The following is a 115,343-nucleotide window of genomic DNA, read 5'->3' as shown; positions in this document are numbered from 1 at the left end:
CGCCTGCCACAACCGCACGGTCGTGATCGACGCCCACCTCGGCGAGCGCGAGAACAAGCAGGTCGACGTGGTGCAGGCGCACGGCCTGCGCAACGTCCACCTCTACGAGGGGGAGGAGTGGATCCCGATCGGGGACGCGGTCGGGGATCTCCGGAAGAAGTTCCTCTGTCTGAACGAGGTGTACCCGAAGGGGTTCTCGATCCCGAAGCGCTTCATCGGGGAGAACATCATCCACCTGCCCACGGTGAAGACGCACATCTTCACGACGACCACGGGCGCGATGAAGAACGCGTTCGGCGGCCTGCTGAACGAGCACCGGCACTGGACGCACCCGGTGATCCACGAGACGCTCGTGGACCTCTTGATGATCCAGAAGAAGATCCACCGCGGGGTCTTCGCGGTGATGGATGGCACCTTCGCGGGCGACGGCCCCGGGCCGCGCTGTATGGTGCCGCACGTGAAGAACGTGCTGCTCGCGTCGGCGGACCAGGTGGCGATCGACGCGGTGGCGGCGAAGCTGATGGGGTTCGACCCGATGCGCGACTGCAAGTTCGTGCGGCTCGCGCACGATCTCGGCCTCGGGACGGGCGACGTGCGCGACATCGAGCTCGTGGGCGACCTGGACGCGGCGAACGAGAACTGGAACTTCGACGGGCCGTTCAAGGAGATGACGTTCGCCTCGCGCAACCAGCACCGCATCTACTGGGGACCGCTGAAGAAGCCGGTGGAGTGGTCGCTCAAGACCTGGCTCGCGCCGTGGGCCTACGTGGCGTCGGTCACGTACCACGACATGTTCTGGTACCCGCGGTACGCGAAGGAGAAGATGGCGCCCGTGCTGGAGAGCCCGTGGGGGCGGCTCTTCGCGAACTGGGGCAAGGTGCAGCCCGACGCGGAGGGGCGCGGCTACCCCGACGTCGGGTCGGCGAGCCCGGATCTGGTCCGCACCGGGGTGCGGCACTTCCTCGAGGGCATGCGCCTCGTGGGGATGGCGGTGGCGGAGTCGCCGGAGATCCAGGTCCGCAAGCGGGCGCGCGCGCAGGCGGCCGGCGGGGGCGGGACGGCGGCGGTGTAGGGGGGCGGGGAGAGCCCACCTCCACGCACCGGAGTGCAGCGGGCGCTGACGGGCGCCCGCTCGCCAGCCACCAGGCGGGCTCTTTGCGCACCACTGGACCGGCCTGTACGTACCGGCGTCGCGCTACGCTGGGGTACCGGCGTCGCGCTACGCTGGGCCTCGGTGGGCTTGAGCAGGAGGTCGACGATGACCGACGTGGAGCGAATTTTCCAGGAAATCCAGGGCCTTCCGGTCCAGGAGCGGCTCCGGCTCATCGAACGCGTGGTCCATGAACTCGCGGATGGATCCGCTGGCGAGGAGCTATCACGCGAGGCAGAGGCAGCACCGTCCCTGATCGGGCTCTTCGCCGACGACCCCGAAGCGGTCGACGCCATGATGGAGGTCGTCCGGGAGAATCGTCGCTCCTCCAGGTTGCGCGACGTGGAGGAAGCGGGTGAGAAAAGCGCTCCTTGACACGGACATCCTGTCCGAGATCACCAAGGCCAAGAGCCCGGCTGTCGTGGCGCACGCGCGCTCGTACATCGGCTTTCATGGCCGTTTCACGTTCTCCGTGATCTCTGTCATGGAGGTCGTCGCCGGCTACGCGCTGCGGCAGGCAGAGGAGAAGACGAGGCGGTTCCTGGAGATGGCGCATCGGAGCGAGGTGTTGCTCCTGGACGCGACTGCGGCCGAGCTCGCTGGCCGCGTCCTGGCCGATTTGCAGAGGACCGGCACGCCGATCGGCGTACCAGATACGATGATCGCCGCGACGGCGATTCATCACGGGCTGCCGCTCGTGACAGGCAACACGTCGGATTACCGCCGTGTTCAATCCGCCGGTTACCCCCTGGTTCTGGAGAACTGGCGGGAGCCGACGTGAGCCCATCTCAGGCTCGGGCGCGGGTGACGGCGACCGTCCTCGAGCCGGAGCGCCACCCGCGAGAGCCCTGACCCGCGCTGCTCCGTACGCCCGGCTTGACGCACCTGCCACCCTGCGCTTTGATAGAGGCACGTCGAAAAAGGCGGACCGGTTCGGTGAGCCCGGTCGCTTCCCGCAAGGGAGCTCTGTCCGACGCACAAGCGCCAGGACCCACGACGAGCAGGACGCAGTCTGCGCTGCGCCTGGTCGGGGCATCCATGGGCGAGCACTTCCATCACCAGCATCCTGCGGGAACGCGCGCCGGCACACGCCGGCGCCGGACGGGTCGCGCATGGTGGGTCCCGACCTTTCAACCCCCTGAAAGGACCCGACATGCATCTCAACCACCTTGATCTGTGCGTACCCGACGTCCGGGAGACCAGCGAGTTCTTCGAGCGGTTCTTCGGCTTCCGATGCCAGCGGGAGAAGGGGCGCGACGCCCTCGCCATCCTGCAGGACGAGGCCGGCTTCACGCTCGTGATCAGCCGGCTGCGCGCCGGGGACCCGACCAGCTATCCGGCCCAGTTCCACGTGGGCTTCCTGCTGGAGAGCGAGGCGGCGGTCCAGGAGGCGTATGACCGGATGAGGGAGGCGAACGCGGAGAACGTGTCCCCGCTGCGGGACGTCCGCGGCGGGCCGGTGTTCTACACGCGCGCTCCCGGCGGCGTGCTCGTCGAGGTCAGCCACCGCGGCTGACCGCCCGACCGGCGCTCAGCGCGCCGCGCTCGCCGCGTGCGACGGGCGCCGCCCCGACGTCACGGCCGGCGCGGCGCCCGCGACGAACCTGACGCGCACCGGCTTCGGCCGGAGCGGCGGCAGCGAGCGCGCGAGCCGCTCGTAGGCGTCGCGCCCCACGCGCCGCTCCTCGTGCACGAGCGTCGCCCAGATCTCCGCCTCGCGCGCCTCCGCCTGCTCGGCCGCGCGCGGATCGAAGCGCAGCCCGCGCTCGATGGCCGTCGCGCCGGGCACGCCGCCCTCGGCGCGCCGCGCCGCCCGCTCCCGGAAGACGCCCGGCCCGAAGCGGTCGTACTGGAGGATCGTGTGCGCCGTCGACACCGCGCCGGCCCACGGATAGCTGCGCAGCGTCCAGCCGCGCGACAGGTCGGCGAGCCGCTCGTCGACGTCGGCGCGCTCCGCGTCGGTCTTCCACGGCTCCCGCGGGACGAAGAACAGGCCGAGCCCGAGCTCGTCGCCCTCCTGCTCGAACACCTCGTCGATGCCGAAGCGCTCCGGCGCCTGCGCGACCAGCGAGCCGTGCGTCAGCCCGAACTCGCCGACGATGTAGACCGCGAGCGCCTCTCGCCGCTCGCGCAGGAAATCGAGCGTCGCCACGGCCTCGGCGTGCGTCTCGGTGGGGAAGTCCGTGAAGCACATCGCCTCGGCGGCCACGCCCGCGGACGCGAGGTGATCGATGACGTCGGAGACGACCTCGACCGGCGCGCCCTTGTCGATGAGGCCGAGGACCCGCGGCGACGCCGACTCGACGCCGAGCGCGCACGCGACGGCGCCCGCGCGGCGCAGCACGTCCGCGCGCTCCCGCGTGAGGTACTTCTCCGGCTTGAGGTCGGTCGCCCACCGCACGTCGAGGCCGGCGTCGAGGATCGCCTGCGCCATCTTCACGAGCGTCTTCGGCGCGACCGAGTCCTGCGACAGGTAGAAGTGGCGGGTGCCGTGCCGCGCGGCGAGCGCCCCGAGGTGCGCCACGATCGTCTCGACGGCGCGCTCGCGGTACGCCGCGGTGCCGACCTCCGCGAGCCCGTAATGGCAGAACGTGCACTTGCCCCAGTAGCAGCCCCGCGTCGGGTCGTACGGGAGCACCAGCGCCGGCGCGAGGTACGCCCCGAGCGGGAGCCCATCGAAGTCGGGCGCCGGGAGCGCCTTCAGGTCCTCCATTCCGTGGCCGGGCGTCCAGCGCGCGCCCATGAGCCGGTCGCGCGCCACGACGTTCGGCACGTCCCGCAGCGGCCGGCCCTCGTCGAGCGCGCGCGCGAGCGCGAGCAGGGTGTGCTCGCCCTCGAAGAGGCACGCCGAGTCGAACGGGCCGAGGGCGCGCGCGAGCCGCTCGCCCGAGAGCCGGAGGAGCAGCTGCGTGACGCCGGGGCCGCCGCACGTGACGTGCGCGCCGGGCAGCGCCTCCTTGATCTTGCGCGCGAACGCGTAGGCGGGCTGGAGCTGGCCCGGGAAGCACACGGAGAGGCCGACGACGTCGGCGCGCGCGTCGCGGAGCCGGGGCACCAGCGCCTGCTGCACCCAGGCGTCGAACGGATCGTGCTCCGGGCGGCTCGACCGGGCGATCTCGTCCATCGACATCAGGCCGAACGGCGTCCGGTACGCCGTGAAGTCGAGCTTGAGGGGGTGGTGCGTGGCGGACACGACGCCGAGCGCCGCCTCGATCGTCGCGACCGCGCGGGCGTAGGCGTCCGGGTCGTAGAAGCCGCCTTCGGCGCGGAGCGTGGCCTTGGCGGCGTCGACCGCGCCCGGGACGGCGTGCGCGTCGCCGCGCGCGCGGGCGAGGGCCAGGTACTCGAGCTGCTCGGCGTGCGGGAGCGCGGCGCGCCGGTCGAGCTCGCCGAGGCGCGCCTCGAGCCGGTCGAGGAGCCCCGCCATGCGGTCCTGGGTGAGGAGCGCGTCGAACGCCTCGACGTTCGCGTCGACGGGCAGCACCTCGACGCCGTTCGCGCGGAGGAAGCCGGTCAGCATCGGCACCGCGAGGTACGGCGCCGTGGGGTCGCAGGTCGGCGGATAGACGAGCGCGATGCGCATGGGGGGCGGCGGTCTAGCACAGGCCCGGAGGAGCGTCCGGGCCGGTCGACCTCGTCACCCGTTCAATCGGCTCAAAGGCAGACCTCGCGCCGATCGGCTCACGGCTGCTCCGTGTAGGCATAAAGGCCGATGTAGGTCCCGACGAAGCCGCCGGCCTGCTGCGTGCTCAGGATCTTCCCGTCGACCTCTTCCAGGAGGCTGACCCACGCCCCGGGCTCACGCGCGTAGGAGAAGCTGTAGGCGGGGCCCTGCGCCTCGATCTTGAGGTGGATGGGCGCGCCTGCGGAGAGATCGAGCGGAGCCGAGGCGATCACCTGGGGTTCGCCGTTCGCGCTGCTCCCGGCCTTCTTCTGCAGCTGGATGACCGGCTTGCCGTCCGCCAGCGTGACGCCCAGGAAGTAATAGAAGTCGTCGTTCTGGAAAGCGACCAGCCCCGCCGCGTCCCCGGGCGCTGATGGCAGGTACTTCATGGCCGTGGAGGCGGAGGCCCAGCCGTGCTGCTGCCGCCGGCCGACGAACGACGGTTGCTCGCGCCGCCCGAGGTGGGCAGGGCGCGCCTTCAAGGTCAGCCACCCGGGCGACACGGTGAGATCGTGCCATTGCTCGACGGGCGTACGGATGAAGTTCCAGGCCGGGGCGAGCTCGTCGCCGTCGAAGTCGTCCCGGTACGTGAAGTTGCCGCTCGTCGGGGTGGCCGGCGCCGGCTGCGGCGGCAGGGCTGGGGCGTCGTGCACGTAGGGCACCGTCTCGGTGCCTGCCGTGATGACCGGCCAGCCGTCGACCCACCGGACGGGCATCAGGAACGTCTCGCGGCCCGTGTTGTAGAGATCGCCCTCGTAGGGCCGGGTGCCCAGAAAGACGGACCACCAGTCGCCGTTCGGCAGCTGAACGAAGTCGGCGTGGCCGGTGGAGGTCACCGGGAAAGGCCGGTTGCGATCGAGGTGGCGTTGCGTGAGGATCGGATTGCCCGCGTAGGGCTCATACGGGCCGGTCACCGAGGCGCTGCGGAACACCACCTCGGAGTGCTGATCGCCTGTGCCGCCCTCGGCGGCGATCAGGTAGTAGGTTCCATCCACCTTGAAGACGTGGGGGCCCTCGATCCAGATCGGCTTCTTCGAGATGTCGACGCCGCCGTCGACGATCACCGAGCGCGGGCCGACCATCTTCTGCGTCGCCACGTCGAACTCCTGGATCCAGAGCGCTCGGTGGCCGTCGTAGAGCGACGCGCCAGCCGGCGGGCCGTTGTTGACGACGTAGGCCTTGCCGTCGTCGTCGAAGAAGAAGGAGGGGTCGATCCCGTCGACGCTGTTGAGCCAGATGGGGTCCGACCATGGCCCCGCCGGGTCGGTGGCGGTCACGAAGAAGTTGCCGCCACCGCCGACGAGCGTGGTGACCATGTAGAACACGCCGTCGTGGTACCTGATCGACGGCGCGAAGATGCCCTCGGAGATCGCCTGGCTGTCGAGGTCGAGCTGCGAGGGGCGGTCGAGCACGTGCCCGAGCTGCGTCCAGTGGACGAGATCGCGGCTGTGGAAGATCGGGACGCCGGGGAAGTAGGAGAACGACGAGTTGACGAGGTAGTAGTCCTCCCCGACCCGGCAGAGGCTGGGATCAGGGTAGAACCCTGCGAGGATCGGGTTCGAGTACTCGCCTTCCCCCGCCGTGAACTCCTGATAGACCGGGTCCTTGCCCTCGTACTCGAACCAGCGGAACTGCGGGTTCTTGTTGGGGGCCACCGAGCTATCCGGGTCGGTGCCGCCGGCGCCGCCGTCGCCGCCGGCGCCGCCGGTGCCGCCGTCACCGCCGGTGCCGCCGTCGCCGCCGGTGCCGCCGTCGCCGCCGGTGCCGCCGTCGCCGCCGGTGCCGCCGTCGCCGCCGGTGCCGCCGTCGCCGCCGGTGCCCGAGCCGGGGCCTTGATCGCCGCTCGTACCAGGGGGTGCGTCCTCGCTGGTGCACCCGCTCGCGAGGAGCGCCAGCAGAACGGAGGCGACGCGCGCAACGCGCCGATGGGAGCGCCCCGCCAGCCGTCGGCCTCCATCGACGGACACGAGCTTGGCAGAAACCCCGGACGACCGGGCCTGACTCGGCTCGCTCTCACGACCAATCAGCGCGTCCCCGCGCCTCCATTCACTTCCAGGAGGGGCACCGATCGCGGACAAGCTCTTCATGAAGAACACCTCGCTGGTCAGGCTGGACCCGACCACGTCAAGAACATCGGCGAGCCTCGGGACTCGCCGACAACGACCAAAGGTCGCCCGGAGAGTACTGAAACCTCCGCATGAGTAAACCCTATGAATCAGCTCGAGCCAGGGTCGGATCACCCGGCGGCCCGAGCAGCCGGCAGATCGCCTCGTGAACGACCCGGGCGGGGGCGCGACTCGTCGCTGGATGCCCGGGGGGGTCGTGAGGCATGCTGCGTCGAGCTTCGATGAGCCCATCCACGCAGCACGTCGCGATCGCCCCCCTCGGTCCTGCCGAGGCTGCGACGGTCACCTGGCTCCTGCGCGGCCAGCTCCATGTCACCATCGTCGTGAAGGCGACGTTCGCGCTCGTCCCCGAGGGGCGCATGTCCCTCGTGAAGCCGGAGCCCGTCGCGCCGGACGAGCAGCCGGATCCGTCGGGTCGGTGGCTTCGCACCGCGGGCGACCTCGCGCCGTACCGCGCGCAGTGTGACGTCGTGGTGACCGGCCACGCGGAGCTGCCGCCGGGCTTCTCGTCGCCGGAGGTCATGGTCCGGCTCACGGTGGTGCAGGGCGGCCAGGTCCGCATCGACAAGCAAGCGCAGCTCGACGGCTCCGCGCGCGTCGGCGCGGGTCGCTCCCATGTTCGCATCGACGGCATGGGGCCGCTCTCCCGCGCGTCGCCGCCGCGCAGTCGGCTGCTCGGCGGCGTCGACGCGCGCCGCCTCGCGGGCCTCTGGCTCGACATCCCCGAGGGGCTCGACGGGAGCTACTTCCAGGCGGCGCCGGCCGATCAGCGCCTCGGCGCGCTGCGCGGCGACGAGTGGATCGTGCTCGGCGGCATGTTCGCGCAGCGGCCGAAGCTCCGGACGCAGCTGCCGGAGGCCCGCGGCGCAGCGCGGCTCTACCGGAGGCAGGGCGCGGCGCCGCGGGCTGGAGAGCCGATCGCGCTCCGCGCCGATACCGTGCACGTCGACGTGGATCGGCGCTGCTGCTCCGTGGTGTGGCGTGGCCATCGGCCCGTGGAGGCCGCGGAGCTCGCGTCGCTGCGCGTGCTCGCGGGCGTGGAGCTCCCGGGGCAGCCGGCGGCGTGGGCCGATCCGTTCGGCGCCGGCGGCGCGTCCGCCGCGGGCGCCGCGCCGCCCGAGGCGGCGTCGCGGCGAGGCGACAGGGGCGGCGCGCTGCAGGGCACGAGCCACCTGAGCCTCGAGGAGGCGGCCAGGGTGGTCGCGGCGCCGGTGACGCCGTTCGATCCGTGGCGCGCTCCGGCCCGCGCGGCGCGCTCGAGCGCCGCGCCGCCGGCTGCGCCCGCTGCCGCTGCCGCGCATCGCTCCGAGGGGCCCGCGCCGCGCGCCCGCGAGAGCGATGCGCCGGCGGAGGCGGCCCCGGTCGCGGGGGCTGCTCCGCGCGGGGAGAGCGCGCCGCGTGGTGAGGCTACGCCTCGTGGCGAGACCGCGCCGCCCGGCGAGACCGCCGTGCTCGGGGAGACCAGCCAGCTCAGCCTCGAGGAGGCGGCCAGGGTGGCCGCCTCCTCCTCGACGCCGTTCGGCGCGCGCCGCGCGCCTGCCGCGCCTGCCGCGCCTACGCGCGCGGCTGCGCCTCGCCCCGCTGCGCCGGCGGCGTCGCACCCGGCCGCCGCCCCGCGCGCAGCGGCGTCCTCGCCCGCGCGGCACGGCGCCCGCGAGCTACTCGGAGAGACGAGCGCGCTCAGCGCCGAGGAGGCAGCGAAGGCCATCGCCTTCGCGGCGACGCCGTTCGACGCCCGGCGAGCGCCGGCCGCCGCCGCTGCCGAGCCCGCGCGCCGCCCCGCCTCATCGAGCGCGCCTCCGGCCCCGCCCGCGCCTCTCGCGCCGGCGCCTCCCGCCGTGGCGCAGGCCCAGGCGGCGCCGCCCCTCGTGCAGCCGCCCGGCGTCGGCGATGCGCGCGGTCTGCCGAAGGGGCTCGGCGCACAGTTCCTCGCCGCGATGGCCGACGTCGATCTGGCTTCCATCTAGCGGGACCGGAAATGGCGGCGCGGCGCCGTCCCGGCGCGCGGCTCGACCGGCGCGCCCTCGGTCATCGCGGCGTCTCGCCGGCGTCGAGGGCCGTCGTCCATTGCGGTCGAGCGGGCGTCGCACGTAGGATGGCATCCGGCTGAATGCTGCCCGCGGTCCGCCCGCGCATCCGCTCGGCTCGAGTCTGCTCAAGGGAGAGTCCATGCACTTGTTTCAGGTCGACGGACTGGAGCACGAGCTCCGTGTGACGCGGTTCGAGGGGCGCGAGGGCATCTCCGAGCTCTTCCACTTCGATGTGCTCGTCGCCTCGCCGGAGAAGGACATCGCGTTCACGGACGTCGTGGGCAAGCCGGCGCTGCTCACCTTTCAGATCGGCGAGCAGCCCCGGTTCGTCCACGGCGTGGTCGCGAGCTTCGAGCAGGGCGAGGAGGGGAAGCGGCTCACGGCCTATCACGCCACGATCGTGCCCGACGTCGCGCGCCTCAAGCACCGCCGGAACAGCCGGATCTTCCAGGCGCTCACCGCCCCGGAGATCATCGAGAAGGTGCTGCGCGCGGCCGGGATCCCGGGCGAGGGCTACCGCTTCTTGCTGAGCGGGGTTTACCGCGCGCGGGAGTACTGCGTGCAGTACCGGGAGAGCGACTTCGCCTTCGTCTCGCGGCTGCTCGAGGAGGAGGGCATCTGTTACTACTTCGAGCACGGCGAGGGCGGCCACGTGCTCGTGTTCGCCGACAGCCCCTCTGCGCACGGGCCGATCGCGGGGGAGGGCACCGTCGTGTTCCGGCCGCAGCTCGGCGCGCTGTTCCAGGGCGAGCACGTCTCCCGTTTCCGGTACGTCGAGCGGGTGCGGTCGGGGAAGGTGACGCTGCGCGACTACAACTTCAAGAAGCCCGGCCTGTCGCTCGAGAGCAACGCCCAGGCGGACGCGGACGACGACCTCGAGGTCTACGATTATCCAGGCGACTACGACGCGCCCGGCGCGGGCTCGAGCCTCGCCAAGATCCGGCTCGAGCAGCTCCAGACCTCGCGCAGGACGGGCAGCGGCGAGAGCGTCTGTCCGCGCTTCGTCCCGGGCCAGACCTTCACGCTCGCGGAGCACGGCCGCGACGCCTTCAACCGCGAGTATCTGCTCGTCTCCGTGCATCATCACGGCCACGAGCCGGTGGTGGACGCCGTCACCGACAGCGACGTCCCGGCGTACGGGAACCGGTTTCAGGTCATCCCTTCCGACGTCCCTTACCGTCCGCCGTCGGTGACGCCATGGCCGACGATCAAGGGGATCCAGACGGCGATCGTGGTCGGTCCTCCTGGCGAGGAGGTCTATACGGACGAGCACGGCCGCATCAAGGTCCAGTTCCACTGGGACCGGGAGGGCAAGAAGGACGGCCAGAGCTCGTGCTGGATCCGCGTGAGCCAGATCTGGGCCGGCGCCGCGTGGGGCGCGGTGTTTCTGCCGCGGATCGGCCACGAGGTGGTGGTCGATTTCCTGGAGGGCGATCCGGACCGGCCGCTCGTGGTGGGGAGCGTCTATCACGGCACCAACGTGCCGCCCTACGCGCTCCCTGCGGAGAAGACGAAGAGCACCCTCAAGTCGAACAGCTCGACGGGGGGCGGCGGGTTCAACGAGCTCCGGTTCGAGGACAAGAAGGGCTCGGAGGAGATCTTCCTGCACGGCCAGAAGGACTGGAACATCGCGATCGAGCACGACAAGAAGCAGTGGATCGGGAACGACGAGATGCTCGATGTCGCCCGCGACCGGAGCAAGGTGGTGGGGAACGATCAGAGCGAGGAGATCGGCGGCCACAAGAGCATCGACGTCGCGAAGACCCACACCGAGACGATCGGCGAGGACGAGACCCTCTCGGTCGGGGGCGACAGGGCCGTGAGCGTGGGCGGGGATCACACGGAGTCGGTCTCGGGGAGCCAGTCGATCGACGTGGGCAAGGGCCAGAGCGCGTCGATCGGCGAGGACAAGAGCGAGTCCGTGGGGGGCTCGAGCTCGGAGAGCGTCGCCAAGGGCAAGTCGACGAGCGTGGACGAGGGCTACACCCTGACGGTGGGCAAGGACATGACGGTGACCATCGGGAAGAGCGCGAAGGAGGACGTGAAGGAGAAGAAGACGATGATCATCGGCGAGAAGCTCGCGATCCAGTGCGGGGACGCCACGATCACGATCGAGAAGAACGGCAACGTCACCGTGCAGGGGAAGAAGATCACGGTGAAGGGCGAGGGCCCGGTCCGGGTCGAGGGGAAGAAGCTCGACGTGAAGAGCGAGGGGGCGGTGAACGTCGAGGCCTCGGGGAACGTGAAGATCAAGGGGAGCAACGTCGGGGTGAACTGAGGCGGGCAGGGGATCGCGGGCGCTTCGAGGCGAGCGGGAGCAGAGGAGCAGGGCGATGAGGGACGATGGGCGGGCGCCGGCGGCGGAGCAGGGCGGCGAGGTGATCCTGATCGAGGAGGAGGGCGGCGAGGCGGCGGCCTCCGGCGAGGCGGGGGCGGACGGGGCGGCGGGTGAGGCGGACGCGCTCGAGGGCGCGGAGGGGCTGCTCGAGCTCGTCGTCGCGGCGCACGAGGAGCGCGCCGCAGCGGAGGCCGCGAAGGCCGGGCCGATCGACGGGGTCGTGGTGGGACGGATCGTGGGGTTCGGGCAGAACGGCGATCCGCTCGTCGAGGCGGCCGTCCTGGGAGGCGGCGCGGGCGTCCCTGCGCGCTCGATGACGGCGCTCGGGCCGGAGGACGAGGGGCGGGAGGTCGCGCTGCTGTTCGAGGGCGGTCGGCGCGACAGGCCGGTGGTGATGGGGCGGATGCACGCGGCGGGGGACGGCGCGAGCGCGGCGAGGCGCGACGGCGCGACGGCGACGGCGGACGGCGAGCGGCTGGTGCTCACCGCGGAGAAGGAGATCGTGCTCCAGTGCGGGAAGGCCAGCATCACGCTGACGCGGGCCGGCAAGATCCTGATTCGCGGCGCTTATTTGCTCACGCGGTCCTCCGGGGTGAACCGGATCCAGGGCGGCTCGGTGCAGATCAATTGATCTCGACGAGCGACGCCGACGTTGTCGAGCAGCACGCCTCCGAGGCGGCGTTCCTGTGGTCGTACCGGGACGCGGCGGTGCTGGACCCGCTGTATGATCTCGAGAGCCTCGGTGAGCTCGACGAGCGCCTGGAGGCGCACGTCGATGGCCTCCGGCTCGCGGGCGACGCGGGGTGGGAGATCTGCAGGGCGGCCATCGATGAAGAGGAGCCGGGGAGCCTGTTCGCGCCCATGGTGCTCGCGGTCGAGCGGCGGGATCTGAAGGGCATCGCCGAGGTGCTCGACGTGGGCGGGGCCGCTCCGGCGCTCGCGCGGGCGCTTGTGTCGGCGCTCGGCTGGGTGTCGTTCTCGAAGGCGCGGTCGATCCTTCCGGGGCTTTTGTCTCACCGGGTCGGGCCGGAGCTGTACGCGATCGGGATCGCGGCGTGCGCGGTGCAGCGGCAGGATCCCGGGGCGGCGCTGGGATACGCGGTGACGTCGAGCGATCTGCGCCTCAGGGCCAGGGCGCTGCGCGCCGTGGGCGAGCTCGGGCGGGCGGATCTCCTGGACGAGGTGCGGGGCGCGCTGGGCAGCGAGGACGAGGCGTGCCGCTTCGCGGCGGCGTGGTCGGCGGCGGTGCTCGGCGACGCGGCGGCGCTGCGGGTGCTCGGGGCCATCGTGGATCGCGGCGGGCCGCTCGCGGAGCGGGCGTGCGCGATGACGATGCGGCGGATGGATCCGGCGGTGGCGTCGACGTGGCTGCGCGCGCTCGCCGGGGCGCCGCGGGGGGCGCGCGCGGCGCTCGCGGGGGCGGCGGCGCTCGGGGATCCCGCGCTGATGCCGTGGGTCCTCGATTGCATGGGGACGCCGGAGCTCGCGCGGATGGCGGGCGGGGCGTTCACGATGATCACCGGGGTGGGGCTCGAGGAGGCGAAGCTGCGGGGGGCGCCGCCGGCGGGGTTCCGGAGCGGGCCGAGCGACGATCCGGACGACGAGGACGTCGCGATGGATCCGGACGAGAGCTTGCCGTGGCCGGATCGGGAGAAGATCGCGGCGTGGTGGGGGGGCCGGGGGAGGGAGATGAAGCGGGGGACGCGGTACCTCCTGGGGAGGCCGATGGAGGTGGCGTGGCTCGAGGAGGTGCTGAAGCGGGGGAGCCAGCCGGCGAGGGCGGCGGCGGCGGTGGAGCTCGGCCTGCGCGGCGCGCGGCGAGGCGTGCAGGAGGTGAGGGCGCCCGCGTGGCACGAGCTCCATCGTCGATAGGGACGCTGGAGCGATCTCGGCGCGTTCTCTTCAGCTCCGCGCGATGCGCGGGATGAAGCGGTACTCTCGCCGCGTCTCGAGGCCGACCGCCTCCGCCAGGACCAAGAGCGCCGCCCCTTCCAGGAAGATGTGCCGCTCGGTCGCGTAGCCCATCGCATCGCGCACGAGCGTCCCCCGCTTGCGTTCGAAGGTTTCTCCGCGCTCTTCGATCATCTGCTCGATCCCTGCATCGAAGCATCCCTGGTCCCGGCCCGAGAGCCCTCTGAGCGCCAGCAGGCGCGGTGCGCGCAGCCCCTCCAGCGCTCCCTCGAACCGCTCGATCGCGGCGGGGAGCTCGCTCGCCGCCCCGCGCACCAGGCCGTGCAGGGCGTGGGCGTACCAGAAATCGTCCTCGTACTCTTCGCCTTCGATCGGCTGCTGCGGTGCGAGCTCCGCGATGCGTCGCGCCACGTCCGTGGCGCCGACGGCGACGCAGCCGAAGAGCGGATCCAGCAGGCTGGCGCAGCGGAGGCGATGCCGGCGGAGCGCCTGCTGTCGAGCCAACGCAAGCAGCTGCGCGCGCGCCTCGCCAGCCTGGAGCAGCCGATCCCGGAACTCGCGCGTGTCCGCCTCCGACAGCAGGCTGCTCAACGCGGCGAGGACGTGGAGCCGCGAGGCCTCATGGAGCAGCTCCAGCGTGACCGCCGGCGGGTTTTCGAGCGCCAGCCGCTCCGAAGCCTCATCGAGCAGGAACAGCGCGTTTTCTCTGACCAGGCGTACCCGCATGTGTCTGGTTCCGATCTCGGCGCCAGGAGGACCGATCCGCTCACGGCCCGCCTGGAGCGGCAGGTCCCCCTGTCTCGGAGGAAGCTAGAGGTCCCTGTACTCGCTCCCGTAGTCCTCGACGCGCTGGAACGTCATGCCGGTGCACATCGCGGCCTGGATCTCGGCCGCCAGGTCTTCGCGGATGAGGACGAGATCCGGCATGTCGGCCAGGCGGAACAGCCTTGCGTGAGGGCCGATCCGGGCCTCGTCCAGCACCAGCGTCCTGAAGCGTGCCACTTGGTCCTTCACGATATGGCTCGCGTCGAAATCGGAGCGAGACCTGTCCAGGCACGCGACGCTCCCGAGCAGGTTCATGACCTGGTACGTCCGCTTGTCGGGCCGCCGCTTCTTGTCGAGGATCCTCACGGGCAGGAACTCGATCGACGCCCCGGAGCGCTCATCCAGGGTCTTGCGGAGCTTGTCGGAGACCACATGGATCAGGGCGGTGTTCGGGATGGCGTCCGGCAGCTTGATGCCGTACTCGTCGGAGATCCCGAGCGCCGCGTCCGCGGGGAACCAGCCAGCGCACGGCGCCCCCTCGTTCAGCAGGTAGCCTTTCTCGGCGATGCCGTCGGGGAGCTCGTCGATCCACGCGAGCGAAGGGTCGGCTTCCGAATAGGTCCAGACGTAGAAGCGCATCTCCGGCGCTCAGCTCCCCGCGCTCGGAGCGAGCTTTCCTTTCTCGAGCTCGTTGATGTTCGAGAGGCCGACCCCGACCATCCGCACCGTGAGGTTCCAGAGCGACTTTTGCAGGCTCTTGAGCTCAGCGGGGATGTCTTCGGGCGGGTTCCACTCCGTGTGGTCCTTGTCCTTGTCGATCGCCTTTTGCAGCCGCTGCCGGAGCCTCGCCGCCTCGGTCTTGACGACCCGGTTGTAGACGGGGTGCGACCCGCAGTGGTTGGGCAGCCGGTGGATGACGACCTTGCTCGCGTGCTCAGGCAAGAAGATGATGTTCTCGCCGTTGTTGATGTCGTAGTCGACCTTCTGCATGACGGCGAGCTCGTCCGCGCCGATGCTCTTGACGCTGAAGAACTCGACCGGAATCATGTGCTGCGCCTGGTTCCTGTAGGGCGTATTGGCGCCAGCGGCCTTGAAATGCTTGAAGGTGTACCCCTCCGCGTGCTGGTCGCTCCACGGCTGCACGCTCTTGTCCTTGGGCACGATCGGCCTCGGTTTGTGCATCCTCAGCCCGCGCCGGATCGTCATCAGATCGTCGTAGACCGCGCGCTTGCCGCCGTTGCCGCTGATGTGGCTGTGGCCGTTCTCCCGGTGCTTGTTCCCCTGGCGACCGAGGACGGCCTTGTTCTTGGCGAGTTTGTCCGCGTGTGCGTCTTGGCTCATGTCAGCGCGTCTCCGGAACCAACATCCGTACTGCAGCGCAGCCCTCGCGGTCCGAGAGGACGACGAGCGCCTGCCGCCCTGCGTAGCCGCGGGAGAGCCCGCGGCCAGCCACGCACGTCGCGAGCGCCCCTGCCGCCGCGCCCGTCTCCCCGAACGACGCCGCCGGGAAGACGTGCCGCCATGCGTGCAGCGCCGAGCGCCCGTGGAGGCGCGCCAGCGCGTGGCCCCACTCCGCGGCGCGGGCCTCCTCACCGTTGAGATCGACGTAGGCGGTCCCAGTTCGGGCCTCCTCGCCTCCCTCGTCTCCCAGGGCAGCGGTCAGCGCCCGCGCGAGCGCGACCCCGACCGCGGCGTCCGCCCTCTCGGCGAACGAGGGGGGGAGCAGCAGCGACTCAGGCGGCCGCCCGCGCGGGCTCGCCGTGGCGCGCTCGATGAGCAGAAAGACGGCCGCCTCGCCGGGCGCGTAGCCGGCCGGGTTGTCGGCCGTCTTGATCCGGCCTGAGCTCAGGCCTGCATCGATGCGGTCCGGATCGAGCTCGCTGTCGCACGCCCCCACCAGGCAATGATCCAGCCGCTGTCCGCGGAGCGCGTCGATGGCCGCGGCGAGGGCGCGGGCGAAGCCGTACCGCCCGGCGAAGTAGCTCCGCTGCTCGGGGGCCGCCGGGATGCCGCTCTGCTCGCAGCAACGCTGCGCGAAGCGCTCCGCCCATGACGCGAAGGCGGATGTGGGCTCCTCTCCATCGTCGTCCAGCCCGCGCTCCGCGGCCGCGTCGCGGGGGGCGAGCGCGACGAAGAGGCCGGAGCGGCGCGAGGAGAGGCCTCGCTCCTCGAGGAGCGGGCGAAGGTCCATGAGCGCGGCGGCGCCCAGGCGGACGAGCCGGCCGAGCCCCTCGAATCCGTCGGTGACCCCGGAGGCGGGATGGCCGACGAGGAGAGCTTCCGTGTTGGTCGCGGCGTCGTTGTAGGGCCAGTCCGGCATCTCGTGGCCGCGGTTGATCGCGGCCCGCATCGCTGCGGCCGCGCGCTCCGCGCCGCCCAGCGAGGTGCACGCTCCGGAACCCATGATCGCCGCCGCGGCGTGGTACCCCATCGGTCGCCGATCCCCGTCTCAGTATTCCTTCTCGCACACGGCGCACTCCCGCTTCGGCGACTGCCCCGCCGGCAGGACCACCACCACCGGCCCCTGCACCACCGGGAACGGCGGCGTGTTCTTGTCGTTGTGCAGCATCAGGTCGAGCGCCCGCGCCACGTTCTTCCCCTCGAACTTCACGTCGAACGAGAAGTTCACGAACTCCGCCTTCCCCTTGGTCTTGCCCGACACGATCCCGCCGAGCGAGCCGGCCTCGTCGCCGGTGCTCGTGCTGAAGTTCGAGTCCTTGACGCAGACCGACTCCCCGTCGCACTTCACCTTCTTCGTGCCCTTGGACGTGTCGCCGCTCTTGGCGACGTTCGGGTAAGGGATCGGCACGGGCGGCGCTGGCGGCGCCGGGGTCTTGCACACGTCCGGGAACGCCATCGTGATCCCGCTGCTCTTCGCGTGGACCACCGACATCATGTTCACGCCGACCGTCACGCCCATCGCCATCTCCTCACGACGAAAGCCTCACTGAGGCCGCGCCCGCTCTCTGGACCACCCCGAGGGGACCTGTCGCCGGACGATGCCCAGATCTTCCTCGATCGCGATCGCGCGCACGTCGTGCGGCCCGTCCTGCAGCGCGACGTGCCCTCGGTACTGCAGCAGCACGCGATCGACGTCCGTGTCCACGATCACCGTGTCCAGCCGGAGCTCCACCTGCGCATCGTCCCGCCGCGCGAGCCCCACCCGGCACCCGGGCGCGACGAGCCCTGGCAGCCGGAACGAGAGCCTCCCGAGCGGCGACGCGTTCTCCACCAGCACCGGCTCGTCGCCCCTCAGGTACCCCGGCGCGACGAGCCCCTTCGATGCCGCGTTGAAGAACCGACGATCGAAGTCCCTGGGCAGGAGCGGCATCCGCTCCTTCGACCACGCCTCGTCGTAGGTGCCGGCCAGCGCGGCCCGGGGCTGCCAGTCCGGCGAGACGAACCCCACGCCCGCCGGCGCGACCGCCTGACCGTAGCGCTGCAGGGGCTCGTCCGGATCCTCGATGTTCGGCAGGCGGAGCCCCTCCTCGACGGCCGCGTCCGGCGCGCGGAAGCCCATCCCGACGGGGTTCCGCGGCTCGAACGCGCGCCTCTCCGCATCGGGGTGGCCAACGTCCCAGCCGCCGAAGGCGTGCTCGTAGCTGAGCGGGATCCGGTCGAACGGCCGCGGTCGCGACGCGACCAGCGCTCCACCGCTCCGCACCCACGCCCGATCCCCGAAGACCCGCACCGCCTTCCCGACCGGGCCGACGCGGAACACCACCTGGAGCTCTGGGACGGCATGGCGCGGCGCCTGCGCGTGGCCGACCAGGACCACATCCGTGGCGGGCTTGAAGAAGGCGAACGCCGGTTCGATCCGGTAGCTCGACGTTGCGGCGTCTGCGCCCCAGAGCTCCCCGGCGAGGCTCGGCGGCGGCTGCTGCTCGGCGCGCTCGAGGCCGCGCACGGCGTGCAGCGTGAACGTCGCCTGGACCAGCACGACGAGCAGCGGGCGGCCCTCCTCGTCGGCGAGGAAGAGGGGCTCCATGGCCCACGGCGTCTGGTTGTCGACCGCGGGATGCCCCATCAGACGGCAGGATCTCCGATCGGCCGGAACGGCGCAATAGCCTCAGCGCGCGCCTGCCGCCGCTCGCCTCGACGCGCGCTCGCCCCCGCTGTTCTCATCGCACCACCCGCAGCGCGCCGCCACGGCTGCCGACGACGATCGGTATCTGCAACGTGCTCTCGTCCGCGTCCGGCGGCGTCTCCAGCAGCGGCTCTCCCCCGGGCCGCCGCAGCTCGCAGAGCCTCCCCCCCGCGCAGGGCGCGAGCTCCACGTCCTCGCGCTCGAAGTCCGTCACGAACCCCCGCGGCGCGTACTCGGCATGCAGGACGCCGCGCAGGCTCGCCCGGATGGCGCCCGCGTCGTCGTCGTAAGCCGCCGCGTACGCCTGCACCTTCGGCTCCATCTCGGCCACGAGCCCGTCCACGTCGCCCGCGCGCGCGAGGTCGCGCAGCCGGATCGCGTAGTCGCGCAGCGCCTCCTCGTCCGGCACGGGCTCGCCGCCGGTCAGCTCGGCCGTGAAGTCCGGCCCCGCGCCGTCGAACGCGAAGCGAAACGCCTGCGGGATCGGAAGCTCCTCGCCGCGCTCGTCCGCGGCCTGCATCCGCCGGGCGAGCTCGCGCATCACGGCGATCTCGAGCACCACCGGCCCCTCGCCCGGCGCCACCGCGTCGCCCTTGCCGTAGACGCGCACCGCGCCCTCGAGCTCCACGCCCCGGAGGTCGCCGGGGGAGCCGTCGTCGCGCGGCAGCGGAGAGACCTCCACGTCGAGCCGGTTCGCGCCCGCGACGAGGTACAGGTTGATCGGCGGCGCGAACCACTCGGGCTGCTCGCCCTCGGCCGAGAGCTCCACGACGGGCACGTCGTTCAGCCGCACGCGCACCCGGCACCGCTCCGCCTTCGTCTCGAGGTGGTAGATGGGAAAGCTCATCGTTAGTTAGGTTAACTTATCGTTCGAACGGGCCTCTACCGCGCCGCGCCCCTGTCGCCCCGCGCCTCGGCGGGCTCAGCCGGCGAGCTTCCGGAGCGGGCTCGCGCCGTCGTCCAGGTGCTTCTGGAGGCTGCGGCCGTCGATCGCGCCGTCGAGGTACGCCTTGAACCGATCGGCCTCGATCCAGTCGCGCCCCCAGCGGTCGCCGAGCGCGTCGAGATCCTGGCGGACGGCGTTCGCGAGCGCGTCGACCATCTCGGGCGTGCGGTGGAACGCGCGGTCGCGCTCGATGCGCGCCGCGAGCGCGCCGGCGATCTCGTCGACGGTCCACGCCTTGTCCGCGACGAACGCGCTCCCGGACGGCGTGAAGACCCGGATATCCCAGCTGTTCGAGAGCACCTTGGCCAGCACCGCCTTGATCGCGTCGCGGCTCATGAACGGCGGCTTGTACTCCTTCGGGCTGGGCCACTCGACGTGGAGCCGCTCGCTTTTCGGGACCAGCGTGCCCTTCCACTTCTTTGTGCCGCCGATGCCCCACATCCCGATCGAGCCCGTCGCGGTGCACTCGATGCCCGTCCACACGAACCCGCCGTCGATGCTGACGATCTGCGAGCGGTTCGGCTGGTTGATGCCGAGCGTCAGATCGACCTCGAGCGCGGTCTCCATCTTCGCGTTGAACTTGAAGAAATAGCCCGCCTCCGCCCGCGCGCCGAGGGCGCCGCCGATGCTGCCCTTGCCCTGCAGCGCGGCCCCCGGCGCGCCGTCGGGCTTGTACCGGGTGCCGCTCACCTCGACCCCGAGCGAGCCCGAGACCTGGCCGAAGACCTGGAGCTTGAAGCTGTAGGCGCTGACGCCCACGCCGATCTCGAACGTGATGCTGAAGATGTCGAGCGCGGCCTTGACGTCGATGTAGCGGAAGACGCGGTGATCCTGCCACTCCTGCCAATACCACTCCGCCGCGAGCCCGCCCTGCATCACCTGGATCTCGAGATCGACATACCAGCCGACCTGCGGCGCGTAGCTCTTGATCGTCTTGATGATGCCGAGCCCCTCCTTGATGAACTCGAGGAGGCTCCCCACGACCTTCGCGGCGTCGATCGACAGCGCCCCGCCGTCGCGGCTCAGCACGATCGCGTCGGCGAGCTTCGTGCTCGTCTCGGACTCGGGCTCGTGCTTCCGAGTCGTCTTCCCGCCGGTCGTGGTCGTGGTGTGCGTCGACGAGCTCGAGGCGATCTTCAAGGTCGACGGCTTCCAGCCCTCCGCGCTGACCTCGAGCTTCTCCTTGACCGTCTTCTTCTTGGTCATCGAGAGCTTCGACAGCGAATCTCCCTCGATCGACTGCGACGACGCGGTGTACTTGTAGCCGGCCTTGAAGCTCTCCAGCGGAGGGAACTTGAGCTCCAGCTTGAACTGCCGCGGATTGTAGACCTCGACGCTGACCGGCCGCGGCCCCGCCCCGAACGTGTACGACGTCTTCTCGTTCAGCGCCCGCCAGAAGGGGGGGAAGGGGAAGCGCAGCTCGTTCAGCTCGCCGAGGTACGCGACCTCGCCCTTGTACGCCGTGTACCCCGCGCTCGCGCCGGACTGGCTCGCCTTGGCCTCCGGGTGCCCGGACGTGGTGAGCGGGAGCGAGGGGGGCATGCTGCCGAGGTAGTCGTCGCGCCAGTGGACCGTGACCGACTCCTTGGTCTTGCCCTTGTCGGGGACGACCTGGATCAGCGCGCCGCGCTCGAAGAAGGGGCGAGAGCCGGCCGCGTGGTGCTTGCACTCGATCTTCCAGTCGCGGACCTTGGCCTCGGCCTCCTTCGGCTTCGCCTCGGGCGGCTTCTCCTCCGTGGCCGCCTGGCGCTCGCCGTTCTGGGCCGGGGGCGAGTCGAGGCGCGCGATCTCGCGCGAGAGCTCGCGCCGGCGGACCAGGACCAGCGTGCCCATCGACAGGCGCCGCGTCACCAGCAGGCAGAGCTGGTGATCGTCGGGCGGGAAGGCGAGCTCCAGCGCGTCGTCCTCGAGCGCGCGCAGCAGCCTGTAGCGGTTGGAGGGGTCCTCGAGGAGCAGCCGCACGTGCCGTTCGATCGCGTCGGGATCGGTCACGGCGAGGCCGTCGCCGAGGTCCGTCGCGCCGAGCGCCGAGCGCAGCTCGAGCGGCTCGTGGAAGGAAGCGAGGAACATGCGGCTCAAGGGTTCACCTGGGGGTGCGCGCGACGTGGCCATCGGCCAGGAGAGCCAGGCGACCTCGGCCTGTCAAGCAGAACCCGCGAGGCCAGGGGCGGGCCGCTCTCGTGCGAGCGTCGAGCGCGTCTCGAGCCGTGCGGCGCGCGTCGCGAGCGCGTCCGCTGCGCCTTTCCTTCTCGAACCCGATCGGTGTACTACCGCGGCCGCCGTCTCCGTCGCCGTCCCTTTCGCCGTCGCGATCCGTGGTGAGACCACGGCAGCCCAGCAGGTGCCCATGCGCAAGATCGTCGTCCACGAGCCCGGCAGCCACGACAAGCTCCGCGTCGAGGAGCACCCCGACCCGGTCCCCGGGCGCGGCGAGGTGCTGGTCGACGTGCAGGCGGCGGGCGTCAACTACGCGGATTGCGTCGTCCGTATGGGCCTCTACGAGTCGGCGAAGAAGTACGTCGGCTGGCCCATCACGCCCGGCTTCGAGGTCGCGGGCACGGTCGCCGCGCTCGGCGAGGGCGTCGCGGATCTCGCGCCGGGGGCGCCCGTCATCGGCGTGGTCCGCTTCGGCGGCTACGCCTCGCGCGTCGTGGTTCCGCGCCACCAGGTCTTCCCGCTGCCGTCGCGGCTCACGCCGGAGCAGGCGGCGGGGTTCCCGGCGGTGTTCATGACGGCGTATTACGCGCTGTTCGAGCTCGTGCGGCTGCGGCCGGGCATGGTCTTGCTGGTGCACTCGGCCGCCGGCGGCGTGGGCAGCGCGCTGGTGCAGCTCGGCAAGATCGCCGGCTGCCGCGTGGTCGGCGTGGTGGGCGCGGCGCACAAGGTCGAGCCGGCGAGGCGCCTCGGCGCCGACGCGGTGATCGACAAGAGCAGCGAGCCGCTCTGGGCGGCGGCGGAGCGGCACGCGCCCGAGGGCTACGACGTGGTCCTCGACGCGAACGGGGTCGAGACGCTGCGGCAGAGCTACCGGCACCTGGCATCGGCGGGGAAGCTCGTCGTGTACGGCTTCCACACGATGCTGCCGCGGCAGGGCGGCCGCCCGAATTACCCGAAGCTCGCGGTCGACTTCCTCCGGATGCCGCGCTTCAACCCGCTCGATCTCTGCAACGACAACAAGAGCGTGCTGGCGTTCAACTTGTCGTACCTGTTCCACAAGGCGGAGATCCTGCGCGAGGCGATGGACCGGCTCGCGGGCTGGCTGGAAGAGGGTCGCCTGTCGGCGCCGCTGGTGACGGCGTTCCCGCTGGATCGGGCCGCGGACGCGCACCGGGCGATCGAGTCGGGCAAGACGGTGGGCAAGCTGGTGCTGACGATGTAGCCGGCGGCTGTCGAGAGGCTCCGGGGAGAATTGATTTTCAGCCCGGAGGGTGTCGAGAGGCTCCGGGGAGAATTGATTTTCAGCCCGGAGGGTGTCGAGAGGCTCCGGGGAGAATTGAAATTCAACCTGGAGGCTGTCGAGAGGCTCCGGGAGGATTGAAATCCAACCCGGAGGCTGTCGAGAGGCTCCGGGGAGAATTGATTTTTCAGCCCGGGGGGTGCCGGCAGCCGCGAGCTGAATCGAACCTCGGCTGGACCGCCGCGGCGGACAACATCGCCGGCTTTTTCTCGCGCCGGCGGATCTCTCGAAGCTGCCGGCTCCGAGCAGGACAAGAACAAGAAAACGACGGCGTCCGTGGTCGATTTCCGTGACCCGATCGGGGTCGCGCTCCCGATTGATCTCGTCGACGGGACAGAAGCACGCCGCGCGACGGATCGCCGTTCTCGCGACGCGCTCCGTCCCGTTGGCCCTGGTCCATCGTCCGCTCGCGCCGCGCGCGCGGCGAGGCGGCGGCTCGGGTCGAGCTCAACCGACAGCCTCCCTGTTCGAGGAGATTCCAGGAGGAGATATGCCTGCTGCGATGAAGACGAAGAAGCGCTCCCTGACCGCCGTGGCCTCCGGGGAGCCGCCGTACGCGCCACCCATCTACACGCCGCTGGCCGGGAAGAAGGCGCTCGAGGCGCTCGCCCCGGCGCTCGACGGCCTCGCCGAGGCCGAGCTCGTCACGGTGAGGATGGATGTCGAGGCCGCCACGTATGCGGCCCTCGGCGTCGTCGGCTTCGTGTCCTCGCCCGACGTGCGGGCGCGCTTCGCCCGGCTGCCCCGGGAGGAGTTCGACATCTCCCTCCTCGACGAGCTCGAGCTCGCGTGCTTCGCCGCGCTCCACGCGCTCGCCGAGGCGCGGGCCGCCGGCGCGCTCGCGACGGACGCGCGGCTGCCGGTCGCGCTCGTCACCGAGGCGATGGAGGTCGAGGCGCGCATGCAGGCCTTGTGCGAGTACCAGCTCGGCGACGATCCCGCGATCAAGCCGGAGCTCGACCGCCTCCGGCCGGGCACGGGGCACCGCGATCTCGCGAACGATCTGCTCGGCTACGCGCGGATCTACGAGCTCTGCGCCGACGTGGTGAAGGCGGACAGCAAGCTCTACCGGGCCGGCGACGCGGCGCGCGCGCGGGAGCTGGCCGGCGCGATGATCCAGAAGCTGTCGACGGCGCTGACGCCGAAGGCCCGCGATGCCTACGACCGGTACGTGCGGGTCTGGACGCTGCTTTTCCAGCGCTACGACGAGGTGCGGGCGGCGGGGCTGTGGCTGTGGCGGAAGAGCGCGCGCGCGCAGGAGCGGTTCCCGTCGCTGTTCGCGGCGGGCCGGCCGAACGTGGGCCGGTCGCGGAAGGAGGCGCCGAGGGGCGGTGAAGGGGACGAGGGCGGGGAGAGCGGCGGGAGCGGCGGCGGGGAGGAGCCGGAGGGGACGGAGGGGACGGCGGGCCCGGAGGAGGTGAGCGAGCGCCCCGCCTGAGCCGCCTCAGTTGCGGATCACTCGTACAATAGATCGCGACAGTCCGGGCTCAGCGGGGGGAGCATCGGGGTGGGCAAGGGCATGCATCTCCTGGCTCAGCGCCCACGCGGCGAGGACGCGATCGGCCGGCGACATCCGCGCCCAGAAGCGGGCGTCTGCGTCGGCTTCGCCTTCCGGATCGTTCGTCTGCTCCAGGGAGCGGCTGGCAAAGAGCAGGCAGGCCTGAATGTCTTCGCGGGTCAGGCCCTCGTACTCCTCGAGGATCTCGTCCACGGTGGCACCGTGGACGAGCAAACCCAAGAGGAACGGTACTGTGAGGCGAGTGCCGCGCACCACTGACTTTCCGTCCACGATCTCGGCCTGGGCGGTGATGCGCTCGAGCAGGCTCTGGTCCGTCATGGTCTCCTCGACGGCTTCAGCATAGCAGGAGCGGCGGGCCACCGAGCCGCCGCGGGCGCTCCGGAGCTCATCCCGACGTCGCGCCGGCGATCCTCTCCCGCTCCGTCGCGCTCGCGCCGCCCTGCGCGCCCTCCCGCTCCGCCCGCAGCGCCTCGGCGAACCGCTTCCGCGCCTCCGCCCCGCGCCGCTTCGCGGTCCGCTCCGAGCAGCCGAGCGCTGCGCCGATCGCCGGCCAGGTGCGCTGCTCGACGTGGTGGAGCACGAGGACCCGCCGCTCCTCGTCTTTGAGCCCCGACAGCGCGGCCTCCGCCGCGCGGATCGCGCGGCCGTACGTCGCGCGGAGCCGCTCGCCCTCCTCGCCCGGCGCCCTGAGCGCGCGGCCCGCCAGGCCGAGCACCGCGGCGGCGGCGACCTCGTCGGCCATCCCGTCGACCTGCGCCGTGGTCTCGGCGTCGCCGTCGGCGAGGACGTCGCTCGCGTCGTGCACCGCCTCGGCGGCGTCGTACGCGTCGTCGCGGGCGGCGCGCCAGTGCTTCGACTCCTGTCGCAGCGCATCCGAGAGCGCGCCGTCGATGCGCCGCCATGCGTAGGCCGGGAAGGGGACGCCGCGGGCGGGGTCGTAGCCGAGCGCGGCCTCGTGCAGCGCCTGGAACGCGGCCGAGCGGAGATCGTCGGCCATGTAGCGGGCCCCCGTGCGCCGGAGGAAGTGGTCGCAGAGCTGCTCGGCGAGCGGCACGGCCTGCGCGACGAGCGCCTGCTGGTCGGGGCTCAGCGGCCTCGCCGCCCGGTCGTCGTGGCTCATCGGGGGCGCCCTCGCCCGCCCCCTCGGGCGGCGCTCGCCTTCTCCGCGAGCCGCAGCGCCGCCTCGGCCAGCGCCGTGGGGTCGCGCCTGTCGACCTCGCCGCTCGACGCGGGCGGCGTGCGCGGGCGGAGCCGGTCGACGAGCGGGGCGGCGACCGGGTGCGTCGCGAGGAACCGCGCGGTCAGCGCGCGCAGCGCTTCGAGATCCTCCGCGGGCAGGAGATCGGCGTAGGGCGCGACGGCGCGCGCGACGCGGGCCTCGAGGATCGGATCGCCGTCGTCGTCGGGTTCGGGGCGCGGGCTCGACATGAGACAGGTGCCTCGCGCCGCTCGCCGGCGCTGCGTGCGCCGGCCGGAGGCGCGATTTCTTCCCTCGAAGCTACCTTTCCCGGCGGAGGTCAACAAGGATAGAGAAGCGAGATGGCCGGGGCGTTGCGGCGTGGCGCGCTGCGAGGTGGGGTGTCGCGGGGTGGCGAGCGCCGATGATCTGCCCGCCGCCGGGGCGCTCTTCCAGGGGCGCTTCCTGATCGAGCGCCTCCTCGGGCGCGGCGGGATGGGCGAGGTCTGGGCCGCGCTCGACACGGCGCTGGAGCGGCCGGTCGCGATCAAGATCATCCACCGCGGGCTCGCGGGGGAGGCGCGCTACGCGGAGCGCTTCCTGCGGGAGACGAGGCTCGCCGCGCGGGTCGCGCACCCGAACCTCGTGCGGCTGTACGACGCCGGCAGGGCGGCGGATGGGCGGCTCTTCATGGTGATGGAGCGCGTCTCCGGCGTCCCGCTGCGGCAGATGCTCGCCGGCGGCGCGCGGCTCGAGCCGGTGCGCGCGCTCCACTACGCCATCCAGATCGCCGACGCGCTCTCGACGGCGCACGAGGCCGAGCTCGTGCACCGCGACGTGAAGCCCGAGAACATCGTCGTGAGCGACGGCGTGCGCGCGCGGCTGCTCGACTTCGGCGTGGCGAAGGACGCGCGCGTCCCCGGGCTGACGCGGCAGGGGAGCGTGGTCGGGACGTCACGTTACATGGCGCCCGAGCAGATCGCCGGGCGCGCCGTGGACGGGCGCGCGGACCTGTATGCGCTCGGCGTGGTGATCTACGAGATGCTGGCGGGGGCGCACCCGTATGCGGTGCTCGACGAGGCGTCGGGGATCGGGGAGACCGAGATCCTGGCGGCGCACGTGCACCTCTCGGCGACGCCCTTGCCGGAGGTGCTGCCGTCGTGCCCGGAGGCGCTGTGGCGGGCGGTGGCCGCGTGCCTCGCGAAGCGGCCGGAGGAGCGGTTCGCGCGGGCGGCGGAGCTCGCGGCGGCGCTGCGCGAGGTGGCGCGGGCGGTGGTGCCGGCGGAGCGGGCGCTGGAGGACGCGAGCGCGCGGCAGCTGCTGAGCGAGGCGGGGGACGCGGCGCGGGAGCGGGCGATCCGCGAGCGCGGGTGGACGGGTCGGGGGGAGGAAGGGGCGAAGGCGGAGCAGCGGGTGGCGGCGCTGCCGGTGGGGGGAGCAGCGGCGGGAGGCGCGGCGGCGGGCGCGGATGCGCGGAGCAGGCTGGCGATGGCGCAGCGGTTCAGGGTGGAGCCGGCGTGGGGGCTGGGCGGGGCGCGCGCGGGGAAGGGGACCGGAACCGGAGGCGATGCGGCCGGGGAGCGGCCGCGTTCGCCGGCGCTGCCGGCGGAGGGCGGGGCAGCGGGCGTCGAGACGGCGGGGCAGGGGGCCGGGGCGGCGGCGGCGGCGGGCGAGGCGGGGAAGAGCCCGCTGGCGAGCACGGAGCGGTGGGAAGGGGCCGCCGCGGCAGGGCCAGGGGAGGGCCCGCTGGCGAGCACGGAGCGGTGGGGAGGGGCCGCCGCGGCTGGGCCAGGGGAGGGCACGCTGGCGAGCACGGAGAAGTGGCACGGGGCGGCCGCGGTCATGGCGGGCACGGCAGCAGGCGAGCGATTGGCGAGGACGGAGCCCTGGAAAGAGGCGAGGGGTGGCGCTGGCGCGATGACAGCGCGCGCGATGCCTTCGCGGAAGCGCTGGGGGATCGTCGTGGTCGGGGTGCTGGTGCTTTGTCTGGCGGCGCTTCTTGCCGTCGCGGTGGTTGGGACCGTGAGGGGGTAAGGCGCCGTCGGGATCAGCCTACAGCTTCGCCGGCCAGCCGCAGCACGCTGACGCGCTGGTAACTCCAGGTGAATGACGCGTGGGGATGGCCTCGCCGGCCAGCGCGCGAGGCGGGCAGGGCCGCGCGGGGTCGCGCGGCCCTGCGGGGCGGTGCTGTCAGAAGGCGAAGCGCAGGTCGTCGAGCACGTAGGTGCCTGCGTTGGTGGGGGCGTTGAGCACGAGCCGGAGCTGGCACTCGTTGTCCTGGGCGAGGAGCGCGAGACCCGCCGGAGGCACGACGAAGTTGACGACGTGGGAGCCCGAGCCCTGCGGGAGCGGGACGGTGTTCGTCGCGACCTCCTGGTGCGACATGTTCGCGCCCATGCACGCCAGGAACAGCGTGGAATCGCCCGACCAGCCGGGGTTGACCGGCGGCGGCGACACCACGTCGAGCTTCAGCGTCGGCCCGAACGTGAAGAGCTCGCTCGTCGGGAACGACGTGCTCTCGATGACGGTGTAGTTCGACACCGGGAGCGAAAGCGCGTTCGTTTCCGGATTCGTCGGCGACTCGACGAGGCTCACCGTGGTCCCCTGCACGACGTGCCAGGCGTCCTCGGTCTCGAAGCCGAGCACGCGCTCGGCGGTGGTGACCGGCACGAACGGCCCGTCGTCCACGCCGGGGCTCGCCGCCCCGTTCCACTGGAGCTCCCCCATGAACCGCACGTTGTCGAACTGGAAGCAGTCGCCGTTCGCCGCGTCGGCCATGAGCGAGATCTGCAGGGTGGAGCCGCGGTCGGTCTCCCGAAGGGCCTCGAAGATCGGCTCGGGCAGCGTGAAGTGCGCCGTGACCCACTCGCCCGCCGGGTAGCCGGTCAGATCGAACTGCCCGGCGAACTGGGCAACGGTGTCCTCGGGGCGATCATGGTAGTAGAGCTGCACGGAGCCCTGCCACGCCGGGTTCGGCAGCCCGGTGGGGATCCGGACGTCGAGCGCGAGGTGGCGAGAGATCCAGGTGAAGCTCTTCGGCACGAAGGAATCGCTCTCGAGCGACCGGGAGTCCGAGGAGCACACCCGCTGCGACGTCTTTCCCACGGTCGCGACAGGGCTCTTCGAGGTGCTGGCCGTGGTCGCCCAGAGCCCGTCCCAGGTGCCGACCCTGGCCTGGCCGCGCGGCGTGGTGCGGTAGGTGGTGGCCCGCAGCGACTTGATGTCCACGGTGGCGCCGGCGGCGCCCGCGACGTCGATGGCGAGGGTGACGGGCTCCTGCGTCTGCTGGAGCGCCGCCAGGGCGTCGGCGGGGACGTTGAAGAGCACGTCCGTCTCGCCCGCCGTCAGGACATCGGCGAGCACCACGGTCGAGCCGAGCTGGACGGTGCCCGTCGAGGCGGCGTTCAGCGTGACCTTCAGTCGGGCGCTCCGGGTCGGGTTGCCGGTGACCTTGACCGAGAACGACACCGATCCCGGCGTCCAGCTCGTGTCTGTGCGCTGGTACTCGCGGTCGATACGGGCGTTGCCAGCGCCGTTCGGGGTGATGGTGAAGCCGCTGCCGTCGGCGTTCTGCGCGGCGGAGCCGGGCTGCGCGGGCAGCCAGCTCTCGTCGAACCGGATCTGGCTGGGGGGGTCCACGGCTGCGTCCCCTACAGCGGTGCGGATCGGGTTGTGGTGGTCCCGCGAGTCGAGGATCAACGTCGAGTTCAGGTGCGGGTTGCGGATCGTGACGAGCCCGTCGCCCATGGCGCGCACGTACTCGACCCCCGTGAACTGGTAGTCCGCGTCGACCTGCTGGACCAAGAGCAGCGGGAAATCGATGATTTCCTGCGGCTCCCGCGGGTCGAACGCGCCCGCGGGGTCGCCGCCGATCTCGTCGATCCACATCAGGGCCTCCTCCTCCGAGAAGCCGATGTCGAGCCGCTCGTCGCTCACCACCGTCTGGTAGGGGAGCATGTTGCCCTGCGCCGTCAGGCCGGCGTTCCTGGACACGACCGCGCTCAGGACCTCCGCGGCCGGAACGCCCGCCTCCGCGGTGCCTGAGCCCCAGTGACCAGGGACGACCTCCCACAGACCGCCGTGCAGGACGGGGAAGGAGACCACGACGAGGTGCAGGTCGCCGCCCGGCTTGGTGATCACCTTGGCCTTCGACCCGTTGTCCAGCATGACGACGTCGCTCGGGGCCCAGCCATCCGGAGTCCACGTCGGCCAATCTTCATGGGGATCGAAGCCCAGCGTGACGTTCTTGTACACGGGCCCGTTGTTCGAGCCGTAGCCGTTCCCTCTCATCATCGGCGTGACGCGCTGAGCCTCGGTTACGCCCCAGTTGCCCTGATCACCGGGGAGCAACAGCACGCTCGGCTTCGCGAGGAAGTCGTGCGCGTGCTTCTTGTCCGGCATCCCATCCTCGATTTCCGATTCGAGGGGCCCCAGTCCCGCGTTCTTGAAGTACCGGTACCTGCCGCCCGAGCTGTTCAGGAAGTCGCTCGTGGAGAAGTAGTGCTCGGCCGCGGGCTCGTATCGGTAAGGGGGGACGATGGCTCCCGCGTGCTCGCTCGGTATGCTCAACGGGGTCCAGTCGAGGTCACGCGCGATGGCGTCGAGGTCCGGGTCGCCCATCACGTTGGGCGCCGGATAGCGCGCCGGCTCGTGGATCTCGTACATCATCGTGGAGTAGCGCGCCGCGGCGCGCGTGTACGCGCCGAACCCGGGCTGCTCGTTGTCGGGCTTCAGCATGAAGTGGTGGATCAGCTCCGGCACCTGGTAGCCGCTGAGCACGGCGTCGAGGGCGAACCCTCTGTACTGGTCTCCGCCGCTCCACCACATGCAGTTGCGAGCGGTTGGTGGACAATTCGGATCATCATTGAACGAGTACGCGCCCGTCAGGATGCCGAACATGATGGGCGGGTAATCGGAGGTGTACAGCTCCAGGACGTTGTTGTACTCCCAGCGACGCCGCATCGGCGCGTAGCGCTTGCCGTGGTAGGACTGGAAGGCGACCATGGCGGCGGTGTAATCGACGGCGTTGCGCGCGGCGGTCCGCACCTTCTCGCCTTCGGCATGGCTCGCGAGCTGCATCAAGGCGCGCAGCGTGAAGCCCTGGTAGGGCCGCGCGTTGGTCTCGAAGTAGCCGTTCTTCGTGACCCGGCCGATGATGGCGAGCAGCGCTTGCTCGAGCTCCGTGCCGTCGTTGACGTACTTCTCGGGGCTCAGGTCGTGAATGGCCTGGAGCTCCGGGTCGTTTCGTGGGTTGTTGCGGATCCACTGGTTCGCCAGGTAGATCCAGGCGTTGATCATCAGGACGTGGTTCTCGGTCTCCGGGACGTTCACCCAGAAAGTTTCGTATATCAGTTTACGCACCTTGTCTCCGGCGTAAGGGACGAAGGGGGTGCAGCGAATCTTATAGAGGACGTCCTCGGGGGGCAGGCCCATGTCGGCGCACTCTGCCCGAGTCCTCTTTGCGTACAGGAGGAGCGCGTTGACGGCCTTATCCGTGAGCAGCGGCTGCGAGCCCGCGGGCGTGTTCCCGAACGCGTTCAGCAGCGTCATCGCGTTCATGAGATGGAAATCGAAGTCCGCCTCCGAGCCGACGTCAGCGCTATAATGCGCGTTGTTGACGAGCCAGTCCTCGACGATCTGCGGGAAGTCCTCCGGCGGCCTGAGCTCGTCCCTTTCGTCCAGGTGGACGAGCGCCGCGAGCCCCGCGGAGATGCGGCGGAAGCTCGCGGTCCCCGCGTTTTCCCAGGTCCCGATGTCGGTGAAGTCGCCCTTGAATGTGTGCATCCACACCTTCAAGAGGCGCTCCACGCGGTCGGCGTACTCGGCGTTGGCGTCCGCGACCGAGTCGGGGATGGGGTGCGGATCGCCGTGGATGACGCACATCTTGTCGCCGACGGCGATGTCGGTGACGTAGTAGCCCTCGTCCCAGTCGGTGGTCCCCCCTTTCCGGTAGGCGACGCCTGTGAGCAGGTCGTCGTAGACGCCCCACCTCGGGTTCGGGCTCTCGGTGCGGCCGAACAGGAGCTCGCCCCGGCCATCCAGATCCGTGTCGGCGATAGCGACCGCGCTCGCGCCGACGTCTTCGCCCCAGTCCTGGCCACGGGTGGTCTCGGAGATGCTCCCGTCGGCGTTCTCGCTGTAGATCACGAGCTTCGAGCGCTGGTCACCCCCGCTCCGCCCGACCACCAGCTCTTCCCTTCCATCCCCGTTCATGTCTCCGGAGCTGATGGAGATGGCCTGGAGGTCGCCGTCCCAGTTGTCGCTGCCGGGGTCGAAAGGAGCCCCGAAGGCGATCTCCCTGGTGAAGAAATCGTGCGTGCCGGGGAAGACGAACACGCGCGGGTCGCCGTGATCTCCTTCGGCGATCGCCGCGAGATCCCCATTGCCATCGCCGTCGAAATCGAGGAGCTTGACCCCGAACACGACGGGATCGTCGCCGAACACGCCATCGCCCGCGCTGAAGATGGTGGTTAGATCGCCGCTGCCATCCAGGCTCGCGACCTCGACGCGGCGCCCGATGCCGCTGCACCCGAGGCCGCACTGCCTGTCCCTGGAGATGGCGACCTCGTCGCGACCGTCTCCGTTGATGTCGCGCACGTCGAGCCCTGTCACGTAGTAGTCCGGTCCCCATTCCGGGTTCGAGCGCTGCTCGAGGATCGTCTGGAAACGGGTGTTCTCGCCGTCATGGATGAAGTCATCCAGGATCAGCACCCTGGCCGCCAGCGCATCGGTGCTTTCGTTCATTCCGACGACGACCTCGTCGACGCCATCGCCGTCCAGATCGCCCGCCGCCAGGGCTTCGACGCCCTTGCTCGTGCCCCAGTTCCCCAGGGTCGCGATCTGCTTGAAATTGGTGGTTTTGTCGTCGTAGATGACCAGGCGCGGCACGACGTTGCAGTTCACGCAGTTGCGCCAGTTGCGCCCCGCGATGAGCTCGAGGTGCTCATCGGCGTCGATGTTGGCGAACGTGATGGCCGTGGCGTAATGGGGCTCGCCGTAATTGTCGCCGCGCACGGTGAAGGTGTGGTCGCCGTCGTACACGTAGATCGACGGTTGGTCCTCGGTGTCGCGGTACCGCGAGACGGCAAAGATCTGAGCTTCGCCTCTGCATTGATCGCTCTGCGCATCGGCGGTGATTGGGACGCCGATCAGGACGATGGATCCAAGCAATGTTAACCAGTGACGCATGGGTCTCCTTCTCTGGGTCTGCAGGCTGGCTGCGGGGTGAGAGCGGCCCTTCGCAGCAGCGCACCGCGAAAGCAGCGGCCGTGCCACAGAGAGCGCGCCCTCAGCAGCGCGCGTGAGATGGCCGGCGAGCCGAACCTGCCCGCGCGCTCGCAACCCGGTGCGCAGAGCGGCTCGTGGCACGTGCCACGTGGCACAAGGCACGTGGTCGACGGCCGCGTGCCGCCTGTGGGTCGAGATGGGGCCCGGCGGCGTCGGGCCCCGCCCGCGGGACCTTCCCCGGGTCGGCAGAGCGCGCTCAGGCGCTTGCGGCGCTGGGGGAGCTCCGGCTAGATTCGCGCGCGCCAGAGCGCTCTCCGCCGCTGGCGCTCATCGCGCGCGAGGCGCGCTCACCGCGGACGCGCTCAATCACCCGCTTTTCTGGACGGGCATCACAGGTCAGGGGAGAACATCTTGTTTTCGTTCATCGCCGCCTTCAACCTGCCGGACGCGAGCGACCGCGATCCCGCCGCGTTTCTCCGACGCACGGCGCTCCTCATCGGCGAGCGGATGCCCTCCGTGGGCCCGGAGCCCCGGATCGCGCTGGAGGTCTTGCCGGAGGTGGGCGGCGGGTGGGCGCTCCTCGCGCCGGAGCCGCGGCCGCGGCTCGACCTGCTCGATCAGGTGGTCACCGACACGCACGCTGTGCTGTTGTTCGGCGAGCTGCAAGGCGAGTCCAGGGAGTCGCCCGCGAGCGCCGTCCTCCGCGCCTATAGGTCGGGCGGCGGGGCCTCGGTGGCCGCGCTCGACGGCAACTTCTCCGCCATCGTCGTCGACCGCGCGGAGCGCACGGTCGCGGTGATCTCGGACCTGCTCGGCCGCCGGGCGCTGCGCACCCTGCGCGCGGGCGGGGCCCTCTACGTCTCTCCGCACGACGTCGCGCTCGTGGCGACCGGGGCGTGCCCCGTCGAGATCGATCACGCCTCGGCGTGCTCGATCGTCGCCGCCGACTGGTCCATCGGCGGGCGGCCGCTGCTCGCGCGCGTCGAGCCGTGCGAGCCTTCGCACTGGCTGCGTTTGCGGGGCGGCCGCCTGGAGCGGCTCGCCGCGCCGCTCGGGCTGTTCGAGGGCCGCGTCGATGCCCGGGACGCGGCCGCGGTCAGCGAGCGAATCGACCAGATCGTCGACAGGATGCGCGACAACACGCGCTTCGCCGCGGCGGGCTTCGACACGGTCCGGGCCGACCTGACCGCGGGCATCGACAGCCGCGCCGTCTTCGCGCTGGTCGCGTCGGTCGTGCCGGCGGAGCGCATCGTCGCCAAGACCTCTGGCGCGCCCGACAGCCTCGACGTGCGCGTGGCCAGGCGCATCGCCGCCCTCTCGGGCGTGCGGCACGAGCACCGCGAGCTGGATCTGCCCATCCATGATGACTTCAGCCGTCACGCGGATCTCATCGCGTTCCACATGAACGGCGACTCCAGCGCCAAGCGCGCCATCGACAGGTATCCGAGCTGGGACGACGAGCGCCCCCTGGGCTTCGACGGGGGAGGGGGCGAGATCTTCCGTGGCTATTACTATGCTCGCCCCGGCCAGTACCGGCGGGTGGCCGGCGCCGGCGCCGGCGACGTCGCGGCCTTCCTCGCCCGGAAGTGGCGCCGCCTGGCCGCGCCGGGCTTCCGCTCGCCCGAGCATCCGGCCGCCGTCCGCGAGCGCGCTCAGGCCGTGATCGAGGCAATGTTCCGGCGCTCGCCCTACCTGCACGACGTGCTCGATCAGTTTTACCTCTTCGAGCGGTACGGCCGCTGGGGCGCGCTCACGTCGCGCTTCTCCTGGTGGAGGAGCTTCAGCCCGTACGCGAGCCCGTCCGTCGTGCGGCTGGCGTTCAGCCTGCCCTCCCCGATAGGCATGCACGCGGGCCTGCACGACGCTATCGTGCGCCGCTTCTTGCCGCCCGCGCGCGGCATCCTCGTGAACGACAACGCCCTGCTCCGGCTCCAGGGGCCCGGGCTCGGGCGCATGCTCGCGCGCGATCTGCTCTATGTCACGAGCGAGCTCTGGCGCGCGGCGACCGCGTGGCGGGGCCGCTCGGCCCAGCAGCGCCGCTCGGTGGACGCCATGCGCGCCGACATGGTCGCGGGGCCGCTCCACGACTACGCGCGCGACGTCCTCCTCTCGCGAGACAGCATCGCCATGGATCTGCTCGGGCACGAGCTCGCCGCGCGCCTGCTGGACGAGAACAGGGCGCGCCGGCAGCACCTGGAGATCCTGTGCAACCTCCTCGGCATCGAGCATTTCCGGCGGCTCGCCACGTCCACCGCCGCGGCCGCAGCCGGGCGTTGACCCGGGTCGAGCGGCGCCGTCGCCGGCTGCGCGGGACGAAGCCGCTCGGGGTTCCTCGACGGCGAGCCCACCGACCCGGAATCTCGCTCCGGCTGGTGGGCTCCTTCGAACGCGTCAGCAGCGCTGCGCCAGCGAGCGCTCACTCGCAGACCCAGTAATCGGGGAACGAGCTCGAGTACGGCGTGCACGCCGGAAGCCCGTCGAAGCTGCGGAAGTTGTTGATCTGGGTCATCCGGGTGCTGGAGATCCGCATGCCCCGCGCCTTGCCGCCGACCTCGGCGCACTTATCGTCCCCCGGCTTCTCCGAGTTGGAATGGATGCCGAAGATCCAGGTGGTGTTTCTGAGGAAATACGGGCCGCCCGAGTCGCCTTCGCAGACTCGGATGTCGTCCGCGTCCGTGACGAAGTGCTCGGCACCCACCCATTTCAAGGAATCATTCATGAAGCGCATGACCCCCGAGCCGGTGCCATTGTAGTGGTAGTATCCCCGCCCGTAGAATGTATAGGGTTCCGTGGAGCCGAGGTACCCTGCGTAGATTCCATCGGCGGCGTCGCCGGCCGTCACGTTACTGAACGTGCCGCCCGCGTTCGCGGTGAAGACGACGGCCATGTCGGCTTGCGCATCCACACGCTGCAGGCGCCGCACCCAGACGTCGCGGTTCGTCGTGCATTTGCCGCTCGAGGGGGTACCTGTCATGCAGCTCCAGGTGGTCCCGGTGCGCGCGTAGGATACCTTGGTGCTCACAGTCCCCGTCAGCGCCGTGCCGAGCGCGTCGTCAAAGCAGTGAGCCGCGGTGAGGATCATGTGTCGGCCGATCAGCGTTCCCGTGCAGAATCCGATATCCCCGCCTCCGATCTCCACGGTGCCGACTCCGCCGCCTTCCGGGCCGGCGCGGATTTCTTCCGTGTGAGTCCCGAGCGGCTCGTCGGAGAGGTCGTCGCTCGGGTCTGCGCCGACGCACGCCGAGGCAGCCAGCGCGAGCAGCGCGCCGGCTGCGCCCGGTCGGAGGGAGCCTCCGCCTGCAGCATCGGGATCATCGCGGGATACGCTTTACCCAAGGCCGCCCGTGCTCCGCTGGATCACCGTCCAGCCATGCAGCGGGTCAGATAAAGAGCACCGCTCAGGGGGCAGTGCAACGAGCGCGCCAGCTCAAAGGCACTACGGATCCGGGAGCGCTGGCAGGTTTTGACGGTGATTCCGCCCTGCGCGCCGTGACATGTCACGGTGGACGGGCCGCGCGTCACGGCGGGAGGCTCATTGTCCGGCGCGTGGACGCGACGCCCCTCCCTGAAGGGGGACGTGGGCCGAGGCCTCCCGGATCTCCGCCGACGCCGCCGGAGCGTCTCCGACGCGCGTCGCGGCGGATGAGCGGGATCGCGCCCGGCGCGGTAGCGAGCACCGCTCGGTGGACGCCGTGGGCGACGACATGGTCGCTGCGCCGCTCCACACCCGCGACGTGCTGCTTTCGCGAGACGGCATCGCCGTGGATTTGCGCGGGTACGAGCTCGTCGCGCAGCCGTTACAAGGCCATCGGGGGGCTCGCGGACTACGACGACCTCAACGACCCTTGAGGGTGAGCTCCGTCACGCTACGCGACGCGCTCTCTCGAGATGTTACCCAGAGCGCCCTGCGCCGGCGATATCCGGCTGGTCAACGAGCCACATCCGCAGGGAAGCGGGGATGCTCGCCGTTCTTTTCTGGAGCCACCTTCGGGACTTGAACCCGAGACCTACGGTTTACGAAACCGTTGCTCTACCACTGAGCTAAGGTGGCACGCCTCTCGTTGAGGAGGCGCGCAGATTACCCACTCGCCCCGCCGAGTCAAGCTCTTTTATTCACCCCCCGACCGGCCTCTCCGTCTCCGCGGCCGGCTCCGCGGCCGGCGCGGCCTCCGCGGCCTACCTCGCTTCCCCGCTCGTCGGGCTCGCCGCGTCGCCGGCGCTCCCTCTCGCGAAGAACTCGCCCAGCCGCTCGGCCAGCTCCGCCGCCGCCGACCAGTGCATCATGTGCCCGGCGTCCGGCAGCTCGACGTGCTCCGCGCGCGCGAGCTTCGCCGCCCGCGCCGCCTCGTCCGGCGGGCGCCACCCGGTCGGCCCGCCGCTCACGACCAGCGTCGGGCACGCGATGCGCTCCAGGAACGCCGCGAACGCCTCCACCTGGAACCAGAGCGGCGACGTCGTCCGGTGCATCGGATCGTACGCCCACGCGAGCCCGCCGCCGGGCTCCTCGCGCGTGAGCAGCGGCGCGCGCGTCGCCAGCACGTCGCGCGGCACGCGCGGGTGATGCGCGGCGAGCCGCGCGATCGCGTCCTGCATCGACGCGAGCCGCCGTGGCGCCCGATCGAGCCCCTTCATCTCGCGCAGCCACGTCTCCATGCGCGCGACGGCGACCTCGGGCCCGCGCGCCGGCGGCCCCAGGCCCTCGAGCAGCGCCAGGCGCTCGACGCGGCCTGGGCTCGCGCCCGCGTAGTACACCGCGACCGCGCCGCCCATCGAGTGGCCCACCACGCCGAGCCGCGCCGGCGCGAGCGCGTCGACGAGCGCCGCGACGTCGGCGATGTAGTCGGGGAAGTAGTAGTAGCCGCCCGCGGCGACGCGGCCGCTCCGGCCGAAGCCGCGGAGGTCGGGCGCGATCACGTCGTGCCCCGCCCTCGCGAGCGGCTCGGCCACGAGATCCCACGTGCTCCCCGCGTCGAGGAAGCCGTGGAGCAAGAGCAGCGTGAGGCCGGACGGCCGCGCGCCGTCGTCGCGAAAGCGATGGACGCACAGCTCCAGACCGTTGGCCTTCCAAGTTTCCGACGTCTTACGCACCACGCGCGTGCTCTCGCGTGCAGGCGTTCACGTGGGCCCCCCGCGCGCGCCGCGCGCCCGACGCCGTCACCGCTTCGCCGGAGGCGCCGCGGGAGCCGCCGGGGGGAGCATCGATCCGGTGGCCACCGGCACGGCCGATCCCGTCGGCGCCGCCCCCGCAGGCGGCGCGCCCGCACCGCCCGGCGCCGCGGCGTCGGGCCCCGCCGGCGCGGCGCTCCCCGACGCCGCAGGCGCCGCCGGGAGCGCCGCGCCCGTGAGCTGCGCGGCGTCCTTCAGCACCTCGTCGGCGTGCACGCCGGGATCCACGTCCGGGTAGACCTTCGCCACCTTGCCGTCGGGATCGATCAGGAACGTCACGCGCGCCATCGACCCGAGCCGCGTCGGCACGCCGAACGCGTTGGCCCACGTCTGGTCGGTGTCGACGAGGATGGGGAACGGCAGCCGGTGCTCGGTCGCGAACGCCTCGTGCGACTCGCGCGTGTCGGGGGAGACGCCGAAGATCTGCACGTTGGCCTGCTTGAAGCGATCCCACGCGTCGCGGAACGCGCACGCCTCCTCCGTGCAGCCCGGCGTCCCGTCCTTCGGATAGAAGTACACGACCACGGCGCGACCCCGCTGGTCGGACAGCCGCTGGATCGCGCCGTTCTGATCGGCGGCGAACACGTCGGGCGCCGTCGCGCCGACCGGGAGGAGCCCCTGTCCACCGTCGGGTCGCTCGGCCGCGCCACACGCGAGCAGCGAGACAAAGGCAAAGACGACAGCAACTACGACAAAAACGAGGGCAGTCGGGAAGCGTCTCTTCATCAGAGCGCCACGTTAGCACGCACTCGGTAGGATCGATCCGACGCTTCTGGTACGTTGCGCCGGCAGGAGACCAGGCCGATGGCGATCTACGGAAACGGCAGCGGCGCCGCCCCCGGCGCGGTGCGCCAGGGCAGGGGAATCACCTACCCCGATTTCTCTTCGCCTACCGTGGATAAGGTCATGGTGGAAGAGCGGGCAGCCGGGCTCGGCAAACGGAGCATCAAGGGCCCGGCCAAGGTCGCCGGCCTCAAGCTCGCCATCTCCATGATGGACCTCACCACCCTCGAGGGAAAAGACTCGCCCGGAAAAGTCGAGCAGCTCTGCCAGAAGGCGCTTCGCCCTCACGAGCGCGCGGACATCCCTCCGTGTGCGGCGGTGTGCGTCTATCCGAAGCTCGTGCCCGTCGCCAGGCGAGCGGTCGCGGGCTCGACGGTCAAGGTCGCGAGTGTGGCGACCGCCTTCCCGAGCGGGCTGTCCACGCTCGAGGTCAAGCTCGCCGACGTGCGCCAGGCGGTCGAGCTCGGCGCCGACGAGATCGACATGGTGATCGACCGCGGCGCGATGCTCGCCGGCGAGGTCAACGCCGTGTACGACGAGATCGCCGCGACAAAGGAGGCGTGCGGGCGCGCGCACCTCAAGGTGATCCTGGAGACCGGCGAGCTCGGGAGCTACGACCGCGTCCGCAAGGCGAGCCGCGTCGCGATGCTCGCCGGCGCCGACTTCATCAAGACGTCGACCGGGAAGGTCACCCCGGCGGCCACGCCCGCGGTGACGCTGGTGATGCTCGAGGCGATCCGCGATCACGCGCACGCGACCGGCCAGCGCATCGGGATGAAGCCGGCCGGCGGCATCCGGACGGCGAAGCAGGCGCTCCACTACCTCGTGCTGGTCAAGGAGACCCTCGGCGACGCCTGGCTCACGAGCGACCTGTTCCGCTTCGGCGCGTCCACGCTCCTCAACGACGTGCTCATGCAGCTCGAGAAGGAGCGGACCGGCGCCTACCAGGGCGGCGACTATTTCAGCAAGGACTGACCGCGCGCGGTCGGCGCACGCGCGCGTCGCGCGGCGTGGCCGGGTCCGATGTTCAACGCGCGGCCGCCGGCGTAGAGTGCGCGGCATGAGCGACAGGAGCACCGCCGCGGCAGGCGGCGACGGGGGCTCGCCCCGGGAATCTGGCGCCGCGAGCGCCGCGCGCGAGGCGGCCGTCGTGTTCGGCGACGCGTGGCGCTACGCGCCGGCGCCCGAGGGGCGCGACCACGTGAAGATCGCGCCGCGGTACGACCTCTTCATCGGCGGCGCGTGGCGCGCCCCGGAGTCGGGCCGCTACCTCGACAGCATCAGCCCGTCGACCGAGGAGAAGCTCTGCGAGTTCGCCGAGGCGTCGGAGCGCGACGTCGATCTCGCCGTGCAGGCGGCCCGGGCCGCGTACGAGAAGCGCTGGTCGCGCCTGCGCCCGCTCGATCGCGGCAAGTACATCTACCGCATCGCCCGCGCCCTCCAGGAGAAGTCGCGCGAGCTCGCGATCGTCGAGTCGCTCGACGGCGGCAAGCCCATCAAGGAGTCCCGCGACGTCGACCTCCCGCTCGCGGCCGCGCACTTCTTCTACTACGCGGGCTGGGCCGACAAGCTCGAGCACGCCTTCCCCGGGCGCGATCCGCGGCCGCTCGGCGTCGCGGGGCAGGTGATCCCGTGGAACTTCCCGCTCCTCATGGCAGCGTGGAAGCTCGCGCCCGCGCTCGCGGCGGGCAACACGTGCGTCCTCAAGCCCGCCGAGACGACGCCGCTCACGTCGCTGCTCCTCGCGAAGATCATCGAGGAGGCGGACCTGCCGCCCGGCGTCGTCAACGTGGTCACGGGCGCGGGCGCGACGGGCGCCGCGGTCGTCGGCCACCCCGGCGTCGACAAGGTCGCGTTCACCGGCTCGACCGAGGTCGGCAAGCGCATCCAGCGCGCGCTCGCCGGCACCGGCAAGCGGCTCACGCTGGAGCTCGGCGGCAAGGCCGCGAACATCGTCTTCGAGGACGCGCCGCTCGATCAGGCGGTCGAGGGCATCATCGGCGGCATCTTCTTCAACCAGGGCCACGTCTGCTGCGCGGGCTCGCGCCTGCTCGTCGAGGAGAGCGTCCACGACGCCCTGCTCATCAAGCTGCGCGAGCGCATGGCGACCCTGCGCGTCGGCGATCCGCTCGACAAGAACACGGACGTGGGCGCCATCAACTCGCGGGCGCAGCTCGAGAAGATCCGGGAGCTCGTGGCCGCGGGCGAGCGCGAGGGGGCCGCGCGCTTCTCGGTGAGCTGCGCGCTCCCGGATCGCGGCTACTGGTTCGCGCCGACGCTGTTCACGGGCGTCGCGCAGTCGCACCGGATCGCGCGCGAGGAGATCTTCGGCCCGGTGCTCTCGGTCCTGACCTTCCGCACGCCGGAGGAGGCGATCGAGAAGGCGAACAACACGATGTACGGGCTGTCGGCCGGCGTCTGGACCAGCAAGGGCTCGAAGAGCTTCTGGGTCGCACAGCGGCTCCGCGCCGGCGTCGTCTGGGCGAACACCTTCAACAAGTTCGACCCCAGCTCCCCGTTCGGCGGCTACAAGGAGAGCGGCTTCGGCCGCGAGGGCGGGCGCCAGGGGCTGCTCGCCTACCTCGAGGTGGACTGATGGCGCTCGGCAACCAGGACAGCGGCGGCGACGAGGGTCGCGCGCAAGCCGGCGCAGGCGCGGCCGCGCCGGGCGCGCGCGTCGGCGTGCGCAAGGCGTACAAGATGTTCGTGGGCGGCGCGTTCGTGCGCTCGGAGTCGGGGAGGTACACGCAGGTGCGCGATCACGGCGGCGCGGGCGCGGTCGAGAACATCCCGCGCGCCTCGCGCAAGGACGGGCGCGACGCGGTGCTCGCGGCGGCCGGCGCGCTCGGCGGCTGGTCGTCGCGCTCGGCCTACAACCGCGGGCAGATCCTCTACCGCCTCGCCGAGATGCTCGAGGCGCGGCGCGCGGAGCTCGCGGCCTCGCTCGAGCGCGGCGGCCAGGGCGCCGGCGCCGCCGAGCGCGAGGTCCTCGCGTCGATCGATCGCGCCGTCGCCTACGCGGGCTGGGCCGACAAGTACCAGAGCCTCTTCGCGAGCCTGAACCCCGTGTCCGGCCCGCACTTCACCTTCACGGTGCCCGAGCCGATGGGGGTCGTCGTCATCGCGGCGCCGCCGCGCCCCGCGCTCCTCGGCCTCGCGGGCGCGCTCCTGCCGGTGATCGCCGCCGGCAACACCTGCGTCGTGCTCGCCAGCGAGGCGGATCCGCGCACCGCCCTCGTCTTCGGCGAGGCGCTCGCCACGAGCGACCTCCCGGGCGGCGTCGTCAACCTCCTCACCGGCCAGCCCGCGGAGGTGCTGCCGCACCTCGCCGCGCACATGGAGGTCGCCGCGCTCGATCTGCACGGCGTGGACGCGGCCCTGGCGAAGCGCCTCGAGGAGGCGGCCGCCGCCAGCGTCAAGCGGGTGCGGTCCCGCGCGCTCGGCGAGGCGGAGTGGTTCGACGAGCGGGCGGCGACGTCCCCGCGCTGGATCGAGCGGTTCGTCGAGCTGAAGACGATCTGGCACCCGGCCGGGCCGTAGCGCGGGCGAGGTGCGCTGCGCGCCGCGCGCCGCTCAGCGGCCGAGCACCATCCCCGTCTGCAGCGTCCGCCCGGCGACGAGATCCGCGGCCGCGAGCGGTTTCCGCCCTTCGGCCTGCGCCCGCAGGAGCTGGATCGCGCCCTCGCCGCAGGCGACGATCACGACGTTGCGGCTGGCCATCACCACGGTCCCCGGCGGCGCCCCGCCGGGCTCGGCCTCGCGCTCGACGCGCGCGGCGAGCACCTTGAGCGCCTTGCCCTCGATCGTCGTGAAGGCGCCAGGCCACGAGGTCATCCCCCGGATGTGGTCGTGGATCTGCCGGGCGCTCCGGTCCCAGCGGATGCGCCCGTCCTCCTTCTTGAGGAGCGCCGCGTGCGTCGCCGCCTCGTGGTCCTGCGGCGTCGCCTGGAGCTCGCCGTCCACGGCGCGGCGGAGGTCCTCGCGCACGACGCGCGCCGCGAGCGCCCCGAGATCGACCGCGAGCTCGTCGGCGGTCGTGTCGGGGCCGATCGGGATGCGATGGATCGCGTAGACCGGCCCGGTGTCCATGCCCTCGTCCATCTGCATCAGCGAGACGCCCGTCTCGGCCTCGCCCCCGGCGATCGCCCACGTGATCGGCGCGGCGCCGCGGTAGCGCGGCAGGATCGACGCGTGCAGGTTCATGCAGCCGCGCCGCGGCGCATCGAGCACCGCCTTCGGCAGGATGCGCCCGTAGGCGATCACGAGCGCGACGTCGGCCGCGGCGTCCTTCACCCACGCGGCGAACTCGGGCGTGCGGATCTTCTCGGGCTGCACCACCGGCAGGCCGAGCTCGCCGGCCTTCACCTTGACCGGCGGCGCCTTGAGCTCGAGCCCGCGACCGGCCGGCCGGTCGGGCTGGCAGACGACGCCGACGACGTCCGCGATCGACGCGAGCGCCTCGAGCGAGGGCACGGCGATGGCGGGGGTACCGAAGAAGAGCGCGCGCACGCCCTAGCTTCTAGCAGGAGCGGCGCCCGGCACGGCGCCTTCTTCCATCGCGGCAGGCACTGCCGCGACCTTCCATTCCATCGCGGCGGGCTCCGCCGCGGCGGCCCCGGCGCAGGGCAGCGCCGCCTCAGGGCAGCGCCGCCGGCCGCCCGCCCTGCTCGCCGTCGTCCTTCCCGCCCGCTGCTGCGCCGCGCGGATCGGCGCAGCAGCGGAAGCCGGTCTCGTAGAACACGAACTTCGGGTCGTGCGCGTCGTTCGTCCCGCGGCAGCCCGTCCACGGCTTGGCCCAGAAGCCTCCCATGAGCGCGCCCGGCCACCGCCGGCCGCGGCGCGACGCGACCCACTCCTCGACGTTGCCCATCATGTCGAAGATGCCGAACGACGAGGCGCACCCGGGGTACGAGCCGCTCGGGGCGCCTTGCCAGAGCCGCTCCACCTCGCGCTGCGCGACCTCGCCGGAGGCGCCGAGCTTCCGCTCGTCGACCGGCCGCCACGCCCTGCCGCTGTTGCAGACGGTCCTGTCCACGCGCCAGCCGTAGGCGAGGGGGCGCCGCTCGGCGCCCTCGCACGCGAGCTCCCACTCCTGCTCGGCGCACACCCGCTTGCCGCGCGCCGCGCACCACGCGGTCGCCATCTCGAACGACTGCATGACGAGCGGCTTCGCCCCCCGCTGGTTCGGCGCCTCGAACTGATCCATGCACACCGCGATCTCGGTCGCCGGCCCCTCCTCCGCGGTGATGCCCTCCCAGTAGGCGAAGCAGTGGGTCGCCTTGCCGCTCTTCACCGGCTCGGCGCAGACGTGCTGCACCTCGTCATGGTGCGTGCCGGTGACGAGCCGCATGTCCGGCGGGCACGCCGGGCTGGGCCCTGGATCGAGGGAGGGCGCCGCTGGCAGGCTGAGCATCGCGAGCGCGAGCGCGCCGAGGCCGAGCAGGGGATCGATCATCGTTCAGCGAGGGCTCCGGTGTCGCTCCGCGCCGGGCGTCGCCGCGGCTGGCGGCGGCAGGCGGAAGATGCGCCTCTCGTCCGCCGCGGTGGCGCCGCGGTGGACCCTGCGCCGCGTCGCCGCGCCGCCCGACAAGCGAGCGCTGCAGGTCGGAGCTGACCCGCAGAATATCCCCATTCAAAAAAATGGCCAGGGCTGTGGCACGCGGCATGCGCCGTGTCTATGGTGAGTTCCCGTAGCCTCGCGGGCTGTCTTCCACCAGAGCTGCCAGCAGGGCTCCGCGTCGCACCATTCGCATCCGTCTGGATGCAAGCCAGGATGACCGGGGCGCGCGCCCGCCGCGCGACCCGGCCTCAGGTTGATGAAGGGGTTTACCTCCCCCGGTCGGGTGCCTAGAGGAGATCGCCATGTCCGAGAAAAAGAACCCGCCGATGCCGCCGCGCTCCGAGGAAGAGGTCGTCTTCGGCGACGAGCTGCCGGTTCTGCCGATCCGCAATGCGGTCCTGTTCCCGGGCGCCGTTGCGCCCTTCGATGTCGGCCGCGAGAAGTCGGTCGCGCTGGTCGAGGATGTCGACAACCTTCCCGGCCCGGTCATCGCGATCTTCGCCCAGCGCGATCCGTCGACCGACGATCCCGGCGCCGAGGATCTGTACCCCATGGGCTGCGCGGCGCGCGTGCTGAAGGCGCTCAAGCACAGCTCGGGCAACTACTCGCTGATCCTGCAGGGCCTCACGCGGATCCGGCTCGACAGCGTCACGGCCCACACGCCGTACCTGCGCGCCAAGATCCGCCGCATGGACGAGCCGGCGACGGAGGACGTCGAGGCGGAGGCGCTCGCGATGAGCCTGCGCGACATCGCGAAGCAGGTCATCCAGCTGATGCCCGAGCTCCCGCGCGAGGCGGGCTCGCTGATCGACTCGATCCAGGCGCCGGGCGCGCTCGCCGACCTCGTCGCGGCGAACCTCGACGCGCCGGTCGAGGAGAAGGCGCAGCTCATCGAGACGATCGACGTGAAGGAGCGCATCCGCAAGGTGCTCCGGCTGCTCACGCGGCAGCTGGAGATCCTGAAGATGCGCGAGCGCATCAACTCCCAGATCAAGGAGGAGATGGGCAAGAACCAGCGCGAGTACGTGCTCCGCCAGCAGCTCAAGGCCATCAAGGAGGAGCTCGGCGAGGACGACGGCGACCAGGGCGATCTCGACGGGCTCGAGGATCGCATCGCGAAGGCGAACCTGCCGACCGAGGCGGAGACGGTCGCGAAGAAGCAGCTGAAGCGGCTGCGGACGATGCAGGTCGGGTCGGCCGAGTACACCGTGGTGCGGACGTACCTCGACTGGATCCTGGACGTGCCCTGGACGCAGTCGACGCAGGACAACCTGGACATCGGGAGCGTCCGCAAGGTGCTCGACGAGGACCACTACGGCCTGGAGAAGGTCAAGAAGCGCATCCTCGAGTACCTCGCGGTCCGCAAGCTGAAGCAGGACAAGAAGGGCCCGATCCTCTGCCTGCTCGGGCCGCCCGGCGTCGGCAAGACGTCGCTCGGCCGGAGCATCGCGCGCGCCCTCGGCCGCAAGTTCCACCGCGTCTCGCTCGGCGGCGTGCACGACGAGGCGGCGATCCGGGGCCACCGGCGCACCTACGTCGGCGCGCTGCCCGGCCAGATCATCCAGGGCATGAAGAAGTCGGGGACGATCAACCCGGTCTTCATGATGGACGAGGTCGACAAGATCGGGCACGACTTCCGGGGCGACCCCTCGGCGGCGCTGCTCGAGGTGCTCGACCCGGAGCAGAACAACACGTTCGCGGATCACTACCTGGAGATCCCGTACGACCTGTCGCACGTGATGTTCGTCGCGACCGCGAACGTGGCCGATCCGATCCCGCCGCCCCTCCGCGACCGCATGGAGATCCTCGAGATCCCGGGCTACACGCGGAAGGAGAAGCTCGCGATCGCGCGGCAGCACCTGCTCCCGAAGCAGCTGTCCGAGCACGGGCTGACGACCGAGCAGCTCGAGGTCACCGACAAGGCGCTGGAGGAGATCATCGATCACTACACGCGCGAGGCCGGCGTCCGCTCGCTCGAGCGGCAGATCGCGGGCGTCATCCGCGGCGTGGCGGTGAAGGTCGCGGAGGGCGACACGCAGAAGCGGCGCGTCGACAACGAGGACGACCTGCACGAGTTCCTCGGCCCGGCGAAGTACACGAGCGAGGTCGCCGAGCGCACCGCCGAGAGCGGCGTCGCGACGGGCCTCGCGTGGACGAGCGTCGGCGGCGAGATCCTCTTCATCGAGGCGACGCGGATGTACGGCACGGGCAAGCTCCAGCTGACCGGCCAGCTCGGCGACGTGATGAAGGAGTCCGCGCAGGCGGCGCTGTCCTTCGTGCGCAGCAACGCGGCGAGGTACGGCATCGCGAAGGACTTCCTGGAGAAGAGCGACCTGCACATCCACATCCCCGCCGGCGCGATGCCCAAGGACGGGCCGAGCGCGGGCGTGACGATGTTCACGGCGCTCGTCTCGCTCCTCACCGGGATCAAGGTCCGCCACGACGTCGCGATGACGGGCGAGATCACGCTCCGCGGTCGGGTGCTCCCGATCGGCGGCCTGAAGGAGAAGGTGCTGGCGGCGCACCGCGCCGGCATCAAGCGCATCATCGTCCCCGAGCGCAACCGGGCGGATCTCGAGGAGGTCCCGAAGGAGGTCGTGGACGAGCTGCAGTTCTTCTTCGTCAGCCGGATGGAGCAGGTCCTGGAGGCCGCGCTCGAGCGGATGCCCGAGCCCGCGCCCGCGACCGAGGAGTCGAAGGACGGCGAGAAGAAGGAGCTGGAGAAGTCGGAGAAGAGCTCGATCGCGAGCAACTGATCCACGAGCGATCGCTCTGCGATCGGTCTGCGAGGCGCCGCGCGCCTTGGACGCGCGGCGCCTTTTTCGTCAACTCTTTCGTCAAGAGGAGCGAGCGGCTCGTCGCTCGCCGTGCCGGGAGCCGCGGGCGTGCGCGCGCTTGCCGCCGGCTTTCGTCTCGACGGATGTCAAGCGAATCGGTAGCCTCGTGGTCGCATGAGGCCGTGCCCGAACTGCGCGTGGATGCTCAAGGAAACCGACGCTGCCTGCACGATGTGCGGCGCGAGCGTGGCGGGGGCTGCGCCTTCGGCCTCCGGTCCGGTCGCGCCTCCGCCGCCGGTGCAGGGCGGCGCGGGCGCCTACGCTCCGCCTGGCCCACCGGGCTATCCGGGGCAATCGGTCGCCTCCGGCTACGGCGGCGCGGTGCCGCAGGGGTACGGCGCGGTGGGCGGCGCGCAAGGGGCCTACCCGCCTCCTCCTCAGGTCGGGGTGGGGGGTGGTCTCGCGGCGTCGTCGGGAGGCGTCCCTTTCTCGAGCGGCGCGGACTCTCCGTTCCCGGTCTCTCCGTGGGCGCGTGCGGCTCCTTCGGCGGGGCTCACGTCGCAGCCGTCGTCGCCTCCGATGAACCAGCCGGGCGTCACGCCCGCCCAGCCGCCGCTGGCGTCGCCGATCCCGGGCATCGTGCCCGGCGCGCCGATGGGCGGCGCGATGGGGCAGCCGGCCGGGTCGCCGGCGCCGATCTTCGGCACGCCCCCGCAGATGGTCGCGCAGCCGCCGATGGTCGTGCCGACGGCGGCGCCGGGGATGGTGGCGCCGCCGCCGCTGGTGCAGGGCGGGGCGGTGGCGCCGCCGCCGCTGGTGCAGGGCGGGGGGATGGCGCCGCCGCCGATGGTGCAGGGCGGGGGGATGGCGCCGCCGCCGCTGGTACAGGGAGGAGCGGTGGCGCCGCCGCCGCTGGTGCAGGGCGGGGGGATGGCGCCGCCGCCGATGGTGCAGGGCGCGGTGCCTGCGGCGGCGCAGGGCAGGGCGCCGGCGATCGTCGCGCCGCCGATGGTGCAGGGCGCGGTGCAGCCGGCGGCGGTGCAGCCGGTCCCGGGGCAGCCGTCACGCGTGCTCGTCGGCTTCCTCGTGACGTTCCAGAACGACCCGGGGGGCAGCTTCTGGCCGATCTACAGCGGGCGCACCCAGGTGGGGCGCGCCGGGGCGGATCCGACGACGGAGATCGGGCTGCCCGACGCGAGCGCCTCGTCGCGGCACGCGTCGCTCCACGCCGACCCGACGACGGGCCAGGTGTTCATCGAGGACGACGGCTCGCGCAACGGCACCTTCGTCAACGAGCAGCGCCTCGGGCAGGGCGAGCGCCGTCAGCTGCGCGACAACGACCGGCTGCGGCTCGGGAGCACGACGTTCGTGGTGAAGGTGCTGGTGGCGTGAGCGGAGAGCGGCTGGGCGCTGCGTCGCAGGCCCAGCCCTCCACGGAGCTCACTGTCCGCCCGTGCCGCCGGTGCCGCCTGCCCCGCCGGTGCCGCCTGCCCCGCCGGTGCCGCCTGCGCCGCCTTCACCCTCGCCCTCGGCAGCCTGGCATGTCTTGAAGCCGGTCGAGGGGTCGACTTCACATCTCCGGGAGGTGCAGTCGTTAGGGGTGACGCAGGCCTGCCCATCCCCGCAGTCCCTATCGCAAAGCGTGCCGCCGCAGTCGATGTCGGTTTCCAGGCCATCCTTCTCGCCGTTGAAGCAGAGCGGCGCAGCCGGTGGAATCAGGCAATTGAAGTACTCGACCACCGCGGCGGGCGTCTCCTTCACGATACCCTCATTGTCGGTCTGCGGATCGAACGGCGGGTAGTGGACGCGGAAGCTGATGAATCCGGCGTACTTCTCCACCTCCTCAGCGTCCGTCAGGTCAGCCTTCGGCGGAGGCTGAAGGCCAGCGCTCGACTCGAGCACCGCCCTCGGCAGCAGCTGGTCGAAGCCGCCACACTCCCGTTCGGCGGCGTCGATCCGGTTGAAATGGTGCGAAGTCCCGTCGGCGCAGCTCACATCGAGGATGTCCCGGCCCTCCGGTGTCGTGATGGAGACAGTCCCGCCGTGCACGCTGAGGACCTCGGCGCTGCTGCCGCCGCCGCTTCCGCCAGTGCCGCTGCCGCCGTTCCCGGCGTTGCCGCCGCCACCGTCGCTGCCGCCACCCTCATTGCCGCTGCCATCGTCGCACTGCGGGAGCATGGCGCTGCCGCCGGCGCCTCCCGCACCACCGGCGTTCTCGGGCTCACCGCAAGGATTGATCGTCACGGAGTAGGTGAACTCCCCCGCGTACGTGAACGATCCGCACTCCTGCGCCTGGGCGTCGATGCGCTTGAACGAGACGCTCGTCGGGGGGAACGCCGCGATGTCGAGCGGCGGATCGAAGATGACCTGCCCGCCACCCTCGAGGAAGCACACGTCGAGCTTCTCACGGGTCGCGAAGCTGCCTTTCGGCCCATTCCCTGCGCCCGGAGCGCCGCACCTGTCGTTGATGTCGTCGTGAAAGGTCGCGTAGCAGCTGTTCGGATCCCTGAGGAACGCGCAGATGTTCTCGAACTCCTCGCCGCAGCCGGGCACGGTGACGGCGGCGGCCACGAGGATCGGAGCGACGGCGGCGGCGAACATGACGTAACGGCGCATGGGCGCAGTCTACGCGGACTCCCCGCAGGTGGGCCAGACCCGCCGAGGCCGCCAAGGCGCGCGGCGCCGGGGGGCGCCTCGGCCTCACGCGTGGGCGGCTCGCCTCAAAGCTCCGCGTAGGGCCCGGGGACGACGTACGCGTCGTCGTTGCCCGCGTACGTGAACACCCCCCAGCAGACGAGCTTGTACTTGATCGCGAACGCCATCGCCTCCCGCAGGCTCGCCTTCGGCGCCAGCACCGCGAGGTTCGAGCGGCGGACGCCCCACCAGCCCGGCCCGTGCTGCAGCACCGCATCGTGGAGATCCTTCGTCGCGTGCTCCGAATCCTCGAGCACCGCGAGGCGCAGCCGGACGAACGACTTGTCGCTCGCAGGGAAGTCGAACCAGTACAGGTTCGACCTCGCCTGCTTCGGGGCGATGCTCCCGGCGCCCTGCGCCGACAGGAAGCGCGCGAGGTCGTCGGGCGCGAGCTTCTGCGTCACCGGGTGCGTGTCGACGCCCTGGCACGCCTCGGGGCCCACCTTGAACTCCCCGAACGCGAGCGACGACTCGCGGCCGTTCTCCGGCGTCAAGAGGAACCTGTCGATCTCGGGCAGATCGTTCGGGTACTCCACGCCGGCGTCGATGCCGCTGCACGCCGGGACCGCCAGCGAGAGCGCGAACGCCGCCGCGAGCGCGGGGCGCCCTGGCGCGCGGCTCGGCGCCGGACGCCCGCGGGCGGGGCTCATGCTGCAGGGGGGGCTCGACGCGCTCGCCGCCGGTGCTCCGGCGGGCGCGCCCTTGCGGCTCGGTTTGCTTTCGTTCGACATGGCTCTCTCGCGGCACCTGGGGCGTCGCCTCGATCGGCGGGCGCAGCGCTGCCCGGGCCGGGCAATCATTCAATGCCGGACGCCCCGAGGGCAAACTCCTCTGCGAACATTTGGCTGGCGCGCCCCCGCTGGCCTAAAGTTCGGCCGATGAGGCACCTCGGAATGCCGATGCTCGCGCACGTCCCCGCCCTCCGCGCAGGGCTCGCGGCCGCCGCGGGGCGCGCCGGCGCGGCCTGCGCCGCCGCGGCCGCGATCGCGCTGCTCGCCGGCTGCGGCGGGTCGCCCACCGCCCCCAAGCAGGACGAAGTCTTCTATCTCCACGGCGCCAGCGGGCTGCTGAGCAAGGACCAGAGCTTCGAGGTGTACTTCCCGCCGCTCGACGCCCCGGCCACCGACCGGGTGCCGCGCCGGATCGGCGTGGGCCTCATGAACGGCGACGTCCGCATGAGCCGCCCGATGGACTGGAACGTCGGCGGCGCCGACTACACGCCCGAGCGCCGCTTCATCACGTACCAGTCCCCGCGCCAGTTCCTGTTCTCGATCTACGAGCGCATCGACAGCCCCGAGGACCCGTGGCCCGACGTGCTCAAGCGCTACGAGGCCGACCTGGAGGAGCAGGGCGCGCAGATCCTCTCCGGCCGCGCCCCGGTGGCCACCGCGAACACGCAGGGGCGCAGCTACCTCGTCAAGGCGAAGATCCCCTCGAAGCCGGTGTCCGAGGCGTTCGCCCACGAGATCCTCGTCCGGAGCCCCCGCCGCGTCCTGCTCGTGCAGATCGTGCACCACGAGAACATCGACGCGAACGCCGACGAGATCACGGCCGCGCTGCAGAGCCTCACCGTGTACTGACCGCGCGGCGCGCGCCTCCCGTCACGTCGGCGGGGGCTCGCCCCGATCCTCCTCGTCCTCCTCGTCGCCGCCCGCGAGGTGCTTGTCGTCGAGGGGGATCGTGATCACGAGCCGCTCCGCCGCGGAGCCGCCGATCCACGCGGTGCGCTTGAGCGTCGAGGCGCGCGGCGAGCCGAGCTGGAACCGCGGCGCCTCCTCCGTGTCCACGTGGATCTCGAGCATCACGTCGTGGATGCCCGGCGTGAACGTCTCGATGATGCCGCGGACGAGCTCCTGACGCTGGCCGCCGGGCAGGAACGAGAGGTACTCGTCGTAGCCGACCGGGCCGAGCACGACCTTGTAGCGCCCCGACCCGTCGAACACGTAGCGCCCCAGCGTCAGGCTCTCGCCGAGCTGGTGGTTCATCACGCCGAGCTTGTTCCTGAACGGCTTCTCGATCTTCGTCCAGTGGCCGACGAACTGCTCGATCTTCACGCCGATGCGCCCGAGCATCTCGGAGAGCACCGTCTCGAGGTTCCGCGCCGAGCGCGACTTCGAGGCGAGGATCGGCGCGTAGCGGAGGAAGAAGAAGCGATCGAGCGGCGTCTCGTAGTCGCGGAACCCGTCGAGCCCGACCGCGCAGAGCATCCGGCGCGAGAACGGATCGGCGCCCTGTTTGCGGTACGTGACGGGCAGCCGGTACTTGGTCCACGCGCGGTAGAGCAGCGACAGGAGCCGGTGGTGGAAGACGTCGAGCAGCTCGCGGACCGGCTGCGGCCCGCCCTGGTAGTCGGCCAGCGCGATCTGCTCGATGAAGTACGCCGGCAGCGGCGACACCGAGCCGTACAGGCCGAGGAACGTGGTCGAGACGCGCGCCCGCTCGACGCCGTCCGGGCCCTTGACCGGCGCGAGCTCGCTCACGTCGCTCGACGCGAAGATGAGCGACGGATCGCCGCGCAGCCGGATGCGCTCGTCCTGCACGGGCCCGAGCTGGCCGACCGGCGGCGCGGCGGGGGAGAGCCGCTCGAGCAGGTAGACGAGGCGGTAGTACGAGAAGCGCGGCGCCGTCTCCGCGAAGCGCCGGAGCGCCTCCAGCGCCGCGGGGTCCGCGGCCGCGGCGCCCTTCGGCGCGGCCGGCCTCAGATCAGCGTCAGGCTGCCGCTCTTCGGGTCCCATTTGTGCACCACGCGTGTGTTCGTGCCGGTGACCGTCAGCTGCGTGAACGAGTTCAGCGAGACGTAGGACCCGAGCATCTCGTTGAGGATGCTCGCGAACAGGTACATCTCGCCCTCGCCGACGAACCCGCCCTCGTCGAGCTCGATGTCGACCGCGACGCCGCGCACCGGCGCGCCCCGGTACAGCCGGTCGGTCGGCCGCACCCGGATCGACTTGATCGCGGCCAGGCGGAGCTGGTTCGCGCGCGCCGCCTGGCGATCGACGATCGCCTGGAAGTTGTAGAGATCGACGGTCGCCCGGAGCACCTCGAGCTCGGTGATCGAGCGGTAGCTCATCGCCATGTGGGCCAGCACGCGCCACTGCAGCTCGCGCCCGATCGGCGGCGGGAGCGGCGCGGTGACGCCCGTGAGGTTGGTGAAGCTCGCCACCGCGGGGGAGGTCGCCGTCGGCACCCGCAGATCGCCGAGCTTCAGCTGCGCCGGCAGGCGGCGGTTCGTGCTCGTCGCCTCGATGCTGATCACGTCGAACTCGGGGAGCGCCCCCGCGTCCTGCGGCGAGCCGAACGACAGGTACATGTCGATGCCGTCGCCGATCGCGGCCGGGCGGAGGTGCGTCTGGTAGAAGATCGTCCGCGCGGCGGCCTCGGGATCGAGCTCGTGCTGGAAGCTGAAGAACGAGGGGATCTCGACGCGCTGGCTCGTGCGGCGGGCGATGCCGACGACCTTGTCGATGCTGTGGATCTCGAAGGCCGCGGGCGTCGCGCCCGCCGGGCGGCACAGGTACTCGTGCTTGGTGGCCTCGGGCTTGATCGGATCGCTCGTGTGCTCGAACAGGTTCACGACCGGCGAGCAGAACAGCCGGAGGTTCTCCCGGCTGACCCGGGTCCCCGGCGGGAGCCCGTCCCTGAACTGCAGCAGGATCGCGAACCGGTCGGAGATCCGCTCCGCCGAGAGCGCCTGGAGGCCGGTCACCTCGAAGAACGCGAACTTCTGCGGGAGCGTGAAAAACTCCTGCAGGAGCCGGAAGCCCGGGTAGACCGTCTTCGGATACGGGATCAGCGCCTCTTCGTCGGTGAAGCCGGTGAGCCGCACGGCGCGCGCCGGGAGCGACGCGATCGTCGTGTCGCGCCCGGACGCGTCCACGGCGGCGAGCGCGACGGTGTCGACGTGCGCGCCGACCCAGAGGCGGAGGTCGTCCTGGAGCCGGCGCTCGCCGTGGATGTAGAAGCGCAGCGACGAGAGCGACAGGCCCGCGAGCGCGGCGCCCCCGGTCAGGCGGAGCTCGATGCGGAGCGTCTGCGCGAGCTGCGCGCCCGTGTCGACGCGCACGTCCTCCACCGCGAGCGGGACGAGCTCGACGTCCTGCGTCGTGCGGAACCGGCACGAGACGCCGTCGACCGGCACCGACCCGACCTCCGCGTGCCGGGCCACGACGAGCTTCTCGCGCACGACGTTCGGGAGCGGCGTGAACTCGATGATCGACGTCGCCGGGATCTGGCGGAGGTAGTGCGGAAAGAGCAGCGACGCGACCGAGTGGATCACCTCGGGGAGCTCGTCGTCGAGCTTCTGCCGGATCTTGCCGGTCAGGAAGGCGACGCCCTCGAGCAGGCGCTCGACGTCGGGGTCGCCGCCGCGCTCCGCGAGCATGGGCGCGATCCCGGGGTAGGCCGCGGCGAACTCCCGCCCCAGGTCCCTCAGGTAGGTGAGCTCGTCCTGGTAGTACTTGTTGAACATCCTCTCGCCACCGCCAGTCGACCGCCAGGGCCGGAGCGTGTCAACCGCCGTGAGCTCGGCCGCCGCGCGGACGCTACGTCATCCGGACGTTGCCGCTCTGGTCCACCGCGGCGCCGAGCCGGAGCGCCTGGCGCCGGCCGTCGGGGAACTGGATCTGCGCGGTGATCTCGAACTCGAGGACCATCGACTGCAGCACCGAGTCGCTGCGCACGTGCCGGACCTGCACGTTCTTCAGCCGCGGCTCGTAGGTCTGGATGCAGTTCTTGAGCGAGCGCTGAACCAGGCCGATCGCCTCCGGGAACTCGTGCAGCACCTCGGAGACCTCCATGAGGCCGTAGTCAGGGCAGGTCAGCGAGCTGCCCTGGCGGGTGTTCAGCATGTGCCCGAGGTGCATCAGGATGGCCGACTCGAGGTCGTGATCCCGGTAGCTGTGCCGCTCCGTCGAGTGCGGGTCGGCCGCGTGCTGGATGCGGGTGAGGAGCGATGCGCCGGCCACGGCGCGGATCGTAGATCAGCTCGCGCCTCGAGCGGAAGCCCGGCGTTCAGCGCGGGGTGAGCCAGTCGTCCTCGGCCGAGATGCCCCCGTCGTTCCAGGTCCAGAGCACCTTCTGGTACGTGAACGCGACCTCTTCCTGCTCGGGCACGCGCGCCAGCGACGGGTGCCGCACGTTGAGCATGTGGAACTGGATGCTCGAGATGTTCGCGTTCGTGAGCTGGACGGTGAAGACCGGCTTCTCGACGCCGATCGCGACCGACCGATAGAACTGGAGCTCCCAGCGGGGGATGCTCTCGTTGTGGCTGAGCATGCTCAGGAGGAGCGGGGTGGACCGGTCGAGGTCCTTCGTGACGATGAAGGGCTTGTGCATCCGCTTGCCCGTCGGGCGACCGGTCACCGGATCGCGCGGCCCCACCAGCGAGTGGAACACCTCGGTGACCAGGATGCTACCTTCTCGCCCCTTCTGGGTGACGGAGCCCCTGACTTCCCCTTGTTTTGCGCCGACGAGTCTGAGGTAGGCGTTGAGGGGCATGCCGACATTCTGATCCTAGGACGCGGTATCGCCACGCCTGAATTCGAGCGACCTCCCGGCCGGCTCGGATCCATGACGACAAACGCGACCGGGCGACCCGAAGGCCGCCCGGCGCGACGAGACCCGAAGCTAGGGGCTAGGGGCTACTGGTTCGGCGCCTCCCAGTCGTCGTCCGCCTGGCGGGCGCCGTCGCCGTCGTCATAGGACCACTCGATCTTCTGGTACGTGAAGGCGATCTTCTCGTACTCCGGGATGTCCCGCTGATCCGGGCGGCGGGTATTCTCCATGTGGAAGTCGATGCTGGCGACCGTCGCGTTCGTGAGCTTGACGGTGTAGTGGTTCTGCTCCTTGCCGACGTTCTTCGACGCCGCGGTGCCCGGCGTGAAGAACTTGAGCGTCCACTCCGAGATGCTCTCGTTGTTGACCAGGGCGTTGTAGAGAAGGGGGGTCGCCTTGTCGAGCTCCTTCGTGATCACGAAGGGCTTGTGCTGGCGCTTCCCGCTGGGCATCCCGGTCGCCGGGTCACGCGGGCTCACGATCTGATGCTGCACCGAGATGACAGCGATGGACTTCTCGCGACCCTTCTGGGTGACCGAGCCGTCGATGGGGCCCTGGGTAACACCCTTCAACGTGAGATGAGCTTGCAACGCCATGATCAATTGCCTCTTCCTTCGAAGTCTCGCCGCCTGGGCTCAGTCTACGCCCCATTGCGCGCTGGCAGACGGCTCGTCCCCTCGGGAGTAGGAGTCTGGATACCCAGAGATACGACTCTCATCGTATCTCTATCCCTGAACAGCGCAGGGAGCCCAGAAGGTAACTCCCTATATGGGAGCGTCAAGACTTTTGTGTCCGAGGGCAGCCGGCGCCTGTAGCTCCCTCTGTCTCCGATGGCCGCAATATTCCGTCCGCTGGCCCACCGCTGCGGTCCTGCGGCGCTCGTGTGTCGAGCGCGTTGCAGACGCTGTAGGCGACGCGACGATGCGCGGCGCGACGGCGCGATCCGAGGGTGGGCACGACCGCCGACATGGAGAACAAGGTGGCCTGGCCGGCCAAGGGGGCTGGCCGGCCAAGGCGGCTGGCCGGCCAACGGGGCTGGCCGGCCAGCGTGGCCGGCCAGGGGCTTCGGTCGCGAACTCGCCTCGGCGACGCCTTGCATGATACGAAGGACGCGTGAGCATCGTTCGTTTCGGCTTCGTCGTCGGCCTGGGGCTCGCCGCCGCCCTCGCGGGCTGCGGAGCGTACCCCGAGCAGCCGCACGGCGAGCTGCAGACACGCAAGCAGAACCCGATTCCGGTCTGCACGACCCAGCTCCCGCCCGCGCGGCGCGCGGCGGGCACCAAGGCGGCCGTCCGCACCCTCGATCCCGACCAGTGGCTGGGGGTCGTCGTCCCCAGCTACAGCGAGGAGCGCGGGCTCGGGCCGACCGACGTCGACTGCACCGGGCACTACGTGTTCGCCAACGAGACGCTGCGCGGCGGCGTCTCCAAGTCCGGCTGGCCGCGCAAGATCGATCCGGACGAGGTCGAGATCCGCTCCGGGCCGGAGGGGCTGCGCGCCATCTGGGTGCGCGCCCTCAAGTTCGAGAACGGCGACGAGGGCGGCCTCGTGGCGCTCGTGCGCGCGGCGGGCGACCGGGCCGACGTCTACGGGATCGGCAGCTTCCGCGCGCCGGCCAAGGGGACCAAGCTGTCCCCGGTGCGCCTCGGCAACGACAACCTCGTCGTCGCCGAGACGAAGAGCTGCCCGGATCCCGACGACTGCCGGCAACGGGCCCACTTCTACCTGGCGCGACGAGGACGCCTGATCGAGGCGGCCTCCGTCGACCTGGAACGGACCGCGGTGGTGCCCTCCGTCACCGAACGCGGGCTCTACGCGCGCTACGTGCTGCGCACCGACGTGTCCTACAAACCGAACGGCATCCAGCTGCTCGAGCAGGTGCGCGTGAAGATCGTGAAGTACGACGACGGCAACCGCGACAGCGACCGCGAGCTCCGCCGCGTCGAGTTCCAGCGGTTCCTCCGGGTGGAGCGGGATACGCTCTTCTCGTCGAATGATCCGCTCTGGGAGCGCGTCGTCGGACAGGACTAGAACTGCAGCGGCGGCGCTGGCCCCAGCGCCGCCTCAGCGGACGACGAAGGAGAGGGGGCACGTCGAGGACGCGACGGTGAACCGCCCGGCGCTGGAGGAGGGGGGGCGCCGGAGAGGAAGGCCGCCGCCGCGAGAGCGAGAGGATGGTCGGAGAGGAAAGTTGCCGTCACGACGGCGAGGAAGGCTCGCCGGCGAGGGGGACACGCCGGCGAGCTGCGGCGGCTACCAGCAGAACAGCGCGTTGCCGTAACCGCAGTTCGGACGCTGGAACATCGCGTAGGCGGTGCCGACGGCGAGGCCGCTCAGGAAGCCGGTGACGCCGCCGATCGCGATCTGACCGGCGTTCTCGTGCGGCCGCGTGCCTTCCGGGGCGACGCCGCGGGCGATCGTGGTCACGACCGAGGCGGTGAGGGGGAAGGCGACATTGCCGATGAAACCGCCGGCGTTGAAGCGACCCGACGAGTACCGGAACGTGTCGACCAGGAAGATGCCCGTGCCCGCGCCCGTCGCACCCCACGAGGCGAACGCGTGCGTCGAAGGGCCGCCGAAGGACTCGCAGCCCGAGTCCGGCAGCGCCGTCTTCGTCTCCTCGATCCCGCATCCGGGGCGCGTCGACTCGATCGCGTCCTTGATCGGCAGATCCACGAGCAGCGTCAGCGCGGTCATCGTCATCGCGGGCGCCAGGACCGAGAAATGCCAGCGCCCCTTCCAGCCGACCGTGGCCTCGGGATCGCTGTAGTAAACGCGCGGCATCAGGAAGACGACCGAGGAGCCCAGCACGAGGCTCACGTCCGAGACCGTGGCCCAGCCCTTATCGCGCTCCGCCTCCGCGGCCGCCTCGCGCGGGGCGAGGAGGCACGCGGCGACCGAAAGACAACCTGCTGCTACGACTTTCTCCCTGATTCGCATGAACGGCGCCTCGCGTTCGGCCGCGCCACCGGAGAAGGGCGGCGAGCTCGAGGCGCGGCGCGCCGCGCGAAGCCCCGCCGTTTTGGGGCGCTACCGTTTGTTCGAATTCCCAGAGACGGGGAAGCGGACGATGCTCCTGCCTCCCGACTCGCCGGATGACCCGTAGTCCTCTCCGGCGGTCGCAGCGTACGCCCGAGAGAACTGCTCGCCAAATATTTCCCTAAACGTCTCCTTGTCCTCCCCCGAGTAGTCGCCGTGGCGGCGCTCGTAGAGCTTCCAGAGCTCCTCGTACTTGCTGGAGAACAGCCCGCCTTTCTTGCCCTCGCGCTCGAGCTTCTCTTCGAGCGTCTTCGGCGCGAGCTTCACGAGCAGCGACCTCACGCCCCCCATCACGCCGTTCAGGAGCGCGATCTGGTGGCTCATGACATCGACGAAGATCTCGTGGAGGTGCCGCGCGGCCTCCGGCCCGCCGACCGGCGTGAGCAGGACCGTGCCGAGCTCCTTCGCGTCCTTCGCGTTCGCGACCTTGTCCGTCTCCGCAGAGCGATCGCGGGCCAGCACCTCGGCCTCGAACTCCTGGTAGCCGTCGCGCAAGCTCACGAAGCACTTCAGGAAGACCTCCATCGTGTCGCGGAGCCGCCGCGCGAAGTTGACGATGCCCGCCACGTCGTCCGGGGGCTTCGCGCCGGGCGCGAGGGCGCCCGCCAGCTCGGACAGCGCGGCGAACGCGGCGTTCGCCGGCGCCAGCTCGCCGAGCGTGCGGTAGTCCACGCCGTAGTACTGGGAGATCTTCTGGAAATCCCGCTCCGCGAGCACGCTCGGGTGCTCCTCGCCCAGCCGGCGCAGGTAGCTCTGGCGCGCGTCGGGCGGGAGGCGCGCGAGGTGATCCCAGATCATCCGGTACACCGCGGCCCACGCGGTCCGGTACGCCTCCAGGTACGGCACCACCTGGCGCAGGTACGGGTCCTCGCCGCCGGGCGCGGCGCGCTTCTGCGGGTGGAGCAGCGCGGAGAGGTTCTCGCCGCCCGTGCCGAGCAGCGTGCCGTCGCTCGGGCTCTCCGACTTCAGCGGCGCCTCGACGATCGCGAGCCGGATCTGGATCGGGCCGATCGTGATCTCCGGCTGGCTGCTCACGTCCACCGAGGTGTCGCGCGCCAGCCGGTGCCCGGCGAACATCGTCCCGTTGGTCGAGCCGAGGTCGCGGACGAGGATCCGGCGATCGCGCACGTCCACCGCCGCATGGAACTGGGAGATGTACGGCCGGTCGATGTGAAGGTCGTTCAGCTGGTTCCTGCCGATCCGGACAGGGAAGCGCTCGAACGAAGCTTCGAAGCTTTGGTTGGCCTGGGTGTCGGACACGCGGGCCGAGAGCGCCGCCGGCATGGGTGCAGACTAGCAGACCCGCTCCGCCGCACGGGAGTGCCTGACGCCCGTCCGCTCCGGCAATGCCGCCGACGCGCGGTCCGCCCACCGGCCGCAGCGCGCGGCGAACGCGAGCCGATCGCTTTCTTGACCAGTTTGCCTACATGGTGCGACCTTAAACCACACATGAGCCTCGTCCATAAGATCCCTCCCATGGTCTCGGCCCTGGCGTTTGGCTACGGGGTCGGGATGGCGGCGCCCCAGTCGGCGATCTCGTCGGTCCAGTCGGCGGTGTCGACCTACCAGCTGGGCGGAGCGCGGGCCGGGGCGCCGGTCGCGGCGCTCGCCGCCGCGCCGGTGATCGCCGCGCCGGCGCCGTTCGCGCCGCCGGCGCGCGGGGTCGGCGCGCCGGCGCTGCCGGCGGGGAGCGAGTCGCGGGAGCTGCTCCGGCTGCGCGACGCCGCGGGGCGCGATGCGCGGGAGGGCGCGTCCTGCGAGGTGGATCGACCGAGCTTCTCGCGGCCGCCGCGCGCGTTCTCCGCCGAGGGCAGCTACGCCGACGACGTGGACGACCTCGACGCGGCCGGCGCCGAGGCGCTCTCGAAGCTCCAGCTGCCGGACCTCCGGCTCTCCGTGTCGCGCCGCACCCTGAAGTACGTCCGCTTCTTCACGCGGACCGACCGCGGCCGGGCGATGTTCGAGACGTGGCTGAAGCGGAGCGGGCGCTACCAGGAGATGGTCCAGGCCGAGCTCCGGGACCGGCGGCTGCCGGAAGATCTCATCTGGGTCGCCATGATCGAGAGCGGCTTCGACCCGCGGGCGAAGTCGCCGGCGGGCGCCGTCGGGCTCTGGCAGTTCATGCCCGCCACGGGGGCGGTGTACGGGCTGCAGCAGACGCGGCACCTCGACCAGCGCAAGAACCCGCGCCTCGCCACGCAGGCCGCGGCCCACCACCTGCGCGATCTCTACATGCGCTTCGGCAGCTGGGATCTCGCGCTCGCGGCTTACAACATGGGTTACGAGCAGCTGCTCGACCGCATCGATCGGTACGGCACGTCCGACTTCAACGAGCTGGCGCGCCAGGAGGCGATCCCCTCGGAGACGGCCGCCTACGTGCCGAAGATCGGGGCGGCGGCGATCGTGGCGAACAACCTGGAGCGGTTCGGGTTCGACCAGGTCGCGGTGAGCCGGCCGCTCGACGCCGCCGAGATCGCGGCGCCCCCGGGGACGCCGCTGAAGACCCTGGCGAAGGCCGCGGGCGTGGCGACGTCGACGCTGCGGACGCTGAACCCCGACATCCTCGGGGACCGCGTGCCGCCCGGCCGGGGGGACTTCATCGTGATGCTCCCGTCGGACACGCTGGCGCGGGCGCAGGCGGCCCTGCCCGCGATGCTCTCCGCGGAGCAGCTCGCCACGGACGACGCGTCGATCCTCGATCCGGTCGACCTGCTCGGCGGGCGCGACTTCGCGCCGCGGCGGAGGAGCCTCGACGACGACAGCCTGCTCTCGCTGCTCCCGAAGCCCGCGCGGCGGCGGGCGGCGGACCCGGCGGACGACGACGACCGGCCCGCGAGCGGCAAGCGGCGCGCGATGCGCGACCCCGTGGCCTCGCTCGACGACGGCGCGGAGCGCCCGTCCGACGACGACGCGGCGTACGCCCCGACGCGATCGCGGGCCCCGCGCGCGGCGCGATCCGGGCGCGAGGTGATGCTCTACCGCGTCGGGCCCGGCGATACGCTGATCGGCGTGGCGCGGCAGTTCGTCATCGACGTCGAGGACGTCGCGCGCGATAACGGGATTGACCCGGGCCAGAAGCTCCGCGTCGGCGCCCTGCTGAAGCTGCGGATACGGCCCGACATGGTGGACCGCGTCGCCTCGAGCGAGGCGGCCGTCGCGCAGGCGAAGGACGAGAGGGCCGAAGACGGCGCGGCGCCGGCGTCGCGCGGCGCCGCGCCACGCGTCGAGGCGGCCCGCGGCGGGGCGAGGCCGCCCGCGCGGGACCGCGGAGAGGCCGGCGGGGGCGCGGGCCGCGCCCCGGAGGCCGCGGAGAAGAAGCCCAAGGGGCGCGGCTGACGACGGCGCTTTCGGACGAGGGCGCGCCTCGGTTAGCATACCGCGCATGCAGCTCGTCGACACCAAGGCCATCGTCAAGCGACTCACCAAGAACTGCACCTCTGCCCTCGAGGCGGCGATTGGCCAGTGTGTCAACGCGCGCCACTACGAGGTCACGCTCGAGCACCTGCTCCTCGCGCTGCTCGACGACGCGAACTCCGACATCGCGTTTCTCGTATCCCACTATGATCTCGACCCGTCGCACCTCCGCGCCGCGCTCCAGCGCAGCCTGGAGGAGCTGAGGAAGGGCAACGCCGGGCGGCCGGTGCTCTCTCCGACGATGCTCGAGTGGATGCAGGACGCCTATCTCGTCGGATCCATGGAATACGGCTACCAGCGGGTGCGCAGCGGCGTGCTCTTCCAGCGCCTCGTCCAGCAGCCGACCCGGTACTCGGTGAGCGGCATCGGCGCTTACCTCGAGGGCATCTCGAAAGACGATCTCAAGTCGAACCTCTCCAAGATCGTCTCCGGCTCGAAGGAAGAGGCCGAGGCCGCCGCGGCGTCGGCGGGCGCGGGCGCGCCCGGGGCGGGGAAGCTGCCGGCCGGGATGGCGAGCGCCGGGCCCGACTCGGCCCTGGCGAAGTTCTGCGTCGACTACACCGGCAAGGCGCGCGCGGGGCAGATCGATCCGATCTTCGGCCGCGAGCGGGAGATCCGGCAGGTCATCGACATCCTCGCGCGGCGCCGCAAGAATAACCCGATCATCGTCGGCGACGCGGGCGTCGGCAAGACGGCGCTCGTCGAGGGGCTCGCGCTGCTCATCGTCGAGAGCACGCCGGAGAACCCGAAGGTGCCGCCGCTCCTGCAAGGGGTCGAGATCCTCGGGCTCGACATGGGCCTGCTCCAGGCGGGCGCCGGCGTGAAGGGCGAGTTCGAGAACCGCATGAAGCAGGTGATCGCCGAGGTGAAGGGGTCGCCGAAGCCGATCATCCTGTTCATCGACGAGGCGCACACGCTGATCGGCGCGGGCGGCCAGCAGGGCGGCGGCGACGCGGCCAACCTGCTCAAGCCGGCGCTCGCCCGCGGCGAGCTCCGCACGATCGCGGCCACGACGTGGAGCGAGTACAAGAAGTACTTCGAGAAGGACGCGGCGCTGGAGCGGCGCTTCCAGCCCGTCAAGGTCGACGAGCCGAGCGAGCCGGCCGCCGTCGTGATGCTCCGCGGGCTCCGGCCGAAGTTCGAGCAGGCCCACAACGTCATCATCCAGGACGAGGCGGTGACCGCCGCGGTGCGGCTCTCGGCGCGCTACCTGACCGGCAGGCAGCTGCCGGACAAGGCGGTCGACCTGCTCGACACGTGCGCGGCGCGGGTGAAGGTCGCGCTGCAGCAGCGCCCCGCCGCGGTCGAGGACGCCGAGATCCTCATCGTGAACACCGAGACCGAGCTCAAGGCGCTCGAGCGCGATCGGGACAAGGGCGTGCACATCGACGCCGAGCGGGTAGCCGAGCTCAAGGACCGGCTCTCCAAGGCGAAGGCCGAGCTCGAAGCGGTGCGCGCCGCCTACGCGAAGGAGACGGCCGGCACGCAGAAGGTCATCGACGCCCGCAAGAAGATGGACGAGGCGAAGTCGAACGAGGAGCGCGACGCCGCCCGCCGCGAGGTCGTGAAGGCCCTCGACGAGCTCAAGCAGAGCCAGGGCGAGGTGCCGCTGATCCGGCCGGACGTCGACGAGGCCATGGTGGCGAGCGTCGTGGCGGCGTGGACGGGCATCCCCGTCGGCAAGATGGTCCAGGACGACGTGAAGGCGCTCCTCGAGATGGAGGACCGGCTGACCCGGCGGATCAAGGGGCAGACGCACGGCATCGTGACCATCTCGAAGGAGCTCCGGAGCGCGCGCGCGGGCCTGAAGCCGCTGAGCACGCCGCAGGGCGTGTTCCTGCTCGTCGGGCCGAGCGGCGTCGGCAAGACGGAGACCGCGCTCGGGATCGCCGACCTCATGTTCGGCGGCGAGCGGATGATGACCGTCATCAACATGTCCGAGTTCCAGGAGAAGCACACGGTCTCCCGGCTCATCGGCTCGCCGCCCGGCTACGTCGGCTACGGCGAGGGCGGCATGCTCACCGAGGCCGTGCGCCAGCGGCCCTACACGGTCGTGCTCCTCGACGAGGTCGAGAAGGCCGATCCCGACGTGATGAACCTGTTCTACCAGGTGTTCGACAAGGGCATGCTGAGCGACGGCGAGGGGCGGCTCGTCGACTTCAAGAACACGGTCATCATCCTGACGAGCAACCTCGCGACCGACAAGATCACGAACATGACGATCGCCGCGCGGGAAGAGGACCCGACGCGGCGGCTCGACGCCGACGGCGAGTTCATCAAGGAGGTGGTCGAGGCGATCAAGCCGACGCTCTCGGCGCACTTCAAGCCGGCGCTGCTCGCCCGCATGACGACGGTGCCGTACCTGCCGATCTCGCCCGACGCGCTCGGCGAGATCACGCGGCTCAAGCTGGACGCGCTCGTCGATCGCCTGCGCAAGAGCCAGCGGATCGAGGCGTCGTACTCGGACGCGCTCGTCGACACGATCGCGGCGCGCTGCACCGAGGTCGACACGGGCGCGCGCAACATCGATCACATCCTCCGGGCGTCGCTCCTGCCGCAGCTCTCGGTCGCCGTCCTCGAGAAGATGGCGGAGGGGCCGCTCCCGAAGCGGCTCCAGATCGGGGTCGACGCCGAGAAGAACTTCACCGTCTCGTTCTCGGATTGAGGTTCGCGCCGCGGAGCGCTGCCGGCTCGGGAGGCGTCTCGATGGATGATGAGCTCGAGGAGGAGGTCGGTCTCGAGGCTGAGGACGACGAGGCGCTGCTCGACGATCCGGTCGTGGTGCGGCACATCGAGCGCGCGATGTCGCCGTACCGCGGCCTGCTCCCGGCGGAGGCGATCGCCGCCATGGACGACCTCTTGTTCGTGGTGCTCACCACGCACCCCGAGGTCCGGCCGATGGTCGACAGGCTGCGCCGGGCTGCGCGGGTCGAGCGGAGCGGCGCGCGTCCATCGCCCGCCGGCCGCGGCTCGGCGGGCGGCGCGGCGCTGTCCGGCGAGGAGGGCGGGTGCGCCGAGCCTGCGGGGGGGAGGGGGGCGCGCTCGGGTAGGGGAGCTGCATGAGTAGGCAAGCTGCATGAGGGACGGGCTCGGGCAGCCGAGCGCGGCGTGTCCCGCCTGGGCGGCGCACACGGAGGGGGCGGCGAGCGCTGAGGGCGCCGGGGCCTCGTCTCCTCCGCTGACGCCGCGCCAGCGCAGGCTCGTCGAGGGCGCGATCCCGATGGTGAACCGCCTCGCCTGGGCGCTCGCGCTCCGGCGGTTTCCGGGGATGCGCGATGAGCTTCGCTCTGCCGGTTACGAGGCGCTCGTGCTGGCTGTCCGGTCGTACGACGCTCGTCTGGGAGGGCGGTTCACGACCTATGCCTGGCGGCGCGTCTTCGGGGCGATGATCGACTGCGCGCAAGAGGTGCGTCCCTCGGCGCGCTCGCTCGTCGAGGCGATGCGCAGGGCCGGCTTCGAACTGGCGGCGACGTTGCGTGATGAGACCGACGTGTTCGCTGACGCTGACGGCGACGTCGACCGGCGTCTGGGAGACACGTGCGACGACGTGGCGATCGGCATGGCCGCCGCGCTGTGGAACGGCGGTGGAGCGCCTTCGAGGGAGGAGGCGCTCATCGAGAGGGAGCATTACGCGCGCGCCATTCATGCGCTTGAGGAGGCGCGCGCGGCGCTCTCTCCGGAGGGGCGGCTGCTGCTCGAGCTACGTTACGAGCAGGGGCTGACGATCGCTGAGACCGCGGCGCGCGTGGCGTCGAGCGAGGCGACGGTGAAGCGCCGGTGCAGGGAAACGCTCGCTCGGCTGCAGAAGATGCTCGCGGCGAGGGGGATCTCGTCTCCGCCGGCGGCGGAGCTGCCTTTGCCGCTTGACGAGCAATAGCCGTGGCGGCGAGGGCACGCCGGCGTGCCTCTGCCTCCACCGCTTCCGTCCACCAGCCTGATGCGAGGGTCGCGGGGGCAGTCGCTGCTGGATCCGAAGCTTGGCGATGTGCTGGGGAAGAAGCAGAGAATGGCGATGGTGCCCACCCCCCGTCGGTGCTCGGCGCTTCGCGCCTGCGCGCCGCCGGCCCCTCCCAAAGCGCGCGCTGCGCGCGCGCAGGGAGGGGGTCGCCGTCGTGTCGGGGCGACAATGGCTTCTTTGCTCACGAAAATCTCCCAAGCCGGTGTGGCGCGAGGCAGCAGGGGGTGCTCGTTGGCTCCTAAAGAGAAATCGGAGCGGGCGAGCCGATCGGCTCAGGAAAGTGCGAGGGGTCGTGTCGATTTCTTCGACAGCATCGACGCGCCTGCGCGATCCGGGGGCTCTCGCGCCGTGCGCGCGGAAGCAGGCTGGAGCCAGCCCCGGGGTGGAAGCGTCTGCCGGAAGCGACGACAGCGGGGCTGAGCCGGTCTCGGGCCACTTGCGTGAGTGGAGACTTGTGCCGGCTGCCCATCGGCCCCCAGCCGGCGTGGAATCGGAGCCGGCTGACCCGCCGAGTCGCGCTCGCGTGGAGGGCGACCTGCTGCACGCAGGGTGCCGTCGAGCTCATACCGATCGGGACGAGGGCGGTGAAGATCGGTACGGCGGTCGTGGAGCAAAATGCCCGCTCCGCACGCCATTCCGGATCGATGCCGTCCGTTTCCTGGTCTTCGTCAGGCGAGCGCGATTTTCTCCGTCGGGTGCGTCCCCGGCGTGGCGCTACCGTGGAAACTCCAGCGTGTCCGCCTTGACGCCCGCGGTGCCGCTGTCGCCGTTGCCGGTGCCGCCGGGGCCGGCCTCGCCGGTGGCGATGGTGAGACCGCCGGCGGGTGGGGGCGCGCCGCGGAAGGCGATGCCGAGGGAGTGGCCGCCGAGGCCGCCGCCACCGTTGCCGCCGTTGCCGCCCCTGCCGCCCGGCCCGCCGGGGCAGCCGGCGTTGAGGCTCTCGACGCCGTCCGGCACGGTGCCGCCCGGGCCGCCGAGGCCGCCGGGACCGCCGTCTTGACCGGGCCCGCCGTGGCCGCCGCGGCCGCCGCGGCCGGTCTTGAGGGAGACGTCCGTGAAGGTGAGCTCGGCGTCGAGGCTGATGAGGGCGATGCTGGCGCCGCCGGCCCCACCCGGGTTGCCGCCCTTGCCGCCGCAGCCGCCGGGGCCGCCGGAGCCGCCGCTGGCGCCACCAGCGGACTCGGGGGTGCACTGGTTGGCGGCGGAGCCGCCCTTGGCGCCGCCGCCGCCGCCGCCGCCCTGGGCGGTGGTGCCCGGCGTACCAGCCCTGCCGGAGACGCCGGCGTAGCCGGAGGAGGAGAGCGTGCCGAGGCCGGTGGCGCTGGGGCCAGGGTCGCCGGCAGCGCCCTCGGCGCCGGCGGTGCCGAGGGTGCATTCCTGCGCTCTCTCTCCCAGGCCACCCAGGCCACCAGCGCCGTCCGGTCCACCAGGCGAGCCAGCTCCGCCTTCGGTCAGCTGTCCGATGCCGCCCGTGCCGCCCGTCGAATCGTCGCTCGGGTCGTCCGGCGTGCCGCAGGTGTTCAGCTTGACACCGCCGGGCACGACGATCTCCCCCGAGCACGCCTCCTTGCCCGGGTTGCCCTGCTCGCCGCCGAGCGCCGCCTCTGGGTATGCCTCGCCGTCGACGCCGTCGGCGGCGTCGCCTGCCTCGAGCGCGCAGCGGGTCATCTCGACGGCGACGTCGTCGGCGAGCGCGGCGATGGACGACATCCCCCGCGCCTCCGCGTTGCTCGGGTCGATCCCGGGCGCGGTCACGCGGACGTCCTCCAGGCGCACGGCGCCGTCGCCGCCGCCGCCGCGCATCGTCAGCGGGATCTCTCCCTCGCCGGCGGTGATCTCGGTCTTCTTCGTCTCGCCGGCCCACGCCCATCCGCCGGCGCAGTCGAGCCCGCCGAAGATCGCGACGCCGCCGGGCACCTCGATCGCTCCCGCCATCTCCTCCGCGCACGCGTACACCCGCCGCGTGGCGCCGTCCTGCTGCGCGCGCGCCACGGCTTGCCGGAGCGTCTTGAACGGCGCGTCCTTGGTCCCCGCGTTCGCGTCGTCTCCGCTGGCCGCGACGAACACCCCGCACGCGTCGTCCACCGCCCTGCTGCTCTTGCTCGGCACGCACCCTTCCGGCGTGCCCCCGCCTCCTCCGGTTCCGTCCACCGGCCCGCACCGCGCCCGGTAAGGGCAGTCCGCCGGCAGCGTCCCGCACCCCGCGCCGGCGGCGGCGGCGAGGCCCGCCAGCACGACAACGACACCGCTCCAGTACACTCGTCGCATCACCCTCTTCCTTTGGCCACCGCCAGTCGTCCCTCGCTCCGCCGCGCGCTCGCTCAAAACGCACCCCCGACCGTGAGCCCGGCGCTGCGCGCCGTCACCGCCGGCACCACGCGCACGCCGCCGCGTCCGGCGTCGGCGCGGGGCGACCCGGCCGGCCACAGCACGTACGCGAGCGCCGCGCCGCCCAGCGCCGCGCCCGCCGTCACGAAGCCGGCGATCGCCAGGTTCCGCGTCGTCCCCTCGGCGATGTACGCGTCGTCCAGCGCGTCGCACCGCGCCTTGAACGCGGGGCCGTTGCACGCGTTCGAACCGCCGTCCTTCACGATCGACTGGAGCGCGTCCTCCGCCTCCCCGCTCTTGCCGTTCGACACGACCGCCAGCACCACGCCCGCCGCGAGCGCCGCGCCGCCGAACGCGAGGCCGCCGATCACCACGCCGTTGCGCACCCGCGTGTCCGGCGGCGGCGGCGGCGCCGGCGCCGCGGGCGGGGGCGGCGGCGGCGCCGCCGCGGCTGCCGCCGGCGCCTCCGCCGCCGGCGGCAGCTGCGGGTGCAGGAGGAGTTTCCGCTGCGTCCCCGCCTCGAACCGCACCGAGATCTGCGTCACCGCGCCCGTCCCGGTCCGGGCCTCCAGCGCGTGCTCGCCCGGCTCCAGGTACACCGGCGCGGAGAGCGGCGCCTGCCCCACGGCCTTGCCGTCGATCAGCACCGTCGCGCCGGGCTCGACCTCGATCTGCACCGCCGCGACCTTCGACAGCGCCTCGTCGAACAGGCGGCGGTGCTCTGGGCTCAGCTCGGCCGGCTTTCCATCGGGCGCCGCCCGCGTCAGGACCGACAGGTGCTCGGCCGCGTCCCGGTACAGCCCGAGCTTGATCTCGCAGGCCCCCAGGTTGCCCGCGATCTGCCGGTACGGCTTGATGCTCCACGCCGCGAGGAGCGACGCGCGGCACTCGTCGTACCTCCGCTGGTTCCACGCCTCCGCCCCCTTCGCGAACAGATCGCGGGCCGTCGCCGACAGGGCGTCCTCCTGCGGCGGCGTGGGCGGGGCGGCGCTCGCCGCCGCGGACGCGAGCAGCGACGCGGCGAGGAGCAGGGCGGCGATCGGTCGATGGATCTTCATAGGCTCTAGAACTCGGGCTTGTCTCCGAAAGGAGGAGGGGGTTGCACGGGGACGGTCGCCGCAGGGCCGGACCGGGGCGGCGCGGTGGGTCGCGGCGCCGGGGTGCGTTGCGCGCCCGGCAGCGCCAGCGTGTCGGCGCGCGGCGCCGTGGCCGGCGTGCGTGGCGCGGCGGAGGAGGCCGTGGCCGGCGTGCGCGGCGCGGCGAGGAGCACGGCGGCCGGCGCGCTCGGCCCGGCCGTCGCGGCGCCCGGCGCAGCAGCGGAGGTGGCGGCCGAGGCGCTCGGCGCAGCGGCGGTGGCCGAGCTGCTCGGCGCTGCCGCGGAGGCCGCGCGCGGCGCGCCCGGGACCTCCACGGCGCGCGCCGTCGGCGGCGCCGCCGCGGCGGGCTCGCCGCGTTCGTCCTCCAGGGCGGTGCGCCGCCCGAGCACGAAGCCGAGCCCCGTCGGGATCATCACGCAGAGCGCGGCGATCACCCCGTACCCCATCGCCCTCCGCGCGCGGCGGCGCGCCGCGGCAGCGCCGCCCGCGGCGCCAGCGGCGACCCCCGGCGCCGCGGCTCCCGTCGCCGGCGTGGTCCCTGTCGCCGGCGTGGTCCCCGCCGGAGGACCCGAGCCGCGCGACGTTTCCCGCTGCGTCAGCGCCTCCCGCAGGCGCGGGTTCTCCAGCGCGCGGCGCATGTTCTCGTCCGAGGCGTCCTGATCCGCGACGCGGCGCAACGTCTCGTCGTTGGGCAGGTAGTTCTTGACGTCGTGGCTCATGCGGGACCTCGATCAGAACGGGCGTGAAGGCGCCTTGCGTGCAGGCGGCGGGGCTGCGCGCCGCCGGTCGGGCGCCGGCATGCCATAGATGTCGTCGTCCGCGTCCGTGAAGTTCGGCATGTCCCATGGCGAGCCGGACGTCGCCGTCGCTCGCGGCTGCGGCGCCGCGGCGGCGGGGCGCGGCGCCGCGGCCGCCGGACGTGCCGGCGGCGCGGCAGGCCCCGCGACCGTGGCCGTCGCTCCGGGCTGGGTTGCCACGAGCACGCGCGCGCTGGCGGCCGGGGCGGGCCCGCTCGCGGCAGGCGCCGCCGTCTCCGCGAGCGCATGCCTCGCCGTGGGGTGCGGCGCAGCCGCCTCCGCCGAGCCTGCCGCCGAGATCGGCGCCGCCGAGTCGGTCGCGGCCGCCGCCGGGGCGCTCGCGGCCGCCGCCGAGGCGCTCGCGGCCGCCGCCGGGGCGCTCGCGGCGCTCGCCGCCGAGAGGTCCGCGGTCGCGCCCGCGTCCGGCGGAGACGCGGTCTCCGCGCGCTCCGCCGCGGGATCGGGGGCGGCGGTGTCCGGCGCTGCGGCGCCACGGGACGAGCCCCAGACGAGCACGGCCGCCGCCAGGAGCCCGGACGTCAGCAAGGACGCGACGGAGACGGCCAGCCACTGCCCCGCGCTGACGTGCCGGTCGAGCGGTCGCCGGCCCAGCCCGACCGGCGGCGGCGTCGCGCGGACCGGCTGCGGCGTCGCGTCGATCGGCGGCGTCGCGCCGACCGGCGGCCATCGCGCGTCCGGCGGCAAGCCGACCCCCACCCCCGGCGGCGCCGCGCCTGAGGGCAGCCCGAACGCGACCGGTGGAAACGCAGCGCTCGCCCGCGGGTCGTTCGCCGCCGGTCGCGCCGGGGCGGTCGAACCCGCCGGGACGGCGGGCGTGGGCGCCGTGCTCGCCCGCGCGCCCGCGCTCCCCCCGAACGGCGCCGTCGTCATCCCGGCCTGGGTCGCGGATCCCGGCGCGCTTCCCCCGAACGGCGCCGTCGTCATCCCGGCCTGGGTCGCTAACCCCGGAGCGCTCCCGGGATACGGCGCGGCGCCGGGGAGCGGCGCCGTCGCGGGCGGCGCGGCCGCCGGCCGCACCCACGGCGCGGTGACCTGCCCAGGGCTCGGCGGAGCGCCGGCCGAGGGGAGCCACGCGGCCGCGGACGGCGGCGCCGCCGCGCCCGCCGTCGTGGTCGCCGAAAGCGGCGCCGCCGCGCCGGCCGTCGTGGTCGCCGAAAGCGGCGCCGCCGCGCCGGCCGTCGTGGTCGCCGAAAGCGGCGCCGCCGCGCCCGCCGTCGCGGCCCCCTCCGGCGGCGGCCCGCCGGGCCCGCCCGGCGCGCCGTGCATCCGCATCGTCCAGCCGCGGCCCCGCAGGACGGGCGGCGCCGCCCCCGCGGACCGGAACGGCAGCGCCGCCTCCGGCGGCCGGAACGCGGCGTCGAGCGGCGCCGTCACGAGCTGGGGCCCGGGCGGCGCCTCGTCGGAACCCGGCCACGCGGCGCGCTCGCCGCTCTCCGCGCCGCCGCCCGACCCGAGCGCCGCGGGGCTCGCCCAGCCGCCCCGGGGCTGCGGCGCGATCGGCGCGTCGCGCCGGTGCTCCTGCGCGAGCGAGATGCGCGCCTCCTCGTGCGGGTGCTCCTCCCGGCGGCGGCGGACCTCCCGCGAAAGCGCGCGCTGCACCTCCGCCGCGCGCGGCCGATCGCGCGGGATCTTCGACAGCATCCTGTCGACGAGCGCGCTGATCTCGGGGGCGTCGAACCCCGGGACCGCCTCCAGGAGCGGCCTCGGGACGGCGTGGATCTGGTGGAGCATCACCTCGCCCCGGGTCGGCAGCTCGTGCGACGCCGCCGCGAACGTGTGCCTGCCGGCGATCATCTCGTACAGGATCATGCCGATGGCGTAGACGTCCGACGCCTTGGTCGCGCCGTCCCCGAGCGCCTGCTCGGGCGCCATGTAGTGCACGGTCCCGATGTTCGCGAAAGGATCGCTCGACGCCTGCCTCCCCGCGCGCCACCGGATCCGCTTGGCGATGCCGAAGTCGACGACCTTGACCATGCCGGCGCGCGTGACCAGGGCGTTCTCGGGCTTGAGGTCGCGGTGGACGATGCCCGCGCGGTGGGCCACGCGGACGGCGTCCGCGATCTGCGCGGCGATCGAGAGCGCGCTCGGGAGGTCGAGCGCCCCGAGGCGCCGGATCAGCTCCCGGAGCGAGATCCCGTCGATGAGCTCCATCACGATGTACATCACGCCGCCGCGCGTGATGCCCGCGTCGTAGACCTTGACGATGTTCGGGTGATCGAGCTCCGCCAGGACGCGCGCCTCCTTGCGCTGGCCCTGCGCGAAGCCGCCGCTCTGCGTGTACTTCCGCCGCACGACCTTGAGCGCGACGCGCCGCCCCAGGTACTCGTCCTCCGCGACGTAGACCTGACCCATGCCGCCCTCGCCGAGGAGCTTCACGATGCGGTATTTCTCGCATCGGTCGCCCGTCGCGTAGGTCCGGTCGCCGTCGGTCGACGGCGGCGCGTCCGCGCGGAGGCCCTCCGAACGGCTCATGGCAGAGGGCCTTCTAGCCAGCGCGCTCGCGGCGGGTCAATGGAACGCGGCGCGCGGCGCGCCCTGCGGTGCCATTCTGGTTGGATGTTCAGCGCTGTGGGCACGGATCTCTCGCCGGGCGCCGCGTGGAGGTGCCCCCTGCAGGAGTGATCGGGCCTCGGGGGCGGATCGGCTCAAGAAAATGAACGGCAGGCGGTCGAATGGGCGGCAGTCCGCGTGAAGGGGGGGATCGCCGGGAGGGAATGGCAGGGCGGAGAGAGGGGGGCGAGCGGGGAGGGAATGGCAGGCGGGCCGGGGAGAGGGACCGAGGCGGGGAGCGCGCCCCGCGGGCCGCTGCCCAGCGCCCCGCGCGCGGCTCTCCTCGGCGGCGCTACTCGACGGGGGCGGCGGCCGGCTCCGCGGGCGCTGCCTTCCTCGCGCCGCCCTGGCGGAACGTCCCGAGGAAGTCGAGCAGGAGCTTCCAGCGCGCCGGCAGATCCCGGTCGTCCTCCTTGAGGGCGTTCACCCGCCGGGCGATCTTCTCGAGCATCTTCATCGCGCGATCGTCGACCTGGAGCCGCTGCTCGAACAGGCTCCGGTAGACGGCGTGCGCGACCGCCTCCCGCGCGGCGAGGTACTTCTGCTCGGCCTGCGCCTCGAGCAGCGCCTCGGGGGTGACGTCCGGGAGGTTGAGCGCCTCCGCGTCGTCCTCGAGCAGCGCCGCCACGTCGTCCAGGATGCCGGCGTAGCCGGGCAGCGCCTTGCGCAGCCGCGCGATCTGCTCCGGCTTGAGGGGCGGCGAGAGCTTCACGCCCAGCATGTCGGCCACCTCGCGGGTGCTCGGCGGCCTGGGCGCCTTGCTGCGGCTCGGCGTCTTGGGTTCCTCGGCGCTCTTCTTCTTCGTCGTCGTTCGGGGGGCCATGGAGTCCTCCTGGCTCGGTCAAGGTTGATGGTGGCTTCGTGAGCATGGAATGATGGCGACGCCATCATTCCATGCTGGAAGGTCCAGCATGGAAGCCTGCGCGCTCAACCCCGGAGCATGATTCCGGCAACCTCCGGCATGGACTCGGCATCATCGCCTGGCCGGCCCTGGCGACGCGAGCGCGGCGCGGCCGGGGGTGGCGGCCCGCGTGGGGCGCGAGCGACGATCGCCGTACGGCGCCCGCCGCTGTCGGGGCGAGAGGTCGCCCGCGCTCGGGTCGTGGACCGTCGCTAGGACGAGCAACGAGCGAAGAAAGCCCCGTCTCCAGGTCCTCGCAGGCCGGGCGCCGGCAACCTCGGCAGGCGCCGGGGCGACGGCGTTCGGGGGATGGCCTCATCCCGGCGCTCAGGCGGCTCCGATCTCGGCGAGGTACGCCTTCGCGAGGTGGATGTCGATTCATGAATCCTCGGCAGACCAGAAGATGCCACAGCGCGCGGGCGACGCCGCGAGCACGCCAGCCTCACGATCGGTGAAAAACAGGCTGCGATTGAGACAATCGAAGCATTTGTCATGCGGCGTCGATGTCGAGACGTCTCCGTTGACCAAGAAAACCGTCCCCTCGCCGAACTGACCAAGCCATGCCGTCGCCAGTCCGGTGGCCACATCACGAGGCATCTGGCGGCCAGACATGACGACTTCAAACTCCGCCACGATCATACAGACGCCCTCTGCGACGCTGCGACATATCTGGCAAAAGTACGAGAGCTGCTCTGTCTGCAACTGCAGGAGCTCCGCGTACTCGCAAGCGACAGCGCGAGCATCAAAATTCGTCTCGGTCGCCACTCGGTCATGCACGGAGATGTGAAGGGTCTGCCAACGTCGTGGATGAACACGGGTCGCGAGATTTTGTTTGATTGCCTCAATTTTCGTGTTCAGTGTATAGAGCGCGCTCGTCGTCATGGGTCTGATTACTTTGGGTAGGATGTCTGTATATGTATTCGATCTCCCGCGCCGGGGAGCCGGTATACCCTCACGAACGTCTCTGCGGATGTTTGCTGGCGTGGTCCAGTGCCACCTGGCGATGCGACTCGCGTCTTTGACTGAGTCGAAGCGGTTATGTTGACCGCTGTCAACCCGGGGTTGGAGTCCACGCTCGGGTCGTGGACCGTCGGCAGGACGAGCATCTGGCCGTTTAGCTTGCAGAGTATTTTAGGTCCATCATACCCCTCGACGGGCCATCGTCATCGAGAAACCAGATCATGGCGATGTCCTGTTCTCCTACGAGCAGGACGCCCCCCTCGGCATTCTCGCATGCGACTACGCGCACGAATCCATGATAGGCGAGCGGGAAATTCATGGAGGGCATCGAGCGCTTGAGGTTGGTGAAAGCGAGGACGGCCCACGTCGTCTCGTCGCGAAGACGCGCGGCCGATAGGCGGGCATCTGCCTCGGTCACCAGCTCCTCGTGGCGCGCGAGGTCGTAACGAAGCATGTCTTCGACAATGTCGTACGCTCGAGCGACGGTAACCTCGCCGAGGCCCTCGGCGCTCCTTGGCTGGTAGCCCACGTGGGTGAGATACTCGGCCAGGAGTTGCCGCGTCGGCACGCATTGCTGCGTCTCGTACACGTGCCAGTGGAAAATGAATCGATTTGCGACGTACTCTCGGCCGTGAGCGAAAGAGCGTATGTAAGAGCGCACTGCATGCTCTCCCTCGTTGTTTTCGAGGAACGAGGTGTCTCCGATGTGGTGCAGATCGTTCATGGGCTACCGAACGCTGTTTGAATGTGCAGTTGCTCGCCGGGCCCCGGCAATCTGTCGGCGATCACCGTAGCCGAACTCGATTGAATGCGGGTTGGCCGGCCGCCATTGACGGACTGAGACAGCGTGACTGGCCATGGCAATGCTGCCCTGATCGGAGGCGCACGAACCAGCGACGGATCACTGTCCAACTGTGCAAGCGAAGCTTGCCCCTGCGGTGAGTTGAGCGCCGAGTGGACTGCCCTGGCCTGGGTCGTGGAGGAGTTGAAGCTCGTCTTCGTCTTTCCACCACAGGAGCGTTGCCGGAGAGTCGGCGCTGGAACCTGAACGTGCTCGCTGCCTGGGTGACCGGGCGCGCCCGTCAGCGGGCTCGGCCGTCCCTCGCTGGCTGCCAGCATTGCCCGGACCTCTTCCAATGAGTACTGCCGTGCGAAGACGAGGCCATAGGGATCTAGCCAGAGTAGCGTGTTCGGCGCATAGGCATACGTCTTGGTTTCACCGGCCAATCCCAGAGGATCGGGCGAGATAAATCTCCCCGCGTCCGGGTCGTAGTACCTGAACCGGTTGTAGCAAAGCCCCGTCTCCGGATCTTCGTACTGCCCCGGGAACCTGATCGCCGTCGTGGTCCTCGCCCCCGGCGCCATCTCCGTCCGCCCCCACGCCTCGCGCCGGAGCTCGCAGGCCACCTCGCCGCGGTCGTCGACGAGCCGCTCTGGGGTCCCGATCGGGTCATTCACGTAGTGGAACCACCCGCCGTCATCGCGATGGGCGACCGGAGCGAACCCGTCGTCCTCGAAGCAGTAGGTCTTGACTTCCTCCACCGGCTCCCCGCGCGCTCCCGCCCGCCGGGTGATCTCGTGGACGAGCACGTCGCCGTCCCACACGAACCGCGTCACCCAGCGCGGCCTAAAGGCGTGCAGGAACGACGCCGGCGCCTTGCCCACGCGCTTCTCCACGCGCCGGCCGAACGGATCATACCGGAGCTCGACCCGCTCGCCCTCTGGCGTGGTGACGCTCTCCAGCAGGCCCGCCACGTTCCATTCGTACTTCCAGGCGCGCCGCGCACCGGTCGCCGGGTCCTCCACCCACCTCTCGGCGAGCCGCCCCTCGGCGTCCCACCGGTACTGCGTCCTGCCCTTGCGGACGAGCTGGCTGCCCGGCCCATACGCTCGCGTCGGCGCGTCAGAGCCGCCCTCGTAGCCATTTCCCGCCGGGTCATACCGGAACACCTCGGCGCGCGCCTGCTCGGGCGCCCGGGCGAGGAGCTGGCCGACAGGGTCGTAGCGGTACGACGTCGACCCGCGCCAATGATCCCAGGAGGCGACCAGCTCGCCGACAGGATCGTAACGATACGCCATGTCGACGGTGACGCTCTCCGGCCGCGGCCCGACCCACGCGGGTTCGCCCGGCTCCACGCGCACCTCGCGAGGAAGGCTCACCGCACGCCGCCGCTCGATCCGCCCCATCCGGTCGTACGCGCTCTCGATCCGCCCCCCGCCGGGCAGCGCGCGCGCCACCTCGCGCCCGAGCGCGTCGCTCGCGTGCTCGACGACCACCAGGCCGTCGAGCACTGTCCGGCGCCGCGCGCCGAACAACCCCCGCTCGACCGCCTCGGTGTGCCCGAGCGAGGTCGTGCGCAGGACGCGCTCGCCCTCCCGGTCATAGGCGCTCTCGACCCGGTGCTCCACGCCGTCGACGACCTGGCGCTCGCGCACCACGCGTCCAGCGGCGTCCCGGTCGAGCCGGATCTCGCCCCCCGACCAGGTCACGCCAACCAGGGCGCCGAGCTCATCGAGCTCGAGGCGCTCGGCCATGCCGTCCCAGTACTCCCGCTCGATCACCCGGCCGCTGAGGTCGTACGCGAAGCGCACCCTGTCCCGCTCGCCGTGGACCCGCATGACGAGGTCGCCCGCTGCGTCGTAGCCATACCGGATCGCCCGCCCGTCGAACGTGACCTCCTCGCGCACCTTGCCGCTGCCATCGCGCCGGAGCGTGTGCACCTCGCCATGCTCGTTGCGCACCTCGACGAGCTCGCCTTCGGGGTTGTACCCGAGCCGCACCTCGTGGCCGTTCGCGTCGCGGCGCAGGCAGAGCTTGTGGTAGCCGCCCCAGACGAGCGACGTGACGCCGCCGTTCGCATCGACGATCTCGATCACGTGCTGCTCGCCGTCGCAGGCGTAGCGGGTCTCCGCGCCCGTCGGGTCGATCGCCGCCAGCAGATCGCTCCGCGCCGACCAGCGGTAGCGCGTCTCGGCGCCGAACGGGTCGATCTCCGCGACGCAGCGCCCGAGCCGGTCGTACCGGAAGCGCCACGCGGCGCCGCTTCCGAGCGTCACCTCGACGCAGTTGCCGTGCGCATCGTACGCGAACCTCGTGCGGTCGCCGTTCGGCGAGATCTCCTCCGTGACCAGCCCGCGCGCATCGTAGCGGCGGGAGGTCGCCGCACCGGTGGGATCGACGTACAACGTGACGCTGCCTCGCGCGTCGCGCGCGAAGCGGTGCACGCCGCCCCTCGCGTCGACGATCTCGACCGGCAGATCGTTCGCGTCGCGCTCGATCATCGTGACATGCCCGAGCGGATCCGTGTACCGGACGACGCTCCCGCGCGCGTTGCGCTCGAACACCTCGACCCCGCCGCGCTCGTTCGTGCGCGAGGTCATCCAGCCGTCCTCGCGGTAGGTCGCCGTCACGACCGCGCCGCCGATCACCTGCTTGTCGAGCGTGCCGTGCTCGTTGCCGTGAAAGCGCCGCGTCTGGCTGAAGTCGACCACCTCCGTGAAGCCGATGTCCCAATAGTCGACCTTGCAGTGGTGGATCCCCTTCCACCGCGTCTCCCCGTCGTGAAGGACCTCCGGCGGCTCGCCGGCCAGGCTCGGGTCGGCCATGCCAGGGTAGTCGCCCCACGCCTCGATGCCGCGGCGCTGGCCGTCGAAGACGAAGTGCCACGTCAGCCCGTTGCGGTCGGTGTCCTCGGCGAGCAGGTGCTCCTCGGCGTAGGCGTAACGCCACGCGTGACCATCCGCGTCGGTCGCGGCCACCAGATCGCCGCGGCCGTCGCGCGTCAGCGTGCCGAGCGCGAGCCAGTCGCCGCGCTCCGGGTCGAGCTGCGCCTCGATCGTGGTCGTGACCCGCCGCTCGCTCGACTCGCCCGACGTCCTGTACCGCAGCCGGAGCCGCCGCCCCGCGCTGTCGATCACCTCGACAAGCCGGCCATCCTTCTCGTCGTAGGCCAGCGCGATCCGGTTGCCGTTGCGGTCCTCCACGGCCGTGAGCCGCGCGCGCCGGCCGCCGTCCTCGATGCGCGAGAACCGCCGCGTGAGCCCGTCGCTCGCATCGACGATCCACCCATGCGCCTCGCGCCGCAGCCCGTAGCCCCACTTGCCGAGCACCGCCTCGCCCTCGGCCGGCATCGGGAGCTCCACCGCCGTGCCGAGACCGGTCCACACCACGACCCGACGGCTCCGCACCTCGATCTCCCAGCCGAGGGTGTGCCCCCACCCGTGACCGAGCCCGGCGTCGCGGTCGGCCATCGCGGCGCTGTACGACCGCTCCCACACGAGCGGCAGGGGACCCGGCAGTGCGCAGATCGGGATCGCGTGCGTGAAGACGCGGCCCGTGACGACATCGAGAAGACGCGGCCCGTGACGACATCGATCGGATGCGAGACCGTGCCGCACTCCGGGTACCTGCTCGGATCCGGCGCGCTCTTGCCTCCGCCGCCCGCGCTGTTGCCGCCGCTGCCCCCGCCGGCCCCTTGGCCCCCGGCACCCCCGCCGCCGCCCCGCCCGCCGCTGCCTCCGCCTCCGCCGCCTCCTCCCAGGATGAAGACGCCGGGATTCATCCCCGGGATCGCCGGGACGTTGGGCAGCACAGGCGCGGTGCGGGCCATGAAGCCACCGGTACCCGCGGCTCGACAGCGCGGCAATCCCGCAGGCTCGCTCCGAAAGTTGCACGGCCGCCGCGACTCCGCATACAACCCTGGGGCATGGTCGCGCTCGAAACGCTCCCCCACGCTTCGACCTCGGCCGGGGATCCGCGCTCGCCTCCCCCATCACGGGAGCGGACGGCGTGCCCGGCTGGATCTCGCCGCGCGCTCTCGTCTCCCGCCCTGCCGCGAGCGCTCCGCGCCGCCGCCGGCGCCGCCTTCGCCTTGGTCGCCGCCGCCGCCTTCGCCGGCCTGCCCGCCGCGGTGGCGGGCTGCGCGTCCCCCGCGCCGCCGCCCGCGGCCCCCGAGCCGTGCGACGTCCAGATCGTGACGCTGTCGATCTACGCGTCCGACAACATCAACCCCAACGAGAACGGCAACCCGCGGCCCGTCGTCGTGCGGCTCTACCAGCTGAAGAGCAGCGCGCGCATGGAGAACGCGACGTACGATCAGATCCTGCTCCGGGACAAGGAGACGCTCGAGGACGACCTCGCCAAGGTCGACGAGGTCGAGGTCTTCCCGAACGACCTCGTCGAGGTGAAGTTCGAGCGCCTGCCGGACGCGAGCCACCTCGTCGGCGCCGCCCTGTTCCACAGCCCGAAGGGGAGCAGCTGGAAGACGTTCTACGAGTTCCCGCTGCCGCCCGGCGAGGCCCAGTGCGGCGGGCGCGAGAGCGACGCGGGGCCGCCCGTGGCCGACCCGCGGGTCGCGTTCTTCATCGACTCGACCAAGATCGACAACGGGGTCGAGATGGACGAGTCGATGTTCCCCAACGCGACCGCCGTCCGGCGGCTCAACCTGCCGAAGAAGGTGGCCGCCCCGGAGGCGCCGGCCGCTCCGAGGAAGTAGCGTCGATGGTGCGCCCCGGTCGTCCTCGATGCGGTGCTCGATCGCTCGCGGGAGCGGCGAGCGGCGCGGCGCGCGCAGCCCTGCGTCGCGGCGCCCCGCGCGCAGCCCTGCATCGCGGCGCGACGCGCGCAGCCCTGCGTCGCGGCGCCCTGCGCGCGGCCAGCTTTCGCGCCGCGCTGCGCGGCACATCTGATAAGACTGGACGGGCGACATGATCCACCCGCGTAAGCCTGTCTGGACCGAGGGGCTCTTCATGACCCCTCAGCATCTGCAGCAGTCGGACGTCTACCACGAGACGCTGCTCCACGCGCGCCTCCACGCGGTCGCGGGCTACGACTGGGGCATCACGTCCGCGCAGTTCGACGAGCGGGCGCTCTCGGCCGGGCAGTTCAAGGTGGTCAAGTGCCACGGCATCTTCCCCGACGGGACGCCGTTCTTCATCGGCGATCGCGGCGAGGACCAGGTCGAGGCGCGGCCGCTCGAGGGCGCCTTCCCGGCCGCGCTGCAGGATCTCGACGTTTACCTCGGCATCCCGAACCTGCGCGAGACCGCGGCGAACATCAGCCTCGACCCGGCGAAGGCGGGGCCGGCCCAGCGGTTCGTGGCGGCCCAGGCGACGGTCCCGGACGTGAACTCCGGGCGCAACGACACGTCGGTCACCTGGGCCCGCACCAACCTGCGGCTCATCTTCGGCACCGAGCCGCGCGACGCCTACCAGACCGTGCGCATCGCGCAGCTCACCCGCGACCGCTCCGGCGCCATCGTCCTCCGGAAGAGCTTCATCCCGTCGGTCCTCCGCATCAGCTCGTCCGACCACATCATGTCCGGCCTCCGGCGGGTGCTGTCGGCGCTGGTCGGCAAGCAGAAGTCGCTCGTCGAGGGGCGGCGCATGCGCACCGCGGCCTCGGTCGACTTCCAGGCCTCCGACCTCACGAAGTTCTGGCTGCTCCACACCCTGAACTCGTACATCCCGGTCGTGTCGCACCTCGTCGACCACGGCCGCGCGCACCCGGAGCAGTGCTTCGTCGTCATCGGCTCGCTCATCGGCGAGCTCTGCACCTTCTCGGCGTCGGACAGCGATCCGACGACGCTCCCCAAGTTCAACTACCTCGAGCTCGAGGGCGTCCTCGACCCGATGTTCGACCGGGCGGTCGCGCTCATCAGCGGGGTCGCCACGGACCAGTTCGTCATCGTGCCGCTCGAGAAGCGCGAGGACGGCATGTACCTCGGCAGGTTCGAGGACCCGAAGCTGCCGCGCACCCACGAGATGTTCCTCGAGGCGAAGGGCACGGACGAGGCCACGCTGCGCGAGCGCCTCCCGCGCCTGCTCAAGATCGGGTCGTGGACGCAGATCGGGCACATCCTGCACTCCGCGACGCCCGGCGTGAACGTCGCCATCGAGTACCGGCCGCCGGGCGCGATCCCGATCAAGCCGGGGCTCGTCTATCTCCGCGTGAACCAGTCCGGCGATTACTGGAACGACATCCTCGGCTCTGGCACGATCGCCATCTACCAGCCCATCGAACCGCAGAAGGTCGACCTCCGGCTGATCGGGGTCCCGACGGGGAAGTGATCGTGCCTGGCCGCCCCATCCGGGTGAGGAGCCCATGAGCCTCTCGCAGACGATGTACTTTGTTTGCTCCGACGTGCTGTCGCTGATCCTGCAGCTCAGGAACTCGCGCGACCTGCCGGCGCCGGACATCCTCCAGCGGCGCGTGCTCGGCCTGTTCGACACGATGATGCAGAACGGGCGGGAGGCCCGCATCCCCGAGCAGGACATGATCGACGCGAAGTTCGCGCTCGCGGCCTTCGCCGACGAGGTGATCTTCAACTCGAACTGGCCCGGCAGGACGCAGTGGCTCCAGAACCCGCTGCAGTTCCAGTTCTTCCAGCTGAACACGGCCGGCGACGGGTTCTTCACGAACCTCGACAACCTCTACGGCCAGCGCGGCAGAAACCACGTCGCGCAAATCTACTTCCTGTGCTTGGCCCTCGGCTTCCAGGGGAAATATCGTCTCCGGCAGCAGGAGGGGCTCGGTGCGGTCATCGAGGGGGTGGGCAACTACGTCGCCGTCGCCGAGGGCGGCGGGGACGTCCTCGCGCCGAACGCCGAGCGCAAGGACGGGGGCGCCGGCGCGGTGCGCCGCGAGCTGCCCTATCTGGCGATCGCGCTCGGCCTGCTCGTGCTGGCCGTCCTCGTGGTCATCGTGCTCCGGCTCGTCGTGGCCTCGGACGCGGAGGGCGTGGCCGACCAGATCAAGAAGCTGATCAGCACAGGGACCTAGGCGACTCCGCCCGTCCTCTGTTGTTCTCGAGGGAGACTTCCGATGTGGCTGTGGATCCTGAGCGCCCTGTTCCTCGCCGCCGTGTGGGGAGTATGGTTCATGCTGCGCCCCGCGGGAGGGGAGGGGGCCGAGGTGCTGCCGATCGAGATCCCGATCGCGGCGACGGCGGCCGTCCTCTTGCTGATCGCGGGGCTCGCGATCTACCGGCGGATCCGGGCGGCGCGCGCCGCGCGGGCGCTCGAGAAGGCGATCGCGCAGCAGGCGCAGGAGCAGGTGATCAACGCGAAGCCGGAGCGGCGCGCGGAGATCCAGGAGCTGAGCCGGCAGATGCAGGAGGGCATCGCCGCGCTGAAGGCCTCGAAGCTCGGCGGCGGCCGGCGGGGCGCCGACGCGCTCTATGTCCTGCCCTGGTACGTGATGGTCGGCCCGCCCGGCGCCGGCAAGACCACGGCGCTCCGCCACTCGGGCCTCGTGTTCCCGTACATCGACCCGGAGCGCACCGGCGTGCGCGGCGTCGGCGGCACCCGGAACTGCGAGTGGTGGTTCACGAACGAGGCGATCCTCCTCGACACCGCCGGCCGGTACACGACCGAGAGCGACGACCACGACGAGTGGATGGCGTTCCTCGAGCTCCTGCTCCAGTACCGCGAGCACAAGCCGCTCAACGGCGTCGTCGTCGCGGTGAGCATGAGCGAGCTGCTCGACGCGAGCGACGACCAGATCGACCAGACCGGCAAGAAGATCCGCGCGCGCATCGACGAGATGCAGCGGACGCTGCACATGACCCTGCCGGTCTACGTGCTCTTCACGAAGACCGACCTCGTGGCGGGCTTCACCGAGTACTTCGGCGACCTGAAGAAGAGCGAGCGCGCCCAGGCCTGGGGCGCCACCGTGCGGCTCGACGAGAACAAGTCCGAGCCCGGCAAGATCTTCGATCGCGAGTTCGACGTGCTCATCGAGCGGCTCCACGCGCGCCTGACGAAGCGGCTCATCGGCGAGCGGAACCGCGACGTGAAGGAGAAGGCCTACCAGTTCCCGCTCGAGTTCGCGGCGGTGAAGCGCAACCTCTCGGACTTCATCGCGGCGGCGTTCGCGCCCGGGGCCGGCGCGGCCCCCGCGCCGGTCCTGCGCGGGTTCTACTTCACGAGCGGCGTCCAGGAGGGGCGGCCGCTCGATCGCGTGGTCGGGGCGATGGGGCGGGCGTTCGGGCTGCGCGCGGCGCTCGGCGAAGGCGAGGAGGAGGCGGCGCTCCCGAAGGAGTCGAAGAGCTTCTTCCTGCACGACGTCTTCACGAACGTCGTCTTCCCCGATCAGGATCTCGCGGCGCGCAGCGAGGCCGAGCTCCGGCGGCGCCGGATGCAACGGATCCTGGTGGCGGCGGCGGCGGCGCTCGTCGCCCTCCTGTTCCTGCTCCCGGCGGTGATCTCGTACTTCAACAACAAGGCGCTCGTCGCCGAGACGAGGCGCATCTCGGACGAGATCGCGTTCGTGGACTGGTCCGGGCGGAGCGGCGCCCCGCCGAACGTGCCCGCGAACATCGACAAGCTCGACCGGCTGCAGGGGCACGTGGGGAAGCTCGATCAGTACGTCGAGAGCACGCCGCTCGATCACGGCTGGTTCATGTTCCAGGGGGACAAGCTCTTCCCCCCGACGCTGGGGCAGTACATCAAGAGCCTGAAGCAGGGGTTCGTCGGGCCGGCGAAGGCGCAGCTCGAGGCGAAGCTCGAGCGGGTGCGCGACGGGGAGTTCCTGGACGGCTACAACGCCCTGCGCAGCTACCTCCTGCTCGGCAAGGGCTTCCAGGAGCACATGGATGAGCAGGCGGCGCGGTGGCAGACCGGCCGGCTCGTCCAGGTCTGGGCCGACATCCTGAAGCCGTTCACCGACATGCCCGAGAGCGACCTCAAGGAGCGGCTCACGCCGCACGTCGCCTATTACATCGACCTCGTGAGGCGCAACAAGCTCGAGGCCGAGGAGCTGAACGCGCCGCTCATCGCGAGGGCGCGGGCCGACCTCCTGCGGGTCGACCCGACGAAGCGCTACTACGACCAGTTCGTGACGAGCCTGATCGACCAGAAGTACGACGAGTCGGGGCCGAACACGCCGGAGAACCTGAAGTACCCGCCGGTGTCCCTGGACGAGATGTTCGCGGACCGGCCCGAGGTGCTGACCGTCATCCACAGCGCGCAGAAGAACCGGGGCGGGCCCTGGTTCAAGGTGGAGGGGCCCTACACGGCCAAGGGGCACGCGCAGGTGCTCGAGTCGCTCAAGGAGGGGAGGAAGAAGCTCGAGCGCGAGCTCTGGGTGCTCCCGCTGTCGACCGACGAGAAGCGGAGCGGCGATCAGATCCAGAAGGAGCTCGACCGCGTCCGGCAGGACTACGACAACGCGTACATCGCGCAGTGGGAGGCGTTCTTCCGCGACATCCAGGTCGACATCCCGAAGACGAACCGGGACGCGATCCACGAGTTCCGGGTCCTCTCCACGCCCGACTGGCCTTACCGGCGGCTGCTCCAGCGGCTCCACGACGAGACGCAGTTCCCGGTGGACAAGCCGAACGTGCTCACCGCGGACGGCGGCCTGATCGACAGGGCCAAGGAGGTGATCGCGCAGCGGGTCGACCGTCGGACGGGCGTGCGGATCGACAACATCCTCCCGGGGCAGGGCGGGCGCGAGCACTACGACCCGGTGCCCGACAAGTTCGAGTCGATGGCGGGCTTCGGCGTGTCGGCGCCGGCGGCCGAAGGGCAGCCCCCGCCGCCCGCGCCCAAGCTGGGCCAGTACGTCAGCCACCTCGAGCGGCTCGCCGGGGAGATGAGCGTCGTCGAGGACGGGCCGCCGGACACGGACACCTCGAGGGCCACGGAGGCGTTCCAGGACGCGGTGAAAGAGAGCCAGACGCTCCTGCTCTCGATGGATCAGACCGGGCAGCGGCTGATGGAGCCGCTCCTCATGAACCCCCTCCGGCAGGCGTACAAGGCGGTCGTGCGGCGCGCCGGCGGCGCGGCGAGCGGCATCTGGGAGGTCGAGGTCTGGCCGCACTACCGCGACAAGATCAAGGACCGGTACCCGTTCAACCTCGCCTCCTCGCGCGACGCCTCGCTCGAGGACGCGATGGCCTTCTTCAAGCCGAAGGACGGCGTGCTCTGGGGCTTCTACGAGACGTACCTGAAGGGCTTCCACTACCAGGTCGGGCACGAGTACTTCCCGAAATCGCACCTGTCGGGGCAGCCGCAGGCGGCGAAGCCGTTCACGCCGTTCAACGCGAACCTGTACAACTGCCTGAGGCGCTCGGACGAGATCTCCGACGCGCTCTTCGGGGGCGGCGGCGAGGGACCCAAGGTCGTCTTCCACATCAACATGAAGACGGTCAGCCCCATCGTGAGCGAGGTGGTGTTCGAGGTCGACGGCCAGAAGAGGCTCTATCGCAACGAGAAGGAGTTCTGGCACACCTTCAACTGGCCAGGAGAGGGCGCGAAGGGCGCGAGGATCCAGGTGCGCGGCGCAGGCGGGCTCGACGAAGAGCTCGTGCGCGAAGGGCCCTGGGGGATCTTCCGGCTGTTCGAGGCCGGGACCACGACCGCCCAGAAAGACAACGACGCGCTCTTCACGGTGACCTGGCAGATGACCGCTCCGCCAGTGACCGTCACCATGGAGATCCGGCCGACCCGCGGGAACCATCCGTTCCCGGCGAGCTTCTTCCGGGCGACCAACTGCCCGCCCAGCATCGGTGATCGCTTCGGCAAGGGGTGAGCCGAGCAGCAACGGAGCCGGCGGGGGAGGGGGTGTCGTGCGGGGGGCCGGCGGGGGCCCCTCCCGCGAACTCGCGCCTTTTGGCGGCTATGGCCATGGGAACGGGGGAGCTGGGCTACGAGGTGGTCGCTGCGATGCGGGCCGGCGCTCGGATTCGCGGGGCCCTACCCCGCCGGCCCCCCGCACGACACCCCCTCCCCCGCCGGCTCTTTGTGACGCCTCCCCGCACGCTCCCGCCGCGACCACGAGCAGCCGGGAAGGTGGTAGCGCTCGGTGAGCAGTTCGTGGTTCACTCCCAGGCCGTCATGTTCTGGCGCCGCAAGAAGGGCCCTGCCGCTCCGCCGCAGATCGGCTGCTTCGGCAAGCTGCCCGCCACGGGCGACTTCATCCGGCTGAACGCAGGAGGCGAAGAGCTCGCCGCCTTCGACCGATGGCTGGGCGCGTCGATCGATTTCGCCCGGCGCGCCATGGGCCCCCACTTCGATGCGTATTACCAGCAGGCGCTGGGCCTCTTCGTCTTCCACGGCGACCCGAAGGGCGACGAGCCGCCCGCCCGCGGGCTCGTGGGCGCATGGGCTGCGAGCGGCGACAACGCCGGCCGGCTCTACCCGATCGTCGTGTTCGGCTCGTACGACTACGACCAGCTCCTCGCCGCAGGGCCGTCGCTCCCCATCACCCTGTTCCCGCTCCTCGCCGCCGCCCACGACGCCGCGGCGAACGGCCGGGCCATGCCCGTCGACGCGTTCCTCCACCGCGTCTCCCAGATCGCGCCGCCGTCGCTCGACGACCCCGACGCGTCGAACGCCGCCTACCGCGCCTGGCTCAAGACCCAGCCGATGAAGGCGCTCTGGGACGCAGGCTTCGGCACCGACGCGAGCCGCTTCTGGGTGCTGCAGAACATCCTCGACTCGGTGATGCCGTTCCGCGGCCAGGAGCTCCCCAAGACAGGGCTCGCGCTCCGGCTGCCGCTCGGCGCCGGCGACGCCTACGCCGCCGCCGTGTGGATGGACATGACCCTCCGCCTGTCGAAATGGGGACGCACGCTGATGAACGCGTTCTGGACACCCCAGCGCACCCTGCTCCTCCACCTCGGCTCCCCCCACGTGGGCTCGTTCCGCGAGATGATCGCCCCCACCACCCAGGCCGAGCACATCGCCGACCTCTGCGGACCCCCGCCGGTCGAAGAGCACGTTTCCCGACACGCGCTCGGGCCGGAGCTCGACGCCCTCGTCGCCCGGACCGACCTGTCGCTCGACAGCTTCCTGGAGGCCCTCGGCTGAGCCCGTGCCCGAGCCCACGACCCCCGATCCGCCGTATGCGCCGCCGCTCCGGCGCGCCGCCATCGCCCCCCTTCGATTCGCCGTCCACGCCAGGGACGTCTTGATATCCTTCGCGCCCCATGGCCGCTGAAGACGCCATCCAGCAATCCAAAGCGCGGATCGAGACGCTGTTCGCTCCCATCGACGGCGGCGTCGGCGCCGACGTCACCTACGACGAGGCGTTCGAGTCCCTCAAGAACGAGGTCGACAAGCTGCAGTCGCTCGCGGGCGGCAAGGTCGACTGGTCGCGCATCGCCACCGGCGCCGACGAGATCCTGAGCGAGAAGTCCAAGGACTTCCGCGTCGCGCTCTACTACGCGGCGGCGAAGGCGCAGCTCGACAGGCTCCCCGGCCTGCTCGACGGGCTCGTGCTCGTGCAGGAGCTGAACAACGCGTTCTGGGACACGATGTACCCCGCGCTCCGGCGGCCCAAGGCGCGCGGCAACCTGTGCGCCTGGTTCGGCGATCTCGCGGCCTCGACGCTCGCCGGCGTGACGCCCTCCGCCGCGGAGCGCGACGTGGTGAACGCCCTCGACCAGGTGAGCCGCGCCGTCGACGCCGACCTCAGCGACCGGCTCGGCGACGCATACGGCGGCCTCGGCCAGCTCCGGAGCGCGATCCGCAGCCTCGTCGCAAGCCTCCCCGCCGAGGCGCCGCCGCCGCCTCCTCCTCCTCCGCCTCCTCCGCCGAAGGCCGCGCCGCCGCCGAAGGCCGCCGAGGCGGCGCTGGTCCAGGCGCCCGCGGCGACCGCGGTGGTCGTCACCCCGCCGCCGCCCCCGCCGCAGGTCATCGCCACGGCCGACCCGGCGCTCAGCGTCGAGGCGATCGTCGACGAGGACTCCGCGCTCACCGCCCTTGGCCGCTGCGCGCCGCTGATCGCGCGCGCGGGCGACGCGCTCCGGGCCGCGGATCCGAAGCGCGCGGCCGCGTACCGCATCCTCCGCGTCGGGCTCTGGGTCGACCTGCTCGACGACCCCGGGGCCGCGTCCCAGAACGGCACCACGGCGATCCCGCCGCCGCCCGAGCACGTGCTGCGCACGCTCCCGGCGCTGACGAGCCAGGGGGCGTTCGCCGACCTCCTGCCGGTCGCCGACGAGTACGCCCAGAACTACCCCCTGTGGCTCGATCCGCACCGGTACGCGGCGAACGCGCTCGATCAGCTCGGCGACGACTACGCCGAGGCCCGGCGCGCCGTGCTCGTCGAGGTGGGCGCGCTCATGCTCCGCGCGCCGCTCCTCTCCAACCTCAAGTTCAGGGACGGCACGCCGTTCGCGGACGCCGACACGCAGGCCTGGCTCGCGAACGAGGTGGCGGCCGCCCTCGGCGGCTCGGGCGGAAACGGCGCCGGGGCCGCGGCGAAACCGCGGAGTTACCTCGACAAGCCGCTCTCCGAGGCCCGCGGGCTCGTCGCGAACGAGCAGCCCGTCGACGCGATGGTCCTCCTCGAGAAGGCCGCGGCCGCCGCTCCGTCGGCGCTGGACCGCTTCCGCGTGCGGCTCGCGATGGCGCAGATCAACATCGATCTGTCCCAGTTCCTCGTGGCGCGCGCGCAGCTCGAGGCGCTGGAGCAGATCGTCGAGCACCACCGACTCACCACCTGGCAGCCGGAGCTCTGCGCGGAGCTCTACGCCGCGCTCCATACATGCTACCGGGCGCTGAACGACGGCTACGACGCCACCCCTGAGGCCAAGGCGAAGGAGGCGCTCTGCTTCGAGCGCGTCTGCCAGCTCGACGCTGCGCTCGCCCTGAAACTTTCGCTGGGGGCATGAGGGGACCGGCGGGGGTGCGCGAGGACGGGGTGCGCGAGGACGGGGTGCGCGAGGACGGGGTGCGCGAGGACGAGGACAGGGCGGATGCGCGTCGCGCTGAGAAGCTTGCCCGGGGGGCGGGGGTTTTGGTCTATGCTCGTGCGGCCTGCGGGCGCTCCGCCCGCTGCTGACGGGGAAAGGAGCCTGCGATGAAAGAGGGATCGGTCGCGCCGAAGGAGCGCGTGAACATCACGTACAAGCCGGCCACGGGGAACGCGAAGGAGGACGTCGAGCTGCCGCTGAAGATGCTGATGCTCGGCGACTACACGCAGCGTCCGGATCCGCGGCCCCTCGAGGACCGCAAGCCGATCAACGTGGACAAGGACAACTTCCAGAAGGTCATGAGCGAGCAGAAGCTCGCGCTCACCTTCAACGTCAAGGACGTCCTCTCCGAGCAGGAGAACAGCGAGCTCACGGTCAACCTCAAGTTCCGCCGGCTGAGCGACATGGAGCCCGAGGCGATCGCGAACCAGGTGCCGGAGCTCAAGAAGCTGCTCGACCTGCGCGCCGCGCTGACGGCCCTCAAGGGGCCGCTCGGGAACGAGAAGGCGTTCCGCAACAAGATTCAGCAGATCCTGAGCGACCCGGCTCAGCGCAACAAGATCGTGAGCGAGCTCGGTCTCGACAAGGAAGGGGAGTGAGCGATGGCGACAGAGACACAGGCCGCGGGGCGCGCAGGCGTCCAGACCCTGGAGGGAGGGTCCCTGCTCGACGAGATCCTCGCCGAGACGAAGATGACGCCCGGCGACGAGGGGTACGAGATCGCCAAGCGAGGCGTGCAGGCCTTCATCTCGGAGCTCGTCGCCCCGCGGCGCGAGGGCGAGAAGGTCGACAAGGCCTTCGTCGACGCGCTGATCGCGGAGATCGACGTCAAGCTCTCGCGGCAGATCGACGAGATCCTCCACCACCCCAGCTTCCAGAAGCTCGAGTCCGCCTGGCGCGGCCTCAAGTTCGTCATCGACCGCTGCGATTTTCGCGAGAACATCAAGGTCGAGATGCTCAACTGCTCCAAGGAGGACCTCCTCGCCGATTTCGAGGACGCCCCCGAGGTGCCGAAGAGCGGCCTGTACAAGCTCGTCTACTCGGCGGAGTTCGGCCAGTTCGGCGGCAAGCCGGTCGGCGCGATCATCGCGAACTACGAGTTCGGGCCCGGCCCCCAGGACATCGCGCTGCTCCAGAAGTGCGCCGCCGTGGCGGCGATGTCGCACGCGCCGTTCATCGCGGCGGCCGGCCCGCAGTTCTTCGGCCTCAAGGACTTCATCGGGCTGCCCAACCTGAAGGACCTGAAGGCGCTCCTCGAGGGGCCGCAGTACACGAAGTGGAACGCGTTCCGCGAGACCGAGGACGCGCGCTACGTCGGGCTCGTGATGCCGCGCTTCCTGCTCCGCCTGCCCTTCGGCGCCAACACCGTCCCGGTGAAGGCGTTCAACTACGACGAGGACGTGGTCGGCAAGCACGACGCGTACTGCTGGGGCAACGCGACATACGCCTTCGCCACCCGGCTCGCCGACAGCTTCGCCAAGTACCGCTGGTGTCCGAACATCATCGGCCCGCAGGCGGGCGGCGCGGTGGAGAACCTGCCGCTCCACCAGTACGAGGCGATGGGCGAGATCCAGACGAAGATCCCGACCGAGATCATGCTGACCGAGCGGCGCGAGTTCGAGCTGTCCGAGGAGGGCTTCATCGGGCTCACGTTCCGCAAGGACTCGGACAACGCCTGCTTCTTCTCGGCCAACTCGGCGCAGAAGGCCAAGTTCTACGGGCAGAGCGAGGAGGGCAGGGCGGCCGAGATGAACTACCGGCTCGGGACGCAGCTGCCGTACATGTTCATCATGTGCCGCATCGCGCACTACCTGAAGGTGCTGCAGCGCGAGCAGATCGGGACGTGGAAGGAGCGCGCCGATCTCGAGAAGGAGCTGAACGACTGGATCGGCCAGTACGTCGCCGATCAGGACGTCGTCTCCGCGGCGACCCGCGGGCGCCGGCCGCTCCGCAAGGCGAGGATCATCGTGACCGAGGTGCCGGGGAACGCCGGCTGGTACAAGGTCGACATGCAGGTGCGCCCGCACTTCAAGTACATGGGCGCGTTCTTCACGCTGAGCCTCGTCGGCAAGCTCGACAAGGAGTGAGCGGCCGGCCCCGGCACCGCGCTGCCCGCGCGGTGCCGGGCCGACCGCGCTGCGCGCGCGGCGCCAGGCCGCGCAGCGCAGGCCACGCCGCGCAGCGGGCGAAAGGTCCGCAGCGGGCCGGGGGCGCACGCATCGCGGGCGACGGCGCGGCCCCGGCCGCCTCCCGGATCGCCGCTGGAACGAGCCCGCCCGCCGGCGTAGGCTCGGACGATGAGGAAACTCTCAAGGATCTGCGTATATTGCGGGTCGAGCCCCGGCGCGTCGCCGGCCTACCGCGCGGCGGCCGTTCAGGTCGGGGAGCTCCTGGCCGCGCGAGGGATCGGGCTCGTGTACGGGGGCGGCCACGTGGGGCTCATGGGCGCGATCGCCGACGCGGTGCTCGCGGCCGGCGGGGAGGCGATCGGCGTCATTCCCCGCTTCCTCAACCAGCGAGAGATCGAGCACCGGGGCCTGACGGAGCTCCACGTCGTCGAGACGATGCACGAGCGCAAGGCGAAGATGGCCGCGCTCTCCGACGCCTTCATCGCCCTGCCGGGGGGCATCGGGACGCTGGAGGAGCTGTTCGAGGTGTGGACCTGGACGCAGCTCGGCTCTCAGGAGAAGCCGGTCGGGCTGCTCGACGTCGCCGGGTATTACCGGCCGCTGATCGCCTTTCTGGATCACGTGGTGGCCGAGCAGTTCCTCAGGCCGGGCCACCGCGCGATGCTCCAGGTCGAAGGTGACGCCGAGGCGCTCCTGGGGCTGCTCGCCGCCTGGCGCCCGAGCGTCGAGCACAAGTGGATGGCGCCCGACGAACGGTAGGCGCGTCGCTCGACTCGACATCAGGAGCAAGGTTCATTCCGTCGACTCGAGCGCTTTTCTCATCCGCTGGACGGAGCCCCACGTCGTCGCGGGCGTGAATCGTCGGCGCCCGGAGGCGCATCGAAGGGCGCGGCGCAGATTGCATCTTTTGTGAAGGGCCCGCAGGAAACGCCCGAACGCGGCGCATTTTGCCTCATCTGTGGCAAGTTCGCCCGGTCTCGCGTCCAGCGACAATGGCGACGGCGAGCGTACTTCGATGTTCAGCGCTCTGCCCAGCCCATGTAGCGGATTGCCGCGCGTTTTCACGGCGCCCGTCCGGCCTGGCCGCGATGTCCCCGTCAAGGGCTTCATCCCGTCGTCGGCCCGTAAATTGCTAAACTAAAAGCGCTAAAAACGGCGCGGTACATTCCCAATTTCACAGAAATCGGAGACAAGATGAAGCAGGCCGGGCCCGATCTCATCTGTTTATCGCACCTGCGCTGGAACTTCGTCTTCCAGCGGCCGAACCACTTGATGAGCCGCTTCGCGCAGGAGAGGCGGGTTTATTTCGTCGAAGAGCCCGTGTTCGAGGACGGGCCCCCGATGCTCGAGGCGAGACACATCGAGGCCAATCTCACCATCGTCGTCCCCCACCTCCGCCACGGCACCGAGCAGGAGGAGGCCCTCACGCAGCAGCGCCGCCTGCTCAACGCCTTCGTGCGGGAGCAGGACATCCGGCAGCCGATCCTGTGGTTCTACACGCCGATGTCGCTGCCGATCGCCGCCGACGTGGAGCCGTCGCTCGTCGTCTACGACTGCATGGATGAGCTCTCCGCCTTCCGCGGCGCCCCGCCGCTCCTCCGGGAGCGGGAGCGCGAGCTCTTCGCGCGCGCCGATCTCGTGTTCACCGGCGGCCAGAGCCTCTACGAGGCGAAGCGCGCCCACCACCCGTCGGTGCACGCCTTCCCGAGCAGCGTCGACGCGGCCCACTTCGCGAAGGCGCGCGCGCAGGCCGAGGACCCGGACGACCAGCGCGACATCCCGAGGCCGCGACTCGGGTTCTTCGGCGTCATCGACGAGCGGCTCGACGTCGAGCTCGTCGCCCGCGTGGCCAAGGAGCGCCCCGACTTCCAGCTCGTGATGCTCGGGCCGGTCGTGAAGATCGACCCGGCCACGCTGCCCCGGCGGCCGAACATCCACTGGCTCGGCCAGAAGTCCTATCAGGATCTTCCGGCCTACCTCGGCGGCTGGGACGTCGCGCTCATGCCGTTCGCGCTCAACGAGGCGACCCGGTTCATCAGCCTGACGAAGACGCTCGAGTACCTCGCCGCGGGCAAGCCGGTCGTCTCCACCGCCATCCGTGACGTGATCACGCCCTACGGCGAGAAGAGGGCGGTGCACATCGCCGACGCCTCCACGTTCGTCGCCGCGGTGGAGGCGGCGCTGGCAGGTCCGCGAGAGGAGCACATCGCGATCGCGGACGAGATGGTGAGCGCGACGTCATGGGACAAGACGTGGCGCGCGATGTCGAAGCTCATCGCTGACGCGCTCCAATCCAAGCGTCCGGCGGCCGTCCGGGCGGAGGGGAACGTACCGTGTTCGACACTCTGATCGTAGGTGCTGGGTTCGCTGGCAGCGTGCTCGCGGAGCGCCTTGCCTCGCAGATGAACAAGTCGGTCCTCCTGTGCGACAAGCGGCCGCACATCGGCGGCAACGCGTACGATTCCTACGATGACGCCGGGGTCCTCATCCACAAGTACGGCCCCCACATCTTCCACACCGCGTCGCCGCGCATCTTCCGCTACCTGTCGCAGTTCACGGAGTGGCGCCCGTACGAGCACCGCGTGCTCGCGCACGTCGACGACAAGCTCGTCCCGTTCCCGATCAACGTGGATACGGTCAACGCCCTCTACGGGACCAGCTACTCGCCCGCCGAGGTCGAGGCGTTCTTCGCCCGCGTCGCCGAGCCGATCAAGCACTGCCGCACCTCCGAGGACGCGGTCGTCAGCAAGGTGGGCCGGGAGCTCTACGAGAAGTTCTTCCGCAACTACACGCGCAAGCAGTGGGGGCTCGACCCGTCGGAGCTCGACGCCTCGGTCGCCTCGCGCGTGCCGGCGCGCACGAGCTACGACTCCCGGTACTTCACGGACGAGTTCCAGGCGATGCCGCTGCGCGGCTACACGCGGATGTTTGAGAACATGCTGGATCACAAGAAGATCCGGATTCTCCTGAACACGGATTACCGCGATGTCATGAACGAGGTGAGCTTCAGGGAGACGATCTACACCGGGCCGGTAGACGCGTTCTTCGACTTCCGCTACGGGAAGCTTCCCTACCGCTCCCTGGAGTTCAAGTTCGAGACGCATGACACGGAGACCTTCCAGCCGGGCGCGGTCGTCAATTACCCGAACGAGCACGCGTATACCCGCATCACGGAGTTTAAGTACCTCACGGGGCAGCAGCACCCGAGGACGAGCGTCGTGTACGAGTTCCCGAGGGCCGAGGGCGACCCCTATTACCCGGTGCCGCGGCCCGAGAACGCGGAGCTCTACCGGAAGTACAAGGCCCTCGCCGACGCGACGCCGAACGTGCGCTTCGTCGGGCGGCTCGCGACGTACCGGTACTACAACATGGACCAGGTCGTGGGTCAGGCGCTCGCCACCTTCGACCACATCCGCGAAGCCAAGCTCGACGGAGCAGCGGTGACCGTCGCTGCCTGAACGGACCCATGCCTCGACAGCACCTTGCACAGATCGGTATCCCAGGTTCGGTGCCGCCGCCGGCCGACAGCGACGGCGTCCGCGGCTATCCGCGCCCGCTGCTCCGGCGAGAAGGCTGGACCTCGCTGAACGGGGCGTGGGAGTTCGCCCTCGACCCCCGGGCGGAGTGGAGCTCTCCGGCCGACGCGCGCTTCGACAGGACGATCGAGGTGCCGTTCGCCCCGGAGACGCCGCGCAGCGGGGTCGGCGAGACCGGCTTCTTCAAGGCCTGCTGGTACAGGCGGCAGGTCAAGGTGCCGGAGCTCGACCCCTCCGAGCGGCTCATCCTGCATTTCGGCGCCGTGGACTACCTGGCCAGGGTGTGGATCGAGGGCAGCTTCGCCGGCGAGCACGAGGGCGGCTACACGCCGTTCGAGCTCGACATCACCGAGCACGTGAAGGGGCGCGAGAGCGTCACGATCGTGGTGCAGGCCCACGACGATCCGAACGACCTCGCGAAGCCTCGCGGCAAGCAGGACTGGAAGCTCGAGCCTCACTCGATCTGGTACCCGCGGACGACGGGGATCTGGCAGGCGGTGTGGCTCGAGCGCGTGCCGCGCATGCGCGTCGAGTACCTCCGGTGGACCCCGAACCTCGAGCGCTGGGAGATCGCGGTCGAGGTCCGCGTGGCCAACGCGCCGGTGGAGGGCGCGCGCGTCGGCGTGCGGCTGCGCGTCGGCGACATGACGATCGCGAACGACCAGTACACGGTCGTGGCCGGGGAGGTCCACCGGCGCATCACGCTCTCCGACCCCGGCATCGACGACTTCCGCAACGAGCTCCTGTGGTCCCCCGAGCGCCCGACGCTGATCGACGCCGACATCGTCCTCTACGACCAGTCCGGGATGACGATCGACCGCGTGAAGAGTTACACGGCGCTGCGCTCGGTGGCCGTCCGCGGGGACCGCTTCCTCCTGAACGGGCGGGCGTACGTCCTCAGGATGGTGCTCGATCAGGGCTACTGGGAGGGGACCGGGATCACCGCGCCCGACGACGAGGCGCTGCGCCGCGACGTCGAGCTCACGAAGCAGATGGGCTTCAACGGCGCCCGGAAGCACCAGAAGATCGAGGATCCGCGGTACCTCTACTGGGCGGACAAGCTCGGGCTGCTCGTCTGGGAGGAGATGCCGAGCGCCTACCGGCACACGCGCAAGTCGATCGAGCGGCTCGCGCGGCAGTGGCTGGAGGCGATCCGGCGGGACATCAGCCACCCGTGCATCGTGGCGTGGGTGCCGTTCAACGAGTCGTGGGGCGTCCCGAACCTGCCGGACAACCCGAACGAGCGGCACTACGTGCAGGCGCTCTATCACCTCACGAGGTCGATGGACTACACGAGGCCGGTCATCGGCAACGACGGGTGGGAGAGCGTGGCGACCGACATCATCGGGATCCACGACTACGATCCGTCGCCCGAGCGCATCGCGCGCCGCTACTTCGCGCACGACGTCGTGCCCAAGCTGCTGAAGCGGGAGAGGCCCGGGGGCCGCGCCCTCGTGCTCGACCCGTCGGTCAGCCACGAGACCGCGATCGTGCTGTCCGAGTTCGGCGGGATCGCGGTCGCGCCCGGCAACGGCGACGGCGGCACGTGGGGGTACTCCGCGTGCAGGACGCCGGAGGAGTTCGCCGAGCGTTATACGAAGCTGATGAAGGTGATAAACTCCCTCGAGCTGCTCGCCGGCTTCTGTTACACGCAGTTCGCCGACACGTACCAGGAGGCGAACGGCCTCCTCCGCGCCGACCGCACGCCGAAGTTCCCGCTGCACGAGATGGCGGCGGCGACGCAGGGGTTCCCGTTCATCGGCCCGAACGAGACGCCCTCGACGCTGAGCGACGGGGGGCTCGCGGACATGCCGGCCCTGGTGGACATGCCCGGGCTCGTGGACATGGGTGCGCCGCGATGACCGCGCGCGGGCAGGGCTTCGAGGCCGTCTTCGGCCGCCCGGCGAAGCTCCTGGCCGAGGCGCCGGGGCGCGTGAACCTGATCGGCGAGCACACCGACTACAACGGCGGGTACGTGCTGCCGACGGCGATCCCGCAGAAGACGCGCGTCGAGATCGCGCCTCGGGACGACGGGCTCATCCAGGTCGTGACGGAGAACGTCGACGGCGGCGCCCAGCTCTCGTTCCGCGCCGGCGAGGAGGCGCGCCGCGGCCTGTGGCTCGACTACGTGCAGGGCATCACCGCGGTCCTGCGCGGCCGGGGCGTGTCGATCCCCGGCTTCGACGCGAGGATAGAGTCGTCGGTGCCGCTCGGCAGCGGCCTGTCGTCGAGCGCCTCGCTGCTCGTGGCGCTCGCCCGCGCCCTGCGGGCGATGCTCGGCCTGTCCATCGACGACGTGGAGATCGCCCGGATCGCGCACGCGGCGGAGCACGACTTCGTGGGCGCGCCCGTCGGGACGATGGATCAGATGGCCGCGAGCCTCGCCGACGAGCGCACGGCGCTGTTCCTCGACACGAGGACGCTCGCGTTCGAGCGCATCCCGCTGCCCGCCGAGGCCGAGCTGCTGGTCGTGAACTCGGGGGTGGCGCACCAGCACGCGAGCGGCGACTACAAGACGCGTCGCGCGGAGTGCGAGCGCGCCGCCGCGCTGCTCGGGGTGCCGCAGCTCCGTGACGTCGACGCGGCCGCCGAGCAGCGCATCGCGTCGCTGCCGGCGCCGCTCGACCGGCGCGCGCGCCACGTCGTGACCGAGAACGCCCGGGTGCTCGCCGCCGTGGCCGCGCTCCGCGCCGGGGATCTCGGCCGCCTGGGCGAGCTCTTCGACGCGTCGCACCGGTCGATGCGCGACGACTTCGAGGTGTCGGTGCCGGCGGTCGACGCGCTGGTGGAGAGCGCGCGGGCGCAGCCGGACGTCTTCGGCGCCCGGCTGACCGGCGGCGGCTTCGGCGGCTCGATCGTGGCCCTGGTGAAGCGCGGCTGCGCGGCACAGGTGGGCCGGGCCGTCGTCGAGGCCTACGCGCGAGCGCCGGCCGCGCAGGGCCGACGCGCGACGGTGCTCGTGGGAGGGGCGGCCCCGTGAGCGGGCGCTCCGGGATCGCGCTCTGGGCCGGCGTCGAGTGCACGGTCAACCGCGTCGGCGACCGGTACTTCGACCAGCTGGAGCGCACGGGCCACCACGGCCGCATCGCCGACCTGGACCTGCTCGCGGAGCTCGGCGTCAAGGCCGTCCGGTACCCGGTCCTGTGGGAGCGCACGGCGCCGGACGGCCCGCGGAGCGCCGATTTTTCGTGGGCAGACGAGCGCCTCCACCGGCTGCGGGAGCTCGGCATCGACGTGATCGTCGGGCTGGTCCACCACGGCAGCGGGCCGCCGTGGACCAGCCTGATGGAGGACAGCTTCGCGACCGGCCTCGCGGAGTTCGCCGGCGCCGTGGCGGAGCGCTACCCGTGGGTGCGCGACTTCACGCCGGTGAACGAGCCGCTCACGACCGCGCGCTTCAGCGCGCTCTACGGGCACTGGTACCCGCACCGCCGGGACTCGGCCTCCCTCATGCGCGCGCTGCTCGTGCAGACGCGCGCCACCGCGGCCGCGATGCGCGCGATCCGGCGGGTGCGCCCGGACGCGCGGCTCGTGCAGACGGAGGACTTCGGCGCGATCGCCAGCGCGCCCCGGCTCGCCTACCAGGCGGCGTTCGAGAACCACCGGCGCTGGCTGAGCCTCGATCTGCTGTACGGGCGCGTGGACGTCGCGCACCCGCTCCACCAGCACCTCCTCGACTGCGGCGTGCCCGACGAGGAGCTCGCGCGGCTCGCGGCGGAGCCGTGCCCGCCGGACGTGATCGGCGTGAACTACTACCTGACGAGCGATCGGTTCCTCGATCACCGCCTCGATCGCTACCCCGCGTGGACGCACGGCGGCAACGGGCGCGACGCGTACGCCGACGTGGAAGCGGTGCGCGTCCGGGAGGCGGGGATCGTCGGCCACCGCGAGGTGCTGCGCGACGTGTGGCGGCGGTACGCGACGCCGATCGCGATCACCGAGGTCCACCTCGGGTGCACGCCGGAGGAGCAGATCCGCTGGCTGGTCGAGGCCTGGGAGGGCGCGCGCGCGGCCTGGGCGGAGGGCGCCGACGTGCGGGCGGTGACGCTGTGGTCCGCCTTCGGGGCCTACGACTGGGACAGCCTGGTCACCCAGCCGCGCGGCCATTATGAACCGGGGGTCTTCGACGTGCGCGGGCCCGCGCCGCGGCCCACGGCGCTCGCGATGGTCGCGAAGGAGCTCGCGTCCACCGGCCGCACGGAGCACCCGCTCGCCGGGGCGCCGGGCTGGTGGCGGCGCGACGAGCGGCTGCTCTACGGGGCGCCGCGATCGACGGAAGCGGCGCTGGCGGGCGGGTAGGCCGGCGTTCCAGCCGTGCTCTCCGCTCCGGGGGGAGCGGCGGGGCGATACCCTGGCGTCATGAGCCATGGTTCGTGGACTGCTGGGATCATCGCGGCGCTGGCCTTTCCCCTGGCGATGGAGGCGAGCGCGGACGCGTGCGGCATGCCGTATCCCGGCCTGACGGAGGTCTTCCCGGAGACCGGCGCGTCCACCCCGGGGAACGCCGCGCTCTTCTTCGCCGGCCACGCCCTCTCGCTGGACGCCGTGTCGGTGACCGTCGACGGCGAGCCGGCGAGCCTCGTGGCCGCGCCGGACGTGCCCGCGGCGGGCTACGACCTCGTCGCGCGGATCGAGCCGCCGCCCGGCGAGGGGCAGGCGGTCGTGATCGAGGGCAGCTTCTGCCCGGACGAGGGGTGCGAGGCGACGCGGATCGAGCTCACGGCCGGCGCCGCGGACACGGAGGCTCCGCCGACGCCGAGCGGGCTCTCGTTCGACCTCTACGACTATGCCGACTCCAGGCCGAGCAGCGGGAGCTGCGCATCGCACAGCGATCTCGCGTGGTGGGTCACGGCCGAGGGCGAGGCCGCGGGGCCCGGGGAGTCCCCCGTGATCTACACGGTCGAGGCGTTCCGGGACGTCAGGTTCACGGAGCCGGTGTTCTCGACGAGCCAGCTCACGACCGCCGCGTCGGTGACCATGGCCATCCATCGGACCGTGGACGTGCTCGCCGGCATCGACGCCCCGACGGCGCTCTGCTTCCGGGCCACGGCGATGGATGCGGCCGGGAACGTCGCCGGCGAGGCCGTGCACGCTTGCAGGCCTTGCTTCTACAGGAAGGACCCGGAGACGGCGCAGGCGAGCTCCTCGCGGCCGTCCGAGCCCGCGTGGACGGAGAAGGACGTCTATCCCGGCGGAACGTGCGATTCAGGGACGGAGCCGGGCAGCGGCGGCGGCGATGGCGGCGGGGACGAGGACGCCGCGGTGCGCGGCTGCAGCTGCCGCGCCGCCGGCGAGCGCGGCACCGGCGGCGAGGGGGCGCTCGGGGGCGCGGCGCTCGCGCTGCTCGCGTGCGCGACGCTGGCCCGGCGAAGGAAGCGCTGACGGCGAGCGCCCGTGCGCGCTCAGGGCGAGCGCCCGCGGCTCAGAGCACCCGCGCGAGCACCACGACCGAGTAGCCGACCGCCGGCTGCTTGCCGGGGTTGTTGTACGAGTGGCGCTGATCGCCGCGGAACACCGCGACGTCGCCGGCGCCGAGCGTGAACCGCTCGCCGCTGACCACGAGCTGGAGCTCCCCCGACTCGCACGTCAGGTACTCGCGGGTGCCCGGGGTGTGCGGGACGCCGGTCATGCGCCCGCCCGGCGGGAGCGCGATGCGATCCATCTCCATGCCCGGGATCGGATCCGGCAGGAGCTTGCGGACGAGCGCCTGGCCGGGGGAGCGCGTGGGCAGCGTGTCGCGCGCGTAGAGCTGGCACGTGGCGCGGGGCGCGGAGAGCATCTCCTCGATCGAGACCTGGAGCGCGGCGGCGGCGCGGTGGAGCACGCCGAGCGTCGGGTTCGCCGCGCCGGACTCGAGGTGCGCCCAGGTCGCCCGGGGCACGCCGGCGAGCTTGGCCAGCTGCTGCTGCGTGAGCCCGCGCGCCTCGCGCAGCTGCTTGATGTTCTTCGAGAGCCGCCCCGCGAGCTCCGCGTCGTGATCCATGACCGGAGATTAGCACGATTCCAAGATACTGGAGGTATCTCCAAGCTATGAGCCAGCGCGGATTAGGCTCTCGTCGAGGAGGAAGCACATGAACGACGAATCGACCGGAAGCGAGTCGTTGATCCAGGCCGGAGGCATCTCTCAGGCGCGCGCGGCGCGGGGCGCGCCGTTCGCGCCGCGCGCGGCGCTGGTCACCGGGGCGAGCCGCGGGCTCGGCGCCGCGCTCGCGCGGGAGCTCGCCAGGCGGGGGGCGAAGGTGGTCCTTGTCGCGCGCGAGCGCGCGCCGCTCGAGGCCGTGGCGGCCGAGATCGCCGCGCAGGGCGGGGTGGCGCACGCGCTCGCGGCGGACATCGGCGACAAGGGCCAGACTTACGCGATCGCCGGGGCGGCGGCGGCGCTGGTCGGTCCCGTCGATCTGCTCATCCACAACGCGAGCACGCTCGGCAGGACGCCGCTGCCGATCCTGCTCGACACCGAGTGCGAAGATCTCGGCCGCGTGCTCGAGGTCAACGTGGTCGGCCCGTTCCGCCTCACCAGGGTGATCGCGGGCGCGATGGCGCTGCGGCGGCGCGGGGTCGTCGTCCACATCAGCTCGGACGCGGCCGTGAACGCCTATCCGCGGTGGGGCGCGTACGGCGCCTCGAAGGCGGCGCTCGATCACCTCAGCCGCACCTGGGCCGCCGAGCTCGAGGGCACGGGCGTCGCGTTCTACGCGGTGGATCCCGGCGAGATGAACACGCGGATGCACGCCGAGGCCATCCCCGACGCCGATCCGAGCGCGCTGGCCGATCCCGCGGACGTGGCGAGGCGCATCGTCGCCCTCGTCGGCCGCGCCGGCGAGGTGCCGAGCGGCGCGCGCGTCGAGGCGGCGCGCGTCGAGGAGGCGCCATGAGCCCCGCCGCCTGGCCCCGCGAGAACCCCCTCGAGGAGCGGCTCCTCCACGTGGATCCGCGCCTCGGGCGCCTGCGCGACGGGCGCATCGCGGATCTGCCCGCGCTCCTCGATCCGGGCGATCTCGTGGTCGTGAACGACGGCGCCACGCTGCCGGCGTCGCTCCACGGCGCGACCGGGGGCGGCGCGGCGGTGGAGGTGCGCCTCATCGGCGAGCTGTCCGAGGGGCGCTACGCGGCCCTCCTGTTCGGCGCGGGCTCCTTTCGCACGCGCACCGAGGATCGCCCGCCGCCGCCCGCGCTCGGCCCGGGCGACGCGGTGACGTTCGGCGACGACCTGTCGGCCGCGGTCGAGCGCGTGTCGCCGGCCTCGCCGCGCCTCGTCGAGATCGCCTTCCGCGAGCGGGGCGCGCCGCTCTGGTCGGCGCTCTACCGGAGGGGGCGGCCGATCCAGTATGCCTATGTCGCGGCGCCGCTCGAGATCTGGCACACGCAGACGCGCTACGCGAGCCGGCCGCGCTGCGCCGAGCTTCCGTCGGCCGGACGGCCGCTCGCGTGGGGGCTCTTGCTCGAGCTGATCCGCCGCGGCGTGCGCGTCGCCTCGCTGACGCACGCGGCCGGGATCTCGTCGACCGGCGAGCCGGCGCTCGACGCCCTGCTCCCGCTGCCGGAGCGCTTCGAGATCCCGGAGGAGACGGTGGCGGCGGTGCGCGAGGCCAAGGCGAGCGGGCGCCGGGTCGTCGCGGTGGGCACGACGGTGACGCGCGCCCTGGAGGGCTGCGCCGCCGAGAACGGCGGTGAGCTTCGGGCCGGCGTGGGCGTCACCGATCTGGTCCTCCACCCCGGCTTCCGGCCGCGGGTCGTGGACGGGCTCCTGACCGGCGTGCACGACCCGACCGAGAGCCATTTCCGCCTGCTCGAGGCGTTCGCGCCGGCCCCGCTGCTCCACCGCGCCAACGCGTACGCCGAGCAGGCGGGGTATCTTTGCCACGAGTTCGGCGACTCGTACCTGGTCCTCGGCTGATCTCCGGGTGACGGAAGATCATCAGAACATCGTACGAGGAAACCATAGCGAAACGCCCGCCCGCGCGTCGTCGGCCACGATGGATGGCAGCGGCGGCCCATCTCCGGAGATGCGAGCACAGCTGATTGCGCCGGTGGGCCGTCGTGCCGTGGCGTGGGGCGTGGTCGCCGCCCGTTCCGCCATGGCGCCGCCACCCCTGAGCTGGCTCGCTTCTCGGATTTTCCCGTCGTTTCGTGTCGGCATGTCGCGTGCTCGAGGCCGACCGTCATGCCGACGCTCGAGCACAACGCCCTCGTCGAGATGTTCCGTGACCAGCCGGCGCTCGCGCCTCGCTTGCTCGCGACGCTCTTCCACGTCGAGGTGCCGGCGCACGCCTCCGCCGCGGTGGTCGAGTCGTCGCTCGACCAGCTCATGCCCGTGGAGTTCCGCGCTGACCTGGTGCTCGAGCTTCGAGACGCGAGCGGCGTGCTCGTGCTGGCGATCGTCATCGAGGTCCAGCGCGACATGGATCCGAACAAGAAGTTCTCGTGGCCGACGTATGTCACGGTCGTGCGCGCCAAGAAGCGCTGCCGCACGGTCGTGCTCGTGGTCGCGCCGGACGCCGGCGTCGCTGCCTGGGCGGCGGAGAGCATCGATCTCGGCCTGGGGCTCGGCCACGTCGAGCCGCTGGTGCTCGGCCCGGCCGTCGTCCCCGAGATCACCGATCCAGCCGACGCGGAGGCGGAGACGGAGCTCGCCGTGCTCTCGGCGGTGGCGCACGGCAACGGGCCGAACGGGCTCGCCGTGGTCCAGGCGGCGCTCGTTGCCCTTGGCTGGCTCGACCAGGAGCACGCGATGGTCTACTTTCAGCTCATCTGGAACGCGTTGCGTGAGCCGATGCGGCAGGCTCTGGAGGCGTTGGTCATGGAACGGCAGATCGAAGGCGAGGCGACGTTTCCCCCGTTCGTGCAGAGGCTCATCGATCGCGGCAAGCTCGAGGGCATCCGTGAGGGCAAGCTCGAGGGCATCCGTGAGGGCAAGCTCGAGGGCATCCGTGAGGGCAAGCTCGAGGGCATCCGTGAGGGCGAGCTCAAGGGCATCCGTGAGGGCGAGCTCAAGGGCAAGAGGGATACCCTGTTGCGGCTGCTCGCGCGTGCAGGGGTGGTGCTCAGCGAGGACGAGAGCGCGCGCATCCAGGGATGCACGGACATCGCGACCCTCGACCGCTGGATCGATAACGTCCTTGGGGCGAAGACCGCCGCCGAAGTGCTCTCCTGACCGTCGACGGATGCGGCCCGACAGGACGATGAATCAGACGGACTTCGCCCGCTGATTATCGCCAGGCGTTGGGCGGACGAGAACGAAGGTGGACATGGACCGATGCCGCTCAGAGGAGCAGCCTAGGATTCACGTCACGACGGACGCGCTTCGGCTGATGCCCGTCGTGGAGCTTGAGCCCGGCCGCTTCGGTTCGGCGCCCCATCCGAGCTCGGGGCCGTGGACCGCAACAGAAAGCGATTGCTACTGGCGGGCGTGCCTTCGTGCGGGCGGTCTGGTCGGTGTCGACCCCATCGTGCCCGGCTCGTGGTTCGTTGCGATCGATGCGCTGACGTCCCAGGACGCGCTGATCACGGTCCTGCGTGTACACCTCGGCGACAGCGTTCCAGCTGATGACGAGGTCGGCGCCCTCAGCGGTGGCCTCGCGCTCGTCGACGACGGCGAGGTTCTCTTGTTACCGACCTGTTGTGGTGATCTGAGCGATCTCGAAAATTGGCGGACAGCCGCCCATCGGTCGGCCGAGTCCCCCGAGATGCTCTGGATCGGTCACCCATGGTTAATGGCCTGGCATGATGCCGCGATGCTTCACCTCCGGGAACAACCCGAAGGCGGCATGCCCGCTCAACCAAGAGAGCTCGTGGTTGAGCCAGAGATTTTGCAGCGCGCGGTGCGCCTCGCCGTGCAGGATCTCGACGTCTTCTCCGAGCGCGTCGCGTCAGCGCTGCGGCACATCCCTGGCGTCATCGACGCGCGGGCCACTGCCAAGATCCTTGTTGGTAGGAGAGCGTCTTGATGAAGCGTCAGAAAGCGCGTGGCTCGCGTCACCAGGGCCTCGTGGCGGCCGCGCGCGCCTCCTCGACGCGGCGCACGCAGGCCTCCCGGTTGGCCCTGGCGGCGGACTCGGGCACGCGCAAGAGCTCCATCCTGCGGTCGACCGGCATGCAGTAGGTGGTCGCGGCCCACAGCTTCGGGTCGTCCACGCTGCGGAGCTCCTCGAGATCGGTCCACACCCGCACCACCCGGTCGTCCGCCGCGGCGACGATGCGCTGGCCATCCGGGCTGAACGCCACGGCATTGATCGGCGAGCCGGCGCGGAGGACCAGCGGCTCGCCCGCGCCGTCGGCGTGCCACACCCGCACGGTGTGGTCCTGCGATCCGGTGGCGATGCGCCGGCCATCGGGGCTGAACGCCACCCCGAGCACCCAGTGCGCATGGCCGCGGAGGACGAGCGGCTCGCCCGCGCCATCGGCACGCCACACCCGCGCGGTCCGGTCCCAGGAGGCGGTGGCGATGCGCCGGCCATCGGGGCTGAACGCCACCGCGTTGATGTCGCCGTCGTGACCACGCAAGACCGTCGGCTCGCCGGTGCCGTCGGCGCGCCACACCCGGGCGGTGTTGTCCGATGACCCGGAGACGATGCGCTGGCCGTCGGGGCTGAACGCCACCGCGTAGATCCGATCCTCGTGGCCGCGGAGGACCAGGGGCTCGCCGGCGCCGTCGGCGCGCCACACCCGCACGGTCTTGTCGCCGGACCCGCTCGCGATGCGCTGGCCATCCGGGCTGAACACCGCCGCGTAGACCTGATCGTCGTGACCGCGGAGGACCAGGGGCTCGCCGGCGCCGTCGGCGCGCCACACCCGCACGGTCTTGTCGGAGGACCCGCTGACGATGCGCTGGCCGTCGGGGCTGAACGCGACCGAGTTGACCTCGTCCTCGTGACCGCGGAGGACGAGCGGCTCGCCGGTGCCGTCGGCGTTCCACACCCGCACCGTCCTGTCGAGCGACGCGGAGGCGACGCGCCGGCCATCGGGGCTGAACGCGACCCCGTAGATTCGATCCGTGTGGCCGTGGAGGGCGATCGGCTCGCCGGCGTCGTCGGCGTTCCACACCCGCGCGGTCTTGTCGTGAGACGCGGTGACGAGGTGATGGCCGTCGGGGCTGAACGCCACCGAATAGACCTGATCGTCGTGACCGCGAAGGACGAACGGATCACCCGTGCCGTCGGCGTTCCACACGCGCGCCGTCTCGTCCTGCGACGCGGTGGCGATGCGCTTGCCGTCGGGGCTGAACGCGACCCCGTAGATTCGATCGGTGTGGCCGCGGAGGACGATGGGCTCGCCGGTGCCGTCGGCGTTCCACACCCGCACCGTCCTGTCCCAGGACGCGGCGGCGATGCGCTTGCCATCGGGGCTGAACGCGACCCCGTAGATTCGATCGGTGTGGCCGCGGAGGACGATGGGCTCGCCGGTGCCGTCGGCGTTCCACACGCGCGCGGTCCGGTCCTGGGACCCGGTGACGATGCGCTTGCCATCGGGGCTGAACGCCGCCGAATGGACCAGATCCGTGTGGCCGCGGAGGACGATGGGCTCGCCGGCGCCGTCGGCGCGCCACACCCGCGCGGTCCGGTCGGCCGACGCGGTGACGATGCGCCTGCCGTCGGGGCTGAACGCCGCCGAGAGGACCCAGGCCTCGTGGCCGCGGAGGACGATGGGCTCGCCGGAGCCGTCGGCGTTCCACACGCGCGCGGTCCGGTCCTGGGACCCGGTGACGACGCGCTGGCCGTCGGGGCTGAACGCCGCCGAATAGACCGGATCCGTGTGGCCGCGGAGGACGATGGGCTCGCCGATGCCGTCGGCGTTCCACACGCGCGCGGTCCTGTCGGCCGACGCGGTGACGATGCGCCTGCCGTCGGGGCTATAGTCCGCGTCCAGCACCCCGTCCGGGTGGACGAGCACCGCGCGCGCGAGCCTGCTGTGCAGCGCCCAGCGCGCGAGGACGGCCCACCCCCGCGGCTCGTCGCGCGGCTCGACCTCGCGCAGGATCGCGAGCACGCTCGTGGGATCGGCCTGCAGCTCGCGCGCCGCGGCCACGCGGGTGGCGTTGCGCGCGCGCAGGGCCTCCCGATCGGCGCGCGTGGCCTGCTGGTGGGCGCGGGCCGCCAGGTACGACACCGTGAGCGCGAACGCGGTGAGCGCGGCGATCACGCCCGTGGTGAGCCGCCGGCGCAGGCGGCGCGCCCGCTCGCAGTGGGCCACGACGGCCAGGAGGTAGCGCTCCTCGCGCCGGCCGAGCCCGGCGCGCCACTCGGCCCCCTGCTCGGCGCGGCGGCGCTCGTACCACGCTCGGGCGTCGCTCGCCGCGCGATCGCGCCAGAGCAGCCCCTCGGCCTGCCCGCTCGCCTCCCATGGCTCGGCCGCGGCGCGGAGCCGGGCCAAGAACTCCGCGTCCTGCTCGCTCTCGGCGAGCCACTGCCCGAGCTTCGCCCACCGCTCGATCAGCGATTCGTGCACCAGCTCCACGGTCGTGCCCTCGCGCTCGCCGCCGGTCTCGATGAGCAGGAGCCGCGCGGCGGCGAGGTGCTGCACCACCTGGGCGGCGTCCCCCTGACCGTCCCGCGCGAGCTCGCGGAGCTCCTCCAGGCGCACGACGGCGCGCGTGCGCTCGGGCGTCACCAGGCGCAGGAGCACCGCCCGGGCCAGCCGCTGCTCGTGGGGCGGCAGCGCCGAGAGCACCGCGTCTGCGTGGGCGGACAGGGCGCCGGCCACGCCGCCGAGCCGCTCGTAGCTCTCCCGCGTCAAGATCCGGCGCTCGCGATCGCGCGCCTCCCACAGCTTCGCGGCCGTGAACTGCAGGAGCGGCAAGGGGCTCCGGGTGCTCTCCAGCGTGCTCAGCATGTGCTCGACCATGGCCGGGGTCTCGAACCGGTGGCCGGCCGCCTCGGTGGGCCGGGTCAGGGCCTCGCGCAGGCCGTCGCGACCCATGGTGGGGAGGAAGGAGAGCCCGCGGGTCACCTCGGTCATGAAGTGGTGGTCGTCGGCGATGCGATCGAGGAAGTCCGAGCGGATGGCGAGCAGGACGCGCAGCGGCGAGGAGGCGTCGTCGGCCGCGCCCGCGAGGCACGCGATGAACGCCGCCCGCGCCTCGGCGGCGGCGCCGAGCGTGTAGAGCTCCTCGAACTGATCGACGAAGAGCAGGATGCGGTGCCGCTTCCCCTCCCGGCGGCAGCGCGCGCGCAGCCGGGCGCCGAGGCTGCCCGGCTGCGCGCGCAGCGTGGCGACGAGCTCGTCGTGGTCGGGGAGCTCGGGCGAGCTCGTCGCGCTGGCGGGCTCCGCCTCGGCGACCTGCGCGAGCACGTCGACGAGCGCGGACAGCGGGCGCTGCCCCGGGCGCAGGATGAACGCTTCCCAGCGATCCCCCAGGCGCTTCAGCGCCGGGATCACGCCCGCGCGCACGAACGACGATTTGCCCGCCCCCGAGGGCCCGGCGACGGCGACGAGCTGATGGTTGCGCAGCCGCGTCATCAGGGCGGCGACCTCGCGCTCGCGGCCGAAGAAGCGCGGGGCGTCGGCCTCCTGGAACGCGGCGAGGCCGGCGAACGGGCTCTCGTCCTCGCTCAGCGCGAGCGACGTTCGGCCGGGCAGGAGGTCCTCGAGCTCGGCGAGGAGCTCCTTGGCCGAGCCGATGCGCTCGGCCGCGCGCTTCCTCAGGCAGCGGTCGATGAGGGCGCCGAGCGCGCCGACGTCCGGGCGCCGCTCGCTGGCGGCGGGCATCGGGAGCTCGAGGTTCACGACCTCCACGATCCGCGCCGCCGAGAACGGGTCGAGCGGGTGCGCCCCCGTGACCAGCTCGTGGAGGATGATGCCCACGGCCCAGAGGTCGGAGCGGGCGTCGATGTCCCCGCCCCGCAGCTGCTCGGGGGACATGTACCGGGGTGTGCCCAGGATCGTGCTTTGCGCGCTCGGCCGAGCCCGTCCGGCGAGCACCATGCGCGCGCCCGTGAACATCGAGATCCGCTCGGCCTCGATCTGCTTGGCGATGCCGAAATCGAGCACCTTGATGGAGCCGGCGTCCTCCAGGAGGATGTTCTCCGGCTTGAGGTCGCGGTGCACGATCCCGAGCTCGTGCGCGCAGGCCAGCGCGCGGACCACCGGGATCATGAGCTCGACGGCCAGGCTGGGCGACAGCGGGCCGGGCGGCGTGTGCGCGACGGGCGACGACCCGGACGCGCTCGGGTGCTCGCGCTGCGCCATCCACTCGCGCAGCGTGCGGCCCTTGACGTACTCGAGCACGAGGTAGGGGTGCCCGTGGATCTCGTCCACCTCGTGGATGACCACGATGTTCTCGTGCCTGCACCGCGCCGTGGCCCGCGCCTCGGCGAGGAAGCGCCCGATGCCTTGCCTGCTGTGCTCGCGGAGGAGCTTGATGGCGACGAGGCGGCCGAGCCTCGTGTCGCGGGCCAGGAACACGACCCCCATGCCGCCCTGGCCCAGCTTGCGGATGATCTCGTAGTGCTTGATGGTGTCGCCGACGTTCGGGGGCGCGTAGACCGCGAGGGCATCCGCCGGCGTCGTCGGAGCCTCCTCCGGGGGCGGCGTGGCCCCGGACATCTCCGCCGTCTCCACCTCCTCGGGGAGCGCGCCCTCCGGAGGCGGCGAGCCTGGGCTCGCCGCAGTCTCCGTGCCGACGGGCGCGCCGAGATCGACGAGGGTCGCGCGGCGGAGCCCGCCCGGCTCGCAGGCGTCGAGCTCGCGCAGGAGGCCCTCGGCCGTGACGAGCCGCTCGTCGGCCTCCTCCCCCTCGCTCGTCGCCCGCCGCACGATCGCGCCGACCGGGTGACCGAGGAGCGCGGGAGGGATCCGGACCTGCCCGCGGTGCTGCTGGTGGAGATCGTCCCTGTCCGGAGCGCTGACGCGGTCCGCGCGCCTGCCCGTGAGGCACTCGAGGAACATGAGCGCCCAGGCGTACAGATCCGCGCGCGCCGTCGGCGCGAGCCCCCAGATCTGCTCGGGGGCGGCATACGCCAGCGAGCCCAGGGGCTCGGTCCCCGAGGCGGGCCCTCCGCCCCGGCCGCTCCGCAGGCTCGCGGCGACCGCGGCGAGGCCGAAATCGAGCACGCGCGCGTCCCGACGCGCCGCCGAGGGGGCGATCATCACGTGCGTCGGCCGGAGCGAGCCGTGGACGATGCCCTGCCGGTGCGCGCAGGCCAGCGCGTCGAGGACCTGCCGCATCAGGTGCCGCGCCTCCTGCGGCTCGAGCGCGCCCTGCTGCGACAGCAGCTCGGCCAGGCTCTGGCCGGGCACGAGCTCGCTGACCGTGAAAACGTGCCCCTCGTCCGTCTGCCCCCCGTCGATGAGCCGGGCGATGTTGGGATGGTGGAGCCGCGCGCTGCGACGCATCTCTTGCAGGGAGCGCGCGACGTCTTCTGGATCTGCGGGGTCGCCGCCGCGGTCGAGGCGCATGAGCCTGAGGGCGATCGGCTGCCCGCTCTCGATCTGTCGCCCCTGGTAGACGGTGCCGAGGCTGCTCTCCCGGAGCACGGAGAAGAGCTCGTAGCGGCCCTGGAACACCATCCCTGGAGCGAGCGTCTCCCGGTTCATCGCAACCTCTCGGTGGCAGCCGCCTCCCCGCGGCGGCCTCGGGCGGAAGGCCCCACACCACGAGAGCATCGCGACGATCGGCGCCGTCGAGCCCGCTCGGCGTGTGGCCGGGGGCGCTCGACGAGGTGGCCGGTCCGATGCTCGGGCAGCGGATGTCGCTGCCCACCAGTTCATAAAGTGGCCCCGGCGCGTCGTCCGGCGCCGGCGCGTCGCCAGCCGCCAGCGCGTCGAGCGCGGAGCCGGGCGGACGACCCGACCCACGTCGCAGCGGACGACCCGGCCCACGTTGACGACTCCGCGGCGGATCGCTAGACGGCGTGCGAATGGTCGATGCGTCCGAGACCCCTTTCGCTCTGCTGGGCGGCGAGCCGGCGGTGCGCCGGCTGGTCGAGCGCTTCTACGACCTCATGGCCCGCGACGAGCCGGCGCTCGCGCGCCTCCACGTGTGCGACGAGCGCGGCCAGGTCGCGCGGGAGAGCCGCGACCGCTTCGCGCTCTTCCTGATCGGCTGGCTGGGCGGCCCGCAGGACTACATCGCGGCGCACGGCCACCCGCGGCTGCGAATGCGCCACGCCCGCGTCCCGGTCGATGTGGCGATGCGCGACGCGTGGCTGCGCTGCATGCGCGCGGCGATGACCGAGCTCGGCGTGCCCGCGCCGCTCCACGCCTTCCTGGACCAGCGCTTCGGCGAGGTGGCGGACTTCATGCGCAACCGGCCGGGCTGAGCCGGCCTTTCCAGCTCCGGTGAGCGCCCGCGCGCTGCTGGCGCGGGTGTTGCAGCCAAGCTCACCATGAAGAAGAAGAAGAAGAATCAGCCAGCGAAGACAGAGACCCGGCAGGAGGCGCCGGCCCCGGTTGCCGAGAGGGAAGTGACGGAGTCCTCGGGGAGCGATCTCGTCGGCGGCGCCGCCAAGGGCGCGCTCGTCGGGGGTCTCGTGGGAGGCGGCGGCGGCGCGGCCGCCGGCGGCGCTGCCGGCCTGATCGGCGGCGTGCTGGGCGACGACGACGACGAATCCGGCTGGTAGCCAAGGAGGTCCCTCCGCGCCCGAGCAGGGTCACGACGGCGCGGCATCGACCTCGATGGGTCGGCTGGCCAGGAGGTCGTCCAGCAAGGTGCGCAGCGCCACCGATTGGCTGGCGCGCCGGTGCGCGGGTCGCCCTCGACGATGCCGGTCTCCCCGAGGACCCGCAAGGCGCAGCTCGTGCGCCATCGGACCCCCCCTGGAGCACCGATCAGCTTGAAGACCGAGAATGAACCACAGAGGCGCAGAGGACACAGAGGAGAGGCAGGGGAAGGAGAGGCAGGGGAATGGCACGTCCATTTCTCTCTCCTCTGCGCCCTCCGTGCCTCTGTGGTTCAAGATCTCTCTTGCACGCGGCCTTTCAACCTGTTCGGTGTTCTAGACAGACCTGGTCCGGCGGTTTCGGTTGACCAATCGACTGATAGTTCGGCAGGCTGGCGTCGTCGCGACATGTTGAGGAAGAGATGAGCATATCCATCGTTGACGCATGGCGCACGCGGGAAGCGCGTGAGTTCTTCCGGAGCGTTTGGCCAATGTATGTCCACGAGATCTCCGGCTTCGATACGAGCTTCTACGTCCTGGACGAGGCCGGTCGATGGCAACCGGACATCGTCAACGATTGGGTCTCAAGCGTGACACCGCCCGGCAACCTGCGGACTCCGCAGTCGGATCAGGGCCCAACGCAGCCGTTCCAGCGAGCGCACGTCATTACAAGCGACGCCCGACCGGTCGGGTTCGTGTGTGTTGGCCTACGAGCGTTCAAATGCATGCCGGACGACGTCGATCTCAGCATCGCGGAGTTCTTCTTGAGAATGAACTCGACGGCGCTTCGCGGCTCGGCTTGATTCAGGCATTGGGCCGGCAGAGTGCGGGGACGCAGGCACGAGCCCGAAACAGGCGGCAGCGCATCGAAGGGCCCGACGACGGGGCGGCAAGCGAAGGAGAATTCCTCGGCGCTGTGCCGCCGGGCCAGGCGCCGACCCCGATCGGGGATGCCGCGGGCCCTCAACCGCGGGCGACGCGGCGGCGTAGGGCGCCCCGTTGGGCCACGCCGGAGCCGCCCTCGGCGGGGAGACAGGCGGAAACTATCAAAATCGCTACTGTTTCCGGCGACCGCTCGCGATCGATCAGTCAGCAAGGCCATCACGATCAGCGGCAGCACGTTCCTGCGAGAGAGCAGGTCGGCGAAGTCCGGGACGCTGATCGCGCCCACCAGCTGGTCGCCGAGGCTGACCGGCGAGGGCGTGCGCGGCGATCAACCTCTCGCCGCGATGGCGACCTTTCTTTGGAGTCGAGGGAGGACGGGCGCGTAATGGCAGCACGACCGCGATCCTCTCGCCCGCCCGGGTCTTCAGCGTGACACAGGGCATCTCGGTTCGACACCTGGATCGTCTGCTGGGAGGGCTGCTTCTGGCGATGTCGCCACGGGTCCCGTGGGTACAGCTCTCGCGGCGGATCTATCAGATCGACCTGCTCTCCTGTACTGGTCGTGGCGGGGAGGTGCGTCATTCAGATGCTGTAACCGAGCCAGCGGCGGCGACGGAGATGCTCGCGCGACTTGGACCGCCGCTAGAAGCTCCGGAATGCCGAGCGCGCGATCCCACCGACGGGGATGACCTGGTCCGATGGGCCCAGGTGTGCAGAGTGAGGCATCGTGCCTGAGCCGCGAGCCGACCCGGAAAGTGCAGGCCGCGCCGTGAGGACGAAGTGCGCCGGCACACCGCGCGGCTGAGGGCTCTGCGTCGCCCTGCCGGGGGCGAAGCCGGGCCGTTTCAAACGAGCTCCCGCAGGCTGTGGCGTGAGGGCGGCCCCTTCGACGCATGCGTAAGTTATTGATATAGCGCCATTTTTCTTTCCAGGAGAGCCGGATCGCATGAAAAATGTTCTGTCAACCCAGGGCAGGTCCCAAAGGTGGGGCTTGACGTCTCCGAAACGTTTGGACCTGCTTCTCCCCGCCAGGCCTCGTCCCCGCTGAGCTCGACACGGGCGAAGGTTCACCATTTCCTTCTATGGAACGTGGTGTCAAGATAGATCCAGGGCCCCCTGAGGCCTCGCGGATCAGGCGCCTGGAGAGACGACGAGAGGAGAGGAAATGAGCGGCGGGCTGTTTTCAAGTGACGCGATCGTGACCGCACCGGGCTGCGCCGCCGCGGCCATCGCCTGGCGTTATCGGGGCCGTATCCACGCGACGATCGTGGTCAAAGCGACATTTTGTCTCGTGCCCGACGGCACCATGCGACGGATCGAGCCCGAGCGCATCGTCGAGCACGACGTCCCGCATCACGACGACCCGAGCAGCAGCACCCGAATCACCCGCGATCTGGCACCTCATCTGACCAAGGTCGATGTCGTCCTGACGGGACACGCCTATTCACCCACCGAAGCGCCTGCGCAGTCGGTGCAGGTGGGCTTGGCCGTGGCCGACGAGGGGCGCACGCTCCTGCAGAAGTCGCTCCTGGTCCGCCACACCGCGGCATTCCAGCGAATGCCTCTCGTGTACGAGCGGGCGTTCGGCGGGACGGGGTATTTCGACAACCCCGTCGGCCTGGGGGCGCTTCCCGGTGACGGGGAGCCCAACCTCGTCGCGCCGGCCGACCCGCGCCGGCCCGCGTGTCTCGGCCCGATCGGCGGGACATGGCCCTCCCGCCGCAAGCTCCTCGGCGCGTGCCAGAGGACGAGCATCGAAGCTCCGTTCGCGGAGATCCCCGATGATTTTGCGTGGGAATACTTCCAGGCAGCGCCGCCTGATCAGCGGCTCGACCGCCTGCGCGGCGGCGAGTGGATCGTGCTCCACGGCGTGCGCCCCGGCGTGCCGCGCCTCGCCACGAGGGTGCCGCGCGCGCGCGGTCTCGCGAGGGTCTCCGGATTGACCGAACACGGCATCACGGATGGGACGCTCGTGCTCAGCGCGGACACGCTCCGTATCGACGCCGATGGAGAGCGGTGCACGCTCGTGTGGCGCGGGCAACTCGCGCTGCCCAGCCGCTTGGCGCTCGCGTCCATGCGGGCGGTCGCGTCCGTGGAGGTCGAGGGAGAGCCGCTGTCATGGCCCGAGAGCTCGACGCCGGCTGCGAGGGTGCAGCCGGCGCCGATTCCCACGGCCTCCGGCGAGTCGGAGGCCGGGGTCACCGCCGACGCTGCGCGGCACGGCGCCATGCCTTCGAGAGCGCGCCTGCTCCGCACCGTGCCGCTGGAGGATGAGCCCGAGGGGGCGCCGCGCCTGAAGCCCGCCACGCTGCCGTTCCGTCCGGACCTGCCGCCAGCGATTCCACCGGCGCCGGCTCCTCAACCTCGGCGCCGAGGACGCGAAGACCTCCTCCTCACGCAACCGTTCCCGACCGCCACGGGAATGGTGTCGCAGAGGCTGGAGCGCGGCACGCTGCCATTTGTGGTGAATCGTCCGTCAGACAGCGCGCCGCACCCCGTTCGCGGCGCGTCGCCCGCCGAGCTCGAAGAACCAGCGCACCGCGCGCCTGCCGCCGGACGCGACGGCGCTGCTTCGTCGGCCGCGGGGCCTCCGCCGCCGGATAGCCCGCCGCGAGCGGCGCCGGGGCCCGACGCGTCGCCGGCGGGTTCGGCGGTGCCCCCGAGCCCCGCGGCGCCGCGAGCCGCCGGGGCCGCGCCCAGGAGGGGTTACGCGGCGGAGCCGCAGGCCTCCTCCGAGGGTGAGCCTCCGCTGCCGGCGCCGCAGCCACCGCCGCGAGCGCCGGAGGCTCCCGTTCGTTCGGTGGACGTGAAGCGCGTGCTCTACGGCCGCTTCACCCGGTGACGGCCATCGCAGCGGAACATCGGGCGAGAATCGCCGTATCGCTTGACGTGGTCGGCATTCCGCGGTCTCTTGATATCCATGTCGGCAAGGCACCCGCTCACCATCCGCCTGGAATCCGCGGCGTTCCGCTGCGATCACGTGCGGGTCCGCACGCTCCGCGGCCGTGAGGTCATCTCGCAGCTCTTCTCGTTCCAGATATCGATCCTGTGCCTCGATCCCGAGGGGCTGCCGAGGGACGAGGTCGTGGGCGCCGAGGCGACGATCGTCATGGAGCGGGACGGCGTCGTGTTCAGGCGTGTTCACGGCATGATCGCCGAGCTCGTGGACCGCCTGGAGGTCGAGGCGGAACACCGGAGCTACGATCTGCTCCTCGTCCCGCGCGCGTGGCGCCTAACGCTGGTCGAGACGCAGGAGATCTTGATGGATCTCACCATCCCACAGATGATCCAGCAGAAGATCGAGCTCGTGGGCATCGCGTCGGATGTCCAGCAGCGGCTCCTCGAGGCCTATCCGCCGCGCGAGTTCGTCGTGCAGTACAGGGAGAGCGATCTCGCGTTCATCTCGCGCCTCGCGGAGCACCTCGGGATCAGCTTCTTCTTCGAGCACGGCGAGGAGCGCGAGGTGCTGGTGCTCACCGATCACATGGAGGGGTTCGGCGC

The 115,343-nt window shown here is 71.5% G+C and carries 84 protein-coding genes, 1 tRNA gene and 1 pseudogene (2 of these 86 running past the window's edge); 47 read left to right on the top strand and 39 right to left on the bottom strand.

The genetic code is table 11. The features are described from left to right. The 4 genes from NQZ70_RS32010 to NQZ70_RS31995 form a co-directional block, all read left to right on the top strand. Window positions 1-1,072: the 3' portion of a DUF362 domain-containing protein gene (locus tag NQZ70_RS32010; RefSeq protein WP_129577617.1), read on the top strand. Its footprint begins 236 nt before the window's first position; 1,072 of the gene's 1,308 nt are visible here — the last part of the coding sequence; its start codon lies off the left edge, out of view; it ends in the stop codon at window positions 1,070-1,072. A 186-nt stretch (window positions 1,073-1,258) separates the two neighbouring features. Further along, on the top strand, window positions 1,259-1,525 hold the full coding sequence (locus tag NQZ70_RS32005) for a hypothetical protein (RefSeq protein ID WP_129577616.1): 267 nt from the start codon (window positions 1,259-1,261) through the stop codon (window positions 1,523-1,525). Then, complete coding sequence (locus NQZ70_RS32000; protein WP_129577615.1) at window positions 1,506-1,931, top strand: type II toxin-antitoxin system VapC family toxin; 426 nt, start codon at window positions 1,506-1,508, stop codon at window positions 1,929-1,931. Before NQZ70_RS32005 ends, NQZ70_RS32000 begins: the two co-directional genes overlap by 20 nt. A gap of 372 nt (window positions 1,932-2,303) precedes the next feature. Then, a complete protein-coding gene (locus NQZ70_RS31995) occupies window positions 2,304-2,666 on the top strand; it encodes a VOC family protein (RefSeq protein ID WP_129577614.1) in 363 nt (120 codons plus the stop codon). Window positions 2,667-2,681: 15 nt separating this feature from the next. On the opposite strand, the gene NQZ70_RS31990 is transcribed toward NQZ70_RS31995, so the two are convergent. Together NQZ70_RS31990 and NQZ70_RS31985 are read right to left on the bottom strand one after the other, a co-directional pair. Then, complete coding sequence (locus NQZ70_RS31990) at window positions 2,682-4,733, bottom strand: B12-binding domain-containing radical SAM protein (RefSeq protein WP_129577613.1); 2,052 nt, start codon at window positions 4,731-4,733, stop codon at window positions 2,682-2,684. Window positions 4,734-4,831: 98 nt separating this feature from the next. Beyond that, entirely contained in the window at window positions 4,832-6,781 is a 1,950-nt protein-coding gene (locus NQZ70_RS31985) for a glycoside hydrolase family 43 protein (protein ID WP_207217542.1), read from the bottom strand. Between the two features lie 380 nt (window positions 6,782-7,161). On the opposite strand from NQZ70_RS31985, the gene NQZ70_RS31980 reads away from it, so the two are divergent. The 4 genes from NQZ70_RS31980 to NQZ70_RS31965 all read left to right on the top strand — a co-directional run bounded on the left by NQZ70_RS31980 (window position 7,162) and on the right by NQZ70_RS31965 (window position 13,180). After that, entirely contained in the window at window positions 7,162-8,907 is a 1,746-nt protein-coding gene (locus NQZ70_RS31980; protein ID WP_165374278.1) for a DUF2169 domain-containing protein, read from the top strand. Window positions 8,908-9,109: 202 nt separating this feature from the next. Beyond that, complete coding sequence (locus tag NQZ70_RS31975) at window positions 9,110-11,248, top strand: type VI secretion system Vgr family protein (protein ID WP_129577610.1); 2,139 nt, start codon at window positions 9,110-9,112, stop codon at window positions 11,246-11,248. Between the two features lie 55 nt (window positions 11,249-11,303). Continuing rightward, the gene (locus NQZ70_RS31970) at window positions 11,304-11,939 is read left to right on the top strand and encodes a DUF6484 domain-containing protein (protein ID WP_129577609.1); all 636 of its coding nucleotides are present in this window, start codon (window positions 11,304-11,306) and stop codon (window positions 11,937-11,939) included. After that, on the top strand, window positions 11,936-13,180 hold the full coding sequence (locus tag NQZ70_RS31965) for a TIGR02270 family protein (protein ID WP_129577608.1): 1,245 nt from the start codon (window positions 11,936-11,938) through the stop codon (window positions 13,178-13,180). The genes NQZ70_RS31970 and NQZ70_RS31965 overlap by 4 nt, the downstream gene beginning before the upstream one ends. Before the next feature lie 30 nt (window positions 13,181-13,210). Here the strand turns inward: NQZ70_RS31965 and NQZ70_RS31960 are convergent, their stop codons facing one another. The 8 genes from NQZ70_RS31960 to NQZ70_RS31925 form a co-directional block, all read right to left on the bottom strand. Then, window positions 13,211-13,945, bottom strand: a complete 735-nt coding sequence (locus tag NQZ70_RS31960; protein ID WP_129577607.1) for an Imm49 family immunity protein — start codon at window positions 13,943-13,945, stop codon at window positions 13,211-13,213. An 84-nt stretch (window positions 13,946-14,029) separates the two neighbouring features. After that, entirely contained in the window at window positions 14,030-14,623 is a 594-nt protein-coding gene (locus NQZ70_RS31955) for an imm11 family protein (protein ID WP_129577606.1), read from the bottom strand. 9 nt (window positions 14,624-14,632) lie between these two features. Further along, entirely contained in the window at window positions 14,633-15,325 is a 693-nt protein-coding gene (locus NQZ70_RS31950; protein ID WP_129577605.1) for an AHH domain-containing protein, read from the bottom strand. 1 nt (window position 15,326) lies between these two features. After that, window positions 15,327-16,388, bottom strand: coding sequence for a hypothetical protein (locus NQZ70_RS31945; protein ID WP_129577604.1), 1,062 nt, complete (start codon window positions 16,386-16,388; stop codon window positions 15,327-15,329). Between the two features lie 45 nt (window positions 16,389-16,433). Next, window positions 16,434-16,904, bottom strand: coding sequence for a DUF4150 domain-containing protein (locus NQZ70_RS31940; RefSeq protein WP_129577603.1), 471 nt, complete (start codon window positions 16,902-16,904; stop codon window positions 16,434-16,436). A gap of 24 nt (window positions 16,905-16,928) precedes the next feature. Then, on the bottom strand, window positions 16,929-18,011 hold the full coding sequence (locus NQZ70_RS31935; RefSeq protein WP_129577602.1) for a DUF2169 domain-containing protein: 1,083 nt from the start codon (window positions 18,009-18,011) through the stop codon (window positions 16,929-16,931). A gap of 94 nt (window positions 18,012-18,105) precedes the next feature. Next, the gene (locus NQZ70_RS31930) at window positions 18,106-18,918 is read right to left on the bottom strand and encodes a hypothetical protein (RefSeq protein WP_129577601.1); all 813 of its coding nucleotides are present in this window, start codon (window positions 18,916-18,918) and stop codon (window positions 18,106-18,108) included. 75 nt (window positions 18,919-18,993) lie between these two features. Continuing rightward, window positions 18,994-21,087, bottom strand: a complete 2,094-nt coding sequence (locus tag NQZ70_RS31925; protein WP_207217541.1) for a hypothetical protein — start codon at window positions 21,085-21,087, stop codon at window positions 18,994-18,996. A 277-nt stretch (window positions 21,088-21,364) separates the two neighbouring features. Here NQZ70_RS31925 and NQZ70_RS31920 point away from each other — a divergent pair, with 277 nt between their 5' ends. Both NQZ70_RS31920 and NQZ70_RS31915 read left to right on the top strand, forming a co-directional pair. Further along, window positions 21,365-22,396, top strand: coding sequence for a medium chain dehydrogenase/reductase family protein (locus tag NQZ70_RS31920; RefSeq protein WP_207217540.1), 1,032 nt, complete (start codon window positions 21,365-21,367; stop codon window positions 22,394-22,396). A gap of 580 nt (window positions 22,397-22,976) precedes the next feature. Further along, window positions 22,977-23,912, top strand: a complete 936-nt coding sequence (locus NQZ70_RS31915; RefSeq protein WP_129577598.1) for a hypothetical protein — start codon at window positions 22,977-22,979, stop codon at window positions 23,910-23,912. Between the two features lie 183 nt (window positions 23,913-24,095). On the opposite strand, the pseudogene NQZ70_RS53520 reads toward NQZ70_RS31915, so the two are convergent. The 3 genes and pseudogenes from NQZ70_RS53520 to NQZ70_RS31900 all read right to left on the bottom strand — a co-directional run. Further along, a pseudogene (locus NQZ70_RS53520) lies at window positions 24,096-24,311 on the bottom strand (DUF433 domain-containing protein); the annotation flags it as partial. 67 nt (window positions 24,312-24,378) lie between these two features. Beyond that, window positions 24,379-25,113, bottom strand: coding sequence for a sigma-70 family RNA polymerase sigma factor (locus NQZ70_RS31905; RefSeq protein ID WP_129577597.1), 735 nt, complete (start codon window positions 25,111-25,113; stop codon window positions 24,379-24,381). Continuing rightward, window positions 25,110-25,421 carry a hypothetical protein gene (locus tag NQZ70_RS31900; RefSeq protein ID WP_129577596.1) on the bottom strand — a complete coding sequence of 104 codons (312 nt, stop codon included), beginning with the start codon at window positions 25,419-25,421 and terminating at the stop codon, window positions 25,110-25,112. Before NQZ70_RS31900 ends, NQZ70_RS31905 begins: the two co-directional genes overlap by 4 nt. A gap of 160 nt (window positions 25,422-25,581) precedes the next feature. Here NQZ70_RS31900 and NQZ70_RS31895 point away from each other — a divergent pair, with 160 nt between their 5' ends. Beyond that, window positions 25,582-27,204, top strand: coding sequence for a serine/threonine-protein kinase (locus tag NQZ70_RS31895; protein WP_257792731.1), 1,623 nt, complete (start codon window positions 25,582-25,584; stop codon window positions 27,202-27,204). A gap of 156 nt (window positions 27,205-27,360) precedes the next feature. On the opposite strand, the gene NQZ70_RS31890 is transcribed toward NQZ70_RS31895, so the two are convergent. Then, a complete protein-coding gene (locus NQZ70_RS31890) occupies window positions 27,361-32,358 on the bottom strand; it encodes a VCBS repeat-containing protein (protein ID WP_129577594.1) in 4,998 nt (1,665 codons plus the stop codon). A gap of 450 nt (window positions 32,359-32,808) precedes the next feature. Between NQZ70_RS31890 and NQZ70_RS31885 the strand changes: the two genes are divergently transcribed. Further along, window positions 32,809-34,674 carry a hypothetical protein gene (locus NQZ70_RS31885; RefSeq protein ID WP_129577593.1) on the top strand — a complete coding sequence of 622 codons (1,866 nt, stop codon included), beginning with the start codon at window positions 32,809-32,811 and terminating at the stop codon, window positions 34,672-34,674. A gap of 139 nt (window positions 34,675-34,813) precedes the next feature. On the opposite strand, the gene NQZ70_RS31880 is transcribed toward NQZ70_RS31885, so the two are convergent. The 4 genes from NQZ70_RS31880 to NQZ70_RS31865 all read right to left on the bottom strand — a co-directional run bounded on the left by NQZ70_RS31880 (window position 34,814) and on the right by NQZ70_RS31865 (window position 38,289). Beyond that, the gene (locus tag NQZ70_RS31880; RefSeq protein ID WP_129577592.1) at window positions 34,814-35,536 is read right to left on the bottom strand and encodes a trypsin-like serine protease; all 723 of its coding nucleotides are present in this window, start codon (window positions 35,534-35,536) and stop codon (window positions 34,814-34,816) included. A gap of 837 nt (window positions 35,537-36,373) precedes the next feature. Beyond that, window positions 36,374-36,448 (bottom strand) — tRNA-Thr (locus NQZ70_RS31875). 125 nt (window positions 36,449-36,573) lie between these two features. Next, complete coding sequence (locus tag NQZ70_RS31870) at window positions 36,574-37,485, bottom strand: alpha/beta fold hydrolase (RefSeq protein WP_237244229.1); 912 nt, start codon at window positions 37,483-37,485, stop codon at window positions 36,574-36,576. Between the two features lie 66 nt (window positions 37,486-37,551). Then, window positions 37,552-38,289, bottom strand: a complete 738-nt coding sequence (locus NQZ70_RS31865; protein ID WP_129577590.1) for a peroxiredoxin — start codon at window positions 38,287-38,289, stop codon at window positions 37,552-37,554. Between the two features lie 78 nt (window positions 38,290-38,367). On the opposite strand from NQZ70_RS31865, the gene deoC reads away from it, so the two are divergent. From deoC to NQZ70_RS31850, 3 genes are all read left to right on the top strand, one after another. Continuing rightward, entirely contained in the window at window positions 38,368-39,321 is a 954-nt protein-coding gene (deoC, locus tag NQZ70_RS31860; protein WP_129577589.1) for a deoxyribose-phosphate aldolase, read from the top strand. An 85-nt stretch (window positions 39,322-39,406) separates the two neighbouring features. Further along, window positions 39,407-40,942 (top strand): aldehyde dehydrogenase family protein, encoded by a 1,536-nt coding sequence (locus NQZ70_RS31855; RefSeq protein WP_237244228.1) that lies wholly within the window; start codon window positions 39,407-39,409, stop codon window positions 40,940-40,942. A 104-nt stretch (window positions 40,943-41,046) separates the two neighbouring features. Then, a complete protein-coding gene (locus NQZ70_RS31850; protein WP_129581697.1) occupies window positions 41,047-41,886 on the top strand; it encodes an aldehyde dehydrogenase family protein in 840 nt (279 codons plus the stop codon). Between the two features lie 33 nt (window positions 41,887-41,919). On the opposite strand, the gene fmt is transcribed toward NQZ70_RS31850, so the two are convergent. Both fmt and NQZ70_RS31840 read right to left on the bottom strand, forming a co-directional pair. Next, window positions 41,920-42,855: a methionyl-tRNA formyltransferase gene (gene fmt, locus NQZ70_RS31845; RefSeq protein WP_129577588.1), complete on the bottom strand. Its 936-nt coding sequence runs from the start codon at window positions 42,853-42,855 to the stop codon at window positions 41,920-41,922. 127 nt (window positions 42,856-42,982) lie between these two features. Then, on the bottom strand, window positions 42,983-43,801 hold the full coding sequence (locus tag NQZ70_RS31840) for an SUMF1/EgtB/PvdO family nonheme iron enzyme (RefSeq protein ID WP_129577587.1): 819 nt from the start codon (window positions 43,799-43,801) through the stop codon (window positions 42,983-42,985). Window positions 43,802-44,208: 407 nt separating this feature from the next. Between NQZ70_RS31840 and lon the strand changes: the two genes are divergently transcribed. Together lon and NQZ70_RS31830 are read left to right on the top strand one after the other, a co-directional pair. After that, a complete protein-coding gene (gene lon, locus NQZ70_RS31835) occupies window positions 44,209-46,662 on the top strand; it encodes an endopeptidase La (RefSeq protein WP_129577586.1) in 2,454 nt (817 codons plus the stop codon). Window positions 46,663-46,884: 222 nt separating this feature from the next. After that, the gene (locus tag NQZ70_RS31830) at window positions 46,885-48,075 is read left to right on the top strand and encodes an FHA domain-containing protein (protein WP_207217538.1); all 1,191 of its coding nucleotides are present in this window, start codon (window positions 46,885-46,887) and stop codon (window positions 48,073-48,075) included. 48 nt (window positions 48,076-48,123) lie between these two features. Here the strand turns inward: NQZ70_RS31830 and NQZ70_RS31825 are convergent, their stop codons facing one another. Next, window positions 48,124-49,299, bottom strand: coding sequence for a hypothetical protein (locus NQZ70_RS31825; protein ID WP_165374277.1), 1,176 nt, complete (start codon window positions 49,297-49,299; stop codon window positions 48,124-48,126). Window positions 49,300-49,403: 104 nt separating this feature from the next. Beyond that, complete coding sequence (locus tag NQZ70_RS31820; RefSeq protein WP_237244226.1) at window positions 49,404-50,027, bottom strand: hypothetical protein; 624 nt, start codon at window positions 50,025-50,027, stop codon at window positions 49,404-49,406. A gap of 228 nt (window positions 50,028-50,255) precedes the next feature. Between NQZ70_RS31820 and NQZ70_RS31815 the strand changes: the two genes are divergently transcribed. Further along, complete coding sequence (locus tag NQZ70_RS31815; RefSeq protein ID WP_237244225.1) at window positions 50,256-50,957, top strand: hypothetical protein; 702 nt, start codon at window positions 50,256-50,258, stop codon at window positions 50,955-50,957. 21 nt (window positions 50,958-50,978) lie between these two features. On the opposite strand, the gene tssG is transcribed toward NQZ70_RS31815, so the two are convergent. From tssG to NQZ70_RS31790, 5 genes are all read right to left on the bottom strand, one after another. After that, window positions 50,979-52,112: a type VI secretion system baseplate subunit TssG gene (gene tssG, locus NQZ70_RS31810; RefSeq protein WP_129577581.1), complete on the bottom strand. Its 1,134-nt coding sequence runs from the start codon at window positions 52,110-52,112 to the stop codon at window positions 50,979-50,981. Further along, a complete protein-coding gene (gene tssF, locus NQZ70_RS31805) occupies window positions 52,076-53,845 on the bottom strand; it encodes a type VI secretion system baseplate subunit TssF (protein ID WP_129577580.1) in 1,770 nt (589 codons plus the stop codon). Before tssF ends, tssG begins: the two co-directional genes overlap by 37 nt. A gap of 73 nt (window positions 53,846-53,918) precedes the next feature. Next, entirely contained in the window at window positions 53,919-54,341 is a 423-nt protein-coding gene (tssE, locus tag NQZ70_RS31800; RefSeq protein WP_129577579.1) for a type VI secretion system baseplate subunit TssE, read from the bottom strand. Between the two features lie 46 nt (window positions 54,342-54,387). Next, the gene (gene tssD, locus NQZ70_RS31795; protein ID WP_129577578.1) at window positions 54,388-54,873 is read right to left on the bottom strand and encodes a type VI secretion system tube protein TssD; all 486 of its coding nucleotides are present in this window, start codon (window positions 54,871-54,873) and stop codon (window positions 54,388-54,390) included. A gap of 143 nt (window positions 54,874-55,016) precedes the next feature. Further along, a complete protein-coding gene (locus tag NQZ70_RS31790) occupies window positions 55,017-55,526 on the bottom strand; it encodes a type VI secretion system tube protein TssD (protein ID WP_129577577.1) in 510 nt (169 codons plus the stop codon). A 517-nt stretch (window positions 55,527-56,043) separates the two neighbouring features. Here NQZ70_RS31790 and NQZ70_RS31785 point away from each other — a divergent pair. Further along, window positions 56,044-56,961: a hypothetical protein gene (locus tag NQZ70_RS31785; protein ID WP_129577576.1), complete on the top strand. Its 918-nt coding sequence runs from the start codon at window positions 56,044-56,046 to the stop codon at window positions 56,959-56,961. Between the two features lie 222 nt (window positions 56,962-57,183). Here the strand turns inward: NQZ70_RS31785 and NQZ70_RS31780 are convergent, their stop codons facing one another. Both NQZ70_RS31780 and NQZ70_RS31775 read right to left on the bottom strand, forming a co-directional pair. Then, on the bottom strand, window positions 57,184-57,870 hold the full coding sequence (locus NQZ70_RS31780; protein ID WP_237244224.1) for a hypothetical protein: 687 nt from the start codon (window positions 57,868-57,870) through the stop codon (window positions 57,184-57,186). Window positions 57,871-57,960: 90 nt separating this feature from the next. Beyond that, window positions 57,961-59,253 carry a type VI secretion system-associated FHA domain protein gene (locus NQZ70_RS31775; RefSeq protein ID WP_129577575.1) on the bottom strand — a complete coding sequence of 431 codons (1,293 nt, stop codon included), beginning with the start codon at window positions 59,251-59,253 and terminating at the stop codon, window positions 57,961-57,963. Between the two features lie 192 nt (window positions 59,254-59,445). Between NQZ70_RS31775 and NQZ70_RS31770 the strand changes: the two genes are divergently transcribed. The 4 genes from NQZ70_RS31770 to NQZ70_RS31755 are packed head-to-tail and all read left to right on the top strand — an operon-like array spanning window position 59,446 to window position 65,260. Then, window positions 59,446-61,305 (top strand): transglycosylase SLT domain-containing protein, encoded by a 1,860-nt coding sequence (locus NQZ70_RS31770; protein WP_129577574.1) that lies wholly within the window; start codon window positions 59,446-59,448, stop codon window positions 61,303-61,305. A 46-nt stretch (window positions 61,306-61,351) separates the two neighbouring features. Then, window positions 61,352-64,048 (top strand): type VI secretion system ATPase TssH, encoded by a 2,697-nt coding sequence (gene tssH, locus NQZ70_RS31765; protein WP_165374276.1) that lies wholly within the window; start codon window positions 61,352-61,354, stop codon window positions 64,046-64,048. Between the two features lie 41 nt (window positions 64,049-64,089). Then, complete coding sequence (locus NQZ70_RS31760; RefSeq protein ID WP_129577572.1) at window positions 64,090-64,446, top strand: hypothetical protein; 357 nt, start codon at window positions 64,090-64,092, stop codon at window positions 64,444-64,446. Window positions 64,447-64,459: 13 nt separating this feature from the next. Then, the gene (locus NQZ70_RS31755) at window positions 64,460-65,260 is read left to right on the top strand and encodes a sigma-70 family RNA polymerase sigma factor (protein ID WP_129577571.1); all 801 of its coding nucleotides are present in this window, start codon (window positions 64,460-64,462) and stop codon (window positions 65,258-65,260) included. 795 nt (window positions 65,261-66,055) lie between these two features. Here the strand turns inward: NQZ70_RS31755 and NQZ70_RS31750 are convergent. The 8 genes from NQZ70_RS31750 to NQZ70_RS31715 form a co-directional block, all read right to left on the bottom strand. Next, window positions 66,056-67,609, bottom strand: a complete 1,554-nt coding sequence (locus NQZ70_RS31750) for a PGRS family protein (protein WP_129577570.1) — start codon at window positions 67,607-67,609, stop codon at window positions 66,056-66,058. A gap of 53 nt (window positions 67,610-67,662) precedes the next feature. Next, window positions 67,663-68,727 carry a hypothetical protein gene (locus NQZ70_RS31745; RefSeq protein ID WP_272826102.1) on the bottom strand — a complete coding sequence of 355 codons (1,065 nt, stop codon included), beginning with the start codon at window positions 68,725-68,727 and terminating at the stop codon, window positions 67,663-67,665. Between the two features lie 5 nt (window positions 68,728-68,732). After that, window positions 68,733-69,485, bottom strand: a complete 753-nt coding sequence (locus NQZ70_RS31740) for a hypothetical protein (RefSeq protein ID WP_272826101.1) — start codon at window positions 69,483-69,485, stop codon at window positions 68,733-68,735. Between the two features lie 12 nt (window positions 69,486-69,497). After that, the gene (locus NQZ70_RS31735; RefSeq protein WP_129577566.1) at window positions 69,498-72,056 is read right to left on the bottom strand and encodes a serine/threonine-protein kinase; all 2,559 of its coding nucleotides are present in this window, start codon (window positions 72,054-72,056) and stop codon (window positions 69,498-69,500) included. Window positions 72,057-72,426: 370 nt separating this feature from the next. Beyond that, window positions 72,427-72,957 (bottom strand): hypothetical protein, encoded by a 531-nt coding sequence (locus tag NQZ70_RS31730; RefSeq protein WP_129577565.1) that lies wholly within the window; start codon window positions 72,955-72,957, stop codon window positions 72,427-72,429. Between the two features lie 456 nt (window positions 72,958-73,413). After that, window positions 73,414-73,917 (bottom strand): hypothetical protein, encoded by a 504-nt coding sequence (locus tag NQZ70_RS31725; protein WP_129577564.1) that lies wholly within the window; start codon window positions 73,915-73,917, stop codon window positions 73,414-73,416. A gap of 232 nt (window positions 73,918-74,149) precedes the next feature. Then, window positions 74,150-74,719, bottom strand: a complete 570-nt coding sequence (locus tag NQZ70_RS31720; RefSeq protein ID WP_129577563.1) for a hypothetical protein — start codon at window positions 74,717-74,719, stop codon at window positions 74,150-74,152. After that, a complete protein-coding gene (locus NQZ70_RS31715) occupies window positions 74,716-78,768 on the bottom strand; it encodes an RHS repeat-associated core domain-containing protein (RefSeq protein ID WP_237244223.1) in 4,053 nt (1,350 codons plus the stop codon). Before NQZ70_RS31715 ends, NQZ70_RS31720 begins: the two co-directional genes overlap by 4 nt. On the opposite strand from NQZ70_RS31715, the gene tssJ reads away from it, so the two are divergent. The 15 genes from tssJ to NQZ70_RS31640 all read left to right on the top strand — a co-directional run bounded on the left by tssJ (window position 78,702) and on the right by NQZ70_RS31640 (window position 99,744). Then, window positions 78,702-79,490: a type VI secretion system lipoprotein TssJ gene (gene tssJ / locus NQZ70_RS31710; RefSeq protein ID WP_237244222.1), complete on the top strand. Its 789-nt coding sequence runs from the start codon at window positions 78,702-78,704 to the stop codon at window positions 79,488-79,490. The two genes, NQZ70_RS31715 and tssJ, sit on opposite strands and share 67 nt — an antisense overlap. A 211-nt stretch (window positions 79,491-79,701) precedes the next feature. Then, window positions 79,702-81,063: a type VI secretion system baseplate subunit TssK gene (tssK, locus tag NQZ70_RS31705; protein ID WP_129577561.1), complete on the top strand. Its 1,362-nt coding sequence runs from the start codon at window positions 79,702-79,704 to the stop codon at window positions 81,061-81,063. 34 nt (window positions 81,064-81,097) lie between these two features. Then, the gene (locus tag NQZ70_RS31700; RefSeq protein WP_020737975.1) at window positions 81,098-81,775 is read left to right on the top strand and encodes a DotU family type IV/VI secretion system protein; all 678 of its coding nucleotides are present in this window, start codon (window positions 81,098-81,100) and stop codon (window positions 81,773-81,775) included. Window positions 81,776-81,817: 42 nt separating this feature from the next. Next, entirely contained in the window at window positions 81,818-85,528 is a 3,711-nt protein-coding gene (tssM, locus tag NQZ70_RS31695) for a type VI secretion system membrane subunit TssM (RefSeq protein ID WP_129577560.1), read from the top strand. A gap of 260 nt (window positions 85,529-85,788) precedes the next feature. After that, window positions 85,789-86,808, top strand: coding sequence for a type VI secretion system-associated protein TagF (gene tagF / locus NQZ70_RS31690; protein ID WP_237244220.1), 1,020 nt, complete (start codon window positions 85,789-85,791; stop codon window positions 86,806-86,808). A gap of 119 nt (window positions 86,809-86,927) precedes the next feature. Then, a complete protein-coding gene (gene tssA, locus NQZ70_RS31685; protein ID WP_129577559.1) occupies window positions 86,928-88,616 on the top strand; it encodes a type VI secretion system protein TssA in 1,689 nt (562 codons plus the stop codon). 188 nt (window positions 88,617-88,804) lie between these two features. Continuing rightward, on the top strand, window positions 88,805-89,296 hold the full coding sequence (tssB, locus tag NQZ70_RS31680; RefSeq protein WP_129577558.1) for a type VI secretion system contractile sheath small subunit: 492 nt from the start codon (window positions 88,805-88,807) through the stop codon (window positions 89,294-89,296). Between the two features lie 3 nt (window positions 89,297-89,299). Further along, window positions 89,300-90,784, top strand: coding sequence for a type VI secretion system contractile sheath large subunit (gene tssC / locus NQZ70_RS31675; RefSeq protein WP_129577557.1), 1,485 nt, complete (start codon window positions 89,300-89,302; stop codon window positions 90,782-90,784). A 210-nt stretch (window positions 90,785-90,994) separates the two neighbouring features. After that, entirely contained in the window at window positions 90,995-91,585 is a 591-nt protein-coding gene (locus tag NQZ70_RS31670) for a TIGR00730 family Rossman fold protein (RefSeq protein WP_129577556.1), read from the top strand. A 435-nt stretch (window positions 91,586-92,020) separates the two neighbouring features. Then, window positions 92,021-93,175 (top strand): glycosyltransferase family 1 protein, encoded by a 1,155-nt coding sequence (locus NQZ70_RS31665; RefSeq protein WP_129577555.1) that lies wholly within the window; start codon window positions 92,021-92,023, stop codon window positions 93,173-93,175. Further along, a complete protein-coding gene (glf, locus tag NQZ70_RS31660) occupies window positions 93,160-94,284 on the top strand; it encodes a UDP-galactopyranose mutase (protein WP_129577554.1) in 1,125 nt (374 codons plus the stop codon). Before NQZ70_RS31665 ends, glf begins: the two co-directional genes overlap by 16 nt. Window positions 94,285-94,292: 8 nt before the next feature. After that, a complete protein-coding gene (locus NQZ70_RS31655; RefSeq protein ID WP_237244219.1) occupies window positions 94,293-96,224 on the top strand; it encodes a glycoside hydrolase family 2 protein in 1,932 nt (643 codons plus the stop codon). Next, window positions 96,221-97,342 carry a galactokinase gene (gene galK, locus NQZ70_RS31650; RefSeq protein ID WP_129577552.1) on the top strand — a complete coding sequence of 374 codons (1,122 nt, stop codon included), beginning with the start codon at window positions 96,221-96,223 and terminating at the stop codon, window positions 97,340-97,342. The genes NQZ70_RS31655 and galK overlap by 4 nt, the downstream gene beginning before the upstream one ends. Further along, window positions 97,339-98,661: a family 1 glycosylhydrolase gene (locus NQZ70_RS31645; protein ID WP_129577551.1), complete on the top strand. Its 1,323-nt coding sequence runs from the start codon at window positions 97,339-97,341 to the stop codon at window positions 98,659-98,661. Before galK ends, NQZ70_RS31645 begins: the two co-directional genes overlap by 4 nt. A 60-nt stretch (window positions 98,662-98,721) precedes the next feature. Further along, window positions 98,722-99,744 (top strand): hypothetical protein, encoded by a 1,023-nt coding sequence (locus NQZ70_RS31640; RefSeq protein WP_129577550.1) that lies wholly within the window; start codon window positions 98,722-98,724, stop codon window positions 99,742-99,744. Window positions 99,745-99,784: 40 nt separating this feature from the next. Here NQZ70_RS31640 and NQZ70_RS31635 read toward each other — a convergent pair whose 3' ends face one another. Next, on the bottom strand, window positions 99,785-100,345 hold the full coding sequence (locus tag NQZ70_RS31635; RefSeq protein WP_129577549.1) for an XRE family transcriptional regulator: 561 nt from the start codon (window positions 100,343-100,345) through the stop codon (window positions 99,785-99,787). A gap of 88 nt (window positions 100,346-100,433) precedes the next feature. Here NQZ70_RS31635 and NQZ70_RS31630 point away from each other — a divergent pair, with 88 nt between their 5' ends. The 4 genes from NQZ70_RS31630 (at window position 100,434) to NQZ70_RS31615 (ending at window position 104,309) form a co-directional block, all read left to right on the top strand. Then, a complete protein-coding gene (locus NQZ70_RS31630) occupies window positions 100,434-101,237 on the top strand; it encodes an SDR family oxidoreductase (protein ID WP_207217537.1) in 804 nt (267 codons plus the stop codon). After that, window positions 101,234-102,259 (top strand): S-adenosylmethionine:tRNA ribosyltransferase-isomerase, encoded by a 1,026-nt coding sequence (locus NQZ70_RS31625; protein ID WP_129577548.1) that lies wholly within the window; start codon window positions 101,234-101,236, stop codon window positions 102,257-102,259. The genes NQZ70_RS31630 and NQZ70_RS31625 overlap by 4 nt, the downstream gene beginning before the upstream one ends. Window positions 102,260-102,526: 267 nt before the next feature. Further along, window positions 102,527-103,516, top strand: coding sequence for a hypothetical protein (locus tag NQZ70_RS31620; RefSeq protein WP_129577547.1), 990 nt, complete (start codon window positions 102,527-102,529; stop codon window positions 103,514-103,516). Window positions 103,517-103,604: 88 nt separating this feature from the next. Next, window positions 103,605-104,309 (top strand): hypothetical protein, encoded by a 705-nt coding sequence (locus NQZ70_RS31615; RefSeq protein ID WP_207217536.1) that lies wholly within the window; start codon window positions 103,605-103,607, stop codon window positions 104,307-104,309. Between the two features lie 28 nt (window positions 104,310-104,337). On the opposite strand, the gene NQZ70_RS31610 is transcribed toward NQZ70_RS31615, so the two are convergent. Next, window positions 104,338-109,893, bottom strand: a complete 5,556-nt coding sequence (locus NQZ70_RS31610; RefSeq protein ID WP_237244218.1) for a serine/threonine-protein kinase — start codon at window positions 109,891-109,893, stop codon at window positions 104,338-104,340. A 323-nt stretch (window positions 109,894-110,216) separates the two neighbouring features. Here NQZ70_RS31610 and NQZ70_RS31605 point away from each other — a divergent pair, with 323 nt between their 5' ends. The 5 genes from NQZ70_RS31605 to NQZ70_RS31585 form a co-directional block, all read left to right on the top strand. Continuing rightward, window positions 110,217-110,618: a group II truncated hemoglobin gene (locus tag NQZ70_RS31605; RefSeq protein WP_129577545.1), complete on the top strand. Its 402-nt coding sequence runs from the start codon at window positions 110,217-110,219 to the stop codon at window positions 110,616-110,618. Between the two features lie 66 nt (window positions 110,619-110,684). Next, window positions 110,685-110,918 (top strand): hypothetical protein, encoded by a 234-nt coding sequence (locus NQZ70_RS31600; RefSeq protein WP_165374274.1) that lies wholly within the window; start codon window positions 110,685-110,687, stop codon window positions 110,916-110,918. Window positions 110,919-111,379: 461 nt separating this feature from the next. Then, complete coding sequence (locus NQZ70_RS31595) at window positions 111,380-111,760, top strand: hypothetical protein (protein ID WP_129577544.1); 381 nt, start codon at window positions 111,380-111,382, stop codon at window positions 111,758-111,760. A 1,247-nt stretch (window positions 111,761-113,007) separates the two neighbouring features. Beyond that, entirely contained in the window at window positions 113,008-114,684 is a 1,677-nt protein-coding gene (locus tag NQZ70_RS31590) for a DUF2169 domain-containing protein (RefSeq protein ID WP_129577543.1), read from the top strand. A 78-nt stretch (window positions 114,685-114,762) separates the two neighbouring features. Next, window positions 114,763-115,343, top strand: the 5' end (the start) of a protein-coding gene (locus NQZ70_RS31585; RefSeq protein WP_129577542.1) for a type VI secretion system Vgr family protein. It continues 865 nt past the right edge of the window; only the first 581 of its 1,446 coding nucleotides appear in the window; the start codon lies at window positions 114,763-114,765; its stop codon lies beyond the right edge, outside the window.

Source organism: Sorangium sp. So ce836, assembly GCF_028553905.1.
GTDB lineage: Bacteria > Myxococcota_A > Polyangia > Polyangiales > Polyangiaceae > Sorangium > Sorangium cellulosum_D.
This window is presented reverse-complemented; position numbering and strand designations above follow the sequence as displayed.

Excerpts from the sequence above, each read along its gene's own strand:
- NQZ70_RS31830 (WP_207217538.1), top strand. The coding sequence starts at position 46,885 with ATGCTCAAGGAAACCGACGCTGCCTGCACGATGTGCGGCGCGAGCGTG.
- NQZ70_RS31905 (WP_129577597.1), bottom strand. The coding sequence starts at position 25,113 with ATGAGCCACGACGACCGGGCGGCGAGGCCGCTGAGCCCCGACCAGCAG.
- tssB (WP_129577558.1), top strand. The coding sequence starts at position 88,805 with ATGAAAGAGGGATCGGTCGCGCCGAAGGAGCGCGTGAACATCACGTAC.
- NQZ70_RS31625 (WP_129577548.1), top strand. The coding sequence starts at position 101,234 with ATGAGCCCCGCCGCCTGGCCCCGCGAGAACCCCCTCGAGGAGCGGCTC.
- tssM (WP_129577560.1), top strand. The coding sequence starts at position 81,818 with ATGTGGCTGTGGATCCTGAGCGCCCTGTTCCTCGCCGCCGTGTGGGGA.
- tssH (WP_165374276.1), top strand. The coding sequence starts at position 61,352 with ATGCAGCTCGTCGACACCAAGGCCATCGTCAAGCGACTCACCAAGAAC.
- NQZ70_RS31715 (WP_237244223.1), bottom strand. The coding sequence starts at position 78,768 with ATGGGGGAGGCGAGCGCGGATCCCCGGCCGAGGTCGAAGCGTGGGGGA.
- NQZ70_RS31995 (WP_129577614.1), top strand. The coding sequence starts at position 2,304 with ATGCATCTCAACCACCTTGATCTGTGCGTACCCGACGTCCGGGAGACC.
- NQZ70_RS31930 (WP_129577601.1), bottom strand. The coding sequence starts at position 18,918 with ATGAGCTTTCCCATCTACCACCTCGAGACGAAGGCGGAGCGGTGCCGG.
- tssC (WP_129577557.1), top strand. The coding sequence starts at position 89,300 with ATGGCGACAGAGACACAGGCCGCGGGGCGCGCAGGCGTCCAGACCCTG.
- NQZ70_RS31815 (WP_237244225.1), top strand. The coding sequence starts at position 50,256 with ATGAGGCACCTCGGAATGCCGATGCTCGCGCACGTCCCCGCCCTCCGC.
- NQZ70_RS31790 (WP_129577577.1), bottom strand. The coding sequence starts at position 55,526 with ATGGCGTTGCAAGCTCATCTCACGTTGAAGGGTGTTACCCAGGGCCCC.
- NQZ70_RS31640 (WP_129577550.1), top strand. The coding sequence starts at position 98,722 with ATGAGCCATGGTTCGTGGACTGCTGGGATCATCGCGGCGCTGGCCTTT.
- NQZ70_RS31935 (WP_129577602.1), bottom strand. The coding sequence starts at position 18,011 with ATGGGGCATCCCGCGGTCGACAACCAGACGCCGTGGGCCATGGAGCCC.
- NQZ70_RS31725 (WP_129577564.1), bottom strand. The coding sequence starts at position 73,917 with ATGACGACGAGCGCGCTCTATACACTGAACACGAAAATTGAGGCAATC.
- NQZ70_RS31890 (WP_129577594.1), bottom strand. The coding sequence starts at position 32,358 with ATGCGTCACTGGTTAACATTGCTTGGATCCATCGTCCTGATCGGCGTC.
- NQZ70_RS31970 (WP_129577609.1), top strand. The coding sequence starts at position 11,304 with ATGAGGGACGATGGGCGGGCGCCGGCGGCGGAGCAGGGCGGCGAGGTG.
- NQZ70_RS31980 (WP_165374278.1), top strand. The coding sequence starts at position 7,162 with ATGAGCCCATCCACGCAGCACGTCGCGATCGCCCCCCTCGGTCCTGCC.
- NQZ70_RS31600 (WP_165374274.1), top strand. The coding sequence starts at position 110,685 with ATGAAGAAGAAGAAGAAGAATCAGCCAGCGAAGACAGAGACCCGGCAG.
- NQZ70_RS31960 (WP_129577607.1), bottom strand. The coding sequence starts at position 13,945 with ATGCGGGTACGCCTGGTCAGAGAAAACGCGCTGTTCCTGCTCGATGAG.
- NQZ70_RS31840 (WP_129577587.1), bottom strand. The coding sequence starts at position 43,801 with ATGATCGATCCCCTGCTCGGCCTCGGCGCGCTCGCGCTCGCGATGCTC.
- NQZ70_RS31780 (WP_237244224.1), bottom strand. The coding sequence starts at position 57,870 with ATGCGAATCAGGGAGAAAGTCGTAGCAGCAGGTTGTCTTTCGGTCGCC.
- tssK (WP_129577561.1), top strand. The coding sequence starts at position 79,702 with ATGATCCACCCGCGTAAGCCTGTCTGGACCGAGGGGCTCTTCATGACC.
- tssJ (WP_237244222.1), top strand. The coding sequence starts at position 78,702 with ATGGTCGCGCTCGAAACGCTCCCCCACGCTTCGACCTCGGCCGGGGAT.
- NQZ70_RS31855 (WP_237244228.1), top strand. The coding sequence starts at position 39,407 with ATGAGCGACAGGAGCACCGCCGCGGCAGGCGGCGACGGGGGCTCGCCC.
- galK (WP_129577552.1), top strand. The coding sequence starts at position 96,221 with ATGACCGCGCGCGGGCAGGGCTTCGAGGCCGTCTTCGGCCGCCCGGCG.
- NQZ70_RS31940 (WP_129577603.1), bottom strand. The coding sequence starts at position 16,904 with ATGGGCGTGACGGTCGGCGTGAACATGATGTCGGTGGTCCACGCGAAG.
- tssD (WP_129577578.1), bottom strand. The coding sequence starts at position 54,873 with ATGCCCCTCAACGCCTACCTCAGACTCGTCGGCGCAAAACAAGGGGAA.
- NQZ70_RS31630 (WP_207217537.1), top strand. The coding sequence starts at position 100,434 with ATGAACGACGAATCGACCGGAAGCGAGTCGTTGATCCAGGCCGGAGGC.
- NQZ70_RS31665 (WP_129577555.1), top strand. The coding sequence starts at position 92,021 with ATGAAGCAGGCCGGGCCCGATCTCATCTGTTTATCGCACCTGCGCTGG.
- NQZ70_RS31865 (WP_129577590.1), bottom strand. The coding sequence starts at position 38,289 with ATGAAGAGACGCTTCCCGACTGCCCTCGTTTTTGTCGTAGTTGCTGTC.
- NQZ70_RS31590 (WP_129577543.1), top strand. The coding sequence starts at position 113,008 with ATGAGCGGCGGGCTGTTTTCAAGTGACGCGATCGTGACCGCACCGGGC.
- NQZ70_RS31975 (WP_129577610.1), top strand. The coding sequence starts at position 9,110 with ATGCACTTGTTTCAGGTCGACGGACTGGAGCACGAGCTCCGTGTGACG.
- NQZ70_RS31700 (WP_020737975.1), top strand. The coding sequence starts at position 81,098 with ATGAGCCTCTCGCAGACGATGTACTTTGTTTGCTCCGACGTGCTGTCG.
- lon (WP_129577586.1), top strand. The coding sequence starts at position 44,209 with ATGTCCGAGAAAAAGAACCCGCCGATGCCGCCGCGCTCCGAGGAAGAG.
- NQZ70_RS31775 (WP_129577575.1), bottom strand. The coding sequence starts at position 59,253 with ATGCCGGCGGCGCTCTCGGCCCGCGTGTCCGACACCCAGGCCAACCAA.
- NQZ70_RS31825 (WP_165374277.1), bottom strand. The coding sequence starts at position 49,299 with ATGCGCCGTTACGTCATGTTCGCCGCCGCCGTCGCTCCGATCCTCGTG.
- NQZ70_RS31820 (WP_237244226.1), bottom strand. The coding sequence starts at position 50,027 with ATGAGCCCCGCCCGCGGGCGTCCGGCGCCGAGCCGCGCGCCAGGGCGC.
- NQZ70_RS32005 (WP_129577616.1), top strand. The coding sequence starts at position 1,259 with ATGACCGACGTGGAGCGAATTTTCCAGGAAATCCAGGGCCTTCCGGTC.
- tssF (WP_129577580.1), bottom strand. The coding sequence starts at position 53,845 with ATGTTCAACAAGTACTACCAGGACGAGCTCACCTACCTGAGGGACCTG.
- NQZ70_RS31610 (WP_237244218.1), bottom strand. The coding sequence starts at position 109,893 with ATGAACCGGGAGACGCTCGCTCCAGGGATGGTGTTCCAGGGCCGCTAC.
- NQZ70_RS31760 (WP_129577572.1), top strand. The coding sequence starts at position 64,090 with ATGGATGATGAGCTCGAGGAGGAGGTCGGTCTCGAGGCTGAGGACGAC.
- NQZ70_RS31950 (WP_129577605.1), bottom strand. The coding sequence starts at position 15,325 with ATGAGCCAAGACGCACACGCGGACAAACTCGCCAAGAACAAGGCCGTC.
- NQZ70_RS31735 (WP_129577566.1), bottom strand. The coding sequence starts at position 72,056 with ATGAGCCGTTCGGAGGGCCTCCGCGCGGACGCGCCGCCGTCGACCGAC.
- NQZ70_RS31755 (WP_129577571.1), top strand. The coding sequence starts at position 64,460 with ATGAGGGACGGGCTCGGGCAGCCGAGCGCGGCGTGTCCCGCCTGGGCG.
- NQZ70_RS31770 (WP_129577574.1), top strand. The coding sequence starts at position 59,446 with ATGGTCTCGGCCCTGGCGTTTGGCTACGGGGTCGGGATGGCGGCGCCC.
- NQZ70_RS31945 (WP_129577604.1), bottom strand. The coding sequence starts at position 16,388 with ATGGGTTCCGGAGCGTGCACCTCGCTGGGCGGCGCGGAGCGCGCGGCC.
- NQZ70_RS31740 (WP_272826101.1), bottom strand. The coding sequence starts at position 69,485 with ATGAGCCACGACGTCAAGAACTACCTGCCCAACGACGAGACGTTGCGC.
- NQZ70_RS31750 (WP_129577570.1), bottom strand. The coding sequence starts at position 67,609 with ATGCGACGAGTGTACTGGAGCGGTGTCGTTGTCGTGCTGGCGGGCCTC.
- NQZ70_RS31925 (WP_207217541.1), bottom strand. The coding sequence starts at position 21,087 with ATGTTCCTCGCTTCCTTCCACGAGCCGCTCGAGCTGCGCTCGGCGCTC.
- NQZ70_RS31605 (WP_129577545.1), top strand. The coding sequence starts at position 110,217 with ATGGTCGATGCGTCCGAGACCCCTTTCGCTCTGCTGGGCGGCGAGCCG.
- NQZ70_RS31745 (WP_272826102.1), bottom strand. The coding sequence starts at position 68,727 with ATGAAGATCCATCGACCGATCGCCGCCCTGCTCCTCGCCGCGTCGCTG.
- NQZ70_RS31620 (WP_129577547.1), top strand. The coding sequence starts at position 102,527 with ATGCCGACGCTCGAGCACAACGCCCTCGTCGAGATGTTCCGTGACCAG.
- tssA (WP_129577559.1), top strand. The coding sequence starts at position 86,928 with ATGGCCGCTGAAGACGCCATCCAGCAATCCAAAGCGCGGATCGAGACG.
- NQZ70_RS31915 (WP_129577598.1), top strand. The coding sequence starts at position 22,977 with ATGAAGACGAAGAAGCGCTCCCTGACCGCCGTGGCCTCCGGGGAGCCG.
- NQZ70_RS31670 (WP_129577556.1), top strand. The coding sequence starts at position 90,995 with ATGAGGAAACTCTCAAGGATCTGCGTATATTGCGGGTCGAGCCCCGGC.
- NQZ70_RS31955 (WP_129577606.1), bottom strand. The coding sequence starts at position 14,623 with ATGCGCTTCTACGTCTGGACCTATTCGGAAGCCGACCCTTCGCTCGCG.
- NQZ70_RS31635 (WP_129577549.1), bottom strand. The coding sequence starts at position 100,345 with ATGGATCACGACGCGGAGCTCGCGGGGCGGCTCTCGAAGAACATCAAG.
- NQZ70_RS31730 (WP_129577565.1), bottom strand. The coding sequence starts at position 72,957 with ATGGCCCCCCGAACGACGACGAAGAAGAAGAGCGCCGAGGAACCCAAG.
- tssG (WP_129577581.1), bottom strand. The coding sequence starts at position 52,112 with ATGGGACCCGAAGAGCGGCAGCCTGACGCTGATCTGAGGCCGGCCGCG.
- NQZ70_RS31920 (WP_207217540.1), top strand. The coding sequence starts at position 21,365 with ATGCGCAAGATCGTCGTCCACGAGCCCGGCAGCCACGACAAGCTCCGC.
- NQZ70_RS31850 (WP_129581697.1), top strand. The coding sequence starts at position 41,047 with ATGTTCGTGGGCGGCGCGTTCGTGCGCTCGGAGTCGGGGAGGTACACG.
- NQZ70_RS31990 (WP_129577613.1), bottom strand. The coding sequence starts at position 4,733 with ATGCGCATCGCGCTCGTCTATCCGCCGACCTGCGACCCCACGGCGCCG.
- NQZ70_RS31595 (WP_129577544.1), top strand. The coding sequence starts at position 111,380 with ATGAGCATATCCATCGTTGACGCATGGCGCACGCGGGAAGCGCGTGAG.
- NQZ70_RS31720 (WP_129577563.1), bottom strand. The coding sequence starts at position 74,719 with ATGAACGATCTGCACCACATCGGAGACACCTCGTTCCTCGAAAACAAC.
- NQZ70_RS31900 (WP_129577596.1), bottom strand. The coding sequence starts at position 25,421 with ATGTCGAGCCCGCGCCCCGAACCCGACGACGACGGCGATCCGATCCTC.
- deoC (WP_129577589.1), top strand. The coding sequence starts at position 38,368 with ATGGCGATCTACGGAAACGGCAGCGGCGCCGCCCCCGGCGCGGTGCGC.
- NQZ70_RS31655 (WP_237244219.1), top strand. The coding sequence starts at position 94,293 with ATGCCTCGACAGCACCTTGCACAGATCGGTATCCCAGGTTCGGTGCCG.